This window comes from Pseudomonas marginalis, assembly GCF_008692035.1.
GTDB classification, from domain to species: domain Bacteria; phylum Pseudomonadota; class Gammaproteobacteria; order Pseudomonadales; family Pseudomonadaceae; genus Aquipseudomonas; species Aquipseudomonas marginalis.
The window spans coordinates 737,758-852,470 of sequence record NZ_VTFG01000002.1; the positions used below are offsets into that span (position 1 = coordinate 737,758).

108 protein-coding genes (2 of these 108 only partly in view) are annotated in these 114,713 nt (G+C 60.2%); 48 read left to right on the forward strand and 60 right to left on the reverse strand.

Translation table 11 applies throughout. The features are described 5' to 3' along the window. The 4 genes from FX984_RS23475 to FX984_RS23495 form a co-directional block, all read left to right on the forward strand. Positions 1-381 carry the 3' end of a molecular chaperone HscC gene (locus FX984_RS23475; RefSeq protein ID WP_027604396.1) on the forward strand. Its footprint begins 1,317 nt before the window's first position, so 381 of the gene's 1,698 nt are visible here — the last part of the coding sequence; its start codon lies off the left edge, out of view; it ends in the stop codon at positions 379-381. A 10-nt stretch (positions 382-391) separates the two neighbouring features. Next, positions 392-2,005: a J domain-containing protein gene (locus FX984_RS23480; protein ID WP_146475800.1), complete on the forward strand. Its 1,614-nt coding sequence runs from the start codon at positions 392-394 to the stop codon at positions 2,003-2,005. Between the two features lie 142 nt (positions 2,006-2,147). Then, positions 2,148-3,398: an OprD family porin gene (locus FX984_RS23490; RefSeq protein ID WP_146475801.1), complete on the forward strand. Its 1,251-nt coding sequence runs from the start codon at positions 2,148-2,150 to the stop codon at positions 3,396-3,398. 84 nt (positions 3,399-3,482) lie between these two features. Beyond that, positions 3,483-4,382: a polysaccharide deacetylase family protein gene (locus FX984_RS23495; RefSeq protein ID WP_027604399.1), complete on the forward strand. Its 900-nt coding sequence runs from the start codon at positions 3,483-3,485 to the stop codon at positions 4,380-4,382. Here the strand turns inward: FX984_RS23495 and pcaC are convergent, their stop codons facing one another. From pcaC to pcaR, 11 genes are all read right to left on the reverse strand, one after another. Continuing rightward, positions 4,383-4,775, reverse strand: coding sequence for a 4-carboxymuconolactone decarboxylase (gene pcaC, locus FX984_RS23500; protein ID WP_027604400.1), 393 nt, complete (start codon positions 4,773-4,775; stop codon positions 4,383-4,385). Between the two features lie 268 nt (positions 4,776-5,043). Continuing rightward, a complete protein-coding gene (gene pcaD / locus FX984_RS23505) occupies positions 5,044-5,835 on the reverse strand; it encodes a 3-oxoadipate enol-lactonase (RefSeq protein ID WP_146475802.1) in 792 nt (263 codons plus the stop codon). A 10-nt stretch (positions 5,836-5,845) separates the two neighbouring features. After that, complete coding sequence (locus tag FX984_RS23510; protein WP_108573968.1) at positions 5,846-7,210, reverse strand: 3-carboxy-cis,cis-muconate cycloisomerase; 1,365 nt, start codon at positions 7,208-7,210, stop codon at positions 5,846-5,848. 10 nt (positions 7,211-7,220) lie between these two features. Further along, on the reverse strand, positions 7,221-8,516 hold the full coding sequence (locus FX984_RS23515; RefSeq protein ID WP_098480245.1) for an MFS family transporter: 1,296 nt from the start codon (positions 8,514-8,516) through the stop codon (positions 7,221-7,223). A 155-nt stretch (positions 8,517-8,671) separates the two neighbouring features. Next, complete coding sequence (pcaG, locus tag FX984_RS23520) at positions 8,672-9,238, reverse strand: protocatechuate 3,4-dioxygenase subunit alpha (protein ID WP_098480246.1); 567 nt, start codon at positions 9,236-9,238, stop codon at positions 8,672-8,674. Position 9,239: 1 nt separating this feature from the next. Then, complete coding sequence (pcaH, locus tag FX984_RS23525) at positions 9,240-9,944, reverse strand: protocatechuate 3,4-dioxygenase subunit beta (RefSeq protein WP_027604405.1); 705 nt, start codon at positions 9,942-9,944, stop codon at positions 9,240-9,242. Positions 9,945-9,961: 17 nt separating this feature from the next. Then, a complete protein-coding gene (gene pcaF / locus FX984_RS23530; protein ID WP_174556995.1) occupies positions 9,962-11,164 on the reverse strand; it encodes a 3-oxoadipyl-CoA thiolase in 1,203 nt (400 codons plus the stop codon). After that, positions 11,161-11,940: a CoA-transferase subunit beta gene (locus FX984_RS23535; protein WP_027604407.1), complete on the reverse strand. Its 780-nt coding sequence runs from the start codon at positions 11,938-11,940 to the stop codon at positions 11,161-11,163. Before FX984_RS23535 ends, pcaF begins: the two co-directional genes overlap by 4 nt. Continuing rightward, entirely contained in the window at positions 11,940-12,797 is an 858-nt protein-coding gene (locus FX984_RS23540; protein ID WP_027604408.1) for a CoA transferase subunit A, read from the reverse strand. The genes FX984_RS23535 and FX984_RS23540 overlap by 1 nt, the downstream gene beginning before the upstream one ends. 146 nt (positions 12,798-12,943) lie before the next feature. Continuing rightward, positions 12,944-14,284 carry a 4-hydroxybenzoate transporter PcaK gene (gene pcaK, locus FX984_RS23545; protein ID WP_027604409.1) on the reverse strand — a complete coding sequence of 447 codons (1,341 nt, stop codon included), beginning with the start codon at positions 14,282-14,284 and terminating at the stop codon, positions 12,944-12,946. A gap of 145 nt (positions 14,285-14,429) precedes the next feature. Further along, positions 14,430-15,272, reverse strand: coding sequence for a pca regulon transcriptional regulator PcaR (gene pcaR, locus FX984_RS23550; RefSeq protein WP_025855315.1), 843 nt, complete (start codon positions 15,270-15,272; stop codon positions 14,430-14,432). Between the two features lie 552 nt (positions 15,273-15,824). Between pcaR and FX984_RS23555 the strand changes: the two genes are divergently transcribed. Both FX984_RS23555 and FX984_RS23560 read left to right on the forward strand, forming a co-directional pair. Next, positions 15,825-16,025 (forward strand): hypothetical protein, encoded by a 201-nt coding sequence (locus FX984_RS23555; RefSeq protein WP_003172389.1) that lies wholly within the window; start codon positions 15,825-15,827, stop codon positions 16,023-16,025. Positions 16,026-16,337: 312 nt separating this feature from the next. Beyond that, positions 16,338-17,813, forward strand: a complete 1,476-nt coding sequence (locus FX984_RS23560) for an inorganic phosphate transporter (RefSeq protein ID WP_027604410.1) — start codon at positions 16,338-16,340, stop codon at positions 17,811-17,813. Between the two features lie 136 nt (positions 17,814-17,949). Here the strand turns inward: FX984_RS23560 and ccoM are convergent, their stop codons facing one another. Both ccoM and FX984_RS23565 read right to left on the reverse strand, forming a co-directional pair. Continuing rightward, on the reverse strand, positions 17,950-18,066 hold the full coding sequence (gene ccoM, locus FX984_RS32975) for a cytochrome c oxidase subunit CcoM (RefSeq protein WP_017530457.1): 117 nt from the start codon (positions 18,064-18,066) through the stop codon (positions 17,950-17,952). Positions 18,067-18,209: 143 nt separating this feature from the next. Next, positions 18,210-18,404 carry a hypothetical protein gene (locus tag FX984_RS23565; protein ID WP_131697188.1) on the reverse strand — a complete coding sequence of 65 codons (195 nt, stop codon included), beginning with the start codon at positions 18,402-18,404 and terminating at the stop codon, positions 18,210-18,212. Between the two features lie 100 nt (positions 18,405-18,504). Here FX984_RS23565 and FX984_RS23570 point away from each other — a divergent pair, with 100 nt between their 5' ends. From FX984_RS23570 to FX984_RS23580, 3 genes are all read left to right on the forward strand, one after another. Continuing rightward, complete coding sequence (locus FX984_RS23570; protein ID WP_146475803.1) at positions 18,505-19,377, forward strand: LysR substrate-binding domain-containing protein; 873 nt, start codon at positions 18,505-18,507, stop codon at positions 19,375-19,377. A 91-nt stretch (positions 19,378-19,468) separates the two neighbouring features. Beyond that, on the forward strand, positions 19,469-19,939 hold the full coding sequence (locus tag FX984_RS23575; protein WP_027604412.1) for a RidA family protein: 471 nt from the start codon (positions 19,469-19,471) through the stop codon (positions 19,937-19,939). Further along, positions 19,936-21,117: an aminotransferase class V-fold PLP-dependent enzyme gene (locus FX984_RS23580; protein ID WP_027604413.1), complete on the forward strand. Its 1,182-nt coding sequence runs from the start codon at positions 19,936-19,938 to the stop codon at positions 21,115-21,117. The genes FX984_RS23575 and FX984_RS23580 overlap by 4 nt, the downstream gene beginning before the upstream one ends. On the opposite strand, the gene FX984_RS23585 is transcribed toward FX984_RS23580, so the two are convergent. After that, positions 21,114-21,455: a hypothetical protein gene (locus tag FX984_RS23585; protein ID WP_027604414.1), complete on the reverse strand. Its 342-nt coding sequence runs from the start codon at positions 21,453-21,455 to the stop codon at positions 21,114-21,116. The two genes, FX984_RS23580 and FX984_RS23585, sit on opposite strands and share 4 nt — an antisense overlap. A gap of 218 nt (positions 21,456-21,673) precedes the next feature. Between FX984_RS23585 and rapA the strand changes: the two genes are divergently transcribed. After that, entirely contained in the window at positions 21,674-24,520 is a 2,847-nt protein-coding gene (gene rapA / locus FX984_RS23590; protein ID WP_027604415.1) for an RNA polymerase-associated protein RapA, read from the forward strand. Between the two features lie 179 nt (positions 24,521-24,699). Here the strand turns inward: rapA and FX984_RS23595 are convergent, their stop codons facing one another. After that, complete coding sequence (locus FX984_RS23595; protein ID WP_027604416.1) at positions 24,700-26,046, reverse strand: spinster family MFS transporter; 1,347 nt, start codon at positions 26,044-26,046, stop codon at positions 24,700-24,702. 251 nt (positions 26,047-26,297) lie between these two features. Here FX984_RS23595 and FX984_RS23605 point away from each other — a divergent pair, with 251 nt between their 5' ends. From FX984_RS23605 to FX984_RS23615, 3 genes are all read left to right on the forward strand, one after another. Beyond that, positions 26,298-26,663 carry a YkgJ family cysteine cluster protein gene (locus FX984_RS23605; RefSeq protein ID WP_027604417.1) on the forward strand — a complete coding sequence of 122 codons (366 nt, stop codon included), beginning with the start codon at positions 26,298-26,300 and terminating at the stop codon, positions 26,661-26,663. Between the two features lie 138 nt (positions 26,664-26,801). After that, complete coding sequence (locus tag FX984_RS23610; RefSeq protein ID WP_092356488.1) at positions 26,802-29,066, forward strand: putative bifunctional diguanylate cyclase/phosphodiesterase; 2,265 nt, start codon at positions 26,802-26,804, stop codon at positions 29,064-29,066. A 202-nt stretch (positions 29,067-29,268) separates the two neighbouring features. Continuing rightward, positions 29,269-31,446 carry a hypothetical protein gene (locus FX984_RS23615; RefSeq protein WP_065926416.1) on the forward strand — a complete coding sequence of 726 codons (2,178 nt, stop codon included), beginning with the start codon at positions 29,269-29,271 and terminating at the stop codon, positions 31,444-31,446. Between the two features lie 246 nt (positions 31,447-31,692). On the opposite strand, the gene FX984_RS23620 is transcribed toward FX984_RS23615, so the two are convergent. After that, the gene (locus FX984_RS23620; RefSeq protein WP_065926417.1) at positions 31,693-31,995 is read right to left on the reverse strand and encodes a DUF2288 domain-containing protein; all 303 of its coding nucleotides are present in this window, start codon (positions 31,993-31,995) and stop codon (positions 31,693-31,695) included. 342 nt (positions 31,996-32,337) lie between these two features. Between FX984_RS23620 and FX984_RS23625 the strand changes: the two genes are divergently transcribed. The 9 genes from FX984_RS23625 (at position 32,338) to FX984_RS23665 (ending at position 39,963) form a co-directional block, all read left to right on the forward strand. Next, positions 32,338-33,465, forward strand: coding sequence for a branched-chain amino acid ABC transporter substrate-binding protein (locus tag FX984_RS23625; RefSeq protein ID WP_027604422.1), 1,128 nt, complete (start codon positions 32,338-32,340; stop codon positions 33,463-33,465). A 229-nt stretch (positions 33,466-33,694) separates the two neighbouring features. Then, positions 33,695-34,618: a high-affinity branched-chain amino acid ABC transporter permease LivH gene (gene livH / locus FX984_RS23630; RefSeq protein ID WP_003172375.1), complete on the forward strand. Its 924-nt coding sequence runs from the start codon at positions 33,695-33,697 to the stop codon at positions 34,616-34,618. Beyond that, the gene (locus tag FX984_RS23635) at positions 34,615-35,868 is read left to right on the forward strand and encodes a high-affinity branched-chain amino acid ABC transporter permease LivM (RefSeq protein WP_027604423.1); all 1,254 of its coding nucleotides are present in this window, start codon (positions 34,615-34,617) and stop codon (positions 35,866-35,868) included. Before livH ends, FX984_RS23635 begins: the two co-directional genes overlap by 4 nt. Further along, complete coding sequence (gene livG / locus FX984_RS23640) at positions 35,865-36,632, forward strand: high-affinity branched-chain amino acid ABC transporter ATP-binding protein LivG (protein ID WP_027604424.1); 768 nt, start codon at positions 35,865-35,867, stop codon at positions 36,630-36,632. Before FX984_RS23635 ends, livG begins: the two co-directional genes overlap by 4 nt. 1 nt (position 36,633) lies before the next feature. Beyond that, entirely contained in the window at positions 36,634-37,335 is a 702-nt protein-coding gene (locus tag FX984_RS23645) for an ABC transporter ATP-binding protein (protein ID WP_017844798.1), read from the forward strand. Positions 37,336-37,510: 175 nt separating this feature from the next. Beyond that, the gene (locus FX984_RS23650) at positions 37,511-37,807 is read left to right on the forward strand and encodes a BufA1 family periplasmic bufferin-type metallophore (RefSeq protein ID WP_092356485.1); all 297 of its coding nucleotides are present in this window, start codon (positions 37,511-37,513) and stop codon (positions 37,805-37,807) included. Positions 37,808-37,829: 22 nt separating this feature from the next. Beyond that, positions 37,830-38,708, forward strand: coding sequence for an MNIO family bufferin maturase (gene bufB, locus FX984_RS23655; protein WP_146475804.1), 879 nt, complete (start codon positions 37,830-37,832; stop codon positions 38,706-38,708). After that, complete coding sequence (locus tag FX984_RS23660; protein ID WP_146475805.1) at positions 38,705-39,481, forward strand: HvfC/BufC N-terminal domain-containing protein; 777 nt, start codon at positions 38,705-38,707, stop codon at positions 39,479-39,481. Before bufB ends, FX984_RS23660 begins: the two co-directional genes overlap by 4 nt. Further along, on the forward strand, positions 39,478-39,963 hold the full coding sequence (locus FX984_RS23665) for a DoxX family protein (RefSeq protein WP_027604428.1): 486 nt from the start codon (positions 39,478-39,480) through the stop codon (positions 39,961-39,963). Before FX984_RS23660 ends, FX984_RS23665 begins: the two co-directional genes overlap by 4 nt. On the opposite strand, the gene FX984_RS23670 is transcribed toward FX984_RS23665, so the two are convergent. Beyond that, positions 39,960-40,868, reverse strand: a complete 909-nt coding sequence (locus FX984_RS23670) for a LysR family transcriptional regulator (protein ID WP_027604429.1) — start codon at positions 40,866-40,868, stop codon at positions 39,960-39,962. The two genes, FX984_RS23665 and FX984_RS23670, sit on opposite strands and share 4 nt — an antisense overlap. Before the next feature lie 103 nt (positions 40,869-40,971). On the opposite strand from FX984_RS23670, the gene FX984_RS23675 reads away from it, so the two are divergent. From FX984_RS23675 to FX984_RS23685, 3 genes are all read left to right on the forward strand, one after another. Next, positions 40,972-41,571, forward strand: coding sequence for a short chain dehydrogenase (locus tag FX984_RS23675; RefSeq protein ID WP_027604430.1), 600 nt, complete (start codon positions 40,972-40,974; stop codon positions 41,569-41,571). A gap of 96 nt (positions 41,572-41,667) precedes the next feature. Beyond that, a complete protein-coding gene (locus tag FX984_RS23680; protein WP_092356477.1) occupies positions 41,668-42,339 on the forward strand; it encodes a COG3650 family protein in 672 nt (223 codons plus the stop codon). A 106-nt stretch (positions 42,340-42,445) separates the two neighbouring features. Beyond that, positions 42,446-44,059: an NAD(P)/FAD-dependent oxidoreductase gene (locus tag FX984_RS23685; RefSeq protein ID WP_027604432.1), complete on the forward strand. Its 1,614-nt coding sequence runs from the start codon at positions 42,446-42,448 to the stop codon at positions 44,057-44,059. Between the two features lie 61 nt (positions 44,060-44,120). On the opposite strand, the gene FX984_RS23690 is transcribed toward FX984_RS23685, so the two are convergent. After that, positions 44,121-45,215 (reverse strand): PLP-dependent cysteine synthase family protein, encoded by a 1,095-nt coding sequence (locus FX984_RS23690; protein WP_027604433.1) that lies wholly within the window; start codon positions 45,213-45,215, stop codon positions 44,121-44,123. A 216-nt stretch (positions 45,216-45,431) separates the two neighbouring features. On the opposite strand from FX984_RS23690, the gene nhaA reads away from it, so the two are divergent. Continuing rightward, positions 45,432-46,607 carry a Na+/H+ antiporter NhaA gene (nhaA, locus tag FX984_RS23695; RefSeq protein ID WP_146475806.1) on the forward strand — a complete coding sequence of 392 codons (1,176 nt, stop codon included), beginning with the start codon at positions 45,432-45,434 and terminating at the stop codon, positions 46,605-46,607. A gap of 77 nt (positions 46,608-46,684) precedes the next feature. Here the strand turns inward: nhaA and FX984_RS23700 are convergent, their stop codons facing one another. Beyond that, complete coding sequence (locus FX984_RS23700) at positions 46,685-47,149, reverse strand: outer membrane lipoprotein (RefSeq protein ID WP_003189251.1); 465 nt, start codon at positions 47,147-47,149, stop codon at positions 46,685-46,687. A 157-nt stretch (positions 47,150-47,306) separates the two neighbouring features. Between FX984_RS23700 and FX984_RS23705 the strand changes: the two genes are divergently transcribed. After that, complete coding sequence (locus tag FX984_RS23705) at positions 47,307-47,567, forward strand: hypothetical protein (protein WP_027604435.1); 261 nt, start codon at positions 47,307-47,309, stop codon at positions 47,565-47,567. A gap of 36 nt (positions 47,568-47,603) precedes the next feature. Here the strand turns inward: FX984_RS23705 and pdxH are convergent, their stop codons facing one another. The 5 genes from pdxH to dinG all read right to left on the reverse strand — a co-directional run bounded on the left by pdxH (position 47,604) and on the right by dinG (position 55,354). Then, on the reverse strand, positions 47,604-48,251 hold the full coding sequence (gene pdxH, locus FX984_RS23710; RefSeq protein WP_027604436.1) for a pyridoxamine 5'-phosphate oxidase: 648 nt from the start codon (positions 48,249-48,251) through the stop codon (positions 47,604-47,606). Positions 48,252-48,278: 27 nt separating this feature from the next. Next, the gene (locus FX984_RS23715; protein ID WP_027604437.1) at positions 48,279-49,442 is read right to left on the reverse strand and encodes an OmpA family protein; all 1,164 of its coding nucleotides are present in this window, start codon (positions 49,440-49,442) and stop codon (positions 48,279-48,281) included. Between the two features lie 143 nt (positions 49,443-49,585). Next, entirely contained in the window at positions 49,586-50,731 is a 1,146-nt protein-coding gene (locus FX984_RS23720; protein WP_092356472.1) for a serine hydrolase domain-containing protein, read from the reverse strand. Between the two features lie 82 nt (positions 50,732-50,813). After that, complete coding sequence (locus FX984_RS23725; RefSeq protein ID WP_027604439.1) at positions 50,814-53,111, reverse strand: beta-galactosidase; 2,298 nt, start codon at positions 53,109-53,111, stop codon at positions 50,814-50,816. A 98-nt stretch (positions 53,112-53,209) separates the two neighbouring features. After that, complete coding sequence (dinG, locus tag FX984_RS23730; protein ID WP_027604440.1) at positions 53,210-55,354, reverse strand: ATP-dependent DNA helicase DinG; 2,145 nt, start codon at positions 55,352-55,354, stop codon at positions 53,210-53,212. Between the two features lie 99 nt (positions 55,355-55,453). Between dinG and FX984_RS23735 the strand changes: the two genes are divergently transcribed. Then, positions 55,454-55,918 carry a CopD family protein gene (locus tag FX984_RS23735; RefSeq protein WP_027604441.1) on the forward strand — a complete coding sequence of 155 codons (465 nt, stop codon included), beginning with the start codon at positions 55,454-55,456 and terminating at the stop codon, positions 55,916-55,918. Between the two features lie 45 nt (positions 55,919-55,963). On the opposite strand, the gene FX984_RS23740 is transcribed toward FX984_RS23735, so the two are convergent. Both FX984_RS23740 and FX984_RS23745 read right to left on the reverse strand, forming a co-directional pair. Next, the gene (locus tag FX984_RS23740) at positions 55,964-56,722 is read right to left on the reverse strand and encodes a hypothetical protein (protein ID WP_027604442.1); all 759 of its coding nucleotides are present in this window, start codon (positions 56,720-56,722) and stop codon (positions 55,964-55,966) included. Between the two features lie 155 nt (positions 56,723-56,877). Continuing rightward, positions 56,878-57,573: a PA1041 family peptidoglycan-binding anchor lipoprotein gene (locus FX984_RS23745; RefSeq protein WP_027604443.1), complete on the reverse strand. Its 696-nt coding sequence runs from the start codon at positions 57,571-57,573 to the stop codon at positions 56,878-56,880. A gap of 192 nt (positions 57,574-57,765) precedes the next feature. Here FX984_RS23745 and FX984_RS23750 point away from each other — a divergent pair, with 192 nt between their 5' ends. From FX984_RS23750 to FX984_RS33265, 4 genes are all read left to right on the forward strand, one after another. Beyond that, positions 57,766-58,263, forward strand: a complete 498-nt coding sequence (locus tag FX984_RS23750) for a DUF6231 family protein (protein WP_027604444.1) — start codon at positions 57,766-57,768, stop codon at positions 58,261-58,263. Positions 58,264-58,266: 3 nt separating this feature from the next. Then, the gene (locus FX984_RS23755) at positions 58,267-58,755 is read left to right on the forward strand and encodes a YchJ family protein (protein ID WP_146475807.1); all 489 of its coding nucleotides are present in this window, start codon (positions 58,267-58,269) and stop codon (positions 58,753-58,755) included. A gap of 8 nt (positions 58,756-58,763) precedes the next feature. Then, positions 58,764-60,452 carry a recombinase family protein gene (locus tag FX984_RS23760; protein ID WP_146475808.1) on the forward strand — a complete coding sequence of 563 codons (1,689 nt, stop codon included), beginning with the start codon at positions 58,764-58,766 and terminating at the stop codon, positions 60,450-60,452. 769 nt (positions 60,453-61,221) lie between these two features. Then, positions 61,222-61,563: a Rap1a/Tai family immunity protein gene (locus tag FX984_RS33265; RefSeq protein WP_223841671.1), complete on the forward strand. Its 342-nt coding sequence runs from the start codon at positions 61,222-61,224 to the stop codon at positions 61,561-61,563. 283 nt (positions 61,564-61,846) lie between these two features. Here FX984_RS33265 and FX984_RS23765 read toward each other — a convergent pair whose 3' ends face one another. Both FX984_RS23765 and FX984_RS23770 read right to left on the reverse strand, forming a co-directional pair. Next, positions 61,847-62,401, reverse strand: coding sequence for a tyrosine-type recombinase/integrase (locus FX984_RS23765; protein ID WP_146475809.1), 555 nt, complete (start codon positions 62,399-62,401; stop codon positions 61,847-61,849). A 397-nt stretch (positions 62,402-62,798) separates the two neighbouring features. Next, the gene (locus FX984_RS23770; protein WP_186511819.1) at positions 62,799-63,005 is read right to left on the reverse strand and encodes a hypothetical protein; all 207 of its coding nucleotides are present in this window, start codon (positions 63,003-63,005) and stop codon (positions 62,799-62,801) included. A gap of 387 nt (positions 63,006-63,392) precedes the next feature. Between FX984_RS23770 and FX984_RS23775 the strand changes: the two genes are divergently transcribed. Further along, entirely contained in the window at positions 63,393-64,262 is an 870-nt protein-coding gene (locus FX984_RS23775) for an AbiJ-NTD4 domain-containing protein (RefSeq protein WP_222435066.1), read from the forward strand. Here FX984_RS23775 and FX984_RS23780 read toward each other — a convergent pair whose 3' ends face one another. The 6 genes from FX984_RS23780 to FX984_RS23800 all read right to left on the reverse strand — a co-directional run bounded on the left by FX984_RS23780 (position 64,263) and on the right by FX984_RS23800 (position 69,571). Next, the gene (locus tag FX984_RS23780) at positions 64,263-64,892 is read right to left on the reverse strand and encodes a DUF6945 domain-containing protein (RefSeq protein ID WP_146475811.1); all 630 of its coding nucleotides are present in this window, start codon (positions 64,890-64,892) and stop codon (positions 64,263-64,265) included. Positions 64,893-64,912: 20 nt separating this feature from the next. Next, positions 64,913-65,080: a hypothetical protein gene (locus FX984_RS32530; protein WP_186511821.1), complete on the reverse strand. Its 168-nt coding sequence runs from the start codon at positions 65,078-65,080 to the stop codon at positions 64,913-64,915. A 628-nt stretch (positions 65,081-65,708) separates the two neighbouring features. Further along, entirely contained in the window at positions 65,709-66,038 is a 330-nt protein-coding gene (locus FX984_RS23785; protein WP_146475812.1) for a hypothetical protein, read from the reverse strand. A 38-nt stretch (positions 66,039-66,076) separates the two neighbouring features. Beyond that, positions 66,077-68,308, reverse strand: coding sequence for a coiled-coil domain-containing protein (locus FX984_RS23790; protein WP_146475813.1), 2,232 nt, complete (start codon positions 68,306-68,308; stop codon positions 66,077-66,079). Then, on the reverse strand, positions 68,305-68,712 hold the full coding sequence (locus FX984_RS23795) for a hypothetical protein (protein WP_146475814.1): 408 nt from the start codon (positions 68,710-68,712) through the stop codon (positions 68,305-68,307). The genes FX984_RS23790 and FX984_RS23795 overlap by 4 nt, the downstream gene beginning before the upstream one ends. Before the next feature lie 313 nt (positions 68,713-69,025). After that, on the reverse strand, positions 69,026-69,571 hold the full coding sequence (locus FX984_RS23800; RefSeq protein ID WP_146475815.1) for a hypothetical protein: 546 nt from the start codon (positions 69,569-69,571) through the stop codon (positions 69,026-69,028). Between the two features lie 870 nt (positions 69,572-70,441). On the opposite strand from FX984_RS23800, the gene FX984_RS23805 reads away from it, so the two are divergent. From FX984_RS23805 to pdeM, 13 genes are all read left to right on the forward strand, one after another. After that, entirely contained in the window at positions 70,442-70,924 is a 483-nt protein-coding gene (locus FX984_RS23805; RefSeq protein ID WP_027604446.1) for an LEA/WHy family protein, read from the forward strand. Further along, positions 70,921-71,121 carry an SEC-C metal-binding domain-containing protein gene (locus FX984_RS23810; protein ID WP_003189235.1) on the forward strand — a complete coding sequence of 67 codons (201 nt, stop codon included), beginning with the start codon at positions 70,921-70,923 and terminating at the stop codon, positions 71,119-71,121. Before FX984_RS23805 ends, FX984_RS23810 begins: the two co-directional genes overlap by 4 nt. Positions 71,122-71,296: 175 nt before the next feature. Next, positions 71,297-71,941 carry a glutathione S-transferase N-terminal domain-containing protein gene (locus FX984_RS23815; RefSeq protein ID WP_027604447.1) on the forward strand — a complete coding sequence of 215 codons (645 nt, stop codon included), beginning with the start codon at positions 71,297-71,299 and terminating at the stop codon, positions 71,939-71,941. Between the two features lie 142 nt (positions 71,942-72,083). After that, the gene (locus FX984_RS23820; protein ID WP_146475817.1) at positions 72,084-74,525 is read left to right on the forward strand and encodes a penicillin acylase family protein; all 2,442 of its coding nucleotides are present in this window, start codon (positions 72,084-72,086) and stop codon (positions 74,523-74,525) included. Between the two features lie 201 nt (positions 74,526-74,726). Continuing rightward, positions 74,727-75,731 (forward strand): ligase-associated DNA damage response exonuclease, encoded by a 1,005-nt coding sequence (locus tag FX984_RS23825; RefSeq protein WP_146475818.1) that lies wholly within the window; start codon positions 74,727-74,729, stop codon positions 75,729-75,731. Continuing rightward, positions 75,728-77,362 carry an ATP-dependent DNA ligase gene (locus FX984_RS23830; protein WP_092356463.1) on the forward strand — a complete coding sequence of 545 codons (1,635 nt, stop codon included), beginning with the start codon at positions 75,728-75,730 and terminating at the stop codon, positions 77,360-77,362. The genes FX984_RS23825 and FX984_RS23830 overlap by 4 nt, the downstream gene beginning before the upstream one ends. A gap of 233 nt (positions 77,363-77,595) precedes the next feature. After that, the gene (locus FX984_RS23835) at positions 77,596-78,375 is read left to right on the forward strand and encodes a transporter substrate-binding domain-containing protein (RefSeq protein ID WP_027604451.1); all 780 of its coding nucleotides are present in this window, start codon (positions 77,596-77,598) and stop codon (positions 78,373-78,375) included. A gap of 57 nt (positions 78,376-78,432) precedes the next feature. After that, positions 78,433-79,161, forward strand: coding sequence for an ABC transporter permease (locus FX984_RS23840; RefSeq protein ID WP_027604452.1), 729 nt, complete (start codon positions 78,433-78,435; stop codon positions 79,159-79,161). After that, on the forward strand, positions 79,158-79,868 hold the full coding sequence (locus FX984_RS23845) for an ABC transporter permease (protein WP_027604453.1): 711 nt from the start codon (positions 79,158-79,160) through the stop codon (positions 79,866-79,868). Before FX984_RS23840 ends, FX984_RS23845 begins: the two co-directional genes overlap by 4 nt. A 9-nt stretch (positions 79,869-79,877) precedes the next feature. Next, positions 79,878-80,996, forward strand: a complete 1,119-nt coding sequence (locus FX984_RS23850) for a succinylglutamate desuccinylase/aspartoacylase family protein (RefSeq protein WP_146475819.1) — start codon at positions 79,878-79,880, stop codon at positions 80,994-80,996. Positions 80,997-81,009: 13 nt separating this feature from the next. Further along, on the forward strand, positions 81,010-81,774 hold the full coding sequence (locus FX984_RS23855) for an ABC transporter ATP-binding protein (RefSeq protein ID WP_016973168.1): 765 nt from the start codon (positions 81,010-81,012) through the stop codon (positions 81,772-81,774). Positions 81,775-81,831: 57 nt separating this feature from the next. After that, a complete protein-coding gene (locus FX984_RS23860) occupies positions 81,832-84,312 on the forward strand; it encodes a ligase-associated DNA damage response DEXH box helicase (protein ID WP_146475820.1) in 2,481 nt (826 codons plus the stop codon). Then, complete coding sequence (gene pdeM / locus FX984_RS23865; protein WP_098480263.1) at positions 84,312-84,962, forward strand: ligase-associated DNA damage response endonuclease PdeM; 651 nt, start codon at positions 84,312-84,314, stop codon at positions 84,960-84,962. Before FX984_RS23860 ends, pdeM begins: the two co-directional genes overlap by 1 nt. A 15-nt stretch (positions 84,963-84,977) precedes the next feature. Here the strand turns inward: pdeM and FX984_RS23870 are convergent, their stop codons facing one another. Together FX984_RS23870 and dcd are read right to left on the reverse strand one after the other, a co-directional pair. Beyond that, a complete protein-coding gene (locus FX984_RS23870) occupies positions 84,978-85,178 on the reverse strand; it encodes a hypothetical protein (protein ID WP_146475821.1) in 201 nt (66 codons plus the stop codon). A 107-nt stretch (positions 85,179-85,285) separates the two neighbouring features. Further along, the gene (gene dcd, locus FX984_RS23875; RefSeq protein WP_003172320.1) at positions 85,286-85,852 is read right to left on the reverse strand and encodes a dCTP deaminase; all 567 of its coding nucleotides are present in this window, start codon (positions 85,850-85,852) and stop codon (positions 85,286-85,288) included. A 389-nt stretch (positions 85,853-86,241) separates the two neighbouring features. Here dcd and FX984_RS23880 point away from each other — a divergent pair, with 389 nt between their 5' ends. Next, on the forward strand, positions 86,242-86,451 hold the full coding sequence (locus FX984_RS23880; RefSeq protein WP_002554837.1) for a cold-shock protein: 210 nt from the start codon (positions 86,242-86,244) through the stop codon (positions 86,449-86,451). A 209-nt stretch (positions 86,452-86,660) separates the two neighbouring features. Here the strand turns inward: FX984_RS23880 and rpoS are convergent, their stop codons facing one another. The 8 genes from rpoS to FX984_RS23920 all read right to left on the reverse strand — a co-directional run bounded on the left by rpoS (position 86,661) and on the right by FX984_RS23920 (position 93,778). Further along, a complete protein-coding gene (gene rpoS / locus FX984_RS23885) occupies positions 86,661-87,665 on the reverse strand; it encodes an RNA polymerase sigma factor RpoS (protein ID WP_025855149.1) in 1,005 nt (334 codons plus the stop codon). A gap of 105 nt (positions 87,666-87,770) precedes the next feature. Then, positions 87,771-88,607, reverse strand: a complete 837-nt coding sequence (locus FX984_RS23890; protein ID WP_027604458.1) for a peptidoglycan DD-metalloendopeptidase family protein — start codon at positions 88,605-88,607, stop codon at positions 87,771-87,773. A 207-nt stretch (positions 88,608-88,814) separates the two neighbouring features. Further along, positions 88,815-89,450 (reverse strand): protein-L-isoaspartate(D-aspartate) O-methyltransferase, encoded by a 636-nt coding sequence (locus tag FX984_RS23895; RefSeq protein ID WP_169899534.1) that lies wholly within the window; start codon positions 89,448-89,450, stop codon positions 88,815-88,817. A gap of 41 nt (positions 89,451-89,491) precedes the next feature. Further along, positions 89,492-90,241, reverse strand: a complete 750-nt coding sequence (gene surE, locus FX984_RS23900; RefSeq protein WP_027604459.1) for a 5'/3'-nucleotidase SurE — start codon at positions 90,239-90,241, stop codon at positions 89,492-89,494. Then, a complete protein-coding gene (truD, locus tag FX984_RS23905) occupies positions 90,229-91,287 on the reverse strand; it encodes a tRNA pseudouridine(13) synthase TruD (protein ID WP_146475822.1) in 1,059 nt (352 codons plus the stop codon). The genes surE and truD overlap by 13 nt, the downstream gene beginning before the upstream one ends. Continuing rightward, the gene (gene ispF / locus FX984_RS23910) at positions 91,284-91,757 is read right to left on the reverse strand and encodes a 2-C-methyl-D-erythritol 2,4-cyclodiphosphate synthase (protein ID WP_012722614.1); all 474 of its coding nucleotides are present in this window, start codon (positions 91,755-91,757) and stop codon (positions 91,284-91,286) included. Before ispF ends, truD begins: the two co-directional genes overlap by 4 nt. 54 nt (positions 91,758-91,811) lie before the next feature. Then, positions 91,812-92,657: an S-formylglutathione hydrolase gene (fghA, locus tag FX984_RS23915; protein WP_146475823.1), complete on the reverse strand. Its 846-nt coding sequence runs from the start codon at positions 92,655-92,657 to the stop codon at positions 91,812-91,814. Positions 92,658-92,665: 8 nt separating this feature from the next. Beyond that, positions 92,666-93,778 (reverse strand): S-(hydroxymethyl)glutathione dehydrogenase/class III alcohol dehydrogenase, encoded by a 1,113-nt coding sequence (locus FX984_RS23920; protein WP_017137160.1) that lies wholly within the window; start codon positions 93,776-93,778, stop codon positions 92,666-92,668. Between the two features lie 108 nt (positions 93,779-93,886). Between FX984_RS23920 and FX984_RS23925 the strand changes: the two genes are divergently transcribed. Further along, complete coding sequence (locus FX984_RS23925; RefSeq protein WP_027604462.1) at positions 93,887-94,783, forward strand: LysR substrate-binding domain-containing protein; 897 nt, start codon at positions 93,887-93,889, stop codon at positions 94,781-94,783. Here FX984_RS23925 and ispD read toward each other — a convergent pair whose 3' ends face one another. The 16 genes from ispD to rseP form a co-directional block, all read right to left on the reverse strand. Further along, on the reverse strand, positions 94,784-95,491 hold the full coding sequence (gene ispD / locus FX984_RS23930; protein WP_027604463.1) for a 2-C-methyl-D-erythritol 4-phosphate cytidylyltransferase: 708 nt from the start codon (positions 95,489-95,491) through the stop codon (positions 94,784-94,786). Beyond that, entirely contained in the window at positions 95,488-95,766 is a 279-nt protein-coding gene (gene ftsB / locus FX984_RS23935) for a cell division protein FtsB (RefSeq protein ID WP_003172294.1), read from the reverse strand. The genes ispD and ftsB overlap by 4 nt, the downstream gene beginning before the upstream one ends. A gap of 170 nt (positions 95,767-95,936) precedes the next feature. After that, entirely contained in the window at positions 95,937-97,226 is a 1,290-nt protein-coding gene (gene eno / locus FX984_RS23940; RefSeq protein WP_053137218.1) for a phosphopyruvate hydratase, read from the reverse strand. Between the two features lie 157 nt (positions 97,227-97,383). Beyond that, positions 97,384-98,229 (reverse strand): 3-deoxy-8-phosphooctulonate synthase, encoded by an 846-nt coding sequence (gene kdsA / locus FX984_RS23945; protein ID WP_027604465.1) that lies wholly within the window; start codon positions 98,227-98,229, stop codon positions 97,384-97,386. 5 nt (positions 98,230-98,234) lie between these two features. Next, positions 98,235-99,866 carry a CTP synthase gene (pyrG, locus tag FX984_RS23950; RefSeq protein ID WP_053137224.1) on the reverse strand — a complete coding sequence of 544 codons (1,632 nt, stop codon included), beginning with the start codon at positions 99,864-99,866 and terminating at the stop codon, positions 98,235-98,237. A gap of 274 nt (positions 99,867-100,140) precedes the next feature. After that, complete coding sequence (gene tilS, locus FX984_RS23955; RefSeq protein ID WP_146475824.1) at positions 100,141-101,451, reverse strand: tRNA lysidine(34) synthetase TilS; 1,311 nt, start codon at positions 101,449-101,451, stop codon at positions 100,141-100,143. 161 nt (positions 101,452-101,612) lie between these two features. Then, on the reverse strand, positions 101,613-102,560 hold the full coding sequence (locus FX984_RS23960) for an acetyl-CoA carboxylase carboxyltransferase subunit alpha (protein ID WP_016976871.1): 948 nt from the start codon (positions 102,558-102,560) through the stop codon (positions 101,613-101,615). 128 nt (positions 102,561-102,688) lie between these two features. Continuing rightward, positions 102,689-106,210, reverse strand: a complete 3,522-nt coding sequence (gene dnaE / locus FX984_RS23965) for a DNA polymerase III subunit alpha (RefSeq protein WP_108573953.1) — start codon at positions 106,208-106,210, stop codon at positions 102,689-102,691. Positions 106,211-106,287: 77 nt separating this feature from the next. Beyond that, complete coding sequence (gene rnhB / locus FX984_RS23970) at positions 106,288-106,920, reverse strand: ribonuclease HII (RefSeq protein WP_027604470.1); 633 nt, start codon at positions 106,918-106,920, stop codon at positions 106,288-106,290. Continuing rightward, positions 106,917-108,056: a lipid-A-disaccharide synthase gene (gene lpxB / locus FX984_RS23975; protein WP_027604471.1), complete on the reverse strand. Its 1,140-nt coding sequence runs from the start codon at positions 108,054-108,056 to the stop codon at positions 106,917-106,919. Before lpxB ends, rnhB begins: the two co-directional genes overlap by 4 nt. A 2-nt stretch (positions 108,057-108,058) precedes the next feature. Continuing rightward, entirely contained in the window at positions 108,059-108,835 is a 777-nt protein-coding gene (lpxA, locus tag FX984_RS23980) for an acyl-ACP--UDP-N-acetylglucosamine O-acyltransferase (protein ID WP_027604472.1), read from the reverse strand. Further along, positions 108,832-109,272: a 3-hydroxyacyl-ACP dehydratase FabZ gene (fabZ, locus tag FX984_RS23985; RefSeq protein WP_003172281.1), complete on the reverse strand. Its 441-nt coding sequence runs from the start codon at positions 109,270-109,272 to the stop codon at positions 108,832-108,834. Before fabZ ends, lpxA begins: the two co-directional genes overlap by 4 nt. 110 nt (positions 109,273-109,382) lie before the next feature. Continuing rightward, positions 109,383-110,438 carry a UDP-3-O-(3-hydroxymyristoyl)glucosamine N-acyltransferase gene (gene lpxD / locus FX984_RS23990; protein WP_027604473.1) on the reverse strand — a complete coding sequence of 352 codons (1,056 nt, stop codon included), beginning with the start codon at positions 110,436-110,438 and terminating at the stop codon, positions 109,383-109,385. 3 nt (positions 110,439-110,441) lie between these two features. After that, positions 110,442-110,945 (reverse strand): OmpH/Skp family outer membrane protein, encoded by a 504-nt coding sequence (locus FX984_RS23995; RefSeq protein ID WP_003219314.1) that lies wholly within the window; start codon positions 110,943-110,945, stop codon positions 110,442-110,444. A gap of 45 nt (positions 110,946-110,990) precedes the next feature. Continuing rightward, positions 110,991-113,378 carry an outer membrane protein assembly factor BamA gene (bamA, locus tag FX984_RS24000; protein ID WP_053137245.1) on the reverse strand — a complete coding sequence of 796 codons (2,388 nt, stop codon included), beginning with the start codon at positions 113,376-113,378 and terminating at the stop codon, positions 110,991-110,993. A gap of 74 nt (positions 113,379-113,452) precedes the next feature. After that, positions 113,453-114,713, reverse strand: partial view of a sigma E protease regulator RseP gene (gene rseP / locus FX984_RS24005; RefSeq protein WP_146475825.1) — the 3' portion only. 92 nt of this gene lie beyond the right edge of the window; 1,261 of the gene's 1,353 nt are visible here — the last part of the coding sequence; the start codon falls outside the window, past its right edge; its stop codon occupies positions 113,453-113,455.

Below are 114,713 nucleotides of genomic sequence, written 5' to 3' on the forward strand. Positions count from 1 at the left end.
GAAGTCTCCCTGGACGTGCGTTTCACCTACGACAACAACGGCCTGCTGGAAGCCCAGGTGAATATCCCGCTGACCGGCGAGCAGCATTCGCTGGTGATCGAGAACAACCCCGGCGTGCTCAACCCGCAGGAGATCCAGCAACGCCTGCAAGCCCTGGCGCAATTGAAGGTCCACCCCCGCGACCAGCAGGTCAACACCGTGCTCGTCGCCCGCCTCGAACGGCTCTACCAGGAAAACCTCGGCGAGCTGCGCGAACAGCTCGGGCATTGGGCGGCGCAGTTCCAGCAGGTACTCGACACCCAGGACGAACGCCGCATCCGCGAAGCGCGCAGCGAACTGAGCCGTCAACTTGAGCAACTCGACAACGGGTTCTGGCGCTGAGGGCACACCGATGGATTGCTGGACCGTACTGCAACTGCCGGAGGACGCCGACGAGCGCAGCATCAAGCGCAGCTATGCGCGCTTGCTCAAAGGCTGCCGCCCGGACGACGACGCCCAAGGCTTCCAGCGCCTGCGCGAGGCCTATGAACACGCGCTGAATGAAGCACGCTGGCGAGCGGATAACGAAGAGGCAGAACCCGTCCAGGCGCCCGTGGCCGAAGCGGTCTACACCAACCTGAATGACCTGGCCGAACTGCTGGACATCAGCCCCGTCAGCCCGGCGCCCTTCGACGCACCCACTCCGGACCCGGCCCAGACCCTGCTCGACGGCCTGACCGCGGGTAACCTCGATGAACGCTGGGCCCAGGCTCGGCAACAGGGCTGCACCGAGGCGTTCCAGGCCGGCCTGTTGCGCCATTGTTTCGAAGCACCGGGCGAACGCAGCGCCATCGCCGCTTGGGCCGCGCAACACCTGGAATGGCTGACCCCCTGGCAGCAGGTGGCGATGACGTCCTGGCAATACGAAGCACTGACCGGCGAGCTGCTGCAAGACTACCGCCGCACCCTGCAGGAACTGCTGGAGCAAAAGGCCGAGCGCGAGTTCATCACCCAGCTCACGCAGTACAACGACCAACCCTGGCTGCGGGTGTTCGACCTGCAACAGCAGTGGCAGCGCATCGTCCTGCACCTGCTGCATGACACCCAGTGGAGCGTGCCGCTGTTCGAGCGGGTGTGCCAGGCCTTCGGCTGGGACGACCAGAAAGGCGTCTACCCGGAACCGGCGTGGATGTGGCGCGAACTGGTGTCGCGTTGCGAACAGGAAAGCTTCTACGCCAACCTGCAGGACAAGGCCCAGGACACGCGGCGCACATCAGCCGATGCCCTGGCCGCACGCCTGCTGCTGACGCCGATGTCCGCCACGCAACACAAACGCCTGATCGATGGGTTTGGCGAGAACGAGTGGAACGCCTGCCAGCACCTGGCGCAAACACTGACCTGGCGCTATCCGCAACTGGTCGAGCGCCTGCCTCAAACAGACCTGTTCTTTTGGCGCAAATTCGTGCCCCGGCCGATCTACACCCAGGTGTTTATCCGGCTATGGGCCGTCTTCGCCCTGGGGCTTGGCCTGAGCATCGCCCACGATAAGCCAGACAGAATGGACGGGATGTCGCTGGTCATTTTCATGCTGATGGCGTTCGTGCCGGCGGCGGTTGGCTTCCGCGTCACCCAAGTGTGGGCCGGGATGAGTTCAACCTATCGGGTGCTGGATGTGTGGCTGAGCCAGTACCTGATCCCCAAGCGAATCAACCCCAACGACTACTGGCTGGTGATTCGCCACGGCGTACCGCAGGCGATCATGCTGGTGGCCTGCGGCTTGATGCTTGGTGTACTGGGTGCGCTGACCTATGCCGGCGCGCTGCTGATCAACCTGCTGCACAAAAAACGCATCGGTCATATGAGCCAGAAGTTCGCCGAAGGCTACCCCTGGCTGAACGGCCTGCACTGGGCCTTCTGGAGCCCTCTGCAAGGGGTGTTCCTGGTGGTGATGGTGGCGCTGATCATTGCCGCCCAGCATTGTTTGCCGGCGGTGCCCTGGACCCACTTCGACCTGCCCAAACGATAACGCGCCAATGCCGGGCCTCAGCGCCCGGCAACTTGCGTTCGATCATCGCCCACAACCCGCCCTGCCCCGATTGAACCGCCCCCGCACCGCCCCGCACCATGGCCGCCACCTGCATAAACCCAATAACAACAGGTCCACCACCATGAGCACTTTTCACCCGCGCCGGCTCCTGCTGGCCACCGCTATCGCCAGTCTTGCCCTGCCCGTCGTCGCCGAAGAACACGGTTTTCTGGAGGACGCCAGCGCCAACCTCAACCTGCGTAATTTCTTCTTCAACCGCAATTTCACCAACCCCACCAAAACCCAGGGTGGCGCACAGGAGTGGACGCAAAGTTTCATCCTCGACGCCAAGTCCGGCTTTACCCAAGGCACCGTCGGTTTCGGTGTGGATGTGCTGGGGCTGTACTCGTTGAAGCTCGATGGCGGGCGCGGTACCGGTGGCACCCAATTGCTGCCGCTGGACCACGATGGCCGCCCTGCGGATGAATTCGGGCGTCTCGGCGTGGCGTTCAAGGCGCGTATTTCCAAGACCGAAGTGAAGGTCGGCGAATGGATGCCGGTGCTGCCGATCCTGCGTGCCGACGATGGCCGCTCCCTGCCGCAAACCCTGCGCGGCGGGCAGATCACCTCGAAGGAAATCGACGGCCTGACCCTGTACGGCGGCCAGTTCCGCGCCAACAGCCCGCGCGACGACAGCAGCATGTCGGACATGTCGATGGTCGGCAAAACCGCGTTCACCTCGGACCGCTTCAACTTCCAGGGCGGCGAGTACGCCTTCAACGACAAGCGCACCCAGGTCGGCGTGTGGAACGCCCAGCTCAAGGACATCTACAGCCAGCAGTTCGTCAACCTGATCCACAGCCAGCCCCTGGGCGACTGGACCCTGGGCGCCAACCTCGGGTTCTTCTACGGCAAGGACGACGGCAGCGCCCGCGCCGGCGACCTGGACAACAAGACCTGGTCCGGCCTGTTCTCGGCCAAGTATGGCGGCAACACCTTCTACGTCGGCCTGCAAAAACTCACCGGCAACAGCGCGTGGATGCGCGTCAACGGCACCAGCGGCGGCACCCTGGCCAACGACAGCTACAACTCGAGTTACGACAACGCCGAGGAAAAATCCTGGCAGGTGCGCCACGACTACAACTTCGCCGCCCTCGGCGTACCGGGCCTGACCCTTATGAACCGCTATATCAGCGGCAGCAACGTGCACACCGGCACCATCACCGATGGCAAGGAATGGGGTCGCGAAAGCGAATTGGGTTATACCGTGCAAAGCGGCGTGGTGAAGAACCTCACGGTGCGCTGGCGCAATTCGAGCATGCGCCGCGACTACAGCAACAATGAGTTCGATGAAAACCGGCTGATCGTCAGTTACCCGATAAGTCTGCTGTAATCCGGCGCCGCACTTACTGTATGGTGCGCGCCTGCCGCTGCTGATCCGCCCAGCAGCGGCCTCTTATCCGAGCCTGCGCACACCATGAAATCCTTTGCCATCGCATCCGCCGTGCTTGCCCTGGCCTTGAGCCTCAGCGGCTGTATCGGCGCACCCATCGCCCTGACCGCGCAGACCGAGCAACGCCTGCAGGCCCAGGCGCCGATCCGTTTTTTGCTGACTTTCGATGACGGCCCCAGCGCCTCGGGCTACGACAACCCCAGCCGTTCAGTGCTCGCCGACCTGGCGCACAACCCGGTGCTGCCGGGGATCAAGGCGGTGTTCTTCCTGCAGACCGAATCGTCGCGTTCCGGCGGCAGCTCGCGGGGTCGCAAGACGATGGAGCGTGAATACGCCGGCGGGCATGTGCTGGCTTTTCACACTGCCACGACCTTTCATACCAACCACCGCTGGCTGAATGATGCCGAGCTGGAGCGCACCCTCAGCCAGGGCGCGAGCGATATCGCCTCGATCACCGGCGCGCCGCCCGTGCTGGTCCGCCCGCCGTTCTGGAACTACGACCGGCGCACCTTCGCCGCCTACCAGCGCCATGGCATGCAGGTCCTGCTGACCGACCTGAGCGCCAATGACGGCAAGATCTGGGGCTTCAATGGCAGCCCAAGGCGCCGCGCCAACCTGTATCGACAACTGTCGGTGGTGCGCGAGCGCATCGCGCTGGGGGAGTTACCGACGGTGGACGGCGTGATACCGGTGGTGGTGACCTTCCACGATATCAACCGCTATACCGCGCGGCATATGCAGGAATACCTGCAGATCCTGCTGGACAGCGCACGAGTCAATGGCATGAAGACGGCTGCCGAACCGTTCTACACCGATACGGCCGCCCTGCAACGCGCGGCGCTGGCGCGTACGGTCAAAGACGTGAATGAAGCCGTGCATCTTCCGGGCGTGTGGAATTGGGTGTGGGACGCCGACTCCCACTGATCACTCGCGCGACTCGACACCCAGCTCATCCCATACAGACTCTGCCAGGTGAAACGTGGCATTCGCCGCCGGAATCCCGCAATAGATCGCGCTCTGCATCAGCACTTCCTTGATCTCGGCACGGGTCACGCCGTTGCTGGCGGCGGCGCGCAGGTGCAGCTTGAGTTCTTCGCTGCGGTTCATGCCAATCAGCATGGCGATGGTGATCAGGCTGCGGGTGTGGCGAGGCAGCCCGGGGCGGGTCCAGATGTCACCCCAGGCGTGGCGGGTGATCATGTCCTGGAACTCGCTGTTGAACTCGGTCAGGGCATTGAGGCTGCGGTCGACATGGGCATCGCCCAGCACTTCGCGGCGCACTTGCAGGCCGTCGGCGTAACGTTGTTTCTCGTCCACAAAAAACTCCTGGTTCAATAAGATTTCAATTCGATGACCTGTGGCGAGCGGGCTCCTGTGGTGAGCGGGCTTCTTGTGGTGAGCGGGCTTGCCCCGCGCTGGGCTGCGAAGCGGCCCCAAATCAGGCGCCACGGTCTGTCTGAAATAATTCGGCGTCCGTATTGGGGCTGCTTCGCAGCCCAGCGCGGGGCAAGCCCGCTCACCACAGGAAGCCCGCCGCCACAGGAAGCCCACTTGCCACAACGAGCCAGTTGCCACAACAGCGGCCTCAGCGGGCCAGCAGGAATTTGATAACCCGGTCACTGAATGCAGCGCCAGCCTGTACGTTGGACAGGTGCGCCGCGTAGAACTCGGCGTACTCGGCGCCCTGCACATGGTGCTGGATAAAGTGACCACCGGCCGGTGGCGTGACGGCATCTTCAGTGCCGGCAATCACCAGGGTGCGTGCCTTGATCTTCGGCAACTGCTCACGGAAATCCGCATCACGCACGGCAGCGCAGTTGGCCGCGTAACCTGGGGGCGAAGTCGCGGCAAGCATGTCGGTGATCTGCTTGGCCTGGTGCGGGTTGGCTGCCGCAAAATCGGCGGTGAACCAACGCGCAATCGACGCATCGCGCAAGGCCACCATGGCCGCCGCGCCATCACGCTGGACCATCTCGATCCGTGGGTTCCAGATCTCCGGCGTGCCGATTTTGGCGGCGGTGTTGCACACCACCAGGCGCTGCAGGCGCTCACCGGCATTAATCCCCAGCCATTGGCCGATCAAGCCGCCCATGGACAGCCCGCAAAAGTGCGCACGCTGAATATCCAGCGCATCCAGCAGTGCGATCACGTCGTGGCCCAACTGCTCGATGCTGTACGGTCCCTCGGTCACCAGGGATTTGCCGTGGCCACGGGTGTCGAAACGCAACACCCGGAAATGCTCGGTAAACGCCGGGATCTGGATGTCCCACATATGCAGGTCGGTGCCCAGCGAGTTGGACAGCACCAGCACCGGTGCGTCCACGGGGCCATCGAGTTGGTAATGCAGTTCGCCCTCGGCGAGTTGTACGAAAGCCACAGCGTTCTCCTTAGGCGTTCAATGCAAAGTGTTCGGTGACAGCGCGAGTGACCCAGGTGGGCGCCTGGCCCAGGTAGTGGGCCGGGTCGAGCAGGCGGTCCAACTCGGTGGCGGACAGCTCGGCGGTGACCTGCGGTTCGTCCGCCAGCACCGCGCGCAAGTGGCGCCCTTCTGCGACGGCGCGTTTGCAGCATTGCTCCAGCAGGTGGTGCGCGGTTTCCCGGCCCAGGCGTTGAGCCAGCACGATGCTGACGGCTTCGGCCAGCACCAGGCCTTGGGTCAGGTCGAGGTTGTGGGCCATGCGTCCGGGGTCGACTTCCAACCCTTCGCTCACCAGCAGCGCTTGTTTCAAGGCCCCGGACACCAGGCGGCAAATCTCCGGCAAGGTTTCCCATTCGGCGTGCCACAGGCCCAGGCTGCGTTCATGTTCCTGGGGCATGGCGCTGAACATCGTCGCCACCAGGCCGGGCACGCGCGTGGCGGTGCTGATCAGCACGGCGGCGCCCACCGGGTTGCGTTTGTGCGGCATGGTCGACGAACCGCCCTTGCCGGGCGCCGACGGCTCGAACACTTCGGCCGCTTCGGTTTGCATCAGCAGGCTGATATCGCGGCCCAGTTTGCCGAGGCTGCCGGCGATCAGGCCCAGGACGGAGGCGAACTCCACCAGACGATCCCGTTGGGTGTGCCAGGGTTGTTCAGGCAAGCTCAGCTTCAACTCCGCCGCCAGCGCCTCGGCCACCGGCATGGCGTGTTCGCCGAGTGCCGCCAACGTCCCGGACGCGCCGCCGAATTGCAGCACCAGCAAACGCGGTTGCAGTTCTTTCAAACGCTGGCGACTGCGCGTCACCGCGCCCAGCCAACCGGCAATCTTCATCCCCAGGGTGACCGGCGTCGCGTGCTGTAACCAGGTACGCCCGGCCAACGGCGTCGTCGCATAACGCTGGGCCTGGGCGGCCAGCACGTCGCCCAGACGCGCCAGGTCCGTTTCGATCAACCCCAGGGCCCGGCGCAGTTGCAGCACCAGCCCGGTGTCCATCACGTCCTGGCTGGTCGCGCCCAGGTGCACATAACGTTCGGCCCCGGCATCCCCGCTGGCAATCAACTTGCCCAGGGCCTTCACCAGCGGAATCGCGGAATTCCCCGCCGTGGCAATCGCCACGCCGAGGGCATCCACGTCGTACAGCGACGCCAGGCACGCCTGGGCAATCGGCGCCACGGCGGCCTGGGGGATCAACCCGACCCGGGCCTGCGCCCGGGCGAGCGCGGCTTCGAAATCGAGCATGCCCTGCAGGCGTCCCTGGTCGCAGAACACCTCGGCCATGCTGTCAGCAGTGAAGTAAGCGTCGAACAGTTGATTGCTCGTGCGCAGTGTCATAACTCATCCCTTACAAATCGTGATGCAGGTACGCCGCCTGTTTCGGCAGGCGCAAGCTGAACAGGAAGGCCACCGCCATCATCGCGGTGACGTACCAATAGAAAGTGTTTTCCATGCCCATGGATTTGAGGCCCAGGGCCACGTATTCCGCCGAACCGCCGAAGATCGCGTTGGCCACCGCATAGGCCAGGCCCACGCCCAGGGCGCGCACTTGTGGCGGGAACATTTCCGCCTTCACCAGGCCGCTGATCGAGGTGTAGAAGCTGACAATCGCCAGGGCCAGGGTGATCAGCACAAACGCCAGGAACGGACTGCTGACGGTTTTCAAGCTGAGCAGGATCGGCACCGTGCACAGTGTGCCCAACGCGCCGAACCACAGCATCGAGTTACGCCGGCCGATCTTGTCGGCCAGCATGCCGAACAGCGGCTGCATGCACATGTACAGGAACAGCGCGCCGGTCATGATGTAACTGGCGGTCTTGGCGTGCATCCCGGCGGTGTTCACCAGGTACTTCTGCATGTAGGTGGTAAAGGTGTAGAAAATCAGCGAACCGCCTGCGGTGTAGCCGAGCACGGTGATGAATGCCGCCTTATGGTCACGGAACAGCGCGGCGATACTGCCGGCGTCCTTGTCCGCGCGGGTTTCCTTGCTGGTGGTTTCCTTGAGGGTGCGGCGCAGCAGCAGGGAGATCACCGCGGCAATCGCACCGATCACGAACGGAATCCGCCAGCCCCAGGCCCGCAGTTCTTCCTCAGTGAGGATCTGTTGCAGGATCACCACCACCAGCACCGCCAACAGTTGGCCACCGATCAGGGTCACGTACTGGAACGAGGCGAAAAACCCACGCTGGCCCTTGAGCGCGACTTCACTCATGTAGGTGGCGGTGGTGCCATATTCGCCCCCCACCGACAGGCCCTGGAACAGCCGCGCCACCAGCAGCAGGGCCGGGGCCCAGGCGCCGATGTCTTTGTAGGTGGGCAAAAAGGCGATGACCAGGGAACCGGCGCACATCATCAGCACCGAGATCATCATCGAATTCTTGCGCCCGTGCTTGTCGGCGACCCGGCCGAACAGCCAGCCGCCGATGGGGCGCATCAGGAAGCCGGCGGCGAACACGCCAGCGGTGTTGAGCAGTTGGACCGTGGGGTCATCCGACGGGAAAAACGCGGGGGCGAAGTAGATGGCGCAGAAGGCATAGACGTAGAAGTCGAACCATTCGACCAGGTTGCCGGAGGAGGCACCGACAATCGCAAAGATCCGTTTGCTGCGCTCTTCTCCGGTGTAGTGACTGGTGGTTGTTGTCATGGTTTTTCACTCAGTGGGAACGGTTATAGCCTAGACATACTTTGCAACAACCATGTTCCGCAAGCAGACTTTTGCGTAGGCAGTGCCTGAACCGGCCCCCTCCCACATCAAAATGTGGGAGGGGGCTTGCCCCCGATGGGGCCCTGACAAGCGACTCAATAATCGAAGAACACCGTCTCCTTATCTGTGCCCTGCAAAATCACATTCCACTGGTGCACACCCGCCGCGTCCGGCTTGGCAATCAACGTGCCGCGCCGCTCGGCAGGCACACAGGCCAGCAACGGGTCATCCCCATTCAACGCCTCGCCCTCGAAATAAATTCGCGTCAGCAGGTGCTTCACCAGCCCACGGGCAAACACCAGCACCACCAGGTGCGGCGCCTGGGTCGTGCCTTGCAGGCCCGGCACGCTGCCCGGCTTGATCGTGGTAAAGCGGAAGCGCCCTTCGGCATCCACCGGCACCCGGCCGAAGCCTTCGAAGTTCGGGTCGAGCGCCTTGTCCTGCTCGTCTTCAGGGTGGTCGTACTTGCCGGCGGCATTGGCCTGCCAGACTTCGAGCATGGCGTCGTTGACAACATCACCGTTGCCGTCCACCACTTGCCCGCTGATCGCCACGCGCTCGCCGAGGGTGGCGGCGACGGTCAAATCCTCGCGGTTCAGCCAGGTCAGGCCGATGTGGTAGTACGGCCCGACGGTGTGGGACGTGGTCGCGTAGAGTGTCATCTCATTTCTCCATCGGCGTGGCGTCGCGGCCGCGCAGGACGATGTCCCAGCGGTAGCCGAGGGCATAGGAAGGAATGGTCTTTTCCAGGTCGAAACGGGCGATCAGGCGTTCCTTGGCGCTGGTATCCGGCACACAGTTGTAGATCGGGTCGTATTCCAGCAGCGGGTCGCCGGGGAAATACATCTGCGTCACCAGGCGTGTCAGTACGCTCGGGCCGAACAGCGAAAAGTGGATATGCGCCGGGCGCCACGCGTTGTGGTGGTTGCCCCATGGGTAGGCCCCAGGCTTGATGGTCTGGAACTGGTACCAGCCATCGGCGTCGGTGACGGTGCGCCCGGTGCCGGTGAAGTTCGGGTCCAGCGGCGCATCGTGCAGGTCACGCTTGTGGTTGTAGCGACCGGCGGCGTTGGCCTGCCAGATCTCCACGAGGATGCCCGGCACCGGCAGGCCGTTTTCATCCAGCACGCGGCCATGAATGATGATGCGTTCGCCCAACGGTTCGCCGTCGTGTTGGGCGGTGAGGTCGTTGTCCTTCTCGCTGACTCGCTCGGCACCGATGGTCGGGCCGGTGATTTCCGACAAGGAATGGGGCAGGAACACCAACGGCTGGGACGGCGAACGCAGGTTCGTCGACTGGTAGGCCGGGTGCAGGTAATCAGGCTGAGTGCCCGCTTGCGGGCGCCGGTAACCGGGCTTGTCACTCATGGAGCTGTCCTCTCTTATTAGATGCGTTCGATCGCCAGGGCCAGGCCTTGGCCGACGCCCACGCACATGGTCGCCAGGCCTTTACGGCCGCCGGTTTTTTCCAACTGATGCAGGGCCGTCAATACCAGCCGTGCACCGCTCATGCCCAAGGGGTGGCCCAGTGCGATGGCGCCACCGTTCGGGTTGACCTGGGGTGCATCGTCGGCGATGCCCAGTTCACGCAGCACCGCCAGGCCTTGGCTGGCGAAGGCTTCGTTGAGTTCGATCACATCGAAGTCAGTCACGGCCAGGCCCAGGCGTTCCACCAGCTTGCGCACCGCCGGCACCGGGCCGATGCCCATCACCCGTGGCGCAACACCGGCGCTGGCCATGCCCAGCACGCGGGCGCGGGCAGTCAGGCCGTGTTTTTTCACCGCTTCGGCAGACGCCAGGATCAGTGCGGCCGCACCGTCGTTCACCCCCGAGGCATTGCCCGCAGTGACGGTCTTGTCCGGGCCGTTGACCGGTTTGAGTTTGGCCAGGGCTTCAAGGGTGGTGTCCCTGGGGTGCTCATCGTGCTCCACCACGGTTTCGCCTTTTTTCTGGGCGACCCGCACCGGTACGATTTCTTCAGCGAAGAACCCGGCCGCCTGGGCGGCGGCGGTGCGTTGCTGGCTGCGCAGGGCAAAGGCGTCCTGGTCGGCGCGGGAGACCTGGTAGTCGTCGGCGACGTTATCGGCGGTCTGCGGCATGGCGTCCACGCCGTACTGGGCCTTCATCAACGGGTTGATAAAACGCCAGCCGATGGTGGTGTCTTCCAGCTTCATGTTGCGCGAAAACGCCGCATCCGCCTTGCCCATCACGAACGGCGCACGGGACATCGACTCGACGCCACCGGCAATCGCCAGCTCCATTTCGCCGCTGGCGATGGCGCGAAACGCGGTGCCGATCGCATCCATGCCCGAGGCGCACAGACGGTTGAGGGTGACGCCGGGAATGCTTTCCGGCAGGCCGGCCAGCAGCAACGCCATGCGGGCGACGTTGCGGTTGTCTTCACCGGCCTGGTTGGCGCAGCCGAGGAACACCTCGTCGACGGCCGTCCAGTCTACCGAGGGGTTGCGCTCGATCAGTGCCTTGATCGGCACGGCCGCCAGGTCATCGGCGCGCACACTGGACAGGCCACCGCCAAAGCGGCCGATGGGGGTGCGAATCGCATCGCAGATAAAGACCTCGCGCATCAGGCTTCTCCCGGGGCTTGGCCATGGGCGGCGGCCGTGCGTGCTTCGAGGTCACGCAGGGCGGTCAGTTCCACCTCGGTCGGTTCGGCGGTGGTGCTGACCTGCTCGGCAAATCGAATCGCCCAACCGGTGGCCGCTACGACTTGCTCGCGGGTCACGCCCGGATGGAGGGCGGTGACCACGAATTCATGGGTGCCCTCTTCCGGCTCCATGATGCACAGGTCGGTAATGATTCCGACAGGACCGGCACCCGGCAGACCCAGGCGTTTACGCGAATCCCCACCTTCGCCGTGGCCGACCGAGGTGATGAAGTCCAGCTTGTCGACAAACGAACGGGACGACTGCTTGAGGATGATCAACACGCTCTTGGCCGAGCCGGCGATTTCCGGCGCGCCACCGGCGCCCGGCAGGCGCACCTTGGGTTGGTGATAATCACCGACCACGGTGGTGTTGATGTTGCCGAAGCGGTCGACTTGCGCGGCACCGAGGAAGCCCACGTCGATACGCCCGCCCTGCAGCCAGTAGCGAAAAATCTCGCCGGTCGGCACCACGGTGTCGGCGGTTTCCGCCAGCTCGCCATCACCGATCGACAGTGGCAATACGCTGGGCTTGGCGCCAATCGGCCCGGACTCGTAGATCAGCACCACATCCGGCGACGAAGTCAGGCGCGCCAGGTTGGCGGCCTTGGACGGCAGGCCGATGCCCACAAAGCACACGGAGCCGTTCTTGAGGCGGCGCGCGGCGGCGACGGTCATCATTTCATTGGTCGAGTAAGCCATTACTTGGCCTCCTGCTGCGTGGTCAGCTTGGCCTGGAATTCACTGAAATCGGCAGTGCCGTGGATGTATTCATCCATCCAGGCAGTAAAGGTCCCACGGTCGCGGGCGATGGGGTCCCACGCCTGGTAGAAGCGATTGTCACGCTCGTTGTAGCCGTGGGCGTAGGACGGATGGGCACCACCGGGTACGTGGCACACCGCAGTCAGGGCCCAGGTCGGCAGTACGCAACTGTTCATCGGCGCGTTCAGGTCATCGACGATTTCTTCCACGGTGACGATGCAGCGCTTGGCCGCCAGGGCCGCTTCCTTCTGCACCCCAAGAATGCCCCAGAGCAGCACGTTGCCCTTGCGATCAGCCTTTTGCGCGTGGATCACGGTGACGTCCGGACGCACCGACGGCACCGCTGCCAGCACTTCACCGGTGAACGGGCACGTCACGCTCTTGATCAGCGGGTTGACCTTGGGCAAGTCGGAACCCGCGTAGGCGCGCAGCACCGCGAACGGCAGGCCCGATGCGCCGGCGACGTAGGCATTGGCCAGGTCGGCGTGGCTGTGTTCTTCGATTTCCAACGGTTGCGGCCATTGCTTTTCGACCGCATCACGCAGGCGATGCAGGGAACCTACACCCGGGTTACCGCCCCAGGAAAAAATCAACTTGCGCGCGCACCCGGCACCAATCAACTGGTCGTAGATCAGGTCAGGCGTCATACGCACCAGCGTCAGGTCTTTCTTGCCCTGACGAATGATTTCATGACCCGCTGCCGTAGGGATCAGATGGGTGAAGCCTTCCAGTGCGACAGTGTCGCCGTCGTTCACGAATTGCTTCACCGCGTCACGCAGCGCAAGAATTTCAGCCATGGGGTTGGGCTCCCGGTGTGGATCGAAAAGGCGCTGAGGTGGCGCCGAAGTGCTTGAAGATTAAGCCGGGGAAATCGGCCAAACAATCCGATAATCGACTCAGCGTTCGATTATCGAACGGATTGTTGGCAGGCTATCGATTGATCTCAGGTCGCATCCGCATGGCTGACCATGCCTTTGATCACCACGGCTGCCGTGGCCAAAGCGGCCGGAATCACCAGGGCGGTGAGCACCTGCTCGAAGTTCCAGCCCAGGCCCAGCAAGGTGGCACCCATCCACGCGCCGAGGATCGCGCCGAAACGGCCGATGCCAAGCATCCACGACACGCCGGTGGCGCGGCCTTGGGTCGGGTAGAAGCGCGCGGCCAGGGATGGCATCGCCGATTGCGCACCGTTGACGCACATCCCGGCGACCAGCACCAAGGTGGCCAATAGGGTGATATTGCCCAGGCTTTGCCCCACCGCGTAGGCAAACACCCCGGCCAGCAGGTAGAAGGTGCCGATGACCTTGTGGGGGTTGAACCGGTCCATCGCCCATCCCACGCCGACGGCGCTCAATACGCCACCAAACTGGAACAGCGCGCCGATGAAGGCGGCCTGCTCCATGCTGGCGCCGCTGTCGCGCATCAGGGTCGGCAGCCAACTGGTCAGCAGGTACACGATCACCAGGCCCATGAAGTACGTGAGCCACAGCAGCAAGGTGCCGGCGCTGTAGGTGCCCGAGAAAATCACCGCGAACACGTTGCGCGCCTTGACTGTTTTTTGTTCGGGCACGCTGAAGGCGGTGGCCTGGGCAACAATAGAGGGTTCGATGGGCGACAGGGTCTTGCGCACCTTATCGACACCTCGATTACGCACCACCAGGAAACGCGCCGATTCCGGCAGCCACAGCATCAGCACCACCACCAGGATCAACGGCAGGATGCCGCCGATCATCAACAAGGCGTGCCAGCCGAACGCCGGGATCAGCTTGGCCGAGATAAACCCGCCACCGGCCATGCCCAGGTTGAAACCACAGAACATGCTGGTCACCAATAGCGACTTGTGGCGTTCAGGGGTGTATTCGGAGAGCAGGGTCGTCGCGTTCGGCATGCCGGCACCCAGGCCCAGCCCGGTGAGAAAACGCAGCACCAGCAATTGATCCACGTTGCTGCTGTAGGCCGAGGCCAGGCTGAAGGCGCCAAACACCAGCACCGCGCCCACCAGCACAACCTTGCGCCCGAAACGGTCAGCCAGCGGTCCGGAACCCAGGGCGCCGAACACCATGCCGATCAACGCAGCGCTCATCACCGGGCCAAGGCTGGCGCGGTCAATGCCCCAGTCCTGGGACAGCGCGGGCGCGATAAAGCCCATGGCGGCGGTGTCGAGGCCATCGAGGAAAACGATGAGGAAACACAGGATCACCACGCGCCACTGGTAACGGGACAGTGGCTGGGTGTTGATGAAGGACTGGACGTCCAGGGTCGTGCCGACAGAAGGTTGATTCATTATTCTTATTCCACACCGATGGCGGGCCAACGGCCTGGGGCCGTCATTATTATTGGTGCGCCCTCAAGAGCGCTGCCGCACAGTAATAAGCCGGGGGAAACATCGTCAATTGATCAAGCGGGGATCTGTGCGGTCACCGAACACCTTAGGCAAACAACTGCGCACTCAACTCACGGCTGGCACTGAGCATGCTCGGCAGGAAACGCTGCTCCAGTTCGCTGCGGCTGACCCGTCCAGCGTGAGTACTGACATTGAGCGCCGCCAGCACCTGGCCGGACGCGTCATACACCGGCACGGCGATGGAGCGCAGACCCTGTTCCAGTTCCTGGTCGACAATGCACCAGCCCTGCTGACGCACTTGTTGCAGGCATTCGAACAAGGCTTCAGGGGTGGTCAGGGTGCGGCTGGTCTTGGTTTGCAGGTCGGCATGGTCGAGGTAGTCCTGCAGCGAGGCATCATCCAATGCCGCGAGCAGGATACGGCCCATGGAGGTGCAATAGGCCGGCAACCGTCCGCCCACCGACAGGTCCACCGAAATCAGGCGCTGGGTGGTGGCCGAACGGGCAATGTAGAGGATGTCATCGCCTTCAAGGGTGGCCATGTTGCAGGCTTCGTGCAGTTGTTCGCTCATGCGATCCAGGTAAGGCTGGGCCGATACCGCCAAAGGCGTGGAGGACAGGTAGGCATGCCCCAGGGTCAGGACTTTGGGCAGCAATGAATAGGTGCGCCCATCGGTGGTGGCGTAGCCGAGCTTGATCAAGGTATGCAGGCAACGGCGTACGGCGGCGCGGGGGATCTCGGTGCGGTGGCTGATCTGGGCGATGGTCAGGTGGCGCTTGCGCTCCTGGAACGCCTGCACCACCGCCAGGCCGCGGGCCAGGGAGGTCATGAAGTCGGGGTCACCGGTAAACGCCTGGATACGCTTGGCCGGCGAGGCAACGATCGGCGGCGCCACTGACGCGAAAGAGTTGCGCAATTGATCGTTCATGCCAGGTTCCTTTCTCTTATTGTCAACCGCAGGGGATTGGGCTGCTATTACAAGCCGGGCCGGCCGTGATGCACAAGGCAGGCCCGGCAACATTGGGCGATTATCGGACAACCATGCGATTATCGCAATTTAGCGCTGAGGGCGATCTATCAACCACGTCCCCGGCGATGTTAAGCCGTTAATTTAATAGCTTGTTTCCTTGTTGAGTTTATGACGCCAGAATTTCAGCAAATACTGACGCGTCGACGTAACAAAACACTCACACAAAGTTGACGGTTTTTAACTTTATGCCGATAGTGTTATTCAAATGCGCCGCTATAATGCATCCTGTGCGGAGGAGAGCCCGGTTTCATATTGAGGCTGGAACTCGCCAAACCATGCACAGGCCGTGCATGGACGATCGCAACTACCTGCCTGGAATGACCGCCCAACAGTGGCCTCCCGTTTTCATTCAAACTTGAACACTTCGTGGGTTCAAGTTGGAACAACCCGAGGGCGACATTCAGGCCAAACACTGCAATGTACTTACACCCAACTCAATTAGGTAACAACGTGACGAAAGATGAACTGCGCGCGGAACTTGAGCGCCAGGAGCAACGTTACAAGGACGTTTACGGCGGGGAAGTCACCACCTACGCCGCCCAGCCTGAACCTGAACGCAAACCATGGCGCAAGCGAGCCAGCCTGCTCGACCAGGCATTTGCCCAGGAAATCCAAAAGATTGAACAGGAACTCAAGGCCGAAGAGCCATAAGCGCTTCGGATCGAGTCCAGGGCCCTGCCTGCAGCGATGCCATTTAGCCATCCTCCAGCCGACCTGAATCCCACCATCGCCTGTAAAATTTCATACAAATGTTTCAGGCATGACGATTTGGTGACAAAACCCTGTCCTTTCAGCCCTGCGCTTTATAAATCAAAGACTTGCCAAAGCCCCGAAAACCCTGGGATCGCCAGCTTTTGCCCCTGGCGATTCGATGAAGATTGATACCGATGAGCAGCTAGTGCATCGATTACCGAGGTTTTCTGGCATAATCGCGCCCCCTTACGACCGGGTCAGAAAACCTTCATGATCGATTTATTCAGCGGACTGGATGCTTGGGTTCTCGTGAGCCTGTTGCTCGCCCTGGCCTTTGTCCTCGCCTTCGAGTTCATCAATGGCTTTCATGACACCGCTAACGCGGTGGCCACAGTCATCTATACCAAAGCCATGCCGCCGCATCTGGCCGTGTTCTTCTCCGGGGTGTTCAACTTCCTCGGCGTGTTGCTCGGTGGTGTCGGTGTCGCCTACGCCATCGTGCACCTGCTGCCCGTGGAGTTGCTGATCAATGTGAACACCGGCCATGGCTTGGCGATGGTCTTCTCGTTGTTAGCCGCGGCGATTACCTGGAACCTGGGCACCTGGTACTTCGGTATCCCCGCCTCCAGCTCCCACACCCTGATCGGTTCGATCCTCGGTGTCGGCCTGGCCAATGCCCTGATCAACGACATCCCCCTGGCTGACGGTGTGAACTGGCAGAAGGCCGTCGATATCGGCGCGTCCCTGGTGTTCTCGCCGATGGCCGGCTTCCTGGTCGCAGCCCTGGTGCTGATCGGCCTGAAATGGTGGCGCCCGCTGTCGAAGATGCACAAGACCCCGGACCAGCGCCGCAAGCTCGACGACAAGAAGCACCCGCCGTTCTGGAACCGCCTGGTCCTGGTGATTTCGGCCATGGCCGTGAGTTTCGTGCACGGCTCCAACGATGGCCAGAAAGGCATCGGCCTGATCATGCTGGTGCTGATCGGTATCGTGCCGGCGCAGTTCGTACTCGACCTGGGCAGCACCACCTACCAGATCGAGCGTACTCGCGACGCCACGCTGCACCTTAACCAGTTCTACCAGCGCAACCACGAGACCCTGGGTGAGTTCCTGGCCCTGGGCAAAAGCGTGAAAGACGACCTGCCGGGCAAGTTCCGCTGCAACCCGCAGCAGACCGAACCCACCATCAATGCCTTGCTGGATACCTTGAAAGGCGTCTCCGATTACCATTCCCTGAGTGCCGATCACCGCATCGAAGTGCGCCGCTACCTGCTGTGCCTGGACGACACCGCGAAAAAAGTCGGCAAGTTGCCGGGCCTGGAAGCGCGTGAGAAGTCCGACCTCGACAAACTGCGCAAGGACCTCACCGCCACCACCGAGTACGCGCCGTTCTGGGTGATCCTCGCGGTCGCACTGGCCCTGGGCCTGGGCACCATGGTGGGCTGGAAGCGTGTGGTACTGACGATCGGCGAGAAGATCGGCAAGCAGGGCATGACCTATGCCCAGGGCATGTCGGCACAGATCACCACCGCCACCATGATTGGCTTCGCCAATATCTTCGCCCTGCCGGTCTCCACCACCCACGTCCTGTCTTCCGGCGTAGCGGGCACCATGGTCGCCAACAAGAGCGGCCTGCAAGGTGGCACGGTCAAGACCATCCTGATGGCTTGGGTGTTGACCCTGCCTGCGACCGTGGGCCTCTCGGCCGGCTTGTTCTGGCTGGCCTCCAAGGCACTGGGCAACTGATCGCCAGGCGCTGACAAAAAAGGTGCGGCCTCTGTGAGGACCGCACCTTTTTTTATGGACCAGAATTGAACACCCAAAAAAAAGGGCGACCGAAGTCGCCCAAAATGCCTTGCGTGCTCATGTAACCCGGAAAAACCTAAGGTTTTTTACGCTTGTTCGCGTCTTTCCAGATAAAAAATCCAAACCCTACAAAAAACAGCACCATGAGGCTTACAGTCAGCACTCCGGCGAATACCACATTATCGATAAACATGACCGGCCTCCTGCACTTGCCTTGTTGCGATAGGGCTAAGTTAATGGAGAAGGCGGATTGAAAAATTGACGGGGATCAATGTCGCCCGCGACGGGGCGTAAAGAAGGGCAGTAACTGACCTGCATCAATAGATGCAGGCCGTTTTAACGCTTTTTGGGTTTGTTCTTTGATTTTTTCTTGGCTTTGCCTAAAGGCATCGCCTGTTCGAACGCCTGGCGCACTTCATTCAGGCGCTTGTCATTCAGGTCATGCACGCGCTTGGCGCGCTCGGCGTTCAGGTCGATCAGCTTGTCGTCATCACTCATGGCTTGGCTTACGTCGTGGCGAGTAAGGCTCAATAATGCGGACTCCTGCGCCCGGCGGCAAATCAACCGGCGACAAAAGGCCGACCGACGCCCAAAATCGGCACTTTCCAACCACTCAAGGAGGCCCATCCAGGTGGCACTGCATAAGGATCTTCCGCCGCTGCTGGCCCTGCGCGCCTTTGAAGCCGTGGCCCGGCACTTGAGCTTTATCAAGGCCGCGCAGGAGTTGTCGGTAACCCAGAGTGCCCTGAGCCATCAGGTACAAAAACTCGAACAGCACCTGGGTAAATCGCTGTTTATCCGACGCACCCGCGCGATCGATCTGACTGCAGACGGCCAGCAGTACTACGCCGAAATCCGTCCCGCCCTGGACGCCATTGCCGTCGCGACCCGCGCCCAACGGGTGGTGCCCGGCGCCACGATGTTACGTGTCGGCCTGCTGGCGTCGTTCGCCACCCTGTGGTTGGCGCCGCGCCTGGCCGGTTTTCTCAATCGCTATCCGCATATCCAGGTGGAATTGCTGCCGGCGATTCAACTGGCGAACGTCGCGGCGGCCGAAGTCGACCTGGCCATTCGCTACGGCAAGGGCGACTGGCCCGACGTACAGGCCACACGACTGATGCCGGAGGTGATCTCTCCGGTGTGCAGCCCGGCATTCAAGGCCAGCCAAGTGCACAACGGTGCGCTGTTGATGGCCACTTCGCACCGGCCTTTTGAGTGGACGGACTGGTCTGGGCATTATCAAGTCGACCTCAAGCACCATCCGCGCGTCATGCTGCACGACTACAACATCGTGGTCGAAGCTGCGGTGGCCGGCCAGGGCATTGCCATGGGCCGTCATCGCTTGATCCAACGCAGGCTGGATGATGGCAGCCTGGTAGAAGCCTTCGATTGGCCGCCCTATCACAGTGAAATAGGCTACTGGTTGATTGCAGCGCAAGGCCCTGCCAGCGACGCCGCGCGGTGTTTCAGCGAGTGGTTGAAGGACATCTGCCGCGACACGTGAGTTATTTCGATACGTCGGATGAGATCTATCCGTTTGTCGACACTCCCCCCTGCCCCACATGCTGAAACCTCCTGACCCAAGAGGATTCACCATGAGCGACTCCCTCCGCCACCGCGTGCAAGCCCTCGGCCTGACGCTGCCATCACCCAGCCAACCGATTGCCAACTACATCAACCATGTGGTCAGCCAGAACCAGTTGTTTATCTCTGGGCAAATCCCGCTGATAGACGGCAAGCCTGCCTACGTGGGCCGCCTGGGCGAATCCCTCAGCGAGGAAGAAGGTATCCAGGCAGCGGAACTGGCTGCACTGGGCTTACTCGCGCAATTGAGCGATGCCCTGGGCGATGACCTGTCGCGCCTGGTGCGCATCCTGCGCCTGGGAGTGTTTATCGCCAGCAGCAGCGACTTCCAGCACCAGGGCGCCGTGGCCAATGGTGCGTCCAACCTGCTGGTGAATGCCCTCGGCGAAAAAGGCCGGCATGTGCGCACGGCAGTGGGCGTTTCAAGTCTGCCGGCCGGCGTGGCGGTGGAGGTTGACGGGATTTTCGAGTTGCAGCCGTGAGCCCGCTGCACGTGCAACATCTGCGCGAGGGCACTCCCGGCTGCCAATCGGGCATCGTGCACTTCAACTCTGCCGGTGCCTCCTTGCCGAGCCAGGCGACCCTTGACGCCATCATTGACCAACTACAACGCGAAGCCCGCGACGGCCCGATGGAAGCCGGCGAGCATGGCGCGTTGCTGGTAGAAAAAGCCCGCCGCGCGGCCGCGCAGTTGCTCAACGCGCCCACCCCATCGATTGCCTTTGCCAGCAGCGGCTCGACCGCCTGGAGCATGGCGTTCCAGGCCTTGGGCCCGTGGCAGCCGGGCGACCGCATTCTGGTAGGGCGCCACGAATGGGGCGGCAACCTGGCGAGCATGCAGTTGGCGGTGCAAGCCGGCGCGCGGGTGGACGTCATCCCCTGCGATGCCACCGGCGCGGTGTGCCCCGTGGCGTTGGAAGCAATGATCGATTCAAGCGTAAAACTCATCGACCTCACCTGGCTCCCCGCCAACGGCGGCCTGATCAACCCCGCCCAGGCCATCGGCGAAGTGGCCAGGCGTCATGCCATTGCCTACTTTATCGATGCCGGCCAAGCCGTCGGCCAGGTGCCGGTGGACGTGCAGGCGTTGCAGTGCGATGTGCTCAAGGCGGCCGGGCGCAAGCACCTGCGCGGGCCACGGGGGACGGCGCTGCTGTATGTGCGACCGGATTTCCTCCCACACTTGAACCCCGCCCAGCGCGACGTGTTTTCCGCCCCCTGGAGCGCCGACGGTTTCGACCTGCGCAACGACGCCCGACGCTTTGAAACCAGTGAGGCGTCCTTTGCCCTGTTGGCGGGCCTGGGCAATGCGCTGCAGGAGATGAATCAATTGGGGATCGAGCGTGTATGGGAACGCATCACGCACACCAGCAGGCGAATCCGCGAAGCATTGCGTGGGATTCCCGGCGTGTCGCTGCATGACCTGGGCACGCTTCAATCAGGCCTGATCGCCTTCAACCTCGCCGGCTGGGACGCCTTCGAACTCAAGCGACAATTGGGATTGAAACGGATCAATATCGGCGCCAACGGTGTGGCCTACACCCCGTTGGATATGCAGGCCCGTGGCCTGACCAGCATTGCGCGGATCTCCGTCAGCCCCTTCAACAACGAGCGTGACATCGAATTGCTGATCGCGGCTCTGGAGGAACTGCGCGGTTAAACCTCGACGTCCACCCACAAACCCTGGCGCGGCGCGTCTTCGATCAGCGGCACGACCGGTACGGTGTTGTCGGCATTGAGCAGGTCGCCCGGGATCGCCAAGTGCTGATCCGGGTCTTCATCGGCTTCGCGCCGGCGTTTCTGCTGTTCCTGCTGGCGGCGTTGCTCTTCACGCAACAACAGGGTCGACTGCTCGGCATCGCCCTTTTTCAGGTCGATGGTGCTTTCGTTGGAGCCCGCTTGCACAGGAACCACGGGCGGAATATCGGGTTTCTGACGGACCGGGTCGAGTTGCGACGTAACCGGTACGACGCTGACGGGCAGCATAGGTGGAAGCATGATAGTTGTTCTCCTGTCAGCAGGCTGTCGGCGGGCCGCGCGACGACTTGAGCGCAGGTTCGCCAACCTGTGACCCAGTCGACACTCACAAGTGCCCGCCACCCGTCGATTGCGTGCTCACCCGGCCAACCAAACGGCGTAGTTTTTGTCAGAGTCCTTGGGCGTGGGGCCTTGTTCCGTTAACATAGTCGGCTTTTTCACGGCGGGAGTCAGGCAGCATGGCGCAGCAGTATCAACCGGGGCAACGCTGGATTAGTGACAGCGAAGCAGAGCTGGGGTTAGGCACCGTTCTGGCACAGGACGGCCGCTTGTTGACCGTGCTCTATCCGGCCACTGGCGACACCCGCCAGTATGCGCTACGGAATGCGCCCCTCACCCGTGTGAGGTTCTCGCCGGGTGACTCCATCACCCATTTCGAAGGCTGGAAAATGACCGTGCAGGAAGTCGACGACGTCGACGGCCTGCTGGTCTACCACGGCCTCAATGGGCAGAACGAGCAGGTCACCCTGCCGGAAACCCAGCTCTCCAACTTTATCCAGTTCCGCCTGGCCAGCGACCGTCTGTTCGCCGGGCAGATCGACCCGCTGGCCTGGTTCTCGCTGCGCTATCACACCCTTGAACACACCAGCCGCCAATTGCAATCCTCGCTGTGGGGCCTGGGTGGCGTGCGTGCGCAACCTATTGCCCACCAATTGCATATCGCCCGTGAAGTCGCTGACCGTATCGCACCACGGGTCTTGCTGGCGGACGAAGTGGGCCTGGGCAAGACCATCGAAGCCGGCCTGGTGATCCATCGCCAACTGCTGTCGGGCCGCGCCAGCCGAGTCCTGATCCTGGTACCGGAAAACCTGCAGCACCAGTGGCTGGTGGAAATGCGCCGCCGCTTCAACCTGCAAGTGGCGCTGTTCGATGAAGAACGCTTTATCGAAAGCGATGCCGCCAACCCGTTCGAAGACACCCAACTGGCCCTGGTCGCGCTGGAGTGGCTGGTGGACGATGAGAAGGCCCAGGACGCACTGTTCGCCGCCGGCTGGGACCTGATGGTGGTCGACGAAGCCCACCACCTGGTCTGGCATGAAGACAAAGCCAGCCCGGAATACGCGCTGGTCGAGCAGCTTGCCGAAGTGATTCCCGGCGTGCTGCTGCTCACCGCCACTCCGGAACAGCTGGGCCAGGACAGCCACTTCGCGCGCCTGCGCCTGTTGGACCCGAACCGTTTCCACGACCTGCACGCCTTCCGTGCCGAAAGCGAGAACTATCGCCCGGTGGCCGAAGCCGTGCAGGAGCTGCTCGACAAGGGCCGCCTGTCGCCTGCCGCGCACAAGACCATCCAGGGTTTCCTCGGCAACGAAGGCGAAGCGCTGCTGACCGCCGTCAACGATGGCGACGCCGAAGCCAGTGCGCGCCTGGTGCGTGAACTGCTCGACCGCCACGGCACCGGCCGCGTGCTGTTCCGTAACACCCGTGCCGCCGTGCAGGGCTTCCCGGAGCGTAAGCTGCACGCCTACCCGCTGCCGAACCCGGACGAATACCTCGAGTTGCCCCTGGGCGAACACGCCGAGCTGTACCCGGAAGTCAGCTTCCAGTCGCAACCGGACATCGACGAAGAAAACCGCTGGTGGCGCTTCGACCCGCGCGTCGAATGGCTGATCGACCAGTTGAAAATGCTCAAGCGCACCAAGGTCCTGGTGATCTGCGCCCACGCCGAAACCGCGATGGACCTGGAAGACGCCCTGCGCGTGCGCTCCGGTATCCCGGCCACGGTATTCCACGAGGGCATGAACATCCTCGAGCGTGACCGCGCCGCCGCTTACTTCGCCGATGAGGAATTCGGCGCCCAGGTACTGATCTGCTCGGAAATCGGCAGTGAAGGTCGCAACTTCCAGTTCTCCCACCACCTGGTGCTGTTCGACCTGCCATCCCACCCCGACCTGCTGGAACAGCGGATCGGCCGTCTGGACCGGATCGGCCAGAAACATGTGATCGAACTGCACGTGCCCTACCTGGAAACCAGCCCGCAACAGCGCCTGTTCCAGTGGTACCACGAAGCCTTGAACGCGTTCCTCAACACCTGCCCGACCGGCAACGCCTTGCAGCATCAGTTCGGCCCGCGCCTGCTGCCGCTGCTGGAAAACGCCGACGACAGCGAGTGGCAAGCCCTGATCGACGAGGCCCGTGCCGAGCGCGAGCGCCTGGAGCAGGAACTGCACACCGGCCGCGACCGCCTGCTGGAGCTCAACTCCGGTGGCGCCGGTGAAGGTGATGCGCTGGTGGAGGACATCCTCGAGCAAGACGACCAGTTCGCCCTGCCGATCTACATGGAAACCCTGTTCGACGCCTTTGGCATCGACAGCGAAGACCATTCGGAAAACGCGCTGATCCTCAAGCCCAGCGAGAAGATGCTCGACGCCAGCTTCCCCCTGGGCGACGACGAAGGCGTGACCATCACCTACGACCGTAACCAGGCGCTGTCCCGTGAAGACATGCAGTTCATCACCTGGGAACACCCAATGGTGCAGGGCGGCATGGACCTGGTGCTGTCCGGCTCCATGGGCAACACCGCCGTGGCGCTGATCAAGAACAAGGCGCTCAAGCCGGGCACCGTGTTGCTGGAGCTGCTCTATGTCAGCGAAGTGGTCGCGCCCCGCGCGCTGCAACTGGGCCGTTACCTGCCTCCGGCGGCACTGCGCTGCCTGCTGGACACCAATGGCAACGACCTGTCCGGCCGCGTCTCGTTCGAAACCTTGAACGACCAGCTGGAAAGCGTGCCTCGGGCCAGCGCCAACAAGTTCGTGCAGGCCCAGCGCGATCAACTCACACCGCGGATCAATGCCGGTGAAGAGAAGATCACGCCGCGTCACGCCGAACGTGTGGCCGAAGCCAAGCGTCGCCTGGCGGCAGACACCGACGAAGAACTGGCGCGCCTGACCGCGTTGCAAGCGGTCAACCCGACCGTTCGCGACAGCGAGCTGGTCGCCCTGCGCAACCAACGTGAGCAAGGCCTGGCCATGCTCGACAAGGCGGCGCTGCGACTGGAGGCGATTCGGGTGTTGGTAGCGGGTTGATTACCGCCCTGCCCTGTTGAATAGAGGCCCGCGCACTGCGGGCCTTTTTTATTCACTTGAGAACAGTGTTGGCATTGCGGGCCTTATCGGGGCAAGCCCCCTCCCACATTGATCGGTGACCGACATGACAACGCGGTCTACTGTGGGAGGGGGCTCACCCCGATGGCGTCACCGCAGAATCAAGCCATCGCAGCCGCAGCCGGCACCTCAACCCCCTTCAACCCCTCCTTCATCCGCTTGGCATCACGCACAAAACTGCGTGACGCCTGGAACAGGAACAGCATGGTCAAGAACAACGCCACCGGAATCAGGTACATGGCGTCATGCAAGCCCACCGCCTTGTAAGCCTCGGTCATCTGTTCGGCCCCCGCCGCATACATCGCCGCATGGGCAAAGTGATCGGACAACCCGCCCACCACAATCGGCCCCATGCCTCCGCCCAGCAAGTACAAGCCGGCAAAGAACAGCGCCATCGCCGTGGCCCGCAGGCGCGGCTCGACCACGTCCTGGATCGCGGTGTACACACAGGTGTAGAAGTTATACGCAAACAACCAGCCCACACTGAACAGCACCACAAACACGCCGATCTCGATGCGCCCGGCATGCAGGGCCCAGGCGGTGGTGACGGTGGAGATGATCAGGCTGCACGCCGCAAACAGCAGTCGGCCATTGGCAACGCGTTGATGGATCTTGTCGGCAATCCAGCCCCCCAAGGTCAGGCCCACCAGGCCGGTCAACCCGACGATGACGCCGGTGGCGACCGCCGCGTCCTGCAGTGGCATGAGGAAATAGCGCTGCAGCATCGGCACCAGGAACGAGTTGCACGCATAGGTGGCGAAGTTGAAGCACAACCCGGCCAGCACCAGCCACAGGAAGGTCGGCACGGCCAGCACGCGGCGAATCGGGCGATCGACGCGCTCCTGGGAGACTTGTACGGCTTCGGCGGCGCCGCGCTTGGGTTCCTTGATATAGAACATGAACACCGCAAGGATCAGCCCCGGCACGGCGGCGATGAAGAACGGCGCGCGCCAGCTGTCGAAGGCCTTGACCATCCAGCCGATGGTGAAGAACGCCAGCAACAGGCCCAAAGGCAGGCCCAGCATGAAAATCCCCATGGCCCGGGCGCGACGGTGCGCCGGGAACAGGTCGCCAATCAGCGAGTTGGCAGCCGGCGCATAGCTGGCTTCACCGATACCGATGCCCATGCGCACCAGCAAAAACGTCCAGAAACTGCCAACCAGGCCGTTGACCGCTGTCAGCCCGCTCCACGCGAACAGGCCCCAGCCCATCAGTTTGCTGCGCGAGCCGGTATCGGCCAGACGCCCCAGCGGCAGGCCGGCAATGGCATAAACGATGGTGAAGGCGGTGCCGATGATGCCGAGCTGGAAGTCGCTCAGGTGCCATTCCATACGGATCGGTTCGATGATGATCGCCGGAATGGTGCGGTCGAAGAAGTTGAACAGGTTGGCGAGGAACAGCAGGAACAGAATGCGCCAGGCATTCGCCGCTTGGGTCGAGTTCTGCATGGGTCCGTCTCTTTTATTGTTATGAGAGCTGCGATGCCCGATGCATCCCGCCCGGTACCTGCAACATAGTCAGGCGAGCCGTGGTTGTCTGTAATGATTCGTAAAGCTGATAGGGCATGATTTCACCCGACAACACGGGACTTTGCCGACAAAAATATAAGTGCCTGCCCCCCTTCCCAACGGCCATGACCCGATTAGAATGGCGAGCCTTCCAGTAGTCCCCCACTCTACTTTTCTTATCGATGACGCCCATGTCCGAAGCCAGTCCGTGTCTGAGTTGCGGTGCCTGCTGTTCACACTTTCGTGTGTCTTTCTTCTGGGGTGAGTGCGCCTCCTCGGGGGGGACGGTGCCTGATGACCTGGTGGTGCAGATCAACCCGACCCGCGTGGCAATGATCGGCACCGACCAGAAGCCCGCGCGCTGCTGCAGCCTTGAAGGCGAAGTCGGCAAAGGTACGAGCTGCTCGATTTATGAGCAACGCTCAAGCCCCTGCCGGGAATTCGAAGCTTCATGGAGCCAGGGCGAGCAGAATGTCGATTGCGACGCGGCCCGTGCTGCGTTCGGCCTGCCGCCGTTACAAGCCCCGTTCGAGTTGGAGTTGCCCATCAGCGCTTAGCACTAATTGCTATGCACGGCATGCCAAAATCATTCAGAGCAAAGTGCCATTATCGCTGGAAAATCCCGCGAGGCTTCTATACTCGACCTCATAGGTCATCGCCGTAGGCTGTGACGTGACGCTATGACGGGACATGCTATGGAATGGCTAGGTCTGCACTTTTTTACCGACCTCCCAGCGAACGGGCACTTATTACTCAATTGCAGTCATAACCCTTTTCTGGTGCTGCTGGCCTATCTGGTCGCCTGTGCGGCGGGGTTCGGCACCCTGGACATGGCCGAACGGGTTGGCCATGTCGAAGACCCTACCGCTCGCCGCCATTGGCGTTGGCTGGGTGCCGGTTGCCTGGCAGGGGGTATCTGGTCCACTCATTTCATCAGCATGCTGGCCTTCCAGGCCCCCATCGCGATTCACTACGACCTGCTCATGACGTTCGCCTCGCTGGTCATCGCCCTGATCGCCTCGTTGTTCGCCATGCAAACCCTCGGTCACACCAGACTGCGGTTTAACCAATACCTGCTGGCATCGCTGTGGATGGGCATCGGCATCGCCCTGATGCATTACGTCGGCATGTCGGCCATGCGTTCCCAGGCCCAGGCGTATTTCGAGTCGGGCCTGCTGCTCGCCTCGGTCGGCATCGCCATTGGCGCCAGCCTGGCCGCTCTGTTGTTGTCGAGCTACCTGCGCACCGGTGCCGGCGTCTTCCATCAACTGCTCAAATACGCCGCCAGCCTGATGTTGGGCGCAGGCATTATCAGCATGCACTTTACCGGCATGGCCGCCATGCAACTGATCGTCCCCACCGGCGCCGATCTCTCGTTACCACTGAACAATAACCCTATCCAACTGGGCCTGTCGGTCGCCGTGATCACCCTGCTGGTGATCGGCAGCAGCATCAGCGCCGCGCTGGCGGACAAGAAGCTGCAGCACAAGGAGCGCGACCTGCGTCGGGTCAACGCGCTGCTCAGCGAACTGGACCAGGCCCGCGCCTCCCTGCAACAGGTGGCGCATTACGATGCGCTGACCGGCCTGCTTAATCGGCGCGGCTTCAATCAGATTTTTGCGGAAAAAATCGCCGAAAAAACGGCTTCAAACGGCATGATGGCGGTTATTTTCCTCGATATCGATCACTTCAAACGCATCAACGACAGCCTCGGCCATGACGCTGGGGATCAATTGCTCAGCGTGCTCGCCAGCCATATCAAAGGCTCCGTGCGCAGCCATGCGGACGTGGTCGCACGGTTTGGCGGCGATGAGTTCTGCATCCTGATCAGCGTTCACCACCGCGACGAAGCGCGACACCTGGCCCAGCGCATCATGCAGAAGATGAAGGACCCGGTCGAACTCGCCGGCCGCCGTATGGTGATGACCACCAGCATCGGCATCAGCCTGTTTCCGGAGGATGGCCTGACCTGCGAAGAGCTGCTCAAAAATGCCGACCTGGCGCTGTACCAGTCCAAGGACATGGGACGCAATGGCCTGAACTTCTTCAGCTCCAACCTGAAGACCCGTGCCTTCCTCGAACTGCAATTGGAAGAAGAGCTACGCAGCGCCCTGCGCGCCCAGAACCAGTTGGTACTGTTCTACCAACCGATCTTTGACATGAAGCTGGGCAAAGTGACACGCCTGGAGGCCCTGGTGCGCTGGCAGCATCCGCAACAGGGGCTACTGACCCCAGACCGGTTTATCGGAATTGCCGAAAGCAACGGGCTGATCGCCGAACTCGACCACTGGGTCTTGCGCCAGGCCTGTCATGACTTGAGCCTGCTCTCCGACCGAGGCTATACCGAACTGACCATGACAGTGAATTGCTCGGCCCTGAACCTGGCCCGCGATGAGCTGGCGGATGAGATCGAAGATGCGCTGCGCTTCAGCGGGATCGGCGCCAACCGCCTGGAGCTGGAAGTGACCGAAAATGCCTTGATGGGCAATATCAGCAGCACCCTGGCCCTGCTGCGGCAAATCCGCGCGCTGGGCGTGTCGCTGGCCATCGACGACTTTGGCACCGGCTACTCCTCACTCGCCTACCTCAAACGCCTGCCGCTCAACACCCTGAAGATCGACCGCTCGTTTATCCAGGACATTCCCAAGTCGACCGCCGACATCGAGATCGTCCAGGCGATTATCGGCATGGCTCACACCCTGCACCTGCAAGTGGTGACCGAAGGCGTGGAAACCCAGGCCCAATTCGATCTGCTGCTCAACCATGGCTGTGATTTCGTCCAGGGCTACCTGTTGAGCCCGGCGGTGCCCGCCAGTGAAATAATGGGTGCAATGCAGGGCATCGACAGACGCAACCCGCTCAACTCATCCAACGTGGCGGGAACCAAGGACACGCCCCTGAAAAAAGAGCTCTCCTTGAGCCGCTCCGTACCCCACTCCATCGTCAGACCCATTCGCTGAGGTCCAATCTTTGGCATTTCGCCATCATTTACCTAAAGATCGCCGACAAACGGCCGATCCATCAGAGTCCGGCCAGGTTTTTCCTGAGCACACAGGGTCAGCCTGAGCGTTCCGGACAAGGACGCACTGTAAAGTCGCGAACTCCCATTCCGTGATGGCCATTTGATACTTTTCAGCCATCCTCCCAGGCACATGGCGCACAATGACTTCTAAAAATAACCCAGCCACCGTGGTATCCGATGTGTTGCTCCCAGCTCCTGCGGACAAGCCCTCAGGTTCAAAGTCATTGAGCACCGCCCGCCCGCTGGCCACCCAGCAATACCTGTACTTCACCGAAACCAATACCGACCGCATCCTCGATAACCTCGACGGCCTGCGCGACATGGTGTTCCCGCGCCCGCCTCACCTGGAAGGCGACAGCGAGCAGCACAGCGAGCAGGAATTCCCCTCGGTCTGCCTGATCGGCCTGGGCCGCTGCGGTTCGAACATCGCGCTGGACGTGGCGGAGCTGGTGTACAACGCGCGCAAGTTCTACCTCAACGAATTCAGCACCGAAGACAAATCCTTGGATAAGGGCTACAGCCCGGCCCAGTGGATTCGCAACAACCTGCGCCTGGGCGGCGGCAAGGCCAGCAAGCCGGTGTTCCTGGTGGAACCGCTGGTGATGCTCGGCGACCTGGACAAGGACATCGCCGGGCGTATCCGTTTCTCGCGCAAGGGCGAAAAAAGCGGCTTCCTGCGCGACTACAGCAAGATGAAAATCATGGACCTCTCCGAAGTCCATGCCGGTGGCGCCGGTAACGCGCCGATCCTCGGCCAGTACCTGGCCAAGATCATCCTGAACAAAGACACCCAGCGCTTTTCCAGCCCCGACTGGAAGATGATCCACTCGTACCTGATCGACTCCTGCGGCATCAAGGCCAACCAGTCGCGCCTGTACTTCTCGATCTTCAGCGCCGGCGGCGGTACCGGTTCGGGCATGGCCTCGGAATTCGGCCTGGCGCAGCAGCATTCGTACATGAACAAGACGTTCGACACCAAGCCCGCCGACGAGCACGACAGCAAAAGCGGCCACGCCTTCGTGTTCGAACCGATCTTCACCAGCGGTATTTGCGTGCTGCCGAACATCTCCGACCACCGCAGCGAAATGTCCGAGGCGCTGCACATCAACGCCGGACGCTTGCTGTGCAAGTACCTGTCGGAAGAATGGGACTTCTCATACAACTTCGACAATGAAGACAGCAGCGAAGCCAGCGTAAAGGGGCGTATCCGGCCGTGGAACGCGATGATGCTGATCTCCAACGACATCATGCGCTACGCCGAAGAGAGCGATGACGGCAATATCCAGAACATTGACGTCAATGCCATGGAAAAACACGCCAACCAGTACATCTCCCAGCAGATCTTCAACATCCTCACCGCCCAGGCCGTGACCACCGACTACGACCAGAACTACTTCCGTCGCGCCGGCATCGACATCGGCGAAACCATCCGCCTGGACGCCAATGACCTGTTCATGAGCCTGGCCGGGCCGGTGGCGATTGCCTACGCCGAATCCGTAGTACCGGAAACCCCGGCGCCGTCCAATGACAAGTTCAAAGTCTTCGAGAAAGAGCCCCAGCGCCTGAACATCGACGACCTGTTCTTCCGCTCCATCGACCTGCCGCATTTCAACAAGGTCACCCAGGCCATCGAAGGCATCAGCCTGTTGCCGATCGAGTCCAAGCGCTACAAGGCGTCCCTGGAGCAATACAAGAACTCCGGCTACGATGCGGCGGCGCTGCATGACCTGCACTTTTTCAAGAACTGCTCGTCGGTGGTGTCGATCGTCTCGCTGCCCAAGGACTACAAGCTGTCCTACATGGACCTGAACCGGCTCAAGACGCACCTCAACAGCCTGTTCCCCAACACCACCCTCAAGCGCTATGCCCTGGTAATCGGCGCGTCCGCCAACCTGTCGCTGACCACCCTGATCGCCAAGAGCCCGTGCCTGTCGGATGACTTCCTGACGCTGATCGTGGCCTTTATCAAGCGTTGCTTTGCACGCAACCCGTACCGCTTCGACGACACCCTGGACAACTCGATCCTGGATTTCATCATCCACGAGGACTTCGACGAAGACCGCATCGACGAGTTGCTCAACGAGTTTGAAAACCCGGCGAAGATCCTCGATACCAACTGGTACGCGATCAAGCCGATGTATGAGAAGAAGTACCGCGAGTTGATCAACGACAAAGAGAAGTTCGTGTCGATCAATGACATTCGCCTGTCACGGGATTGCGTGAAGAAGGCGATCAAGTACCTGCGCGAGATTTATCGTCACAGGATCGGCAAGACCAAGGTTATCTCGTTGAACAACCATACCGGCAAGACCGGCTGACTTGAGGGGATGCCATCGCGGGCAGGCCCGCGATGGCGCTTTCAGTAACGACCAGATTCCACCTCATTGGCACACCCGGAAACAATTCCCCAGGCTTTCGGCGCGGCCTGAAACTGTTCCCGTGACGTGCACGTCACCCTTGGCTGTGACCTTTCTCCACGGCAAGATGCCATCACGCCGACAGCGGTTACTCCACTACACACTTCTTCGTGCGAAAAACACGCACCTTTTTAGTGCGAGCTTTTCTTACCCTGCCCTTTCCTGGATCAGAATCCACGGGGAAACCACCACCGCCCATAAGCTCGGATCGCGCTCCACCAGGTCCAATGCCCGCGGTGCAGACACTTCGCCAAGGCTGCCCGCAGCCAGCCAGGCAGCGACTTTGTCGCGATTGTCCTCGGCCATTCCCTCGGCGGCTTCGATCAAATCCAGGCTTGGGTCGACCCACAATAGGGCACCTTTGGCAAAGAACGGTTCAAGCTCTTTCCAGGAGATTTCGGCGGTTTCACCGAGCAGCTTGGCATAGAGGGTGCTAGGTTCTTGCGTCATGGGAGTTCACCTGAAGAAAAAATCGGCGCAATCATAACGTCACGCTTCAGGCAGAAAAACCCAGTTGCAAATGCGTTATCGATTGAAAGTGTCAGGAAAGCCAAGGAATGCGCGAGAGTCAGGCATTACCCCCGCCGCAATTCTGTCTTTTTCTTTCATTTAAGCGACACCCCCGGGGTTTGCCCCCGGCAGCCAGCTTTTCAAGCGATCAACCGGCGCTCTACACTGTACCGGTACAGTTGCCAGGGCACTGCCGGGGGGATATCCGAGATATCCGATCCGGTTCTGCAGCTCACAAGGCCGCTAGAACTATAAAAAATACAACAGTAAGAGTGGAGCACTATGAATAAGGCTACTAAGCAGATTTCCAAACTGTTTGCCGCTATGGTCCTGGCTGGGGTTGCCGGCCATTCGTTCGCAGCCGACACCATCAAGATCGGCATCGCCGGTCCAAAGACTGGTCCTGTAACGCAATACGGCGACATGCAATTCATGGGTGCCAAGCAGGCCATCGCCGACATCAACGCCAAGGGCGGCGTCGACGGCAAGATGCTCGAAGCCAAGGAATACGACGACGCCTGCGATCCTAAACAAGCCGTGGCCGTGGCCAACAAAGTGGTCAACGACGGCGTCAAGTTCGTGGTCGGTCACCTCTGCTCCAGCTCCACTCAGCCTGCGTCCGACATCTATGAAGACGAAGGCGTGATCATGATTACCCCGGCAGCCACCAGCCCGGAAATCACCGCCCGTGGCTACAAGCTGATCTTCCGCACCATCGGCCTGGACAGCGCCCAAGGCCCGGCGGCCGGCAACTACATCGCCGACCACGTGAAGCCGAAAATCGTTGCCGTCCTGCACGACAAGCAGCAATACGGTGAAGGTATCGCCACCGCCGTCAAACAGACCCTTGAGAAGAAAGGCACCAAGGTTGCCGTCTTCGAAGGCCTGAACGCCGGCGACAAAGACTTCTCCTCGATCATCCAGAAGCTCAAGCAAGCCAACGTCGATTTCGTCTACTACGGCGGCTACCACCCGGAGCTGGGCCTGATCCTGCGCCAAGCCAAGGAAAAAGGCCTGAACGCCAAGTTCATGGGTCCGGAAGGTGTCGGCAACGACTCCATCTCGCAAATCGCCCAGGGCGCCTCCGAAGGCCTGCTGGTGACCTTGCCTAAATCCTTCGATACCGACCCGGCCAACAAAGCCATCGTTGAAGAGTTCGCCAAGAACAAGCAGGACCCAACCGGTCCGTTCGTGTTCCCGGCCTACTCGGCCATTGAAGTCATCGCCGGCGGCATCAAGGCCGCCAAGAGCGAAGACACCGCAAAAGTGGCCGAAGCCATCCACGCGGGCACCTTCAAGACCCCTACCGGCGAGCTGAGCTTCGACGCCAAGGGCGACCTGAAGGACTTCAAGTTCGTGGTCTACGAATGGCACTTCGGCAAACCAAAAACCGAAGTTTCCCCTCAGTAAGCCAGGCGTTACTGGTCCAACAAGCCCACTGTGAGAGCAGTGGGCTTTGTTTTACGAGGTTTATGGGCCTGTCACCCGCGATCCGGGCGCTGGCTCACCTGAAAATCTTAAAACCGTCACCAGCGGTTCGCTGGCAAACGCTTTGTGCAAATGTGCTCACAGAACACAGCACGGGGCCGGAACATGACTCCACCAGTGAAATGCGTATCGGGTTTTTAGGAGCGCTGTAATGCCTGAGATCTATCATTTTTTCCAACAGCTGGTTAATGGGCTGACCATTGGCAGCACCTATGCCTTGATAGCCATTGGCTACACAATGGTTTACGGCATCATTGGAATGATCAACTTCGCCCATGGCGAGGTATACATGATTGGTTCCTACGTGGCCTTCATTGCCCTTGCCGGGCTGGCCATGATGGGTATCCACTCCCTGCCGCTGTTGATGACCGCCGCGTTCCTGGCGTCGATCGTCGTAACCAGTGCCTATGGCTACAGTATCGAGCGCGTTGCCTACCGTCCCTTGCGTGGCAGCAACCGTTTGATCCCGCTGATTTCCGCCATCGGCATGTCGATTTTCCTGCAGAACACCGTATTGCTGTCCCAGGACTCCAAGGATAAATCCATCCCCAACCTGATCCCGGGGAGCTTCTCCTTCGGTCCGGGCGGTGCGGAAGAAGTGTTGATTTCCTACATGCAGATCCTGGTCTTCGTCGTCACCCTGGTGGCCATGCTGGGCCTGACCCTGTTCATCTCCCGCTCCCGTCTGGGGCGCGCCTGCCGGGCCTGCGCCGAAGACATCAAGATGGCCAACCTGTTGGGCATCAATACCAACAACATCATCGCCCTGACCTTCGTGATCGGTGCCGCACTGGCAGCCGTCGCGGCCGTACTGCTGAGCATGCAGTACGGCGTGATCAACCCCAACGCCGGTTTCCTGGTAGGCCTCAAGGCGTTTACCGCAGCGGTATTGGGCGGCATCGGCAGTATCCCGGGCGCGATGCTAGGCGGCCTGGTGCTGGGGGTGGCCGAGGCGTTTGGTGCCGATATTTTCGGCGACCAATACAAGGACGTCGTCGCGTTCGGCCTGTTGGTCCTGGTGCTGTTGTTCCGTCCGACCGGCATCCTGGGCCGTCCGGAGGTTGAGAAAGTATGAGCAGATATCTTAAATCGGCGTTTTTCAGCGCCTTGCTGGTGTGGGCGGTGGCCTTCCCGGTACTCGGCCTCAAGCTGAGCATTGTCGGCATCAACCTGGAGGTGCATGGCACCGGCCCCGTGACGCTGACCATCATCGCCCTGTGTTCGGTGCTGATGTTCCTGCGCGTGCTGTTCACCCAGCAGGTCGGCGCACTGTTCAAGCGCAACCGTGGCCCGCTGGTCTCGCCCAAGGTCAGCCAATTCCTGACCCTGCCACGCACGCAGCGCTACATCATCATCGGCCTGATCGTGGCCGCGTTGATCTGGCCGTTCTTCGGCTCGCGCGGTGCGGTCGACATTGCCACCCTGATCCTGATCTACGTGTTGCTGGGCCTGGGCCTGAACATCGTAGTGGGCCTGGCCGGCCTGCTCGACCTGGGTTATGTGGGCTTCTACGCCGTGGGTGCCTACACCTACGCGCTGCTGTCGCACTACCTGGGCTGGAGCTTCTGGATCTGCCTGCCGCTGGCCGGCATGGCGGCGGCCACGTTCGGCTTCCTGCTGGGCTTCCCGGTATTGCGCCTGCGTGGTGACTACCTGGCCATCGTGACCCTGGGCTTCGGGGAAATCATCCGTCTGTTCCTGCGTAACCTGACCGACATCACCGGTGGCCCCAACGGCATCAGCAGCATCCCCAAGCCGACGTTCTTCGGGCTGTCGTTCGACCGCACCGCTGCCGAAGGCATGCAGACGTTCCACGAGTACTTCGGGATCGACTACAACCCGGTGAGCAAAGTGGTGTTCCTGTACCTGGTGGCGCTGTTGCTGGCGCTGGCGGCACTGTTCGTGATCAACCGCTTGCTGCGCATGCCGATCGGCCGTGCCTGGGAAGCGTTGCGCGAAGATGAAATCGCCTGCCGTGCCCTGGGCCTGAACCCGACCATCATCAAGCTCTCTGCCTTCACCCTGGGTGCCGCGTTCGCCGGTTTTGCCGGCAGCTTCTTCGCCGCTCGCCAAGGCCTGGTGACCCCGGAGTCGTTCACCTTCATCGAGTCGGCGATCATCCTCGCCATCGTGGTGTTGGGTGGCATGGGCTCGCAGCTGGGCGTGATCCTGGCGGCGATCGTGATGATCCTGCTGCCGGAAATGATGCGTGAGTTCAGCGAATACCGCATGTTGATGTTCGGCGCCATGATGGTGCTGATGATGATCTGGCGACCTCAAGGCCTGCTGCCCATGCAACGTCCACACATGGAGCTGCGCAAATGAGCCGCGAGATCCTGAAAGTCGAAAACTTGAGCATGCGCTTCGGCGGCTTGCTGGCGGTCAACGGCGTCGCCCTGACCGTGAAAGAGAAACAGGTGGTTGCGCTGATCGGCCCCAACGGCGCCGGCAAGACCACGGTGTTCAACTGCCTCACCGGTTTCTACAAGCCGAGTGGCGGCAGCATCCTGCTGGACGGCCAGCCGATCCAGGGCCTGGCCGGCCACGAGATTGCCCGCAAGGGCGTGGTGCGCACCTTCCAGAACGTACGGCTGTTCAAGGACATGACGGCGGTCGAGAACCTGCTGATCGCCCAGCACCGTCACCTGAACACCAACTTCTTTGCGGGCCTGTTCAAGACCCCGGCGTTCCGCAAGAGCGAGCGCGAGGCCATGGAATACGCTGCGTACTGGCTGGACAAGGTCAACCTCACCGAGTTCGCCAACCGCCCCGCCGGCACCCTGGCCTATGGTCAGCAACGTCGCCTGGAAATCGCTCGCTGCATGATGACCCGTCCGCGGATCCTGATGCTCGACGAACCGGCCGCCGGCCTGAACCCCAAGGAAACCGAAGACCTCAAGGCGCTGATCGGCGTGTTGCGTGAGGAAAACAACGCCACGGTGCTGTTGATCGAACACGACATGAAACTGGTCATGAGCATTTCCGACCATATCGTAGTGATCAACCAGGGCACGCCGCTGGCGGACGGGACGCCGGAGCAGATCCGCGACAATCCTGAAGTGATCAAAGCCTATCTGGGGGAAGCGTAAAATGCTGCAATTCGAAAACGTTTCCACTTTCTACGGCAAGATCCAGGCCCTGCACAGCGTCAACGTCGAAGTGCGCCAGGGTGAGATCGTCACGCTGATCGGTGCCAACGGCGCCGGCAAGTCGACCTTGCTGATGACCTTGTGCGGCTCGCCGCAGGCCCACAGCGGCAGCATCCGCTATATGGGTGAAGAGCTGGTGGGCCAGCAGTCGTCGCACATCATGCGCAAGAGCATTGCCGTGGTGCCGGAAGGCCGGCGGGTGTTCTCGCGCCTGACCGTGGAAGAAAACCTGGCCATGGGCGGGTTCTTCACCGACAAGGGCGACTACCAGGAGCAGATGGACAAGGTGCTGCACCTGTTCCCTCGCCTCAAGGAGCGCTTCAGCCAGCGCGGCGGCACCATGTCCGGCGGCGAGCAGCAAATGCTCGCCATCGGCCGGGCGCTGATGAGCAAGCCCAAGCTGTTGCTGTTGGACGAACCCTCCCTGGGCCTGGCACCGATCATCATCCAGCAGATCTTCGACATCATCGAACAACTGCGCAAGGACGGTGTAACGGTGTTCCTGGTGGAGCAGAACGCCAACCAGGCGCTGAAAATCGCTGACCGCGCCTACGTGCTGGAAAACGGCCGGGTGGTGATGCAGGGCACGGGCGAGCAGCTGCTGACCGATCCGAAGGTGCGTGAGGCGTACCTGGGCGGCTAAGAGACGGTGGCTGGATAAGCCGGGTCTCATGTGGGAGGGAGCAAGTTCCCTCCCACATTTTTTTGCATTGTTTGAAATTATTTCGTCTGGCCTTGTAACGAACATCCCCCTCCCGCCTCTAGTGGTGCAAGCAGGCATTCAAGCCCGCTCCTCAACCTACTGCTGGAGATCCACCATGACCACCAAACTGTCTGCCGCTTCCCTCGTCCTCGCCCTGAGTTCGGCCTTGAGCCTATCCGCCCTGACCACCAGCGCCCACGCTGCCGACGACATGCAGAAGTGCTTCGGCGTCGCTGAAGCCGGCAAGAACGATTGCGCCGCCGGTGCCGGCACGTCCTGCGCCGGCACCTCGAAGACCAAGGATCAGGCCAACGCCTGGAAATTGGTCCCGGCCGGCACCTGCACCCAAACCCCAAGCTCCACCTCGCCGACCGGCTTCGGCCAGGAAGCCGCCTTCACCGCCAAGTCCTGACCCCTGCCTGGCCTGAGTACGGATGATGACGCTTTCACTCCTGCCCACAGTCTCACCGATTCAGATGCCCGGGCTCCCCTATCGGACCGGGCTGGGGCTGAAGCACGAGCACTTCAAGGAAGTGCTCGATACTTCGCCCGACATCGGTTTTTTTGAAGTGCACGCCGAAAACTACATGGTGGCCGGCGGCCCGTTTCATCATTACCTGGGGTTGATTCGCGAACGTTACCCGCTGTCGTTGCACGGCGTGGGCCTGTCCATCGGTGGCGAAGGCCCGCTCAACCGTGAGCACCTGGGACGCTTGGCCGCACTGATCGAACGCTACCAACCCCACTCATTTTCCGAACACCTGGCCTGGTCCAGTCACGGCCCGGTGTTCCTCAACGACCTGCTGCCCCTGGCTTATGACGCCACCACCTTGAGTCGAGTTTGCGAGCACGTCGACCAGGTACAGAGCACCCTCAAGCGGCAGATGCTGCTGGAGAATCCATCGACCTACCTGCAGTTCCAGCGCTCGACCCTGGACGAGACCGACTTCATCAGCGAGATCATCCGCCGCACCGGCTGCGGCCTGCTGCTGGACGTGAACAACGTCTACGTGTCGTGCATAAACCACCAGCGCGACCCTCTGGCCTACATCCACGCCCTACCATTGCGCGCCGTGGGTGAGATTCATCTGGCCGGCTTCGCCGAAGACACCGACAGCCTGGGCGATCGCCTGCTGATCGATGACCATGGCGCGCCCATCGATAACGCGGTGTGGCTGCTGTACGAACACGTACTCGCGCTGACGGGCCCGGTCGCAACCCTGATCGAGCGCGACAACCAAGTGCCGGCCTTCAGCGTGCTATGCGCGGAAGCCCAGCACGCTGAACGGTACTTATCGCAGGTCCACCCATGAGCCTTCACGACGCCTTTTCCAGCGCCTTGCTGGCGCCCGGCCAACCTTGCCCCGACGGCCTGTTCAGCAGCAACGGGGCCGACCCGGCCAGTCGTTTTGCGGTGTATCGCAACAATGTTCACAACTCGTTGATCAATGCGCTGGCAACCGCATACCCCGTAACCGCGCAATTGGTCGGCGATGAATTTTTCCGCGCCATGGCCGGCATTTTCGTCCAGGCCTACCCGCCCGCCAGCCCGCTGATCAGCGAGTACGGCGGCACATTCGCCGACTTTATCCAAGGTTTTGAACCGGCCGCCAGCGTGCCCTACCTGGCCGATGTCGCCCGGTTGGAACGCTTGCGGGTTCGCGCTTATCACGCAGCGGATACAGCCGTGGTGGATCCGCAAGCCGTTCTGCAGCAACTGCAAGCCCACACGAAGCCGGGGGCGCTGCATCTGCAACTGCACCCGTCCGTTGGCACATTGAATTCCGCCTACGCAGTGGTTGCAGTATGGGCGGCACACCAGACCGAGGGCGCCCTGGCCACCCTGGATCCCTGGCATGCCCAGAGCGCGCTGGTGTTGCGCCAAGGGTTGAGCGTCAAGGTCTTCGCCATCGACGGCGGCTCGGTCGCCTTTATCAATAGCCTGAAATGCGGCTCGGCGCTGGAAATGGCCGTCGCCAATGCCCTCGAGGCCAGCGCCGAGTTCGACCTGCACCAATGCCTCACGCTGCTGATCAACCACGACGCCCTCAGTCATCTGCTCCCAGAACAACAGGTATCGCCATGAACACTTCCGATTCGTGCCTGATCAAACAGGCCATCGCGCTTTTCGAGAAAATTCCCTACAGCCTGCTGGCGTTTATTGCGCGCTTCTCCATAGCGGCGGTGTTCTGGAAGTCCGGGCAAACCAAGGTCGAAGGCCTTGCCATTGACCTGATCAACGGCACGTTCGAACTTGGTGCCCCCAGACTCGCCGCCTCGACATTGCCGCTGTTTCGCAGTGAATACCACGTGCCATTGCTGTCGCCGGAAGTGGCCGCGCACATGGCGGCGTTTGCCGAGCACTTTTTCCCGGTGCTGATCCTGGCGGGCCTGGCCACGCGCTTCTCAGCCCTGGCCTTGATCGGCATGACCCTGGTCATTCAGTTGTTCGTCTACCCGGACGCCTACCCCACCCACGGCACCTGGATGGCGCTGCTGTTGCTTTTAGTCGCCAAAGGCCCGGGCAGCCTGTCCATCGATCACCTGATTGCGCGCCGCTACCGTTAAAGCCGATCCAGCGCCTCACCGCTGCGCTTGAACCAGTCCACCAGGTAGTCGGCCAATACTTGGGTACGTCTCGGCAGGCCGCCTTGATAAGGATGGACCAGGTACATCGGCATACTCCGCGTCTGGTAATCACGCAGGAGCCAACGCAATCGGCCGTCAGCCAATTCCGTGGGCAGCACGTAGGACGGCAAGCGGGCGATTCCGGCCCCTACCAGGGCGGCCTTCTTCAGCAAGTTGTAATGGTTGGAGGCAAAGGTGCCGCTCACCCTCACCCGCAACAACTCGTGCTGCTGGTGATAAAGCCATTCCTCGCGACCGCTGTAGTGGCTGTTGAGTAAACAGCTGTGCGCCGCAAGATCCCCAGGGGTCAGGGGTTCGCCATGTTGCTCCAGGTAAGCGGGACTGGCGCAGGTCATCTCGTGCCAGGCCAGCAGCGGCCTGGCCACCAGACGCTCGTTTTCAATCACCCCCGAACGCACCCCCAGGTCAAAGCCGTCTCGCGCCAGGTCTCGGTAGCTGTTGTTGAGCTCCAGCTCGATCTGCACCTGGGGATACTGCTTGGAAAACTCCAGCAACAAACCATCGAAGAAGGTTTCCCCTAATGAAACCGGAACCGTCATACGCACAGGCCCGGCCAAATCGTCCTTGAGACGCGCCAATGCCTGTCGGGCGCGATCCACCTGCACCACCAGCGCTTGCGCCTGGGGCAACAGCGCCGCACCGGCGGCGGTCAGGCTGAGCCTGCGTGTGGTGCGGTGCAGCAAGACCACGCTGAACTGCGCTTCCAAATGGCTGATGCGCTTGGACAACTGGCCCTTGCTGCAGCCCAGTTGCTCGGCCGCCACGGTAAAACTGCCGGCTTCGATCAGTACGGCAAAGGCCGCCAGGTCATCCATCTCGCTCATGGACTGTTTCCATTTGAAAACCAAAGGTTGCCTATTAGCACGTTTATCCGCTTAAAAAGCCACTCTAGACTGAACCTTCACTTACTCCTGGAGGGACAGCCCCATGAAAATCCTATTGATTGGCGCCAGTGGCACCGTCGGCTCGGCAGTCAAGGCCGAACTGGCCCAGCGTCACGAGGTGACCAGCATTGGCCGCAGCAGCGGCGACTTCCAGGTGGATATCAGCGACAGCACCTCGATCCGCAACCTGTTCGAGCAGACCGGCAAATTCGATGCACTTGTCTGCACTGCAGGCAACGTGAATTTCGTGGCGCTGGGGGATATGGGCGAAAGCGACTTTGAACTGGGCCTGCGTGACAAGCTGATGGGCCAGGTCAACCTGCTGTTGATCGGCCGCGAGTATGCCAACGACGGCGCGTCGTTCACCTTCACCAGTGGCATTCTCAACCGTGACCCGATCCGTACTGGCGCTTCGGCTGCGCTGGTCAATGGCGCACTCGACGCGTTTATCAAAGCCGCGGCAATCGAATTGCCACGGGGGCTGCGCATCAACTCCGTGAGCCCGACCGTGCTGGTGGAGGCCATGGGCAGCTACGCACCGTACTTCCGTGGCTATAAACCGGTTCCGGGGGCCGATGTGGCATTGGCCTATGCAAAAAGCGTGGAGGGCTTACAGACCGGCCAGACATTTATTGTTGGCTGAATGTAACCATTGTAAGAATTGCCTGAAGCAGGGCTGCGGGGTTGTGATGCAACGCCAGCCTGCGTAACGTGGCGGCACTTGTCTGGAGACCCGATCATGCGTGCCGCCCGTAACCTCGCCCTGTTTGCCTTGCTTCCTGTGTTAGCCGCTTGCCAGATGTTCGAAAACGAGCCGACCAAGCCGTCTACCGCCGGGTTGACCCGCATGCAGGGCGAACTCACGGCGGTAGGTAGCAAGCTGCTGTTCCAGCCGTGCGACGATAAACGCAACTATGTCGTCAACGACACCAGTGGCACCAGCATCCTGCAGGAAGCGGCGTCCCTGGCCGGCCAGCAAGGGGCATTGTTTGCCGATTTGCGTGGCAAGTTCTCGGGCGTCGCCAGCGGCACCCAGGGCAGCGTCGACCTGCAACAACTCTACCGCGTAGAGCGCTCGACCTCTGCCTGCACCGACCCGGACTTCAAGCGCATGACCCTGCGGGCCAACGGCCACAAGCCAGCCTGGGCCATGAACGTCACCGCCAAGGGCATGGTGCTCGAGCGTGAAGGCCAGCCACCACTGGCGGTGCCTTATGTCGAAGAGCAGATCGGCGACGGCCGCTTCAACCTGATGACCGAAGCCAACAACCAGCACATCGAACTGTGGGTCGCGCCCCAGCGCTGCATCGACAGCGTCAGCGGCAGCCTGCAACACATGACGGCGGAATTGCGCGTCAACGGCCAGGTACAGCGCGGTTGCGCGGCGTTTGGTGGTTCCCGGGACGACTGATTCAGCGCTGCGCTGTTTTAACCTGACGGAAAACCGCCATTGGGGCTTATAATCGCCGGTTTGCAAAACAGCCGGCCTCTTTGTCCGCCGCCTACCGGATCCCGTCATGTTACGAATCACCGAACTCAAGCTGCCCATCGACCATCCCGAACAAGACCTGCGGCCTGCCATCGTGCAGCGCCTGGGCATCGCCAGTGATGACCTGCTCGATTTCACCCTGTTCAAACGCAGCTACGACGCGCGCAAAAAGTCGTCGGAGCTGTGCTTCATCTACACCATCGACCTCAATGTGAAGGGTGAGGCCGCCCTGCTGCTCAAGTTTGCCGATGACCGCAACGTCAACCCGGCGCCGGACGTCAGCTACACGGTCGTGGGCCAGGCCCCGGCAGGCTTGGTCGAACGGCCTGTGGTCGTCGGTTTTGGCCCGTGCGGTATCTTCGCCGGGCTGTTGCTGGCGCAGATGGGTTTCAGGCCGATCATCCTCGAACGCGGCAAGGAAGTACGCCAGCGCACCAAGGACACCTGGGGCCTGTGGCGCAAAAGCGTGCTCAACCCCGAGTCCAACGTGCAGTTCGGTGAAGGCGGCGCCGGGACCTTCTCCGACGGCAAGCTCTACAGTCAGATCAAGGACCCGAAATTCCACGGCCGCAAAGTCCTGCACGAGTTCGTCAAGGCCGGCGCGCCGGAAGAAATCCTCTACGTCAGCAAGCCCCACATCGGTACCTTCCGCCTGACCGGCGTGGTAGAAAACATGCGCGAGCAGATCATCGCCCTGGGCGGTGAAGTGCGTTTCGAGCAACGGGTGACCGACGTGCTGATCGAAGACGGCCAGTTGAATGGCGTGGTCATCGACGGTGGTGAGCAGATCCTCTCCAAACATGTGATCCTGGCCCTCGGCCACAGCGCCCGCGACACCTTCCGCATGCTCCATGGCCGTGGCGTCTACATGGAAGCCAAACCGTTCTCGGTGGGGTTCCGGATCGAACACCCGCAATCGCTGATCGACGCCGCGCGCCTGGGCAAATATGCCGGGCACCCGAAGCTGGGCGCCGCCGACTACAAGCTGGTGCACCACGCCAAGAACGGCCGTTCGGTCTACAGCTTCTGCATGTGCCCGGGTGGCACCGTGGTGGCAGCGACCTCCGAGCCGAACCGCGTGGTGACCAACGGCATGAGCCAGTACTCGCGTAACGAGCGCAATGCCAACTCCGGCATCGTCGTCGGCATCACGCCGGAAGTGGATTACCCAGGCGGCCCGCTGGCGGGTATCGAGTTGCAGGAGCGCCTGGAGTCCCACGCCTACATCCTCGGCGGCAGCAACTACGAGGCTCCGGCACAGTTGGTCGGCGACTTTATCGCCGGTAAGCCATCCACGGCCATCGGCAGTGTGGAACCGTCCTACAAGCCAGGGGTGGCCCTGGGCGACCTGGCCCTGGCCTTGCCGGACTTCGCCATCGAAGCGATCCGCGAAGCACTGCCGGCGTTCGAGAAGCAGATCAAGGGCTACTCGCTGCACGATGCCGTGCTGACGGGGATCGAGACGCGCACCTCGTCACCGCTGCGGATTACCCGTGACGAATCGATGCAGAGCCTGAACGTGAAAGGCCTGTTCCCGGCCGGTGAAGGCGCTGGGTATGCGGGCGGGATTCTGTCGGCCGGTGTCGACGGGATTCGGATTGCCGAGGCGTTGGCACGGGATATGTTGGGTATCGAGGCCTGAGAACAGCGCAAATTAAATGTGGGAGGCGGCTTGCCCCCTCCCTCATTTGGTTTGCATCGGGTCAGATATTCGCGCGCAGGATGCTGGCGGGCAATGGTTCACCCTGCTCCACACTGGCGGCCACGGCCGCGATCAACCCCTCGAGCGCATAGCCCTGCCCCGCCAACCACGCCTGGTCGTAATAGGTGGTGGCATACCGCTCGCCCCCATCACACAAGATCGCCACGATCGAACCTGACTCCCCTGCCGCTTTCATCTGCTGCGCCGCCATTAATGCGCCAATCAGGTTAGTCCCGCTGGAACCGCCGACTCGCCGCCCCAGGCGCTCAGCCAGGTAATGCATGGCCGCCAGCGACAGTGCATCCGGCACCTTGACCATCGCATCAATCACCTTGGGCAAAAACGACGCCTCGACCCGTGGCCGGCCAATGCCTTCGATTCGCGAACCACAGTCCAGGCGCAGGCTGGCGTCACCGCTCTGGTAGAAATCGAAAAACACCGAGCGCTCGGCGTCGGCACACAACACGCGGGTGCAGTGCTGGCGATAACGCACATAACGACCCAGGGTGGCGGTGGTGCCGCCGGTACCGGGGCTGGAAATCAACCAGCTCGGTTCCGGGTGCCGCTCAAAGCGCATCTGTTGGAAGATCGACTCGGCGATGTTGTTGTTCGCCCGCCAGTCGGTGGCACGCTCGGCATAAGTGAACTGATCCATGAAATGACCGCCGCTTTCCTGGGCCAGGCGTTCGGACTCGGCGTAGATCTGCGTGGGATCCTGTACCAGATGGCTTTTGCCGCCGTAGAAGGCAATCTGCGCGATCTTTTCCTGGGATGTCGTGGCGGGCATCACCGCAATGAACGGCACCCCGAGCAGCCGGGCAAAATACGCTTCGGAAATCGCCGTCGAGCCGCTGGATGCTTCAATGACCGGCGCGCCTGGCTTGAGCCAGCCATTGCACAGCGCGTACAGGAACAGCGAACGGGCCAGCCGATGCTTCAGGCTGCCGGTGGGGTGGCTGGATTCATCCTTGAAGTACAACTCGATGCCCGGCAGGCCCGGCAGCGGTAACGGAATCAGATGCGTGTCAGCACTGCGTTGGAAGTCCGCTTCGATGATGCGAATGGCTTCGCGGGCCCAGGGACGGTGGTCGCTCATAAGGAAGAACTCTAAGGATTTCAGTACCGATCTTAGGATGTTTCCTACACTGCACACAGATACAGTGACGACTCAATTGGACACACAATTGCTAGGCTTTGGCGCTACGCCACCCTACCCCATCCCTTATAACAAATAAGAATATAACTTTTGTTTTAACAACTAACGGTACGGGTTAGGGTACCCACCTATTGAACCTGGATTGGAGAGCATCCCTTGCCTCTGCGTAGCACTTTTACCCGTTTCTTCCAGCTGGAAGCCGCCAGCGGCCTGTTGTTGATCGCCGCTGCCGCCTTGGCGCTGATCATCAACAACTCTCCGTTGTCGCACCTGTATGGCGCGTTTCTCGACGTGCCGGTGGTGGCCCAGATTGGCGCACTGCAAATCGCCAAGCCCGCGCTGCTGTGGATCAACGATGGCCTGATGGCCCTGTTCTTCCTGCTGATCGGCCTGGAGGTCAAGCGCGAGCTGCTTGACGGCCACCTGTCCAAGCCTTCGCAAGTGGTGCTGCCCGGCGCAGCCGCCATCGGCGGCATGGTGGTGCCGGCGCTGATCTACTGGGCAATCAACAAGGACTACCCCGCCGCCCTCTCCGGCTGGGCAATCCCGATGGCCACCGACATCGCCTTCGCGTTGGGCGTCCTGGCATTGCTGGGCAAACGGGTGCCGGTATCGTTGAAGCTGTTCCTGATGACCCTGGCCATCATCGACGACCTGGGCGCGATCATTGTTATTGCCGTGTTCTATTCCGCCGACCTGTCCGGTGCAGCCCTGGCCGCCGCGGGCGCCTGCCTGGTCGCCTTGATTGCAATGAACCGCCTGGGCGTGATCAAGCTCGGTCCCTACCTGATCATCGGCCTGATCCTGTGGGTGTGCGTACTCAAGAGCGGCGTGCACGCCACCCTGGCCGGCGTGACCCTGGCGTTCTGCATCCCGATGCGCACCAGGAATGCCGAGCCCTCGCCGCTGCTGACGCTGGAACACGCCCTGCATCCGTGGGTGGCCTACGGCATCCTGCCGCTGTTCGCCTTCGCCAACGCCGGGGTGTCACTCACCGGGGTCAGCCTGGAAAGCTTCACCCACCACGTGCCCATGGGCATTGCCGCCGGCCTGCTGATCGGCAAGACCGTCGGCGTGTTCGGCCTCACCTGGCTGGCCATCAAGACCGGCCTTGCCGCGCTGCCCAGCGGCGCCAACTGGGGCCAGGTCTTCGGCGTGGCGATCCTGTGTGGCATCGGCTTCACCATGAGCCTGTTCGTCGGCTCCCTGGCGTTTGTGCCGGGTGCCAGTGAGTTTGCCGGGGAGGATCGAATGGGGATCCTGACCGGGTCGATACTCGCAGCGTGTATTGGGTATGGGGTGACGGCGATAGCGAGTCGCAAAAAAGCCTGAGCCGACTGAAACGCAGCCCATAAAAAACCCCAACCGGTCACCCGGTTGGGGTTTTTCTTTTGCCTGCGGCTTACCGGTCAGCGAGTAACGCGGCTGGTGCCATCAACGGTCATGATGCGGACGCGATCACCGATGCGGAAGATTTCATTTTCCTGCACGGCTTGCACGTAGGCACGCATGCTGCCGTCGTCTTCGCGAACGGTGATTTCCACGCCCTGGGTGCGGGTCAGGCCTTCTTCGGTAGCCGAGCCCAGCAGGCCGCCGGCAACGGCGCCTATCACGGCAGTCACGATACTGCCACGGCCACCGCCGATGGCGCTGCCGCCAACACCACCGATGACCGCGCCGGCAGCGCCGCCGATTGGGGTCTTGGTGCCTTCGATTTTTACCGGACGCAGGGATTCAATGGTGCCCATGCGAACGGTCTGTACACGACGCGCTTCGTCACGGGAGTACGAGTCGCCGGTCAGACTCGAGGCGCAGCCACCCAGCAGCAACGACAGCGTGGTAAAGCAGGCAACCAGTAAAACGGACTTACGCATAGCATCAACTCCAAAGGACAGGTATTCATTAGACGCTGCAGCTTGACGCCTGTCACGACAAGCCCGGCAGGAAATTGCTTTCATTCAGCCTCAGTACAGACTGCCCGTAGCCAAAATACCGACCAACGGTAGCACTCTCATCGTAACCAGGAACTTCATGGACTATTTCATCATTGTAGTCACTACCGTCGCCGGCCTGTACTTCCACGGCTGGCTGTACCTGCGGATCAGACGCTGGATAGACCGCGACCTGGCACTGTCCCTCGCAGGCGACGACCTGCACAAGCGTGCCTTTATGCTGCAACAACTGGAGCAGGCACGGATCTCGAAGATCAAGCGAAGCGAGTTGCCGCAGTGGCTGAAGAACGCCGCACAGCACTACACAGCCGAAGCCTCTTCAACAGAGACTTCGGTGTGATCGATATCATTCCAGTGGGGTGACGAAAGGTGCCGCTCAGGGCGCCAGGCGCTCGCGGGTCCATTCGGTCCCTTGCAGGCGGTAGTTCAGGCGGTCATGCAGGCGGCTGGCGCGGCCTTGCCAGAACTCGATGCGCTCCGGCAGCAGGCGATAGCCACCCCAATGCTCGGGGCAGTCGGGCTGGGTATCGCTGAAACGCTGTTCGGTGGCCTTGAGCAGGTCCTGCAGTTCTTCACGGTCACGAATGACCTGGCTCTGCGGGGAGGCCCAGGCGCCTAAACGACTGCCCAGGGGGCGGACCTGATAATAAGCGTCGGACTCCTCAGGCGTGACCTTGACCACCCGCCCTTCAATACGCACCTGGCGCTCCAGGGTCGGCCAGAAGAACGTCATGGCCGCAAACGGCCGCGCCGCGAGCTGTTCGCCCTTGGCGCTCTGATAGTTGGTGAAGAAGGTAAAGCCCTGCGCATCCAGGCCCTTGAGCAGCAGGATGCGGCAGTGCGGGCGACCGTCCTGGTCGACCGTAGCCAGGGTCATGGCATTGGCTTCCACCGGTGGCTGCTCGGTTTTCACCGCATCGGCAAACCACTGGTGGAACAACGCAAACGGCTCGTTCGGGGCCTGGGCCTCGCTCAAACCGTCCCGTGTGTAGTCACGGCGCATATCGGCCAGTGCCTGGGTCATGCGGCTTTATCCTTGTGGTTCAGCGGATCAGTTTTTCGCCTGGTCATTCGCAGCCGGTGCAGCAGCCTTGGCTTTGGCCGGGGCCGGTTTCTTCGCAGCGGGCTTGGCCGGGGCTTTTTTAGCCGCGGGCTTGGCAGCCGCCTTTTTAGCTGCGGGTGCCTTTTTAGCCGGGGTCTTGGCGGCCGGGGCCGGGGCTGGAACGTTCTGCACCGCAACCATTTCGGCTACAGGCGGGGTCTTGCCCGATTGATACTTGCTCAACAGCGCCAGCATGGTCGTGCGCTGGGTGAACATGATTTCCATGCGGCGGTTCAGCGCGCGGCCCTGGGTGCTGTCGTTGGCGGCACGTGGCATCAGGTCACCCATGCCACGCAGCATCAGGCGGTCCTGTTTCAGGCCGCTGAGGCTGAAGATCGAGGCGATGGACTGCGCACGCTCCTTGGTCAACGCCTGGCTGGCTGGCGCGGTACCGGTGGCATCCACGTGGCCCAGCACCAGCACAGCGGTTTTTGGATCGGCTTCAACCGCCTTGGCGACGCGAGTGAACGGCCCCAGGGTAACCGGCAGCAGCATCGCCGGGCGTTTCGGGTTGTAGGAGCCGTCTACCGGAGCAATCACCACGAGTACGTTATCGCGACGTTCCAGCTGCAGGTTGCTGTCCTTGATGGCGGCGCGCAGGCGCGGCTCATAGTCGTCCAACCAGGCCTGGGTGATTTTCGGGTCAGGCATCGGCACATTGGTCACGTCGACCTTGGCCAATGGCTTGGGTTTGCTTTCGAACGGCCACCACCAGTGGGTTTCGCTGTCGGTCTTGGCGACGGCAGGCGCGGCGTCTGGAGCCGGGGTCGCGGCCTTGAGGTCGGCTTTCAGGTCAGCCTTGGCATCAGCGGCCTTCTCGTCGGCGCTCTTGGAGGAGAACGGCCACCAGCTGGAACCGGTGTCAGCCTTGGCGGCCGGCGCTGGCGCGGAGGCGACAGGCGCAGCAGCAGCGGCTACAGGTGCGGCAGGCTTGGCGCCGGCAGCGGGCTTGGCATCCGGCTTGGCGTCGGTTTGGGTCACTGCGTCCTTGGTCGTGGCCTTATCCGATCCAAATGACCACCAATGCCCACCCTCGGCATCATTTTGTGGAGTTTGTGCGCAACCGGTAATAGTGAGGCAAAGCGCCAGTGCCAAGGACTTGTTCGATAACATGAGATATCCACAAAATGAGAAAAGAAACGGGGGTCTCGATGACCCGTTAAACAGACGCTTACAGAACATTAAAGTTACATCATTTCGTTCAGCGCCTTCTTATAGTTGCCTTTGTAACAAAAAAATGTGAAACAGCAAGGGGTTTACAGACAACCGGCCAATATTCCGACCAACTTCTGTGCCCGCGGGTCCATAAGTACATAAGGCCCCAATGTATTAGTCACGAAACCAAACGCTACATCATGCTCAGGATCGGCAAAACCCACCGAGCCGCCGGCGCCTGGATGCCCGAACGCACGGGCGCCAAGGCCAAATGTAGCATTGGGCAACTGTGGTTGATCCAACATGCAGCCCAGCCCGAAGCGGGTTTGTGTCAATAATGTTTTATCCGGCCCGATACTGTGTTCACGGGTCAATTCTTCGAGCATGTCGGCTTCCAGCAAACTACCGTCCAACAAACCACTATAAAAACCCGCCAGACTACGCGCATTACCGTGACCATTTGCCGCCGGCTGCTGCATGCGTCGCCATTCAGGTTTATTAGTACTGGTGAGAATAGACGGTGGGTTGGCAAATGCCCGCGTCGTCATCGCGGTGGGCTCGCGCATCATTACTTGCAGTAAACGCTGCGCGGCTTCATCGCCCATATTGCCTTTGCTGCGCGCTATATGTGCAACACGATAAAACTCTTCGTCGGCCAGGCCCACGTGGAAGTCCAGCCCCAGCGGCCGTGCCACCCGCGCCACAATGGACTCACCCGGCCCACGCCCATCGGCGCGGCGCAGCAATTCGCCGACCAGCCAACCGTAGGTGATCGCCTCGTAGCCATGGCCCTGGCCCGGCGTCCACCAGGGGGCTTCGGCTGCCAGGGTGTCGACCATCAATTGCCAGTCGTACAAGGCTTCGGTGGGCAGCATCTCGCGGATGGCCGGCAACCCGGCCTGATGGCAGAGCAACTGGCGCAGCGTAATGTTTTCCTTGCCGGCAGCAGCGAACTCAGGCCAGTACCTGGCCACTGGCGCGTCCAATTGCAACTTGCCCTCGGCCACCAGTTGCAGGGCCGTGACAGCGGTGAAGGTCTTGGTGCAGGAAAACAGGTTAACGATGGTGTCGCTGTGCCAGGCCTCGGTACCGTCCTTGTCGGCGGTACCGGCCCACAGGTCAACGACGGTTTCGCCGCCGACCTGGATGCAGAGCCCGGCGCCACGCTCCTGCGGGTCATCGAACAACGCGGCGAACCCTTCACGCACCGCTTCGAACTGGAGCTCGTAATGACCCTGAACCTGCACCTAAGCCCCCTAGGAAAACACCGTAAAAAGTGGCCGACATTGTTCCAGCCATTGTGGGATTTGTGAACCCGTCAACAATGAATCAATGACCATTTCCCGAATGCCCACCGGCGTGTCCGGCGCCCTGCCCCGGGCCTTTGCCCTCACGTCCAGGTTTGCTGCCTTCGCTTTCATGAACCGTGCTGGCGGCCTTGGCCTTTTCCGCTTCCTTGCCCAGTTGATCCACCGCCGCCAGGTTGCTTTTACGCACACTGTCGACAAACCCCTGGAACGGTACGTCAGTGATACCCACCAGGCCGAAGTGGCCGTTTTCACCGTCCAGCAACCGGCCGGTCACCGGCTGGTCCAGGTACTGGAACCAATGCACACCGACAATGGACGGCTCGGCCATGGCTTGCTTGAGGAAGTTGGCATATGCCACGCCACGCTCTTCTTCCCTGGCCAACTGGGTCACGCCGCCCCAGAACGGGCCACGGTCCGCAGAGCCGAAGTTGAATTCAGTGATCAACACCGGCTTGTCCAGTGCACGAAGCGCGGCAAAGTCATAGCCGTCCTGGGGTTTGAGCGTGTACATGTTGAAACTCAGCACATCGCAATACTGCGCGCACGACGCCACGGCCTCCGGCGTACTCACCGCATAACGCCCGCCCAGCAGCAGTTGGTTGGGGGCGTGCCATTTCAGCGAGTCGGAGATGGTCTTGAAGTAGGCATCGGCGAAGGTCTTCTGGAAGTATTTGAAGTCAGCTTCGATTTCCGGGTGTTCAGGGTTGGGCATCGGCGGTTCGAAGCCCGGATCTTCCATCAGCTCCCACCCCGCCAACTCGATGCCCCAGGCTTTCGACAGGCCTTGCTCGTTGCGATACTTGTCACGCAATTGCTTGAGAAACGCGCGCTTGGCCGGTACGTCGGTGGTCATGCGCAAGGTGCCGTAGGCCAGGGCGTAGCGGGATTTCGGATCATCGCCGGGGCCGGCCCAGGCCAGTTCGTTGTCGGCAAAGAAGCCGATCAGCCAGGGGTCGTCGCGGTGGTCGCGGGCGGCAATGGCCACCGCGCGCTCGGTCGCCATGGCGAAACGCGGATCGAACGGATCGGGCATGCCGCCCCACCAGTCGGTGCCGGTGCTGATACTGGCGTAGTCGCCGACGATCGACAGCGGCAAGGTGTACGGCACTCGATCGGCAGTGGCCAACGCGCCGTCGCTCCAGTTGCCGACGGTGTTGAAACCCCAGGCTTGCAGGCGATCGAGGGTATGGGTCACCCAGCGTTTCTGGTCGAACCCTTCGCCGCCATAAGTGCGCTGCAGGTTGGCGCCGTAGAAATCGTACCAACGCCCGGCAGCGAAGCCACGACCTTCGCCCGCACCATTGCCGGTGCGGTTATCGCCGCTGCCGTAGTACTTGTCGAAGGGTTCGCCGGCCTTTGGCAGCGCCGCGAACATCCACTCACGACCGGCCACGTAGGTCTGGCTGTTGTCCGGGGCCACGGTATTGACACCCAGGGAATAGAACGGATGGCCTTCCGGAGTCACCAGGTACCAGCGACCGTCGCGCTTTTCGGTGCGGAAAAAGCCACTGGCCTTGAACGCCGGCCCTTTGTTCCAGCCGCCGAACGTGTCCAATGCGGATTTATCACGCGCGGCCAGCCAGCCCTGCAGTTGGGTTTGTTCCTTTGCCGCAGCCGCCTTGAGCTGTTCGTCGCTGCTGACCTTTTCCGGCCAGCGCGCACGGGTGGACTGACCATAGGTATCCACCAGTTCGCTGTAGGCCGCCTTCAGCACCGGCTCACTGTCCTGCACACCAAAGCGCTCCAGCAGGATGCTTTGCGCGGCGTTGGGCTTGATCATCGACAGGGTCACCGAGACCACCTGGCTACGGTCGATCTCGCCAGCACTGCTGGCCAGCAACACGCGCTGGCCATCCACGGTGATCGGCATCGGCGGGCCGGCCTTCATGCCCTGGCTCAACGGCGAGCTGGCTTGCAGCGGGACCAGCAAGGTCTGGGCGGGGCCGGCCGGCAGGTCGATGCGGCTGACCAGGGTCTTGCCATCGCTGCTCTGCACCTTGACGTAGAGGGTCAGCGCCCAGTCCATGGCACTCTGGATACGCAGGCTCATGGCGCCGGACTGCGACCAGTCCCAGGCACCGGCCTGTGGGCTGAGCACCAGGCTCGGCTCGGCGGCCGGGTTGAAGGTGATGCGACGCAACACCTCGCCTTCGGGGGTTTGTTCGGCGTTGTATTGCGGCAGGCTGGCGTCCTGGGTCGCCACCTTGACCACATCGGCAGGCCGGACGAAGTTGAACAATGTCTGTTGCCCCGCGGGCGCGGCCATCAAGGGCGCAGTGAACAGCAGGGCAAAAAGGGCGGGCAGCGTGCGAATCATACGAACAAGGTTCTCCCAAACGGCCGGTAAATAGCCTGATGACATAAATCGATAGCAGTGAGATAGACCACGAAGTGGGCGAATTCGCCCACGATGGCTTAAGAAATTTCGCGCCGGAACGGCGGCAACGCATTCAGGATCGCCTTGCCGTAGCGCTGGGTCACCAGGCGGCGGTCGAGCAAGGTGATGGTGCCCCGGTCTTCCTCGGTACGCAGCAAGCGACCGCAGGCCTGCACCAGCTTCAAGGAAGCATCCGGCACCGAGATCTCCATGAACGGGTTACCGCCCCGCGCTTCGATCCATTCGGCCAATGCGGCCTCGACCGGATCATCCGGCACCGAGAACGGGATCTTGGCGATCACCACGTGTTCGCAGTAGGCACCGGGCAAGTCCACGCCTTCGGCAAAACTCGCCAGGCCGAACAGCACGCTGGAATCCCCGCCATCGACCCGCGCCTTGTGCTTGTTCAGGGTTTCCTGCTTGGACAGGTTGCCCTGGATAAACACCTGCTTGCGCCAGTCGCGGTCGAGGCCGTCGAACACGTCCTGCATCTGCTTGCGCGACGAGAACAACACCAGGGTGCCGCGCGAACCTTCCACCAGGGAGGGCAGGTCGCGAATGATCGCCGCGGTGTGCGCCGGTGCATCCCGTGGGTCGGCCTTGAGATCGGGCACCCGCAGTACACCGGCGTCGGCATGATGGAACGGGCTTGGCACCACCGCCGTGACGGCCTTTTTCGGCAGCCCCGCGCGCATGCGGAAGCGGTCGAAGGTGCCCAGGGCAGTCAGCGTGGCCGAGGTCACCAGGCAGCCGTACGCCACGTTCCACAGGTTGCGGCGCAGCATCTCGGCGGCGAGGATCGGGCTGGCGTTGACCTCGATATCAAACAACGCACCGCTTTCCGACAGGGTCAGCCAGCGGGCCATGGGCGGGTTGTCTTCGGGGTCTTCGACGGTAAAGGCCGTCCACAGCTCCCAGTTGCCCTGGGAACGGGACAACAGGCTGCCGAACAGCGGATACCATTCCTCGGCCTGGTTGCTGGCGATGCCGATGTTGACCTCACCGTCCATGCCTTCCTTGAGCAAGTCAGTCAGGCGGGTGAACAGGTCGGTAAGACGGGAAAAGCCTTTCTTCAGTTCGATGCCCATTTCGCGCATATGCTCGGGGATCATCCCACCGACAAAGCGGTGGCGCGGGCGCTCACGGCCTTCCACATCTTCACCGGGCTTGAAGTCGGCCACCTGCTCGCAGGCGCTGAACATGAACTGTTGCTGGGTCTTGATCTCCCGCGCCAGCTCCGGCACCTGCTCGATCAACTTGCCCAGATCGCCGGGCAGCGGGTGCTGGGCGAGCAATTTGGTCAGGTTCTTCGCGGTGGTTTCCAGCCAGTCGGCGGTGGAACGCAGGCGCGTGTAGTGGGCGAAGTGGCCGATAGCCTTGTCGGGCAGGTGATGGCCTTCGTCGAACACGTAAAGGGTGTCACGCGGGTCCGGCAACACGGCACCGCCGCCCAGGGCCAGGTCGGCCAGGACCATATCGTGGTTGGTAACGATCACGTCGACCTTGCCCATGCCTTCGCGGGCCTTGTAGAAGGCGCACTGGCCGAAGTTGGGGCAATGGCGGTTGGTGCACTGGCTGTGGTCGGTGGTCAGGCGTGCCCAGTCGGCATCTTCGAGGGCGGTGGGCCAGCTGTCGCGGTCGCCGTCCCATTTATTGCCGGCCAGTTTTTCGATCATGCTGGTAAACAGCTTCTGGCTGACCTCATCCACCTCGATCTTGAAGCCTTCTTCCTCGAACAGCGACGCCGTGGCGGTTTGCGCGTGGCCTTCCTGCAGCAGCACGTCGAGCTTGGACAGGCACATGTAGCGGCCACGGCCCTTGGCCAGGGCGAAGGTGAAGTTCAGGCCGCTGTTGCGCATCAGGTCGGGCAGGTCTTTGTAGACGATCTGCTCCTGCAGGGCGACGGTGGCAGTGGCGATCACCAGGCGCTTGCCGGCGGCCTTGGCGGTCGGGATCGCAGCCAGGCTGTAGGCCACGGTCTTGCCGGTACCGGTACCGGCTTCGACGGCCACGACGGCGGGCTCACCTTCGCGGCGGCCTTCGTCATCGGTGTCGATATCCCCGAGGACCTTGGCCACTTCGGCGATCATCAGGCGTTGGCCGTAGCGCGGTTTCAAGCTCTTGGCTTCGAGAAAACGCGTGTAGGCGCCCTGGATCGTGGTTTTGAGTTCAGTGCTGATCATGGATAGTCGGGCGCAAAAAACGCTGGATAAATTTTCAGTGGTTCGGATCGGCCGCTATCATACCCCGCTAATTAATCCCGCGCAGAACGGAGTACCACAATGACCGCGTTTAGCCTCGTTTACACCCTGCATGTATTGGCCGCCCTGATCTGGGTCGGCGGCATGTTTTTCGCCTGGATGATCCTGCGCCCAGCCGCTGTGGCGGCCCTTGAGGGCCCTGCCCGACTCAAGCTGTGGGCCAATGTGTTTCAACGTTTTTTCGTGTGGGTATGGGTGGCAGTGCTGGTTTTGCCGATCAGCGGCGTCGGCCTGCTGCACCTGCGCTTCAGCGGGTTTGAAAGCGCACCGCGCTATGTGCAGGTGATGATGGGTTTGTATCTGGTGATGACGGCGTTGTTTATCCGTATCCAGGCGCTGAAGTTTCCGCAACTGAAGGCGGCGGTGGCGGCTGAGGATTGGCCGGCGGGTGCGGCTGCACTGGGGCAGATTCGCAAGCTGGTGGGGATCAACCTGATCGTGGGGTTGGTGGTGGTGGCGATTGCATCGGCTCGGCCGATGTTCTGAGTACAGTCACAAGCTGCAAGCTCGAAGCTTGCAGCTCTTTAGAACTTAGAGCCGCTGAATAGTCACGGTACCCGCAGGCCCAGATGGCCCCGGCTGCCCTTCCAACCCTGGGCGGCCCTTCTCGCCACCATCGGCGCGGTACACCAGGCAGCCTTTGGACTCCCCGCCTTTGCCCGGCTTGCCGGCCGTGCCGGCCAAACCTCCAGCACCGCCATCCACCCAGACCTTGATGTGTTCAGCCGGGAAGTCCTTCGGCAATTCCACGCGAACCTGTGCACCCGCCCCACCCGGCAGGCCATCGCCGCCGTTATCGCCATTGAAACCGCGCCCCGCCGAGCCCCAGGTGCACCCAGGATCCACGCCATTGGCGCCATCCAGCCCGGCATACCCTTGGGCACCGGCGCCGCCACGGGCATCCACCGAGAGTTCTTCAGCCGTCAGCGAGTTGATGCGCAAGGTCAGGTCACGCCCGGCCTTGGCCGGTTTTTCATGGGTGCCGGGAGCACCGCGCGAGGTGATCTGGCTGCCCTGCTCAAGTTGTGCATGCCGCACCTGCAATTGCAGCGCCGTATTGCCAGGAACAATTGCGATGCGTGCGTCGCGGCCCAGGTGCAGTTCATCCACCGTGACCTGGCTGATGGTGGCCGGAATCAGCAACGTGCCGTAGTCCGCCACGTCCAGGCGCTCCAGTTGCAACACGCTGGTGCTGGAGGGAAGGCGCATCAATGAGTTGGTTTCGACACTGACGCTTTGGGCCAGGGCAACGGGGCTGACCAACAGGGCCAACAGAAAAACCTTACGCATCATGGGGCTCCTGAATGTTTTCAAATTTTTCTTTGGACGCACAGTAACGACTTCTACAGGCGATTTGCCAGTGAAGGTTCAAAAAACTTGAGAGGGAGCGGTTCAAGCGAGGGTGGCCGGCAATGCCCCTGTGGATCCCACAGGGGCAAGGGCTGTCAGCGGTTGATCTGGATTTCCGTGCGGCGGTTCAGGGCGCGGCCTTCAGCGGTCTTGTTGTCGGCGACCGGATGGCTTTCGCCCGCCCCGGTGACAGATACAAAGGCACTGCGGGGCACCCCGGCGCCGATCAGGTAATCGGTGACCGAATGGGCACGTTTTTCCGAGAGTTTCTGGTTGTAGGCGTCTTTACCGACGCTGTCGGTGTGACCACTGACCCGTAGCTGGGCGCTCGGGGCTTCCTGTTTCAGGCGCGTGGCAATGGTGTCAAGTTTGGTTTTATCCGCCGCCGTCAACTTGGCCGAGTCGAACTGGAAGTGCACATCGCGGATCACGATGGTTTCTTCCTTGACCACGACCACCTCCTCGACCACCGCCGCCGGCGGTGCCGGTGGGCAACCATTGGCGTCAACCTGCACGCCTTTCGGGGTGCCCGGGCACTTGTCGCGGCTGTCCGGCACGCCATCGCCATCTTCGTCGCCATCGCCGTGCACCCAGCAATAGGCGCCGGCCATGCCGCCGACCAGCAACGCGCCATAGCCTGCGTAGGCCGAGCTTTCAGTCGCACCGATCGCTGCACCGGTCACACCGCCGACAGCGGCACAGGTAGGCCAATCGGTTTTTTGCAAGCCTGCGCAACCTGTCAATACTCCGGTTAGCAGAACCAAGGGTAGAGCTGTCCGCATGATGCTCATCTGACTTTCTCCTGAGGGGATCGGCGGGGGCCGATGGGTGGAGTAAAGACCGCTCTTTTCAACTGCGCCACTACGCCAAGCCCCCCGTATTCATTGGGGATCGTCGCCCACGTAGGACTTTTCGCAGCCACCCGCTCTAGGCCCGCACGCTCAGCCGCGCTAGTCTCTAGGGTCCTGATGTGAGGATCTCTGATGACCGCTGGTATTTCTGCCCGTACTCCCCAGCAAGCGCTGGCCGCCTTGCTCGATCTGCACCAGCCCAAACGCCTGTTGCTGTTGGGTGCCAGCCAGTTCCCGGCGCTGGACGCCTTTAAGGACGCACACCCTGACACCCAGGTGTTCTGCGCCGCGCCAGGGCCATTGCCGCAAGCACTGGCGGCCCAACGGTTTGACCTGGCGCTGGTGGTCGATTGCCTCGAGCACCTGCCAAAACCCCAAGGCCTGACCTTGCTCGGCGGCATCCGCAACCTCAACGCCAGCCGCATTGCGGTGCTGGTGGACCTGGGCGCCTGCGGCTGGAAGGAAACCGACTTCTTCTCCCTGGCGCTGCAGGCCGGCGAGCGTTTCCAGCGCGATGAGCAGGTGCTGACGCTGTTTACCTACGATCTGCTTGACTATAAACAGGTGCCGGACTGGCTCAACGCCCGTTTCTGGGCCAACCCGGAAAACTTCGGAAAGTATTGGTGGTAATTAATGAGTACATCCATTTGCCCCTGCGGCAGTGGCAACCTGCTGGATGCCTGCTGCGGCCATTATCACGCCGGGCACCCGGCACCCTGCGCCAGCGCCCTGATGCGTTCACGCTACAGCGCCTATGTGCTGGGCCTGGTGGACTATCTGGTCGCCACCACTTTGCCCGCGCAACAGGCTGGCCTGGACCGTGAGGCCATCGCCGCCTGGAGCGCCCAGAGCACCTGGCTAGGCCTGGAGGTTGAAAGCTCCGAAGTGTTCGGCGGCCAGCCGGAACACGCCTTCGTGACCTTCACCGCACGCTGGCATGACAGCACCGGCGAACATAGCCACCGCGAGCAGTCTTCTTTCGTACAGAATGAAGGGCGCTGGTACTTCATCGACCCCACGGTGGAAGTGAAAACCGGACGCAACGATGCGTGCCTGTGCGGCAGTGGGCAAAAATTCAAGAAGTGCTGCCACAATTACCTACATACCAATCCGGTTCTGTAGGAAGCACCATGCCCAAGGTTTTCAGCTACGTCAGGTTCAGCAGTGCTAAGCAGTCAACAGGCGATAGCAAGGCCCGCCAACTCAAATCAGCCAAGGCGTTCGCCGACGAACATGGGTACGAGCTGGCAGACCCGAAGGACTATCTGTTCTTCGATGCGGGCCGGTCTGCATATAAAGGAAGACACCTAGACGACACTGGCGAGCTGGCGCGATTCCTTGCATTCGTAGAGGACGGGACCGTACCAACGGGCAGCATCTTGGTAATCGAGTCGCTAGACCGCCTCTCCCGTGAGCGTGTACGTGATGCCCTACCCCGCTTCCTCGATCTGCTGGCAAAAGGGATCAATGTCTACACCAGCACGGACAGGCGCCTCTACACCAGCGACTACAACGAGATAGACCTGATCGTTTCGATCATCACTATGAGCCGTGCCCACGAAGAAAGCGCCACCAAGGGCAGCCGCGTCTCATCCGCATGGCAGAACAAACACAAGGAAGCACGCGAGACAGGCAAACCGCTGGGTAAGCTCAGACCGTTATGGCTTGACCTGACGCCAGACGGGTATGTGTTGAATCCAGATCATGCCCAGGTAGTGCAGCGGATCTTTGACTTATCTGCCAAGGGCTATGGCTCTCGTGTAATCGCTGCCACTCTCAACCAAGACGGCATACCCACATTCTCAGCGGACCGGAAAAACTCCAGTGGCCTTTGGGGGTTCAGCACGATCCGGCACATCCTCGAAAGCCGCACGACTCTAGGCGAGTATCAACCGCACACCTTTATAGACGGAGTACGTACTCCAGACGGCGAACCGATCAAGAGCTATTTTCCGCCCGTGGTTACTGAGGAGCAGTTCTACCTAGCTGCTGCTGCCAGAGCATCCCGAAGGTTGCACAAGGTCACAAAGGTGACCAAGAACTTCAACGTACTGGCAGGGATTTTCTTCTGCCAGAAATGCGGTGGGGCCATGCACCTACAAGGCTTCAAGAACCGGAAGTATTTCAAGTGCGCCAACAAGCAAAAAGGCATGTGTGATTCCGGCGTGGTTGGGGCTGAACGCTCGGAGCTGGTGTTCCAAGAAGTTTTAGCCAAGATCGATAGCCTGTCCCTAGTGCGCTCAAGCTCAGGAAGCCTAACCCAGAAGATACAGGTGATGGACGGACGGGTTGAGGAGCTGAGGGCCAAGCAAGCCAACGCAGAATCCTCACACCAAGAATTTCCCAGCAGGATCACCGCGAAGCTGTTGCAGCAAATCGAAATAGGCCTGGAAGCGCTCAACGCTGAACGTGAAGCTCTCGCCCAAAACCTTGCTACTGATCAGGTGGTGAGTAAGTCGGACTTCTTTGAAAGGCTCGACCTGACAAGCTACGAAGGGCGTGCAGCAGCAAACAATCTAGTCAAGCGGCTAGGTGTGCGTATCGGCGTTACGAAGCTGGAACGGACGAACGAATGCTACGCGGTCAGTATTGAAGGCAATGTCTCCTTCCTGATCTACCACCGGGAAGCTGCACTCACGATCAGGTCCGTAGATAGCAACATTCTCGACAAGCAAGTGATGCATGGCGAGATAACTCAAGACCAGAGAGTGCGGCTTGAGCAAATCAGAGAAATGGGTGATGTCCAGGGGCCAACGTCTTTAGTGCGAGCGCTTTTCAACTGGGAACATGTTGTAGCCAGCAAAGTAGACAATGGCTGATTGCCAGCCAACCAAACGTCAAAAAGCCACCACCCATCCGACAACCGAGCATATTTTGACAAACGGTTGACACTATGAGAGCTGCGCCCTACACGGGTGTTCCACGTTTTATACACATTTTTTCCACAATGTTACCCACAGGTAGTGCGTTGCTAAGCCCCCCAAAACGCATTATCTTGTAGCCACGGCAAAAAAAAACCCTACATGTAGGGATTTTGATAGCTGGAAGACCAAGAATAGGTCTTGTAGAAGGGAAAGCTTGCGAGTGGTCACGCGAAGTTTGGCGACAGAACGTGATCCACCCGCACCACCCCCGATACGAACGTTTCGAAAAACGCATGAATCTGGGCAGGCGGTTATTAAGCCAACAGCGTGACTCTCACGTCAACAACACTTTGAGTGTACGTTGCCACGCCCAGAGGATTGCACCACAGCAATCTCTCTAGAGGCTCGACCTACTATGACTAGACGTCATCGTAACCGCTCGTCGATTCAACGCTCCAAAAGTGTTTTCGTTCACGACTACCCACGCTGGAGGTTTGGGCGATGGGAACACGTGCGTCAGCATTTCCGCAGTCTGCCGTTCCAATACGCACTTGACCTGTAGGAGATAGAACAAGCCACCGGCGTGAGAGTCGGTGGCTTCCTACGGTAACAACTCTATCGGCACCCTTTCGTGATGGCATGTGGCTATTCCAATGAGTAGTATCGCCAGACCACTCATCGACTGGGAGCAGCCATGAAAGCCGGAACCGCATCAGCGATTGTAATGGTAGCAACCTTAGGGTGTGGGCACGCGTTAGCATCTGACGGAAATGACTTAGTTAAAGGTTGTTCAGATGTAGTCAGAAGCATGGACGGACTGAAAGCCAGGAACCTCTACGCGGCAGGGAGTTGCCTGGGACTAGTCTCTGGCGTCATGGATACTCTAACAATCGTAGACGACTCATTACCCCCCAAAGAAAAGATTTGCTACCCAAGTCAAGGCATCCCATACGGCCAAGCCGTTAGAGTCGTCCTTAAATACCTAAATGACCATCCTTCGGACCTACATCAAAATGCATCAGTTCTAACCGCCGATGCACTGAGGAGTGCATACTCCTGCAAATAGGCTGACAGACTCCCAGCACACCCACCCCGCGCCGCCAGCGACATCGCAACTCGATGGGGGGGGGCAAGGTGTCAGCCAGGAAAAATAAGCTGGGGGATGGATACCTGTCTGAGCTGCTTAGCAGCGTGCACCGTCAGACACTGGAAACTGTCGTGATCTATAAATAAGACGTACTTGGGTGCCACTGAGCTTGCTTCTGGCGGGCGCAGAGCGTGGTGCTGTGGGTGTCATCAGCCACAAAAAAACCCGCTCAAGGCGGGCATTGGGTGTAGTTAGTAGACCGTCAGAACACAAACTCGTGGTACGTCGCATCAACCTCGGCTTGAGTGATGCCAATGTAGGCCATGGTGACGGCAGGACTGCTGTGGTTCAGCACCCGGCAAATCTTCTCGATGGACACACCACCGCTGTACATCAGCCAACCACGAGTCTTCCGCATTGAATGCGTGCCGAGCTGGATACCAAGCTCATCACCTACAGCCTTGAAGGCACCTGCCACGGCTACACGACTCACAGCCTTACCTTTGGCCCGATTGGAGTCCACTTGAAACAGGAAGGTGTGGTCGGGGTGTGCCTGCCTGCGTTCTGCGACAATCCGCTTAGCTGAACTGTTCAGGTCGATCTGTCGAGTCTTACCGGTCTTGGACTCCTTGATCACGAGCTTATCGCCAGCAACATCCTCAAAGGCGAGGCTGAGTAAATCGCTGATCCTGAGGGCAGTGTTAACGCCGAACCGCCAGATGTCCGCATACAAAGAGTTACCCCTGGCGTTCTTGGTCAGCTTGCGAGCGATCACCTCCGCCTCACCCTCCGTCTTTACCGCCTCTACGATGTTCATTCTAATTAACACTCCATGCAATATCGGCTATATGTGTTAATTAGATCATGACTCATTGGACAAAAGCAACGGATTTAAAGGCTTGGCTAATTTACACAATACTATTCTGTCAATTAGCAGGAGGAACGGGAGGCATTGCCCTCCCGCACCAGGGCTACTTTTTCTTCTTGCCGCCACCTGGGGGCTTCTGGGGCGGAGGAATCACCTCTACTGTTGTTGTCTTCGGACGGCGCTTCGCCTCCTCGATAGGAATGAACTGCCCACTCCCCGAATCTCTACCGCGTTTGTTGACCATGAGTCCCCTCCTTAATGGCACGTCGCCACACAGCGATCATATCGAGGCTAGTTCAAGGAAGCGGGTTAGCAAAGCCGAGATGAAACGAGTTTTAAGGCTGGCCTACCTACGTAGCACCCTGATCATGCTGGCGATGCCTTCATTGCTCGTGTCGAGCGTCTCCAGGGCGCCAACGATGTTGGCGTGAGTCTCTATCCCGCCCTGACCCCGTACCCAGTTGCTCAACTCTTCGATGGCAGCGCCCAGAGCGTTCTGATTCAGCACAAGCAACTCCAAGGCATCGGCGGTCACTTCGTTCAGGTCATCCATGAGAGGCATCCTCGGTTGTGGTGCAAGGATCGTAGACCACCTCGGCGCTGGGTGGGGCTGGGTGTAGCCGCTCTGCTGAATTTCGCCATTTGGACGCGTTTAGTGCGTTCTGAAAGCTGGAAATCGGTTTGACCCTGAGTTATCACAGGGTTCAGCTTGTCCGTTTCCGACATACCCAACGGAAACACTGGGCTGTAGAGGGCATCAATCACAACTATCAATAAGAATCAACCAATAGCTAACGACTATATATGTAACCCTGAGGAGGTTTTCAGGGGGTTATTTGAGGTTTCAGGGGAGGTATCCGGTGGGGGTATGCCGCTACATCGCCACCATGGATAATGGCGCGAGAAAGGATGCAATCAACGGAGCATTCTTGAATAGGGCATGAGCGAGGTGGTAATGGATTTCTCACAGCGAATGGGATTGATACCAGAGTCCAAGTTAATTCAAGTAGATGATATGGATATGGATTTACGTATATCGTTATGGAATGCCCTAATCGAAACGTATTGGAGCCAATATACCTCAGCAAGCCGAATGTACGACTATGTAAATGGATCAAACTTTCATAGCTACTCAAGAAAGCTATACTCTCTTCATTATAAAAAATCCATCGACACTATTGATACCCATTGGAATAAATTCCTTGCCAAGGTTCGTGAAAGTTTTTTCAGTTGCACTTGGGACAGGGTTTACGCATTTATTGAATTTACACCACAACATGCCCCCGAGTACAAGCCGGGACAAACAGTAAGGGCTGATTTTTTTATAAAAACCTGTAACCAGATATTGGAGAGGGAAAACTCAGCCTATCGCTTCGTAGCAGGCAAGATCACACCAATCACATCGCAAGATGAAATAGAAGAAGTCGAACGCGCAATTGCAATATCCGATCAATATACGGGTGTCAGAACCCATATACAAACAGCACTCGGGTTTCTGACGGACAAGCTGAACCCTGACTATAGAAACTCAATCAAGGAAAGCATTAGCGCTGTTGAGTCCCTTGCCAAGCACTTGGTGGGCAACCCCTCTGCAACCCTTGACGGCGCTTTAAAAGTACTCGAGAAGAGCCACAAACTGCACCCTGCTTTGAAGAAAGCATTTTCTTCTTTATATGGATATACCAACGACTCTGATGGTATACGTCATGCACTGATGGAAAACTCCGAACTAACTCAAGCAGATGCTAGGTTCATGCTCATCTGCTGTTCAGCGTTCACCAACTTCGCCATCGATAGCACGAAGAGCTGATTAGTCCCAAGGCAAAGGATCGCCAACATACTCGACTGTAGCCCCTTGCCTGATTGCAGGGGCAGCAACATCTGGCACCTCATCCAATGTATCCCCGAACAGCTGCAATCGCTTATGCACGACTACAGGAGCTTGTGACGGTGTATCTATGTATGCCTCAAGAGGTATATCTTCAAACACAGGAACCATATCGCCTGCAAGCTCCTGAGAGGCGATTGCAGGAACGCTATAGCTATCCACTACAGCAGGGAAAGCAACCTCGCCAATCACCCTAGAAGAGCTTGTAGATACCTTGCTGGTACATACTTGAAGTGGAGCCAAGATCTTATAGTTGTTAGAGCGAATGAACCCTCTTCCTTTCTGCCGTTGCACTTCGATATACCCATGCTGAATTAGTTTGGCAATAAATCGTTTAACTGTACTCGGATCACATCCAGTTGCTGCTGCAATGTCCTCTTGGTTATCAAACCAATCCTTGCCGATGGATCTAAAGAAGATGTATCTCTTCTCCATCCATGCCCACATAATCTTCTGATCACCAGTGAGCTTAAATTGTTCGCCAGTGGTTCTGCTGGTCCAGTGTGTTGCCTTCATGATTTCGTGTGTAAGCTTGCAAAATGTCTCGGTCATCGTATTCCTCGTATGTATTCTTAAAGGTTCTTGATATGTTCTAGGAACTTGGATTCTTCCATAGCCCCAGTTCGGAAGAGGACTATCATTTCGATCATGTGAGCAACGCGAGCTGCTGCACTTGGACCACCATTGCCGTTGCCAGCCTTGAGCCAGTCACGACTGTGTTGCCGGAATTGAATGTTCATTTCATTTTCTCCTTGCACGGTAAAACTTCACAGAGGGCAGGATGCCCCATGTGGATTCTATCTAACTTAACTAGGGTGCTAGCACCGCTGATTGAAGATCCTTGCACGATCAATTCATATGATTGAGCAATCAGAAAGCTCTTCTGCTTTACCTTGCAAGAATCCCGAAGGGTGCTGGGACTGCATCAGTCTTATTATTTTCTTTCTTGTTATGATCTATCTTACTAAGGGGGCAGCACGCCCTATGTCACAGGGGGCAAATTGCCCTATGTACAGGGGGCACCGTGCCCTATGTGAGCCACTAACAAGAATCCCAGGCAGCACGAAACCGCCGCCTGACGTTGCACTGGGGCAAGTCGAGAACGCTCGGTATTGGTTTGCTGGAAAGTTGGCGACTATACGCCAGATTACCCTGTTTTGTCAAGTTGTATCGCGCTATACAAGTTGCTGTATGGAGCTGGGCTAGAAACTCCCCCTAGGGCGATTGCAGCGTCTTTCTCAAGTGAGACAACCCAAACTGAGGCGCCACGACTATCGACGCCTGTATGACGCCATACGGGCTTGTGGAGCCTCCTTGAAAGTTCGTACGCGGCATGCATTGCCGCATTTGCATCATGGTAAACTTGGTTCATTGTTTTAACTCCTTGTTGAGTAGCTGTGCTTGTCTTAGCTGGATTGCAACTTCAAGGGCGGCAAGTTTCCGAGCCTGGGCTACTTGATCGACTTGCCACGTAATAAAGTTCTCTCGGACACCCATAATCTGGCGCTGAATGTTTGCATCAAGCTTGGCAGCGAGTTGTGTCTCTCGCTCCTGGGCTGCATGCGTAGCTCTTTCGGCAAACGCTGCATACGCTGTTTCATTTTGGCGAATGCTGTAACACGTAGTTCCGAAAGTTATAAGTGATGCGAGCATAAGAACGCCCAACATCCATTTGATGAGTCTGTATTCTGACAACATGGTTAACCTTTAGGGAGAGAGCCTATCTTGCGATAGGCTTATTTAGTTTCTTTCGGCAGGTATTCGCCAAAGATCTTGTCAGTGACTACTTTCGCAATTTCGTTTGCATCAGCGTCTGTTTTGACATTCACAGTGACGTTATTTGTCACGGAAGTTGGTGTAGTGTTGGTGGCATTGGTAGTGTTGTTTACAACTGTTCCACCCCCACCCCTTACGGGTGGCTCATCAGAAACCCATTCACCACGTGACCCAGGTGCAGCACGACTTGCAGTAGCAGCAGCCCCAGCGGCGAGTCTGGCGACAGCATTACTTGGGTCAGATTGACTAAGTAACTGTTCAAGATGCTTATTGAAGTCAGGCAGTCCCTTAGTGTTCAATCTCGATAGATCTAGCGCGGGAGGCGTTATAGACCATGGTGCATGCTCCTGATCAAAACCGACATCCTTCCAAGTATCACGACTCTCAGGAGTGCTTGCCCTGTAGTCCTTCACGCTGAACAACTTGTTGTACAACTCACCAATCCACCCACCTTGGTGTTGTGTTCCTGCGTCAATCTTGCTGTAGTCGCCAACACCTACCATATTTGTATCGACTGCGACATCACTTGTAGACATTCGATCTTGGAGCTTCTGCTGCTCTGACTTGTCAGATCCATCTGCATTTTTACCGGCAAACATTCGTAGCATATGCGTCTCAACCTTCACCAATCCCAAGTCGAAGTTTCGCAGAGCCACCTGTAGGTAGTTGGTAGACTCAATCAGTTCTCGCTCAGCGGTGAGTCTTTCGCCAAGAGCGGCAATCAACGTAGGGTCAGCGTTTGTTTTTTCAGATTGTAGGTACTTATCGTTTTCAACCCTTACAGCTTGGGCATCCAGCGAATGCTTATGACGCTCAAGTAGTTCCGGTGATTGAGCAACAATATCTCGCATACCTTGCTGAACCATCGCGCCATTAACCTTCCCATCATGTTGAGCTTCCAACACGAAGCCAGCCAACTTGTTAACGTCGCCCTTGTAACCAAGAGCTTTACCAATCGCCTGATATAAGATCGTGGTTAGACGCGTACCAAGTGCATCTGTTAAAGGGCGAAGATCCTGACCTAAGAAACGGTCCTTGGAATACCCTTGATTGAGTTGAAGCGCGGCAGAATACTGCTGTGCCTTATCCAAGTTACCGATACGAAATACAGCGGCTTGATCTTTCTGTAGTTGGATAGCTTCTTCCAGAGTTTTGCCCTGAGCACGAAAACCTTGAACCATGTTCGAATAGGCCACAGCCGATTCGCGATCAATTTTCATCCCAAATTCTTGGGAGTTTTGAATATATGCCTCTTTGATTCGGGCGCGCTCTTTATCGTTATTGCCTGCCGCCATCAGAGTGTTATCAAACTGCTGATTATCGGCTGTTGCTTCTTGGCGTTGTTTGACACGCTCGCCCAGGTATCCAGCTGCCTCTGAGAGCGCGTACAAGGCCGCTCCAGCAGTCCCAAGCCCAACAGTAAACCCACCTAAGCCCATGCCTTGCGGCTCGGCTTGCTTGGCCTGCCAGGAGGCATGGCGCTCTGCTGCAAAGTCGAACCTCTTAGCCTTCATGTCCTGACTTACTTGGGCGCGAGATTCACGGGCAGCAGCGGCAAGTTTGGATTGCTGATGACGCTCGGCAAGTCGAATTCCACGCTCTCTGGCGGCAAGTAATCCGGCCTCGGCGCGCTGTAACTTAGATTGATGTAGCGCAGCCTGTTGCTGTAGTTGAACTGTTCTCTCTTGGCGTCGTTGAAGAATGTCAGCTAGGCGCGCCTCTCTGACGCGAGACTGTTCCGCCGATGCTTGCAACTTCGCTCTACCAAGATCAACTTTTAAACTTTCCTGCTCGGCCTTGTGTTGTTTGGCTGACAGCACGGCGGCAGTTACTTGCTGTCTCAAGGCAGCGCTTTGCAGGAATGAATCTTCTCTCTTGCCATTGGCTACTAGTTTTTGTTCAGCAAGTTGAGCCCTAAACTGTGAATACCGTAGGCGGGACAACTTCTGCTCAGTTGCAAGTTGTTTGAATAAGCTTCTTTCAGCTGCGACATCTGCTGTCGTCTTAGCTTGACGCTTTGCAGCTATATCAAACTTCTTATCCAGGCGCTTGTTTAGGTCGTCCGCCGTTTTCATCATGTTAACCATGAGAGCTTGCGTACGCTTGAGCATTGCCTCAAATGCAAGGAGCGGCCCTAACTTTACATCAAATTGGAGTACACCCGTTAGACGGGAAATGACCTCTTCGTTCATTGGCCACCTCCGAACGAGTGTCGAACCAATGTTGGCGAGTAGTCCTCAAGCAATTTATCCAGGGTGGAACTAAACACAGAAGAGCCGACACCCTCGTAAAGCACCTCACCCATGGTGAATAGTCTCAAGCGATTATTGCTCAGCAAGAACAGGGGTACATGAGCGATTACAGGACGACTGCCAGCGATTGCGATAACGTGCGATCCATCCGAACAGTTAAACCAAGCCAGTTTGTAAGCTTGTTCGCCATAGACGCGCCTTACTGTAGTTTTGAAATTACCAAGGACGTGTTGGATGTCGATGGTGCTATCTGATTTGATTCTAAAGATAATGCGGCGTGGAGCGGGTTCTGCAAGTTTGGTGATGCGTGCCACCAGTTGTTCCGGTATTACCAGTTTTTTCATTGGTCGTCCTTTGGCGGTAAGTAGACCCAACTCCCTTGAGGCAATCCATACATTGCAATGGGCAACGTAAATGAACGGGACATAAGGTTGGGATGAGCATGATTGAATTCATTAAGAGCCTTGAAGATTACGGAATCAGAGAACTCTGCCGACGACATAATCAATACCACTCCTGTAGATGCGTGTATGGTCTCTGGAGCGCTTCGAGGGGTTGGGCCTTGCGCTGATGAGGATTCGTTCTTGGTTACCGCTACAGGCTCCTGTAGAAGCTCCGGGCGGTACTTGGTCAATAGCAACTTGGTTAGCCCATCCATTAAGAGCGCTTCCCTTTAGTTGGCGCTGGAACTGGGGCGGCTTCTGTTGGCTTGAAGGTTTCACGAATCTGCTTTTCAACTGCCGCTCTACGCTCTGCTTCTGCTTTAGCCAAATCTCGCTCTTCGCGGGCACGGTCCACTTTCAGCTGAGCGTCCACCTGTGCCTGTATAAACAGTTCGTTGTGCTGCTCAACTTCTGCGTAATACTGGACTGTCACATCCTGGGCGATCTGCTCAAGCGCTGCTTTGATATCTGATTCTGGCTTGAAGAAGTAGATGTCGAAACGGCTATGGTCAATCTGTACCACTGATAGCGGGTGAATCTGGTAGCCCTTATGTACCTGCTCAAGATAAGTTGGCAGGATGTCTAAGGGATGAGGGCAGAAGAATACCACTGTACCGCCGTCAACTTGTTTGGGTACTGCTCGCCCAGTTACCGGATCAGTTCCAGCATTCATATCAAGACCGCTCTTGCGGTCTCTGTAGCCCGCCTGGGCACTCTCGATGCGAGCTTGAAGCTCTACTGAATCTGGCTGTTTAAGCATGTTGTATTTCTCCTGTTTGGGCTGGGGGTTTATGGATGATCTTTCTCATGTCGTCTGTGAGGCAGTTTTCTACAAGGGAAGTTAACTCTTCCAAAGTCTTATCTTCGACATCACGAAACTCTACAGACAACAATCCAATGACGACTGTCTTGTTCTTGTTGCGACGGTGATACTCAGTGTTGCACTTTGGGGAACAGTACAAAGAGCGAGCCGTTCTACTCTGGTACTCTTTCTTGCATGCAGGGTTTTTGCACGTGCGTGTAACGTGGGCCATGTTTGGCTTTCCTCTTTAATTTGTGGTGGAAACGTGCGGGACTGATTTGCGGGTACAAAAAAAGGCAGTAGCTGTGGGCGCCTGCCTTAGTTTGGTGTCGATGCTTGTTGCCCATTCGAAGAGCCAAGGGCTGTGGCCGACACAAAGTCCGCACTCTGTGTCTACGTAGTTGGGCCACTCACTACGTGGGAGCTGGACGGTGGATCGCCGGGCCGGGTAAGCGAACTCTTACGAGCTTGCTAGGAGAAATGGCGGGCCTTGCAGGGAAGAAATAAAAACTCCCTATCTACACACCATTCTAACACGGCAAAACAGGATTTGTCAAGCATATCCAAACAAATAAAGCAACTATTTTCTATTTAGTGCGACGAACGGCAAGCATCCGTCAGCATCAATCAATGATCGGCCAGCACAATGAACATTGTGGCGGTGCTCCCGGACGGCGCTTATGGCACGTCACCGCCTGCCTGACTGTATCGGCTCTGGAGTGGCTCAGGTACGCTCAGCAAAGCAACAATTACAGCTGAGTAGTGAATTGTTGTACAACTTCAAGAAGTGTTGTTCCAGCTATCTCTAACCACCACAGGACTCACGCCATGCTTCGGATCTACAGCTTGATGCTGGCGTTAACCTTCGGCCTGACCGGTTGCGCCTCCTGGTTCGAAGACGATTCGCCCCCGCCCCACGTTTCCCTGGTGAAAGTCGAAGTGGTGCGGGCCAAGCTGCTGGAGCAGAAATTCAAGCTGTACTTTCGCGTGGATAACCGCGACGACTCTGACCTGACCGTGCGTGGGCTGATCTACAAGGTCACCCTGGATGACTTTGTGCTCACCGAAGGCGAGTCCAATGAATGGCTGACGGTACCGCCCAAGGGCCATGCATTTTTCAAGGTGTCGGTGCGCACCAACCTCTGGCCGCAGATCCGCGACGTGGTGCAGATGCTGAAAAAACCCGACCAGCCTGTGCCGTATCGTCTGGAGGGTGAACTGAAAACCGGATTATTCATCGGTTATGACGTGCAGGTGAACCACAATGGCGAGATAATCCCCGGCGATTTTATTCCGGAGCGACATCGATGACTCAGCAACCCCATGTCCATGGTCCTGACTGCAACCATGATCATGATCACCATGATCACGACCACGGCCATGTCCACGGCCCGAACTGCGGCCACGCTCACCAGGAGCCGGTGCGCAATGCGTTGAAGGACGTTGGCCGCAACGATCCTTGCCCGTGCGGCAGTGAGAAGAAATTCAAGAAGTGCCACGGCGCGTAAATCGCGCTGAGGGCCCACGTGTGTGTGAGGGAGTTCGCTCCCTTCCACAGCTGCATCGCATTCCAAATCGAAAGCGTCTAAGGGTAGACGCAAATGTTTGATTGAATTTCCACCCTCCCACCTTTACCTATACCTACAGGCATTCGCTCAAGCATCACCACTTTTGGAGAGCTTCATGATCGACCTGTATTACTGGACCACCCCCAACGGTCACAAAGTATCGCTGTTCCTGGAAGAAGCCGGTCTGCCCTACAACGTGCACCCGATCAACATCGGCCAGGGCGACCAGTTCAAGCCGGACTTCCTGAAGATTGCCCCCAACAACCGCATCCCGGCCATCGTCGATCAGAACCCGAGCGACGGCGGCGCGCCGATCTCGCTGTTTGAATCCGGCGCGATCCTGCTGTACCTCGCGGAAAAAACCGGCCAATTCATTCCAAAAGACCTGCGCGGTCGCCAGGAAGCCCTGCAATGGTTGTTCTGGCAAATGGGCGGACTCGGGCCGATGGCGGGTCAGAACCATCATTTCAGCCAGTTCGCACCGGAGAAAATCCCCTACGCGATCAAGCGCTACGTAGATGAAACCGCCCGTCTGTACGGTGTGCTGGACCGACGTCTGGCGGACCGTGCGTTCGTGGCGGGTGAGGACTACAGCATTGCCGATATGGCGATCTATCCGTGGATCGTTTCCCACAAATGGCAGAGCCAGCGCCTGGAAGATTTCCCACACGTTCATCGCTGGTTCAATAGCATCAAGGAACGGCCAGCGACGGTTCGGGCGTATGAATTAGTCCAAAAGGTCAATCCGCCTGAATCCTGACCTGAAGTCGTGCGCGGTCAACAGGTGGGAGGGGCGGTGCGACTCAAGATCTAACGCTTTACCCAAACTCCTGCTTGCGTCGTTTCACCGCGCTCACTAACGTAGCGCCTTTACTGACGCTACCCCCCGCAGGAGCTTTGCCATGGCCTCGCCAGCCCTCTCACATTTTCTTCCCCGGTTCGGCGTTGCCGCGGCAGTGGCCAGTGCATTAAGCCTGGCCGGTTGCCAGCTCCAGAGCACCCAGGACACCCTGCCGCCAGTGGCCGGCGTGCAGCCGATCAAGGGCCTCGCACAGAATGTTTCGATACGCCGCAACGCCCAGGGCATGCCGCTGATCGAAAGCAACACTTTCCACGACGCGCTGTTCAGCCTCGGTTATGTACACGCCAGTGACCGTATCACCCAGATGGTCACCCTGCGCCTGCTGGCCCAGGGCCGCCTGGCGGAAATGTCCGGGCCTGAGGTGCTGGATGTGGACCGCTTCATGCGCGCGGTCAACCTGAAAAAAAGCGCCGGCGAGCTGTACAACGCCTCGTCGCCGCGTCTCAAGCGCTTCTTCGAAGTGTATGCCCGTGGCGTCAATGCCTACCTGTTCCGCTACCGCGACAAGCTGCCGCCGGACCTGGCCCAGACCGGCTACAAGCCTGAGTACTGGAAGCCGGAAGATTCGGCGCTGCTGTTCTGCCTGCTGAATTTCAGCGAGTCGGCCAACCTGCAGGAAGAGCTGGCGTCGTTGCTGCTGGCGCAAAAGGTCGGCGTGGACAAACTCGCCTGGCTGACACCGAGCGCGCCGGATGAGCCGATCCCCCTGGCCGAAGCCGAAAAACTCAAGGGCGTGAACCTCAGCCAGATCACCGGCCTGGCCGGGCTGGACACGGTCAGCCAGCAATTGAGCAGCCTCAACTCGCTGGCGGTTACCACGTCGAGCAACTGGGCCATCGGCCCGCAACGCAGTCGCAGCGGCAAGAGCCTGCTGGCAGGCGACCTCGCCGCCCAGCCGCAGGCGCCGTCACCGTGGAACTACGTGCAGATTCGCGCACCGAAATACCAGGCCGTCGGCGCCTCGATTGCCGGCCTGCCGACCCTGTTGTCCGGTTTCAACGGCAACGTGGCGTGGAGCATGAGCACGGTCAAGGGCGATACCCAGGACCTGTTCCTGGAGAAGGTCAAACGCCAGGGCAGCGCGTTGTACTACGAGAACAACGGAAAATGGCTGCCGGCAGCGGTGCGTAATGAAACTTTCTTCGTCAAGGGTCAACGCTCGATTCGCGAAGTGGTGTACGAAACCCGCCACGGTGCCCTGCTCAACAGCAGCCAGGCCCTGACCAGCGGTTTTGGCCTGGCCCTGCAAACCGCCGACTTCAAGGATGACAAGAGCCTCGACGCATTCTTCGACCTGTCCCGCGCGCAAAACGCCGGCAAGGCCTCGGACGCAACCCGCAACATTCGCGCCATTGCCTTGAACATGGTCTTCGCCGACGCCGGCAGCATTGGCTGGCAGGTCACCGGCCGCTTTCCCAACCGCCGCGAAGGCGAAGGCCTGCTGCCCTCGCCCGGTTGGGATACGCGCTTTGACTGGGACGGTTACGCCGACGCGATGCTGCACCCCTATGACCAGGACCCGGCCCAAGGCTGGATCGGCACCGCCAACCAACGCACCGCGCCGCGCGGCTACGGCATGCAGCTGTCCAACTCCTGGGATGCGCCGGAGCGCAGCGAGCGCCTGGCGCAACTGGCCAATGCGGGCAAGCACGACAACCGCAGCATGATCGCCATGCAATACGACCAGACCACCACCTTTGCCGCCAAACTCAAGACCATGTTCCAGGCGCCGGGCATGGCCCAGCCCTTGAAGCAGGCGATTGATGCGTTGCCGGCGGCCGACCAGGCCAAGGCACGGGAAGCACTGAAGCGCCTGATGGCGTTCGACGGCCGCCTGGTATCGACGTCCGCCGACGCGGCGCTCTACGAACTGTTCCTGCAGGAAAGCACCCGGCAGATCTTCCTCGACGAACTGGGGCCGGAAAACAGTGCCAGCTGGAAAGCCTTTGTCAGCAACGCCAACCTGTCCTATGCCGCCCAGGCCGACCACCTGCTGGGCCGCGAAGACAGCCCGTTCTGGGACGACGTGCGCACCGCGCAAAAAGAAGACAAACCCGCCATCCTCGCCCGCAGCCTGGCCGCCGCGATCACCGCCGGCGAGAGCCAACTGGGTGCTGACCACAAGGCCTGGCAGTGGGGCAAGCTGCACAGCACCACCTGGAAAAACACCAGTGGCCAAGTGATTCGCGGCCCGCTGGCGTCCGGTGGCGACCACAACACCTTGAACCCGGCGCCGTACAGCTGGGGCCAGGACTTCAATACCACCCAGGTGCCGGCGTTGCGCATGATCGTCGACTTCGGCCAGGTGGAGCCGATGATGGGCCAGGGTGGCATCGGCCAATCCGGCAACCCGGCCAGCCCGAACTACGCCAATGGCATCGACCCGTCGCTGAAGGCGCAATACCTGAGCTTCCCGATGCAGCCGCAGAACTTCGAGAAAGTATATGGGAAGGCCAGGTTGACCCTGACCCCAGGCAAGTGACCTGACTTCAACCTGGTGAAACCGGATCCAAATGTGGGAGGGGGCTTGCCCCCGATAGCGGTGTATCAGTCACCGATGTTTTGACTGAACCACTGCTATCGGGGGCAAGCCCCCTCCCACATTTGGACTGCATGCATTCCGATAGAACTTCTGCGCTCGCCCCCGCCTCATACCTGATAAGCCCATCGCCCCGGTCACCCCATGGACCTTGTCATCGCCCGGCCCGAAGGCCTCTACTGCCCCGCCGGAGATTTCTACATCGATCCCTGGCGCCCGGTGGAACGCTCCGTCATCACCCACGCCCACGGTGACCACGCCCGCACGGGCAATCAGCACTACCTGGCCGCCGCCCCTGGCGAAGGCATCCTGCGCTCCCGCCTGGGCCAGGACATCAACCTGCAAACCCTGGCCTATGGCGAAAAACTCGTCCACCACGGCGTGACCCTGAGTTTTCACCCCGCCGGACATGTACTCGGCTCGGCCCAGGTGCGCCTCGAGTACCAGGGCGAAGTCTGGGTGGCGTCCGGCGACTACAAAGTGGAGCCGGACGGCACCTGCGCGCCTTTCGAACCGGTGCGTTGCCATACCTTTATCACCGAATCCACCTTCGGCCTGCCGATCTACCGCTGGCAGCCCCAGGCGCAGATCTTCGCCGGGATCAACGACTGGTGGCAGGCCAATATCGCCGCCGGCAAAGCCAGTGTGTTGTTCTGTTATTCCTTCGGCAAAGCCCAACGCATCCTGCATGGCATCGACGCCAGCATCGGCCCGATCCTCAGCCATGGCGCGGTCGAGCCGCTGAACCGGGTGTACCGCGAGGCCGGCATTTATATTCCCGAAACCCTCTACGCCGGCGATTTCAAAAAGACCGACCCATTGCTGCGCCAGGCCCTGATCATCGCGCCGCCTTCCGCCGGTGGCAGCAGTTGGATCAAGCGCTTCGGCGACTACAGCGATGCCTTCGCCAGCGGCTGGATGCGCCTGCGCGGTACCCGGCGGCGGCGCGGGGTGGACCGAGGGTTCGTGCTGTCGGACCACGCCGACTGGCCCGGGCTGCTGTGGGCGATCGAACAAACCGGGGCCGAACGGGTGATGGTCACCCACGGCTCCGTCGGGGTATTGGTACGCCACCTGCGGGAAAACGGCCTGGATGCCCAGGGCTTCACCACCGAATACGGCGATGACGAAGAGGAGGCCACGGCATGAAAGCCTTCGCCGAGCTGTACGCCAACCTCGACGCCACCACCTCCAGCAATGCCAAGCTCGCGGCCCTGCAAGCCTACTTCCTGCAAGCGCCGCCTGAAGACGCTGCGTGGGCGGTGTATTTCCTGTCCGGCGGACGACCGCGGCAATTGGTACCGACGCGTCTGCTGCGGGACATGGCCACCGAAGCATCCGGCATCGAGCCGTGGCTGTTCGAAGAAAGCTACCAATCGGTAGGCGACCTGGCCGAGACGATTTCCCTGCTCCTGCCGGAATCCACCTACACCTCCGAGGACGGCCTCGCCGTATGGCTGGAAGAAAAACTCCTGCCGCTGCGTGGCCTGTCGCCCCTGGACCTGGCCGAACGGTTACCGGCGTTATGGGCGCAACTGGACCAGCCGAGCCTGATGGTGTGCATCAAGTTGATCACCGGCAGCTTTCGCGTCGGCGTGTCCAAATTGCTGGTCACCCGTGCGCTCGCGGCCATGGCCGACCTCGACAGCAAGCGCGTCGCGCAGCGATTGGTGGGCTACACCGATTTATCCAACCGACCGACAGCCGAAGGCTACCTCAAGCTGATCGCCGCCGAATCATCCGACGAGCATGCACAAAGGGGCGGACAGCCCTATCCGTTTTTTCTTGCCCACGGGCTGGCGCAACCGGTGGAGCAATTCGACGCCTTGCTCGGTTCCCCCGCCGACTGGCAGGTGGAATGGAAGTGGGACGGCATTCGCGCGCAGCTGGTCAAGCGCGAAGGCCGGCTGTGGATCTGGTCGCGGGGTGAAGAGCTGGTGACCGAGCGCTTCCCCGAACTGCACAGCCTGGTCAGTGGCCTGCCCGATGGCACGGTGATCGATGGCGAGATCGTGGTGTGGAAGGACTCGGTACAACCCTTCGCCCTTTTGCAGCAGCGCATTGGCCGCAAGACCCTGAGCAAAAAAGTGCTCGACGATGCCCCGGTTGCGCTCCTCGCCTATGACCTGCTGGAACATCAGGGCGACGACTGGCGCAACCACCCCCAGGCCGAACGTCGCGCCCAACTGGAACAGGTGATTGCCCAGTGCAACCAACCCGTGTTGCAGCCCTCGCCCCTGCTGACGGGCGCCACATGGCAGGACCTGGCACTGCAACGCGAAGCCTCCCGCAGCCTCGGCGTGGAGGGCATGATGCTCAAGGCTCGCGACGGCCTGTATGGCGTGGGCCGCACCAAGGACATGGGCCTGTGGTGGAAGTGGAAAGTCGACCCCTTCAGTGTCGATGCGGTGTTGATCTACGCCCAACGCGGCCATGGCCGGCGCGCCAGCCTCTACAGCGACTACACCTTCGCCGTATGGGATGGCCCGCCCGGCAGTGAACGCACGCTGGTGCCCTTCGCCAAGGCCTACTCAGGACTGACCGACGAAGAAATGCGCAAGGTCGACGCCATCGTGCGCAAGACCACCGTGGAGAAGTTCGGCCCGGTCAGCAGCGTGACGCCCAGCATGGTGTTCGAGCTGGGGTTTGAAGGCATTGCCCTGTCCAAGCGGCACAAGAGCGGGATTGCGGTGCGCTTTCCGCGGATGTTGCGTTGGCGCCAGGACAAGGCAGTGGATGAGGCGGATAACCTTGCTACCCTGCAGGACTTACTGGCCTGACCCGGAACACCGCCCCTCCCACAATCGGATCTCCAAATGTTCCGAAATAGTGCGCTCGATTTTCAATGCCCATTTTCGGGCATCTCCTACACTCATGACTCCCTTGTCCCACCTTTTAAAACGCTCATTCGGAACTATGGTGCAGAAATTGCTACTCGTGATCCGTCTGACACCGTTCAGTAACAGTCCTAAACGCGCCACAAGCGCTTATCTTGGTTTCCAGGGATTAAATAATGAAAAAAGCATTGCTGACCCTTTCTGCACTGGCTCTGTGCATGGCCGCCGGTACCGCGCTGGCCAAGGAATACAAGGAACTGCGTTTTGGTGTCGATCCGTCCTACGCACCGTTCGAATCCAAGGCGGCCGATGGCAGCCTGGTAGGCTTCGATATCGACCTGGGCAATGCGATCTGCGCCGAACTGAAAGTGAAGTGCAAGTGGGTCGAGAGTGACTTTGACGGCATGATTCCAGGCCTCAAAGCCAACAAGTTCGACGGAGTGATTTCGTCCATGACCGTGACCCCGGTGCGCGAGAAGGCCATCGATTTCTCCAGCGAGCTGTTCTCCGGCCCGACCTCGCTGGTGTTCAAGAAAGGCGCGGGGTACTCGACCCCAGAGTCCCTCAAGGGCAAATCCGTGGGCTACGAGCAAGGCACCATCCAGGAAGCCTACGCCAAGGCGGTACTGGATAAAGCCGGTGTGACCACCAAGGCCTACGCCAACCAGGACCAGGTTTACGCCGACCTGACTTCCGGTCGTCTCGACGCTTCCGTGCAGGACATGCTGCAGGCCGAACTGGGCTTCCTGAAGTCTCCGGCCGGTGCCGGCTATGAAGTCAGCGCCGCCATCGATGACCCATTGCTGCCATCGAAAACCGCCATCGGTATCAAAAAAGGTAACACTGAACTGAAGGCCCTTTTGGATAAAGGTATCAAAGCGTTACACGATGATGGCACCTACGCCACCATCCAGAAGAAACACTTTGGCGATCTGAACCTGTACAGCGGCAAATAATGCCTGGGGCGCCCCTTCTCTCAAGGGGCGCTTTTTTATCGCCATAGGTCCTGATTTATGTTCGAAGAACTGTTGCAAACCCTCGGGCTGAGCGCACTCAGCCTGAAGGGTTTCGGCCCGTTGTTGCTGCAAGGCACCTGGATGACCATCAAGTTGTCGGTGCTGTCCCTGATCGTCAGCGTATTGCTGGGCCTGCTCGGCGCCAGCGCCAAACTTTCCAGCTTGCCCTTCCTGCGTATCCCCGCCCAGCTCTACACCACCCTGATTCGCGGTGTACCCGACCTGGTGCTGATGCTGTTGATTTTCTACAGCCTGCAAACCTGGCTCACCGGCCTGACCGACTTCATGGAATGGGAATACATCGAGATCGACCCATTCAGCGCCGGGGTGATCACCCTGGGCTTTATCTACGGTGCTTATTTCACCGAGACGTTTCGCGGCGCGATCCTCGCCGTGCCCCGTGGCCAGCTGGAAGCCGCCACGGCCTATGGCCTCAAGCGCGGGCAACGCTTTCGCTACGTGACCTTCCCGCAGATGATGCGCTTTGCCCTGCCGGGTATCGGCAACAACTGGATGGTAATGCTCAAGGCCACGGCCCTGGTGTCGATCATCGGTCTGGCGGACCTGGTCAAGGCCGCCCAGGATGCCGGCAAAAGCACCTACCAACTGTTCTACTTCCTGGTGCTCGCCGCGCTGATCTACCTGTTGATCACCAGCGCGTCCAACTTCGTCCTGCGTCGTCTTGAACGTCGCTACTCCGCAGGCTCACGGGAGGCGGTGCGATGATCGAACTCTTGCAGGAATACTGGCGCCCCTTCCTCTATAGCGACGGCCAGCACATCACCGGCCTGGCCATGACCCTGTGGTTGCTCAGCGCCGCCCTGGTGATCGGCTTTGTGGTGTCGATCCCGCTGTCCATCGCCCGTGTATCGCGCAACCCGCTGGTACGCTGGCCGGTGCAGTTCTACACCTACCTGTTCCGTGGCACGCCGCTCTATATCCAGTTGCTGATCTGCTACACCGGCATCTACAGCATCGCCGCCGTACGCGAACAACCGCTGCTGGATGCGTTCTTTCGCGATGCGATGAACTGCACGATCCTGGCCTTCGCCCTCAACACCTGCGCCTACACCACGGAGATTTTCGCCGGGGCCATCCGCAGCATGGCCCACGGCGAAGTCGAGGCGGCCAAGGCCTACGGTTTAAGCGGCTGGAAGCTGTACGCCTACGTGATCATGCCTTCGGCGTTGCGCCGCTCGTTGCCCTACTACAGCAACGAAGTGATCTTGATGCTGCACTCGACCACGGTAGCGTTTACCGCGACGATCCCGGACATCCTCAAGGTGGCACGGGACGCCAACTCGGCCACGTTCATGACGTTCCAATCATTCGGTATCGCCGCGCTGATCTACCTGACCGTGACCTTTGCCCTGGTCGGTCTGTTCCGTCTGGCGGAGCGCCGCTGGCTGGCGTTTCTCGGGCCCAGCCATTAAGGAGCCTTCATGCATCATCAGGTACACGATCTGGTCGCGCCGGTGCCAGGCACGGCGCGGCAGATTCACAGTTTCCACTTCGGCCCCGAACACGCCGAGGGCAAGGTCTATATCCAGTCATCGCTGCATGCCGATGAACTGCCGGGCATGCTGGTGGCCTGGCACTTGAAGGTGCGCCTGGCCGAGCTGGCGGCAGCCGGGCGGTTACTGAGCGAGATCGTGCTGGTGCCCATCGCCAATCCGGCAGGCCTGGAACAGGTGTTGATGGACACCCCGCTGGGCCGCTACGAGTTGGAAAGCGGGCAGAACTTCAATCGCCTGTTTGTCGACCTCAGCGAAGAAGTGGGCGACCAGGTCGAAGCGTTGCTCGGGGATGATCCCCGGCACAACGTCGAGCTGATCCGTGCCGCGTTGAGCACCGCCCTCGCCGGGCAAACCGCCGCGACCCAATTGCACGCCCAGCGGCTGGTGCTGCAACGCCTGGCCTGCGATGCCGACATGGTGCTGGACCTGCATTGCGACTTCGAAGCCGTGGCGCACCTCTACACCACGCCCGAAGCCTGGCCGCAGGTGGAACCGCTGGCACGCTATATCGGCTCGGAGGCCAATCTGCTTGCCACCGATTCCGGCGGGCAATCCTTCGATGAGTGTTTCACCCTGGTGTGGTGGCAGCTGCAACAACGCTTTGGCGCGCGCTTCCCGATTCCCATGGGCAGTTTTTCGGTGACCGTCGAACTGCGTGGCCAGGGCGACGTCAACCATGGGTTGGCCGCCCTCGACTGCCAGGCAATCATCGACTACCTGATTCACTTCGGCGCGATTGCCGGCGACGCCGCACCGCTGCCCGAACTGCCCTACCCCGCCACGCCGCTGGCGGGCGTCGAACCCGTGGCAACGCCGGTGGGCGGCCTGCTGGTGTTCAGCGCCCTGCCCGGTGAATACCTGGAAGCCGGGCAACTGATCGCCGAAATCATCGACCCCATTACCGACCGCGTAACGCCCGTGCACTGCCAGAAGGCCGGCCTGCTTTACGCCCGTTCGCTGCGCCGCATGGCCACTGCCGGGATGGTCATCGGCCATGTCGCAGGCACCGAGGCCTACCGCAGCGGCTATCTACTTTCGCCTTGAGGATGCACGCCCCATGTACAAATTGACCGTTGAAGGCCTGCATAAAAGCTATGGCGACAATGAGGTGCTCAAAGGCGTCTCGCTCAAGGCCAGGACCGGTGATGTGATCAGCCTGATCGGCGCCAGCGGCTCGGGCAAAAGCACCTTTTTGCGTTGCATCAACTTCCTGGAAACCCCCAACGACGGCGCCATGACCCTCGACGGCCAGCCGATCCGCATGGTCAGCGACCGCCACGGCATGCGCGTGGCCGACGATGCCGAACTGCAGCGCCTGCGCACGCGACTGGCGATGGTGTTCCAGCATTTCAACCTGTGGAGCCATATGAGCGTGCTGGAAAACATCACCATGGCCCCGCGCCGGGTGCTGGGTTGCAGCAAAAAGGACGCCGAAGACCGCGCCCGTCGCTACCTGGACAAAGTGGGTTTACCGGCACGCGTGGCGGACCAATATCCGGCGTTCCTGTCCGGTGGCCAGCAGCAACGGGTGGCCATCGCCCGTGCCCTGGCCATGGAGCCGGAAGTGATGCTGTTCGACGAACCCACCTCGGCCCTCGACCCGGAGTTGGTGGGTGAAGTGTTGAAGGTCATCCAGGGCCTGGCCGAGGAAGGCCGCACCATGATCATGGTGACCCACGAAATGAGCTTTGCACGCAAGGTATCCAGCCAGGTGCTGTTCCTGCACAAGGGCCTGGTGGAAGAGCAAGGCGCGCCGGAGGATGTGCTGGGCAATCCGAAGAGCGAACGCCTGCAACAGTTCCTGAGCGGCAATTTGAAGTAAACCTTTGCGACGCCTGGAGGGTCTGTGGAATAGGCCCTCCAGAGCGTTCGCCGCCCCATGGCAAAACCCCTCGACTTCGCCAAAACGTGGTTTGCCGCCAAAGGCTGGAAGCCGTTCGCTTTCCAGAAAGACGTATGGACGGCGGTCAAGGACGGCCGCTCGGGCTTGCTGCACGCCAGCACCGGCGCCGGCAAAACCTACGCCCTGTGGTTTGCCGCCCTCAATCGTTTCGCAATCACCCGCCCGCCCGCCACCGGTAAACGCAAACCGCCGGCTGAGCCACTGACCGTGCTGTGGATCACGCCCATGCGTGCGTTGGCCGCTGACACCGCACGCGCCCTCGAAGCGCCGCTCGAGGCCTTGCAGATTCCCTGGAGCGTCGGCCTGCGCACCGGCGATACCAGCAGCAGCGAGCGTGCCCGGCAAACCCGACGCCAGCCCACCGCCCTGGTCACCACCCCGGAAAGCCTGACCCTGATGCTCGCCCGCGCCGACAGCGAAACGAGCCTGGCGCACCTGCGCATGGTGGTGGTGGATGAATGGCATGAACTGATCGGCAACAAGCGCGGCGTGCAGTTGCAACTGGCGTTGGCGCGGCTGCGGCGTTGGCATCCCGAACTGATGGTGTGGGGCATTTCGGCCACCCTCGGTAACCAGTCCCACGCCCTGGAAGTGCTGGTCCCACAAGGGGACGGGATTAATGTGCAGGGACAAACGGCCAAGCAGTTGCACGTCGACACCTTGCTGCCGCCCATCGCCGAGCGGTTTCCCTGGGCCGGGCATATCGGCTTGAAGATGCTGCCGCAGGTGGTCGCCGAGGTCGACGCCAGCAGCAGTTGCCTGGTGTTTACCAACACGCGGGCGCAGTCGGAAATCTGGTATCAGGCGCTGCTCGATGCACGCCCGGATTGGGCCGGGGTGATTGCCCTGCACCATGGTTCGCTGGCCCGCGAGACCCGCGACTGGGTGGAGCGGGCGTTGAAAGACGGTCAGCTCAAGGCGGTGGTGTGCACCTCCAGCCTGGACCTGGGGGTGGATTTTTTGCCGGTGGAGCGCGTGCTGCAAATCGGCTCGGCCAAAGGCGTGGCGCGCCTGATGCAACGCGCCGGGCGCTCCGGCCATGCACCCGGACGGCCGTCGCGGGTGACCCTGGTGCCGACCCACAGCCTGGAACTGGTGGAAGCCGCTGCGGCCCAGGACGCCATTGCAGCGCGGCGCATCGAAGCCCGCGAATCGCCCAACAAGCCGTTGGATGTGCTCGTACAACATTTGGTGAGCATGGCCCTGGGCGGTGGCTTTACGCCGCAGGCGCTGCTGGCGGAGGTGCGTGGCGCCTGGGCCTATCGTGACCTCAGCGAGGCCGATTGGGCCTGGGCCCTGGGTTTTGTACGGCATGGCGGCTTATCGCTGACCGCTTACCCGGATTACCGCCGCGTGGCCCCGGACGAGCACGGCATCTGGCGCGTCCCCGATGCCCGGCTTGCGCGCCGCCATCGCATGAGCGTGGGCACCATTGTCAGCGACGCCAGTATCCAGCTGAAATTCTGGAGCAAGGGCGGCGGTGGCAAGAACCTGGGCAGTGTCGAGGAAGGTTTTATCGCACGCCTCAAGCCGGGTGATGGCTTCTTGTTTGCCGGACGCCTGCTGGAATTGGTGCGGGTGGAAAACATGACCGCCTATGTGCGCCGCAGCAGCGCCAAAAAAGCTGCCGTACCCCGCTGGAATGGCGGGCGCATGCCCCTTTCCAATGAGCTGGCCCAAGCCGTGGTGGAGCGCTTCGATGCGGCCGCGCACGGGGTCTACGAGGGGCCGGAAATGCGGGCTGTGCAAACCCTGCTGCAGACACAATTGCGCTGGTCCGGCTTGCCGACGCGCGAGCACTTGTTGGCCGAAGCCTTGAAATCGCGGGAGGGCTGGCACCTGTTCCTCTACCCGTTTGCCGGCCGCCAGGTGCACCTGGGACTGGCGAGTCTGCTGGCGTGGCGGGTCAGCCAGCAGCAGCCTGTGACCTTCTCGATTGCCGTCAACGATTATGGCTTGGAGTTGCTCAGCGCCACCGAGTTGGATTGGCCACGCTTGCTGAATGGGGCGCTGCTGAGCCCGAAGCAGTTGCTGGCAGACGTAGCAGCCAGCCTGAACGCCGGGGAACTCGCCCTGCGCCGCTTTCGCGAGATTGCGCGTATCGCCGGGCTGGTGTTTGCCGGTTACCCCGGCGCGCCGAAAAGCACGCGCCAGGTGCAGGCATCCAGCGGGTTGTTCTTTGAAGTGTTCAAGCAATATGACCCGCAAAACCTGTTGCTGGCCCAGGCGGGGGAAGAAGTCCTGCGCGACGAATTGGATATTCGTCGGCTGGAAGAGACCTTGCTTCGCCTCTCGGCGCTGACACTGGACGTGCATAGGATCGAACGTCCTACGCCCCTGGCCTTCCCACTGCTGGTAGAACGGATGCGCGAAAGCATGAGTTCGGAAAAACTCTCGGAGCGCATTGCGCGGATGGTCAAGGACTTGGAAAAAGTCGCCGATAACGGCAAACGCTGATGGTGTGCTCAGTGACGCTGGAGGGCGAAGAGCTGTGGCTGTTGGCGGATAAGGCGCTCTACTGGCCCGCGCGCCAGTGCCTGCTGATCGCCGATGCACACTTTGGCAAGGCATCGGCCTATCGCAGCCTGGGCCAGCCGGTACCGCAAGGCACCACCACCGAGAATCTGCAGCGCCTGGATCGGCTGTTGGCGGCCGTACCGTGCGCCCAGGTAATCTTTCTCGGCGATTTCCTCCACGGGCCCGGCTCCCACGCCAGCGGCACCCTCAGCGCCTTGAGAGCCTGGCGAGCACGTCATTGCGACCTGTCGATGACCTTGATTCGCGGTAATCACGATAAACGCGCGGGCGACCCACCGGCTGACTTGAACATCGAAGTGGTCCCGGAGCCCCTGTTGATGGGCCCTTTCGCCCTGCAACACGAACCGCACGCCCATGCCAGCCACCATGTGCTGGCGGGGCATGTGCACCCGGTGTATCGCTTACGCGGCAAGGGCCGGCAGAGCCTGCGCCTGCCGTGTTTCCAGTTCGGCACACGCGTCAGCCTGCTGCCGGCGTTTGGGGCGTTTACCGGGGGGCATACGGTGGAGCAGGACAATGACCGCCGAATCTTTGTCATCGGCGATCACCAGGTGTGGCAGGTGCGCTGACCGGCCTTGCGGGTATCAGGCGACCGGTGCGGGAGGCGGCTCGTCCGGAAGGGTCGGCTCACCGGGCTCGGTGGGCTGCTGTGGCCAATCCTCATCGGGTTGGCCGGGGATGCCGCCTGAATAGGCGGGATCAGCCATCAGGGACCAGGCCAGAACGCCAATCTGGTTGGGTTCAAGCCGGGCAAGTTCTGCGCTGATTCGCGGGTCAATCTTCATAAGGCACTCCTCAAGCGTGGCTCGGTGCGTTTTGCACGCACCGAGGCAGTACACCCAATAGAGTCACTTTCTCCGGACTAATTCCCTTTACGCGTAGGACCTTTCGATCAAGCGCGTGGCAAGGTGACGCCGCGCTGGCCTTGGTACTTGCCGGCGCGGTCTTTGTAGGACACTTCACAGGCCTCGTCAGACTGCAGGAACAGCATCTGCGCCACGCCTTCGTTAGCGTAGATTTTCGCCGGCAGGGTGGTGGTGTTGGAGAACTCCAGGGTCACGTGGCCTTCCCACTCAGGCTCAAGTGGCGTCACGTTGACGATAATGCCGCAGCGCGCGTAGGTGCTTTTACCCAGGCAGATGGTCAGCACGTCGCGGGGAATCCGGAAGAATTCCACGGTGCGTGCCAGGGCAAAGGAATTCGGCGGGATAATGCACACGTCGCTTTTCACATCGACGAAGCTCTTTTCGTCGAAGTTCTTCGGATCCACGATCGCCGAGTTGATGTTGGTGAACACCTTGAACTCGTCGGCGCAGCGCACATCGTAGCCGTAGCTGGAAACGCCGTACGAGATCACGCGGTCATCGCCTTCACCACGAATCTGGCGCTCGACGAACGGTTCGATCATGCCGTGCTCTTGCGCCATGCGGCGAATCCACTTGTCCGATTTGATGCTCATGGCGGGTGTCCTGAATAGCGAGGTGGAAAAATTCTGTGGGGCATCTTACCGGGGCCGGCGTTGGGGTTCAAAGGGCGTCGGGCTTTTCTTGATGAACGCACCGGCTGTCATAAGGCGCAGCCAGCGGGGCCGGGACCCGCATTGCCGCAACCGGTGTGTGTAAATACCACCGCCAGTCACGAAAATAGAGAAACCTTCGGAAATACCATTGGCACGTTCCGGAAAAAGGGTTAAGGTGGCGCCACTGTGCTGCTTGTGTCACTGAGAATCTCTACACGATATGTTGAATTTCGATCCAACCATCTCCAAGAATTTTTCCTGCTCTTTGCACTCAGTCTCGGCCAGGGCTTTTCCTGAGTCGCAGTTAACTTTGTCCAAGGAGATACACCATGTCTAATCGCCAAACTGGTACCGTTAAGTGGTTCAACGATGAAAAAGGCTTCGGCTTCATCACTCCACAATCCGGTGACGACCTGTTCGTTCACTTCAAAGCTATCCAATCCGACGGCTTCAAAAGCCTGAAAGAAGGCCAACAGGTTTCTTTCATCGCTACCCGCGGTCAGAAAGGCATGCAAGCTGAAGAAGTTCAAGTTATCTAACTTGTACTGACTCAGTCAAAAAGACCCCGCCCTTAAAAGCGGGGTTTTTTTATGCCTGGGATTTGGGCATACATGAATAAAATGTCGTGCGCAAAAAATGTGGGAGGGGGCTTGCCCCCGATGGCGGTGTAGCAGTCGATACTTGCATTGACTGACAGACCACTATCGGGGCAAGCCCCCTCCCACATTCAAGCACTCAAGCGGCGTCGTTATTGAAACAACGACTCGCTCGACAAGCCATTCTTCTCCAGGATCTCGCGCAAGCGCTTGAGCCCTTCCACCTGGATCTGCCGCACCCGCTCACGGGTCAGGCCAATCTCCAGGCCTACGTCCTCCAGCGTACTGCTCTCATGGCCACGCAGGCCGAAGCGGCGAATCACCACCTCACGCTGCTTGTCCGTGAGCTCCGACAGCCACTGGTCAATGCTTTGGGAAAGATCATCATCCTGCAACAGCTCGCAGGGATCCGTAGGACGATCATCCGTCAGGGTGTCCAGCAGGGTTTTATCCGAGTCCGGACCCAGCGAGACGTCGACCGAAGACACACGCTCGTTAAGACCCAGCATGCGCTTGACCTCCCCTACCGGTTTTTCCAGCAGGTTGGCGATTTCTTCGGGCGAGGGTTCATGATCGAGTTTTTGAGTGAGCTCACGTGCCGCCCGCAGGTACACGTTGAGCTCCTTGACCACATGGATTGGCAACCGGATCGTGCGGGTCTGATTCATGATCGCCCGTTCGATGGTCTGGCGAATCCACCAGGTGGCATAGGTCGAGAAGCGGAAGCCCCGCTCAGGATCGAACTTCTCCACCGCCCGGATCAAGCCCAGGTTGCCCTCCTCGATCAGGTCCAACAAGGACAGCCCACGATTGACGTAGCGCCGGGCGATTTTCACCACCAGGCGCAGGTTGCTTTCAATCATGCGCTTGCGCCCAGCCGGATCACCCTTTTGCGACAAGCGCGCAAAATGGACTTCTTCTTCGGGAGTCAGCAGAGGGGAAAAGCCGATTTCATTGAGGTACAGCTGGGTCGCATCGAGCGCCCGGGTGTAATCAATGTATTTGTGTTGCTTTAACGCGGTGGAGTTCTTGGATTTGGTGCGAACTGAAGGTACAGCAGGTCCCTCATTCGACATCGATTCCGTAGCGATGCCGGTCTCCATAAGGAGAACCTCATCGTCGATGTCAAACTCCGGCGCTTCTTTACTGAGAGCCATTGTTATAGTCCTTTGGTGAGTTCGACCTCAAGCTCAAGCGACGCCTTTATCCTTGGCAACGCTGGAGCCTGTTCCTTCTACGTGAGGAACAGGCTGTGCAACATATCAACGACGGGGTAGGAATTGCAGTGGATCTACAGGCTTCCCTTGACGGCGAATCTCAAAGTGCAGTTTCACCCGGTCTGTACCAGTTGATCCCATTTCGGCAATTGTCTGTCCGACTTTGACCTGCTGCCCCTCCCGAACCAACAGCCTACGGTTGTGGCCGTAAGCACTGACGTAGGTATCGCTGTGTTTGATGATGACCAGCTCGCCGTAGCCCCGCAAACCACTCCCGGCGTACACCACCGTCCCATCAGACGCAGCTAAAACAGGCTGTCCCAAATCCCCGGCAATATCAATGCCTTTATTCAAACTGCCGTTTGAAGAGAATTTTCCAATTAACACTCCATTTGAGGGCCATCCCCAACCGGTCGGCGCAGGCCCTGCGGGGGGCAACGGCGCGGGTGCCGGCTTGTTCGCGACACTCGGCGCAGCGGTACCCGCAGGCCGGGTAATGATGGTGGTTTTGCTCGAAGACGACGGCGAAGATCCGGTGTTTGTCACAACTGCCGTAGGGGTAGAACCGGTGCGACCGTCAAAGCGAATCGTCTGACCCGGATGTATCGTGTAGGGCACAGGAATATTGTTACGGGCTGCGAGGGCCTTGTAGTCCCAGCCATAACGGAAGGCAATCGAGAACAAGGTGTCGCCCTTGCGCACGACATACTGCCCGGTGGTCACCGTCGGCTTTTGTGGTGCAGCGTTATTGCGGTCAACCACCCGTGCACCGCTGCTTGGCGAGCTGGAACACCCTACCAGAAGGGAACCAAAGACAAGGCCAAGCACCAGTCGCTGAAAACTTGTTTTACTCATACGCTGCGCAAGACCTGTGAGACTCACCCGCCGCTCCCTTTGTGGTGGCTGAACATGAATGCCTGTATCAGGCTTGAAATATGACGCAAGTATAACTGGGCATTGAAGTTTTACCGTCACGCGACTGAAACGAATCATTCAGCGCGTTGAATCGCCCCGCCCATCATGTTGACTTGATAGACCCCGCCGTAAGACACATCCTCACCAACAGAATTCACTGCCCGCGAAAAATGATCAGGCCAGCGGGCCATTGAGCAACGGCACAAAACGCACGGCGCCGAGTACATGCCGGGAAAAACCATCGTCTTCACGGACAATAAGCATCAATTGTTGCACTTCACCGGAACCCACCGGAATGACCAGCCGCCCTCCCGGGGCCAGTTGATCGAGCAGCGCCTGCGGCACATCCGTGGCCACGGCAGTGACGATAATCCCGTTGTAGGGCGCCAGCGCCGGCCAGCCTTCCCAACCATCGCCCCAGCGGAATACCACGTTGCGCAGGTTCAGCTCCACCAGGCGTTCCTTGGCGCGATCCTGCAGCACCTTGATGCGCTCCACCGAGAACACCCGCTCCACCAGTTGCGACAGCACCGCCGTCTGGTAGCCGGAACCGGTGCCGATCTCCAGCACTTTGTCCAGCGGCCCCGCCGCCAGCAGCAGCTCGCTCATGCGCGCAACCATATAAGGCTGGGAGATGGTCTGGTTATGGCCGATGGGCAATGCCGTGTCTTCGTAGGCACGATGGGCCAAGGCTTCATCGACAAAGAGGTGCCGAGGCGTACGCCGGATCACTTCCAACACCTGGGCGTTGGAAAGCCCCTCTTCGTACAGGCGCTGGATCAAACGCTCACGGGTGCGCTGGGAGGTCATCCCGATGCCCCGGCGCAGCAGGTCGTCTTGTTCACGAGCCATCAGCGCAGCCCCTCCAGCCAGCCATCGAGACTACTGAAGGCATCACTGAAGGTGCGATCAAGTTGCAACGGGGTAATCGACACATAGCCTTGCATCACCGCGTGAAAGTCCGTGCCTGGGCCACCGTCTTCGGCATCGCCCGCTGCCGCGATCCAGTAGCCTTCCTTGCCACGCGGGTCGACGACCTTCAACGGCGCTGCCGCGCGGGCGCGATGGCCCAGGCGCGTAAGCTGGATACCGCGAATGTGGTCGAGGGGCAAATTGGGAATGTTGACGTTGAGCACCGTGCGCGGCGGCAGGTCCAGGGCGCCATGGGCCTCCACCAGCTTGCGCGCGAAATAGGCCGCGGTGGGCAAGTTGTCCAGTTGCCGCGATGCCAACGAAAACGCAAACGAGGTACGGCCGAGGAAGCGTCCTTCAAGCGCCGCCGCCACCGTGCCGGAATACAGCACGTCGTCGCCCAGGTTGGCGCCGAGGTTGATGCCCGACACCACCAGGTCCGGCTCCTGGTCCAACAAACTGTTGATCGCCAGGTGCACGCAGTCGGTGGGGGTGCCGTTCACACTGATAAAGCCATTGGCCAGAACCTGCGGGTGCAGCGGACGGTCGAGCGTCAGCGAACTGCTGGCGCCGCTCTTGTCCTGGTCGGGGGCAACCACCACGCACTCGGCGTAATCCTGCAGCGCAGCATAGAGCGCGGCAAGGCCGGGTGCGGTGGCACCGTCATCGTTTGATATCAGAATACGCATGGGCTGTCCGTCTGCCCCACCGGCACCAGATCAACAAGCTCGCGCACCAAGACAGTGGCGAAGCATCCGGCCGGCAGGACGAATTCCAATTGCAGAATGTCAGGCCCGGGATAATGCCACGTCAACCCGCCAATGGGCAGTCGCAGAATGCGACGTTCCTGGCTCATGCCGGCACTCACCAGCCAATCACGCAGGTCGGCTTCACCGGCGGCGACCGCCTGCTCCAACTCAAACGTGGCGCCTGTCGCCGGAGAATCACCCTCGCCCCACTGCGGGCCGGTAGGGTGCAGGTCCAGGATCGCCAGGCGCGGGTCGCTGCACTCAGCCTCCCCCGCCGGAAAAAAGCTGCGGCTGTCGGTAAATGCCAGCAGATCACCCACTTGCGCGCGCTGCCAGGAACCGTCGGCGACGCGCGCCGCCAGCACTTTGTTGAAGAGAAAACTGCGCGCGGTGGACAACAACCGCGAACGCACATTGCGCTGCTCCGGGAGGGCCTTGCGCGCCGCCCATTCCCGCGCGTCGACGACATTGCCACCGTTGTGGCCAAAACGCTGGGTGCCGAAATAGTTGGGGATGCCGTACTGGGCAATCAATTGCAACCGAGCGTCAATGGCGGCGGTATCACCGGCCAATTGGGTCAGGCGCAAGGTAAAGCCGTTGGCCGAGTGCGCGCCGCGCTGCAGCTTGCGCTTGTGGCGGGCGGTTTTCAGGATCCTGAGGGTGTCGTTTTCCGCAGCGCTCATGTCCGGATCGGCCTTGCCCGGCAGTTGAACGCTGAACCACTGGCGGGTCAACGCCTGGCGGTCCTTGAGCCCGGCATAGCTGACAGTGCGCAACGGCACGCCAGCCGCCTTGGCGATACGCCGCGCGGCTTCCTCAGTATTGAGCCCGCGCTTCTCAACCCACAACCACAGGTGCTCGCCTTCGCCGCTGAGCGGAATATCGAGCACTTCGTCGACCTGGAAATCTTCAGCCGTGGCCTTCAGGACCGCGCTGCCCAGGGCCTCGCCATAGGCACGCGGGCCTAGCAGTTGCAGGTCGTTCATGCGCGCAGCAACAAGGCGACGGAGTGCACCGCGATGCCCTCTTCACGACCGGTGAACCCGAGCTTTTCGGTGGTGGTGGCTTTCACGTTGACTTGATCCAATTCAATTTGCAGGTCTGCGGCAATCAGTGCGCGCATGGATTCGATATGCGGGGCCATTTTCGGCGCCTGGGCCACAATGGTGTTATCGACATTGCCGACCTTCCAGCCCTTGGCATGGATCAGGCCGACCACATGGCGCAGCAGGACACGGCTGTCCGCACCCTTGAAGGTAGGATCGGTATCCGGAAAGTGTTTGCCGATATCGCCCAGCGCCGCCGCGCCGAGCAAGGCATCGCTCAAGGCATGCAGGACAACGTCGCCGTCGGAATGAGCCAGCAACCCATGGTGGTGTGCAATGCGCACGCCGCCCAGGGTGATGAAATCGCCTTCAGCGAAACGGTGCACATCGTAGCCGTGGCCAATACGCATAAAAAAACGCCCCGATTTAATTCAGGGCGTGATTCTACCTACTTTTGCCTCATATTAACCGAGCAAAGCACGACCATGATGTCGCAAATGATCTTCGATGAAGCTGGCGATAAAGAAGTAGCTGTGGTCGTAGCCAGGCTGCAGGCGCAGTTCCAGCGGATGGCTGGCCGCCTTGGCCGCTTGCTGCAAGGCTTCGGGCTTGAGCTGCACGGCAAGGAAATCGTCGCGGTCGCCCTGGTCCACCAGCAACGGCAGCTTTTCCGAGGCTTCGCCGATCAGCACACAGGCATCCCATTCACGCCATTTGGCGCGCTCTTCACCCAGGTAACGGGAGAAAGCTTTCTGGCCCCACGGGCAATCCATCGGATTGTTAATCGGCGAAAACGCCGACACCGACAGGTAACACCCAGGGTTGCGCAGGGCACACACCAACGCACCGTGGCCGCCCATGGAGTGGCCGCTGATACCGCGTTTGTACGAAGCCGGGAAATGCGCTTCAACCAATGCCGGCAATTCCTGCACCACGTAGTCATGCATCCGATAGTGCTTGGCCCACGGTTCCTGCGTGGCATTCAGGTAAAACCCTGCGCCCAGGCCGAAATCCCAGGCGTTATCCGGGTCGCCCGGTACACCGGGCCCACGTGGGCTGGTGTCCGGCGCCACGATGATCAACCCCAGTTCCGCCGCCATGCGCTGGGCACCGGCTTTCTGCATGAAGTTCTCATCGGTGCAGGTCAGGCCGGACAGCCAGTACAGCACCGGCAGCTTGCCGCCCTGCTCCGCTTGCGGCGGCAGGTAGACGGCGAAAGTCATGTCGCAGCCGAGCACATCGGAGTGATGTTTGTAGCGTTTATGCCAGCCGCCGAAGCTCTTCTGGCACGACAGGTTTTCCAGACTCATGGCCGACCTCAGAAGTGGATGACGGTACGAATGCTCTTGCCTTCATGCATCAGGTCAAACGCTTTGTTGATGTCTTCCAGGCCCATGGTGTGGGTGATGAAAGTGTCCAGCGGAATCTCGCCGGTCTGGGCCATTTCCACGTAGCTTGGCAACTCGGTACGGCCGCGTACGCCACCGAACGCCGAGCCACGCCAGACGCGACCGGTCACCAACTGGAACGGGCGGGTGGAGATTTCCTGGCCGGCACCGGCAACGCCGATGATCACCGACTCGCCCCACCCCTTGTGGCAGCACTCGAGCGCGGCACGCATCAGTTGCACGTTGCCGATGCACTCGAAGGAAAAGTCCACGCCGCCGTCAGTCAAATCGACAATCACGTCCTGGATCGGGCGGTCATAATCTTTCGGATTGATGCAGTCGGTAGCGCCCAGTTGCTTGGCGATCTCGAACTTGGCCGGGTTGATGTCAATCGCGATGATACGGCCGGCCTTGGCCTTGACCGCACCGATCACGGCCGACAGGCCGATACCGCCAAGACCGAAGATCGCCACGGTGTCACCCGGCTTGACCTTGGCGGTGTTGATTACCGCACCGATGCCGGTGGTGACGCCACACCCGAGCAGGCAGACCTTCTCCAGCGGCGCTTCTTTGGGAATTTTGGCAACGGAAATTTCCGGCAGCACGGTGTACTCGGAGAACGTCGAGGTGCCCATGTAGTGGAAAATCGGCTGACCCTTGTAGGAAAAACGCGTGGTGCCATCCGGCATCAGGCCTTTGCCTTGGGTGGAACGAATGGCCTGGCACAGGTTGGTCTTACCCGAGAGGCAGAACTTGCACTTGCCGCATTCCGGGGTGTACAGCGGGATCACATGGTCGCCCACCGCCACCGAAGTCACGCCTTCGCCGATGGCTTCGACCACCGCACCGCCTTCATGGCCAAGGATGGAGGGGAAGATGCCTTCCGGGTCAGCGCCGGACAGGGTGTAGGCATCGGTATGGCAAACCCCGGAGGCGACCACACGCAACAGCACTTCGCCCGCCTTGGGCATGGCCACATCGACTTCCACGATCTCGAGGGGTTTCTTGGCTTCAAAGGCAACGGCAGCGCGGGACTTGATCATCCAGGTTTCTCCAGGGCGTTAAAAATGATGGAGAGAGTGTAAAACATGGCTCCATGATTAATAATCCAGGCAAAAGCAAAACTTTATTGCTGTACAGGGATAATCGCTATGCTGGAGAACCGCTGGGAAGGCATCGATGAATTCGTTGCCGTCGCCGAATGCAGCCAATTTACGGCGGCTGCCGAGCGGCTGGGTGTGTCTTCGTCCCACATCAGCCGCCAGGTGGCACGCCTGGAAGAGCGCCTGCAAACGCGGTTGCTGTATCGCAGTACCCGTAAGGTGACCCTGACCGAAGCAGGTCAGACATTCCTGCAACATTGCCAGCGCCTGCAGGACGGCCGCGAAGAAGCCCTGCGCGCCGTGGGCGACCTCACCAGCGAACCGAAAGGCATGTTGCGCATGACCTGCGCGGTGGCCTATGGCGAGCGTTTCATCGTGCCGCTGGTGACGCGGTTCATGGGCCTGTACCCGCAATTGCGGGTGGATATCGAATTGAGCAACCGCCAACTGGATCTGGTGCACGAAGGCCTCGACCTGGCGATTCGCCTGGGGCGCTTGCAGGATTCGCGCATGGTCGCCAGTCGCCTCGCACCTCGGCGGATGTACCTGTGCGCGTCGCCGTCCTACCTGGCGCGGTACGGACGGCCCCATAGCTTGTCGGAATTGAGTCGACATAACTGCCTGATCGGCAGCTCGGATATTTGGCAACTGGCCCAGGACGGGCGCGAATTTTCCCAACGGGTACAGGGAAACTGGCGCTGCAACAGTGGGCAAGCGGTGCTGGATGCGGCGCTGCAAGGGGTGGGGTTATGCCAACTGCCGGACTATTACGTGCTGGAGCATCTGCACAGCGGCGCGCTGGTGTCGTTGCTGGAGGCGCATCAGCCGCCGAATACGGCGGTGTGGGCGCTGTATCCGCAACAACGGCACTTGTCGCCGAAGGTCAGGAAGTTGGTGGATTTCTTGAAAGAGGGCTTGGCCGAGCGGCCGGAGTACAGCGGTTGATTAACGACGATTCGCCCAACGCAGTCGCAGCCACTCCAGGTCTTCCGGCCGGGTCACCTTGATATTGTCCGAGCGCCCTTCGATCAAGCGCGGCGCCTGCCCGGACCACTCCATCGCCGAGGCTTCATCGGTGATCACCGCATCGGCCACCAGGCTGTCAGCCAATGCGCGGTGCAAGGCCCCGAGGCGGAACATCTGCGGCGTATAGGCTTGCCAGATCAAGCTGCGGTCGACGGTTTCCACCACCCGCCCCTGCTTGTCGACACGCTTGAGGGTATCGCGAGCCGGCACCGCCAGCAGGCCGCCCACCGGATCGTCCGCCAATTCGACCAGCAGCTTGTCGAGGTCATCACGGCTCAAATTAGGCCGCGCCGCGTCATGCACCAACACCCAATCGTCATCGCCGGCGCCCAGGGCATTGAGTTGCAGCAGTGCATTGAGCACCGACCCCGAGCGCTCCGAACCACCGTCCGCACGTTGGATACGCGGGTCAGCGGCACACGCCAGGTCGGGCCAATACGGATCTTCAGCAGCAAGACTGACCACCAACCCCTTGAGGCTGGGATGGTCGAGAAAACAGCCAAGGCTGTGTTCGAGAATAGTGCGCCCGCCCAATTGCAAGTATTGCTTGGGACGGTCCGCGGCCATACGGGCACCGACGCCCGCGGCAGGTATCACGGCCCAGAAGGCCGGCAAACGGTAACTCATTGGGCCAACTGGTAGAGGGTCTCGCCCTCCTTGACCATGCCCAACTCATGACGGGCCCGTTCTTCAACGGTCTCGGTACCCTTTTTCAGCTCAAGCACTTCGGCATCGAGGACGCGGTTGCGCTCCAGCAGGCGTTCGTTCTCGGCGTGCTGGTCGGCAATTTGCTGGGTCAGGTCTTTTACCTGCGCAAAGCTGCCATTACCTACCCATAGGCGGTACTGCAGGCCAGCCAGCAACAAGAGCAAGACGAGGAACAACCAATTGGGACTGCGCATCGAATATCGGGTATCCAGTGGAAAAACACGCCATGCAAAACTTTTACAGCAACTGATAGCACGAAGCCTGGAAGAACCAGGCTTGTGCTTGATCGCCATCAGATTAGCGTCGAAACTCGCACCTTCGTGATCTTTCCGACGCAATCCACCGACTTTTTACCACTTACCGATCAGCCGCGAAACTCGCCGCGACCGTTGTACTTGGCTTTGCCGGCCAGTTGCTCTTCGATACGCAGCAATTGGTTGTACTTGGACACACGGTCGGAACGGCACAGGGAGCCGGTCTTGATCTGGCCCGCCGAAGTGCCCACGGCCAGGTCGGCGATGGTCGAGTCTTCGGTTTCGCCGGAGCGGTGCGAGATCACGGCGGTGTAGCCCGCAGCCTTGGCCATCTGGATGGCTTCCAGGGTTTCGGTCAGGGTGCCGATCTGGTTGAACTTGATCAGGATCGAGTTGGCGATCTTTTTGTCGATGCCTTCTTTCAGGATCTTGGTGTTGGTCACGAACAGGTCGTCACCCACCAGCTGGACTTTCTCGCCGATCTTGTCGGTGAGGATCTTCCAGCCATCCCAGTCGGACTCGTCCAGGCCGTCTTCGATCGAGATGATCGGATAGCGCTGGGTCAGGCCCTTCAGGTACTCGGCAAAACCTTCGGAGTTGAACACCTGGCCTTCGCCGGACAGGTTGTATTTGCCATCTTCGTAGAACTCGCTGGCGGCGCAGTCCAGGGCCAGGGTCACGTCGGTGCCCAGTGTGTAGCCGGCGTTGGCCACGGCTTCGGAGATCACTTTCAGTGCATCTTCGTTGGACGCCAGGTTCGGTGCGAAACCACCTTCGTCACCTACGGCAGTGCTCAGGCCACGAGCTTTCAGCACGGCTTTGAGGTGATGGAAAATCTCGGTGCCCATGCGCAGGCCTTCGGAGAAGGTCTTGGCGCCGACCGGCTGCACCATGAATTCCTGGATGTCGACGTTGTTATCGGCATGCTCGCCACCGTTGATGATGTTCATCATCGGAACCGGCATCGAGTAGACACCCGGGGTACCGTTCAGGTTGGCGATGTGGGCGTACAGCGGCAGGTCCTGGTCCTGGGCGGCCGCCTTGGCAGCAGCCAGGGACACGGCGAGGATGGCGTTGGCGCCGAGGCTGCCTTTGTTTTCAGTGCCGTCGAGCTTGATCATCGCGTGGTCCAGGGCTTTCTGGTCCAGCGGGTCCTTGCCCAGCAGCAGGTCACGGATCGGGCCGTTGATGTTGGCTACAGCCTTGAGGACACCCTTGCCCAGGTAACGGCTCTTGTCGCCATCACGCAGTTCCAGCGCTTCGCGCGAACCTGTGGAAGCACCGGACGGCGCGCAGGCGCTGCCGATGATGCCGTTATCGAGAAGCACGTCGGCTTCGACGGTGGGGTTGCCACGGGAGTCGAGAACTTCACGACCTTTGATGTCGACGATTTTTGCCATTGTTGTAAACACTCCAAAGTTGACGAAAACGACGCAGCTGAAGGAAATCTTTTGACCGACCGCAAGGGTGGAACAACGGGGCAGGCTTGCAGGCGACAAGGCTCAGGCCCGTAGGCCTGAGCGTAAAGCGTGGGAAAGTCTACCGGAGAATCAACGCTTACGCGGTCTCTACCGTCGGAAAACTCTTGACCAGTTCGTCCAACTGCTTGAGCTGGGCCAGGAATGGCTCCAGCTTGTCCAGGCGCAGGGCGCATGGGCCGTCGCATTTGGCGTTGTCCGGGTCCGGGTGGGCTTCGAGGAACAGGCCCGCCAGGGACTGGCTGATGCCGGCCTTGGCCAGGTCCAGTACCTGGGCACGGCGCCCACCGGCGGAATCGGCGCGACCACCGGGCATTTGCAGCGCGTGGGTCACGTCGAAGAACACCGGGTATTCGAACTGCTTCATGATGCCGAAACCGAGCATGTCCACCACGAGGTTGTTGTAGCCGAAGCTCGAACCGCGCTCGCAGAGGATCAACTGGTCGTTACCCGCTTCCACGCATTTGTTCAGGATGTGTTTCATCTCCTGGGGCGCGAGGAACTGGGCTTTCTTGATATTGATCACCGCGCCGGTCCTGGCCATCGCGACCACGAGGTCGGTCTGGCGCGACAGGAAGGCCGGCAGCTGGATGATGTCGCACACCTCGGCGACCACGGCAGCCTGTTCAGGCTCGTGGACGTCGGTGATGATCGGCACGCCGAAGGCTTGCTTGATGTCCTGGAAGATCCGCATGCCTTCTTCAAGGCCCGGGCCGCGATAGGAGGTCACGGACGAACGGTTGGCCTTGTCGAAGCTGGCCTTGAACACGTAGGGGATACCCAGTTTCTCGGTAACCTTGACGTACTCTTCACAGACCTGCATCGCCATGTCACGGCTTTCCAGCACGTTCATGCCGCCGAACAGCACCATGGGCTTGTCGTTGGCAATCTCGATGTCGCCTACGCGAATGATCTTCTGGGCCATCAGGTTTACGCCTTCTTCTGGTGTTGCGTCAGTGCAGCCTTGACGAAACCGCTGAACAACGGGTGACCGTCGCGTGGAGTCGAGGTGAACTCGGGGTGGAACTGGCAAGCGACGAACCATGGATGATCCGGGGCCTCGACCACTTCCACCAGCGCGCCATCACCGGAGCGACCGGAGATTTTCAGGCCAGCCTCTTTGATCTGCGGCAGCAGGTTGTTGTTCACTTCGTAGCGGTGACGGTGACGCTCGACGATCACGTCCTTGCCGTAGCAATCGTGAACCAGGGAACCCGGCTCCAGCAGGCAGTCTTGCGCGCCAAGGCGCATGGTGCCGCCCAGGTCGGAGCTTTCGGTACGGGTTTCGACGGCACCGGTGGCGTCTTCCCACTCGGTGATCAGGCCCACGACCGGGTGGCCGCTCTTGCTGTCGAACTCGGTGGAGTTGGCGTCTTTCCAGCCCATCACGTTACGGGCGAACTCGATAACAGCCACTTGCATGCCCAGGCAGATGCCCAGGTACGGCACCTTGTTCTCGCGAGCGTACTGCACGGCAGTGATCTTGCCTTCCACGCCACGCAGGCCGAAACCGCCTGGAACGAGGATCGCATCGACACCTTCGAGCAGCGCGGTGCCCTGGTTCTCGATGTCTTCGGAATCGATGTAGCGCAGGTTGACCTTGGTACGGTTGCTGATGCCCGCGTGGCTCATCGCTTCGATCAGCGACTTGTACGCATCCAGCAGTTCCATGTACTTGCCGACCATGGCGATGGTGACTTCGTGCTCAGGGTTGAGCTTGGCGTCAACCACGGCTTCCCACTCGGACAGGTCCGCGCCGTTGCACTGCAGGCCGAAACGCTCGACCACAAAATCATCCAGGCCTTGCGAATGCAGGATGCCCGGGATCTTGTAGATGGTGTCGGCGTCTTCCAGGGCAATCACCGCACGTTCTTCAACGTTGGTGAACTGCGCGATCTTGCGACGCGAGGAAATGTCGATCGGGTGGTCGGAGCGGCATACCAGTACGTCCGGCTGCAGGCCGATGGAACGCAATTCCTTGACCGAGTGCTGGGTAGGCTTGGTTTTGGTTTCGCCGGCGGTGGCGATGTACGGCACCAACGTGAGGTGCATCAGCATCGCGCGCTTGGCGCCGACTTCGAAACGCAGCTGGCGGATGGCTTCGAGGAACGGCTGGGATTCGATGTCACCCACGGTGCCACCGATCTCGACCATCGCCACGTCGGCATCGCCTGCACCCTTGATGATGCGGCGCTTGATCTCGTCGGTGATGTGCGGGATCACCTGGATGGTTGCACCCAGGTAGTCACCACGGCGCTCTTTGCGCAGCACGTGCTCGTAGACACGGCCGGTGGTGAAGTTGTTGTTCTGGGTCATGGTCGTGCGGATGAACCGCTCGTAGTGGCCCAGATCCAGGTCGGTCTCGGCGCCGTCGTGTGTGACGAACACTTCACCGTGCTGGAACGGGCTCATGGTGCCCGGGTCGACGTTGATGTACGGGTCCAGCTTGAGCATGGTGACTTTAAGCCCCCGCGCCTCCAGGATGGCCGCCAATGAAGCGGAGGCAATGCCTTTCCCCAATGAAGAAACAACACCGCCCGTGACGAATATGTAGCGCGTCATGAAAAACCCTAGAAGTCTGCGTTAAAGCGGTCCGAGCCGCCGGGGAAAGCGAAGAGAGGCCGAAGCCCCCGATCACCTGCATTAATCACAGTGCACCTTTCAAAAAAACCGCCGCGTTGTGACAGACCAGCAGTGAAACTGCCGGTACGTTGATCGCTACACATTTTTTGGAATCGCCCAGCAAAGACTGCTTGGTAATCGGCAACTGCTGCGATTCAGGCGAATCCACAGAAGTTGTATCAAGAAGGGAGCGTAGTCTACCGGAAAGGCGCTATCAGCTCAAACCTTGATCGCAGGTCTCTGGCATCCAATGTAATTGCCAAGCTTCACTCGGTGCGGCCCAGAGTCCTGTGAGGAGGGGCACGCCGAGCAATTGCTCGCCCCGATACAGCAGCGGCAATCTGCCACGGATGAAGCCCGGCACCCCCTGTTCATTAAGCAGGCGCTTCAAGTCACGCCGGCCTCGGCCAGGTAATTCAAGCATTTCGCCGCCCTGGCGATAACGCACCTCCAGCGGGCCTTCGGGCACCTTGCCGCTCATTTCCAGCAGGCCATTTCCGGGTAACTCTAGTGGCTTTTGCGGATCAGGCCAGCTCACCGATGCGTGGGAAAACTCCGACCAGCCGCGAGGCAACCACCAGATGCGTGCGCCGCAACGGTGCAACTCCCCATCAGCCAGACGCCATAAGGGCTGCGCGTCGCCCTTGGCGTCGCGCAGGGCATACCAGCCGGCCCAATGGTCGCTGTCGGGTAAACGGGTCAGCGGCGCCAGCCAATGGCGCAGGACATTGCGCTGGCGGGCATCGGAAAGTTCGCGCAGTGGACCAAGGTCCAATGATGGCAACACCAGCCAAGGAAACCGCGAAGGTTGATCGGCGGCTTGCAGGTCCATGCAGGCCAGTTCACCCAGCAGCGCCTGGGCTTCACCGAGGTGGTCGGCAGTCCGGGCCAGACTGGAGACAGCTTGGGGCCAACGCGCCGTCAGCGTCGGGATCACGCGGTGACGCAGGTAATTACGGGAGAAACGTGGATCGGTGTTGGAAGGATCTTCAATCCACGTGAGTTGATACTCATCGGCGTAGGCTTCCAACTCGGCGCGCGAGACCTCCAGCAACGGCCGCACCAGGAAACCACCTGCCAACGGGCGATGCGCAGGCATTGCGGCGAGCCCTCGCACCCCGGCACCGCGCAGCAGGCGGAATAGCAGGGTTTCGGCTTGATCATCGCGATGCTGGCCGGTGAGTAACACTTCCCCTGCCCCGATCACCTCGGTAAACGCCCGGTAACGTGCATCACGCGCTGCACGCTCAAGACTGGCGCCGGGCTGCACGTGCACGCGCATGACCCGCAAGGGGACGCCCAGGCTGTCGCACACCGACTGGCAATGGCTCGGCCAGGTGTCGGCGGCGGCTTGCAGGCCATGATGGACATGGACAGCGCTTAGAGGCGGAAGGGCTTCGGCGTTGGCCAGGAGATGCAGCAGGACAGTGGAATCAAGACCACCGGAGAAGGCGATATGCCAAGCCGGGGCGTTGCGCCAGGGGGCCAGGGCGTGCAGGAGTTTGGCGGATAAAGTCGGTTTCATCACAGGTTACCGCCGCAAATCTGGAATACCCAAGCCAAGCATACACAAAGCAAATGTGGGAGGGTGCTTGCCCCCGATAGCGGAGCATCAGCCAGTGAATACAGTGACTGACACTCAGCAATCGGGGGCAAGCCCCCTCCCACATTAGTACCGCTGCGGCCTTAGAGGCCGTAGCTCATCAGGCGCTCGTAACGACGGGCCAGCAGCGCTTCGTTATCCAGCTTCTTGAGCATCGCCAGTTGCGAACCCAACTCGGCACGGATAGTCGCGGCGGCGGCGGCCGGGTCGCGGTGGGCGCCGCCCAATGGCTCGGCGATCACTTTGTCGACGATACCCAGGCCCTTGAGGCGATCGGCAGTGATCCCCATGGCTTCGGCAGCGTCCGGCGCCTTTTCTGCGGTTTTCCACAGGATCGAGGCGCAACCTTCCGGCGAGATCACCGCGTAGGTCGAATATTGCAGCATGTTCAGCTGATCGCAGACGCCAATGGCCAGTGCACCGCCGGAGCCACCTTCACCAATCACGGTGGCGATGATCGGGGTTTTCAGGCGGGCCATCACTCGCAGGTTCCAGGCAATCGCTTCGCTCTGGTTGCGCTCTTCGGCGTCGATACCCGGGTATGCACCCGGCGTGTCGATGAAGGTCAGGATCGGCATCTTGAAGCGCTCGGCCATTTCCATCAGGCGGCAGGCCTTGCGGTAGCCTTCCGGACGCGGCATGCCGAAGTTGCGACGCACTTTCTCGCGCACTTCACGGCCTTTCTGGTGACCGATGACCATGACCGGCTGGTCGTCCAGGCGAGCGATACCGCCCACGATGGCCGCGTCGTCGGAGAAATGGCGGTCGCCGTGCAGCTCGTCGAACTCGGTGAAGATGTGCTGAATGTAGTCCAGGGTATACGGACGGCGCGGGTGGCGGGCCAGACGCGCGATCTGCCAGCTGGTCAGCTTGCCGAAGATGTCTTCGGTGAGCGTGCTGCTCTTGTCTTGCAGGCGAGCGATCTCATCGCCGATATTCAGCGAATTGTCATTGCCGACCAGGCGCAGTTCTTCGATCTTGGCTTGCAGGTCAGCGATCGGCTGTTCGAAATCAAGAAAATTCGGGTTCATAAGCGTCCGTCTTGGGTCGACGGCCAAGGGTTGCCTGGCCAGCCGGTTGTCTATTCGCGCCCTACCTTAAGGGAGAGGCGCGTTTAGGTCGAGATTAAATGTTCAGCCGAGGTCAGGCGTCCTGACCGTCAACGGTATTGGAGGAAGACGTTGTCACGACCGAACTGGTCACGCAAAGCTTGAATCAAGCCGTCAGCGGGATCAATTCGCCAGGTCTCGCCAAACTGCAACATGGCCTTGGCGTCGTTGCCGGTGTACTCCATGGTCACCGGGCAGGCACCACGATGGCGCTTGAGCAGGTCACCCAACCAGCGTAGCTGATCGCCCTTGAGGGCTTCGGTCTTCACCTTCAGGCGCAGGCTTTCGGCCAGGTTGGTGCGCGCGTCCTCCATGCTCATCACCCGCTTGATCCGCAGGCGCAAGCCGCCGGAGAAGTCATCGTTGCTGACCTCCCCTTCCACCACCACCATGGCGTCGGTCTGCAGCAGCGACTGCGCGGAATGAAAGGCGTCGGCAAACAGCGACGCCTCGATCCGGCCCGAGCGGTCGTCGAGGGTGATAAAGCCCATCTTGTCGCCCTTTTTGTTTTTCATCACCCGCAGGGCGATGATCATGCCGGCGACGGTCTGGGTATCCCGCGCCGGTTTCAGGTCGATGATGCGTTGACGGGCGAAACGACGGATCTCGCCTTCATATTCGTCAATCGGGTGACCGGTGAGGTACAGGCCCAAGGTGTCTTTCTCACCCTTGAGGCGCTCCTTGAGGGTCAGCTCCTTGGCCTTGCGGTGGTTGGCATACACGTCCGCATCTTCTTCGACGAACAACCCGCCAAACAGGTCGGCGTGGCCGCTGTCGTGGGTGCGGGCGGTCTGTTCGGCGGCCTTGATCGCTTCTTCCATGGCGGTGAGCAGCACTGCACGGTTGCGATCGATATTCGCCTGGTACGCCTTCGGCTCATCGTGGAAATACGGCCCGAGACGGTCGAGCGCGCCGCTGCGGATCAGGCCATCGAGGGTACGTTTGTTGATGCGCTTGAGGTCAACCCGTGCGCAGAAGTCGAACAGATCCTTGAACGGCCCGTCCTGGCGCGCTTCGGTGATGGCTTCCACCGGGCCTTCGCCCACGCCCTTGATCGCGCCCAGGCCATAGATGATGCGACCTTCGTCGTTCACCGTGAACTTGAACTCCGAGGCGTTCACGTCCGGCGCGTCGAGGCGCAGCTTCATGGTGCGCACTTCCTCGATCAAGGTCACGACCTTGTCGGTGTTGTGCATATCCGCCGAGAGTACCGCAGCCATGAACGGCGCCGGGTAGTGGGCTTTCAGCCAGGCGGTCTGGTACGACACCAGGCCGTAGGCGGCGGAGTGGGATTTGTTGAAGCCGTAACCGGCGAATTTTTCCACCAGGTCGAAAATGTTACCGGCCAGGTCGGCATCGATATTGTTGGTGGCGCACCCTTCAATGAAACCGCCGCGTTGCTTGGCCATTTCCTCGGGCTTTTTCTTACCCATCGCACGCCGCAGCATGTCCGCGCCACCGAGGGTGTAGCCGGCCATCACCTGGGCGATCTGCATCACCTGTTCCTGGTACAGGATGATGCCGTAGGTCGGCGCCAATACCGGCTTGAGGCCTTCGTACTGGTAGTCGGAGTGCGGGTACGCCAGCTCGGCACGACCGTGCTTACGGTTGATGAAGTCATCCACCATGCCCGATTGCAGCGGGCCCGGACGGAACAGGGCCACCAGTGCGATCAAGTCTTCCAGGCAGTCGGGCTTGAGCTTTTTGATCAGCTCTTTCATGCCGCGGGACTCAAGCTGGAACACCGCCGTGGTTTCGGCTTTTTGCAGCAAGGTGTAGGTCGGCTTGTCGTCCAGCGGGATGAAGGCGATATCCAGCGGTTCTTCGTTGACCTTGGCGCGGTCGCGGTTGATGGTCTTGAGTGCCCAGTCGATGATCGTCAGGGTGCGCAGGCCGAGGAAGTCGAACTTCACCAGGCCGGCCGCCTCCACGTCATCCTTGTCGAACTGGGTAACCAGGCCGCCGCCCTCTTCATCGCAATAGATAGGCGAAAAGTCAGTCAGCTTGGTCGGCGCAATGACCACACCACCGGCGTGCTTACCGACGTTACGCACCACGCCCTCGAGCTTGCGCGCCATCTCCCAGATTTCGGCGGCCTCTTCATCGACCTTGATGAAGTCGCGCAGGATCTCTTCCTGCTCGTAGGCTTTTTCCAGGGTCATGCCGACTTCGAACGGGATCATCTTCGACAGGCGGTCCGCCAGGCCGTAGGACTTACCCTGCACCCGCGCTACGTCACGGATAACCGCCTTGGCCGCCATGGAACCGAAGGTGATGATCTGGCTCACGGCGTTGCGGCCGTATTTCTCGGCCACGTATTCGATCACACGATCGCGACCGTCCATGCAGAAGTCGACGTCGAAGTCGGGCATGGACACCCGTTCCGGGTTCAGGAACCGTTCGAACAGCAGGTCATATTCCAGCGGATCAAGGTCGGTGATCTTCTGTACATAGGCGACCAGCGAGCCGGCACCCGACCCCCGGCCCGGGCCTACCGGCACGCCGTTGCTCTTGGCCCACTGGATAAAGTCCATCACGATCAGGAAGTAACCGGGGAACCCCATCTGGATGATGATATCCAGCTCGAAATTCAGCCGATCGACATAGACCTGGCGCTTGGCCTCGTAATCTTCGGTGGTGTCCCTGGGCAGCAGGACGGAGAGCCGCTCCTCCAGACCATCAAACGACACCTTGCGGAAATACTCGTCGATGGTCATGCCATCGGGAATCGGGAAGTTGGGCAAAAAGTGCTTGCCCAGCTTCACTTCGATATTGCAGCGCTTGGCGATCTCGACGGAGTTTTCCAGGGCCTCGGGCAGGTCGCTGAACAGCTCGGCCATCTCCTCCGCGCTCTTGAGGTACTGCTCTTCGCTGTAGTTCTTGGAACGACGCGGGTCATCCAGGGCCCGGCCTTCACCGATGCACACGCGGGTTTCGTGGGCCTCGAAATCTTCCTTCTTGATAAAGCGCACATCGTTGGTCGCCACCAAGGGCGCGCCCAGCTTGTCGGCCAGGGCTACGGCGGCGTGCAGATGCTCTTCATCGTTGGGACGGTTGGTGCGCTGGACTTCCAGGTAGAAACGGTCGGGGAAGACCTGCATCCACTCCCTTGCCAGCACTTCGGCTTCATGGGGATTGCCGCCCAGCAGTGCGATACCGATCTCGCCCTCCTTGGCGGCCGACAGCATGATCAGGCCTTCGCTGGCCTCGGCGACCCATTCGCGCTCGATGATGATCGAACCGTTGCGCTGGCCGTCGATAAAGCCACGGGAAATCAATTCGGTGAGGTTGCGATAACCCACGCCATTCATCGCCAGCAGGCTGATGCGGCTCAGGGGGTTATCCGGGTCTTTGTTGGACAGCCACAGGTCGGCGCCGCAGATCGGCTTGATGCCGGCGCCCATGGCGTTCTTGTAGAACTTGACCAGGGAGCACATGTTGTTCTGATCGGTAACCGCGACCGCAGGCATGTTCATGCCCACCAGGGTCTTGACCAGCGGTTTGATCCGTACAAGGCCGTCGACCAGGGAGTATTCAGTGTGCAGGCGCAGGTGAACGAATGAAGCCGGCATAGTGATCCTGTCCAGAAACTTAGAAACAACAAGGCCCGGGATTGTACCGGGCCTTGGCAAAAACATCAGCCTTGCGACTAAACCTCGCTGAGGTTCTCGCGCAGCTCATACGCCTGGCGCACCGGGGCAAACGAGCGCCGATGGATCGGCGTTGGGCCGAGACGGGCCAGGGCTTCCAGATGAACGGGCGTCGGATAGCCTTTATGGCCCCCGATGCCGTAGCCGGGGTAAATCAATTCGAAGGCAGCCATTTCACGGTCTCGGCTGACCTTGGCCAGGATCGACGCGGCGGCAATGGCTGGAACCTTGCTATCACCCTTGACCACCGCCTCAGCCGGCATCGCCAGCTTCGGGCAACGGTTGCCGTCGATCATCGCCAGCTTTGGAGTGATATGCAGGCCTTCAACGGCACGCTGCATGGCCAGCATCGTGGCGTGCAGGATGTTCAATTCGTCGATTTCTTCGACTTCGGCCCGGGCGATATGCCAGCTCAGGGCCTTTTCACAGATTTCGTCGTAGAGTTTTTCACGACGCGCTTCGGTGAGTTTTTTCGAGTCGTTGAGGCCCAGGATCGGACGGTTCGGATCCAGGATCACGGCCGCCGTCACCACCGCGCCACACAGCGGGCCGCGCCCCACTTCGTCAACACCGGCCACCAGTTCGTGGGTTTGGGCAACGAGGCTGAAATCCAGGCCTATTTGCGTGCTCATAAAGCTTCCTGTTTTTGGCCGATCAAGGTCAATACGGCGTCGGCCGCCTGGTTCGAGGCATCACGGCGCAGGGTGCGGTGGATGTCGTCAAAACCGCGGGTCTGTTCTTCGCCGCCGTCGATCAAGGGCAATAGGGTTTGCGCGAGGGCTTCGGGGGTTGCATCGTCCTGCAATAATTCCGGCACCAACAAGCGCTGGGCCAGCAAGTTGGGCAAGGAGATGTAAGGACTTTTGACCATGCGCTTGAGAATCCAGAAGGTCAGCGGTGCCAGGCGATAGGCCACGACCATCGGGCGCTTGTAGAGCAGGGCCTCCAAGGTCGCGGTGCCCGAAGCGATCAGCACCGCATCACAGGCCGCCAGGGCCAGGTGCGACTGGCCGTCGAGCAGGGTCAATGGCAGATTGCGACCGACCAGCAGTGTCTCGATTTGTGCACGCCGTTGCGGGCTGGCGCAGGGCAACACGAACCGTATCCCGGGCTTCAAGGCTTGCAGGCGCTCGGCAGCATCGAAAAACACGCTGGCAAGACGGCCCACTTCGCCGCCTCGACTGCCCGGCATCAGCGCAACGAGCGGGCCTTCGGGCAACCCCAGCTCGGCACGCGCGGCTGCACGATCAGCCTGCAAAGGAATGCTGTCAGCCAGGGTATGCCCGACAAACCTTACCGGCACGCCCTTCTCCTCGTAGAACCTGGCCTCGAACGGCAACAGGGTCAACATCAGGTCGCAGCCTTCGCGGATCTTCAACACACGTTTCTGCCGCCACGCCCACACAGAGGGGCTGACGTAGTGCACGGTCTTGATCCCGGCCTGACGCAACTTGAGTTCGATATTGAGGGTGAAGTCCGGCGCATCGATGCCGATAAACACGTCGGGCTTTTCTTCGATCAGCGTCTGGATCAGCAGCTTGCGACGAGCCAGGAGCTCACGCAGGCGACCCAGCACCTCGACCAGCCCCATGACCGACAGACGCTCCATGGGGAAGTATGACGTCAGGCCTTCGGCCTGCATCAGCGGGCCGCCGACACCGATAAATTCCACCGCAGGGTGCCGGGCCTTGAGTGCCCGCATCAGACCTGCGCCCAAAATGTCGCCGGAAGCTTCTCCGGCCACCAGCGCGATACGCAGAGTAGCCATGATCAGCGGGTGATGCCGCGGGTCGACGCCTGGATCGAGTCACGGAACACCGCGACTTCCGGAAACAACGCTGCCGGCTCGGCCAGTTGGATCAACGCCTGGTCCACCGTCAGCCCCTGACGGTAGACCACCTTGTAGGCGCGGCGCAGGGCGTGGATCGCCTCTTCGCTGAAGCCACGACGGCGCATGCCTTCGAAGTTCATGCTGCGGGCTTCGGCCGGGTTGCCGAACACCGTGACGAACGCCGGAACGTCCTTGCCGATGGCAGTGCCCATGCCGGAAAAGCTGTGGGCGCCGATATGGCAATACTGATGCACCAGGGTAAAACCGGACAGGATCGCCCAATCGTCAACGTGTACATGGCCAGCCAACGCGGTGTTGTTGACCAGGATGCAGTGGTTGCCGATCACGCTGTCATGACCGATATGGGCATAGGCCATGACCAGGTTGTGATCACCCAGCGTGGTCTCGGCACGATCCTGCACGGTGCCACGGTGAATGGTCACGCCTTCACGGATGATGTTGTGATCACCGATTACCAGGCGGGTTTCTTCACCCTTGTACTTCATGTCCGGGGTGTCTTCGCCTACCGAGGAAAACTGGTAGATGCGGTTATGTTTGCCAATGCGGGTCGGACCCTTGAGGATCACGTGCGGCCCGATGACAGTCCCCTCGCCGATTTCCACACCTGCGCCGATGATCGACCAGGGGCCGACCTCAACGTCGGCGGCCAGTACGGCCGACGGATCGATGATTGCGCGAGGGTCAATCAAACTCATAGTTTGCGTTCCGCACAGATGATCTCGGCAGAGCACACCGGCTTGCCATCTACCGAGGCCTGGCATTCGAACTTCCAGATCTGGCGCTTGCAGCTGATGAACTTGGCTTCCAGGATCAACTGGTCACCCGGGGTAACCGGGTTGCGAAAGCGCAACTTGTCGGAGCCCACGAAATAGTAAAGCGTGCCGTCGGCAGGCTTGAGGTCGAGCATTTTGAAACCAAGGATACCGGCAGCCTGGGCCATTGCTTCGATGATCAATACGCCCGGCATGATGGGATGCGCGGGAAAGTGACCGTTGAAGAACGGTTCGTTGATGCTGACATTCTTGTAGGCACGAATGCGCTTTTCCTCAACATTCAGGTCCACTACACGGTCCACCAGCAGGAACGGGTAACGGTGAGGCAGGTATTCGCGAATCTCGTTGATGTCCATCATTTCGGGGGGAAGCCTGTAATAAAGATTGGGGGCGGGCGACTAAACGCACGCCCCGCTAGCAAATCAAGGAGGCAGTCTAGCGGCTGTGCACACTTGATATGGAAATGGTATCAGCCTTCTGATGAAGCATTACCGCCAGGGGTCACGTCCCCAACACGCTTTTCCAGCTGTTTGAGACGTCGAGCCATGTCGTCGAGCTGCCTCAAACGTGCTGCGCTCTTGCGCCATTCAGCTGCGGGCTGCATGGCGGTACCAGATGAGTAGGCCCCCGGTTCGGTAATCGAGTGGGTGACCATGGTCATGCCGGTGATGAAAACGTTGTCGCAAATATCGATATGCCCCACCAGCCCTACGCCACCGGCGAGCATGCAATGCTTGCCGATCCGGGTGCTGCCGGAAATGCCTACACAGGCGGCCATGGCGGTGTGATCGCCAATCTGCACGTTGTGGGCGATCTGGATCTGGTTGTCGAGCTTCACGCCGTTACCGATCACGGTATCGGCCAGGGCCCCGCGATCGACCGCCGTGTTGACACCGATTTCCACGTCGTCGCCGATCAATACGCCGCCGACCTGGGCGATCTTGTGCCAGGCGCCTTTCGAGTTGGCAAAGCCAAAGCCTTCACCGCCGATCACCGCACCCGACTGAATGACCACACGTTCACCGATACGCACGTCGTGGTACAGGGTCACGCGAGGTGCCAGCCAACCATCGGCGCCGATTACACAGCGAGCGCCGATAAAGCAATGTGCACCGACCGTTACACCGGCCGCGATGCGTGCGCCGCTCTCGATCACCGCAAACGCACCGATGCTGGCCGCAGGGTCAACCTGGGCATCATCGGCGATAACCGCAGACGGATGAACACCACCTGCTGCCTTGGGCTTCGGGTCGAACAGATGCGACGCCTTTGCGTACGACAGGTAGGGGTCAGCCACTACCAGGGCATCCCCGGCGTAACTCTCGGCGTCAGCGGCCTTCAGCAACACGGCTGCGGCCTGGCAGTCGACCAGGTATTTACGGTATTGGGGGTTTGCGAGGAAGCTCAACTGAGCTGGGCCAGCCTCCTGCAAGGTGGCTAGCCCAGTAATTTCCTTCTCCGGGGAACCACGCAAGGTGGCTCCCAGGAACTCGGCCAACTCGCCGAGCTTGATAGTCGCGGTCATGGCTTACTTCAGCTGGTTCATGCGCTCGATCACCTGACGGGTGATGTCGTATTGAGGCTTGACGTCAATCACGGCGCCACGCTCGAACACCAGGTCAAAGGCACCTTTCTTGATGACTTCTTCCACGGCGCTGTCGAGTTTAGGCTTCAGCTGTTTCAGCATTTCACGGTCGGCAACAGCCTTGGCTTCGTTCAGCTCCTTGGATTGGAACTGGTAGTCACGGGCCTTTTGCTTGAACTCAAGCTCCAGACGCTCGCGCTCGCCTTGCTGCATCTTGTCGCCACCCGCTACCAGACGGTCCTGGATACCCTTGGCGCTGCTTTCCAACGTCTTGAGCTTGGTCAGTTGCGGACCGAATTTTTTCTCGGCATCCACGGCGTATTTCTTGGCCGCATCGGATTCCAGCAGGGCCATCTGATAGTTCAGGACGGCGATTTTCATTTCGGCGAAGGCCGGGGTGGCTACCAGCACGGTGGCCAGCAGAACCAATTGAGTCAACTTACGCACGATGTACTCCTACAGAATCCGTTGTCGTTATCTTGGGTCAGACGCTTAGAACGTCTGGCCGAGGGAGAATTGGAAAATCTGGGTTTCAGCGTTATCCGGTTTCTTGATCGGCATGGCCAGAGCAAAGCTCAACGGGCCAAGCGCAGTCACCCAGGTCACACCGACACCCACCGAGCTCGCCAGGTTGCTGAGGCTCACGTCGTTGCACTCAGTCCGTGACTTCACGCCGCTTGGGTTGGTGATCTGTTCGCACTTGGAGTCGAACACGTTACCCACATCCCAGAAGACCGAAGTACGCAGGGACCGCTGATCCTTGACGAACGGCAGCGGGAACAGGATTTCCGCACCACCCTGGATCAACACGTTACCACCGAATGGCAGCGGGTCGTTGTCGGAGTCCGCGACGGTGCCCTGGTTACCGGTCACACCAACGCCACGGCTCGGTGTACCACGTGGACCCAAGGTGCTGTCCTTGAAGCCCCGCACGGAGTTGAAGCCACCCGCGTAGTAGTTCTCGTAGAACGGCAGCCCATTGGTGGAACCATAACCGTCGCCATAGCCCAGCTCGGTGTGCAGGCGCATGGTGTAGTTATCGCTCAGCGGCTGGAACAACTGGCCACGGTAGTCGAGCTTGAAGAACGACAGGTCGCTGCCCGGCGTCGTTGCTTCCAGCGTCAGGCTCTGGGAATGACCACGGGTGGCAAGCACGCCTTTGTTCAGGGTCGACTCGGACCAGCCGGCGGACGCCTTGAAGTTCAGGAACTTGTCGCCTTCCTTGCGAGTGAAGTCGAAGATCTCGTCCACGGTGTACACACCGGTCTTGATCTCATCCTGTTGCGCAGTCAGGCCGAAGGTCAGGCGCGAGGTCTCGCTGATCGGATAACCGATGTTGGCGCCTACGCCCAGGCTGTCGATTGCATAGCTGGCTACGTCGACGTCGAGGTCTTTGTAGTCGGTGGTGCGATAGAAGGCGTTGTAGCCCAGGCTGACACCGTCCGCGGTCCAGTAGGGGTCGACATAACCGAAGTTATAACGGCTCTGGTATTCGCTTCGGGTCAGGCCGATGGACACCTTGTTACCGGTACCCAGGAAGTTGTTCTGGGTGATGGAACCACCGAGGATCAGGCCGGCACTCTGTGCGAAACCGACACTGGCGGTGATCGAACCCGACGCTTGCTCTTCCACGGCGTAGTTCACGTCAACCTGGTCATCCACACCCGGTACGGCTGGCGTTTCGACGTTCACTTCCTTGAAGAAGCCCAGGCGCTCAAGACGGGTCTTGGACTGGTCGATCAGGTAAGTCGACGCCCAGCCACCTTCCATCTGGCGCATTTCGCGGCGCAGCACTTCGTCCGCGGACTTGGTGTTGCCACGGAAGTTGATGCGGTTCACGTAGGCACGCTTGCCTGGGTCGACGACAAAGGTGATGTCCACGGTGTGGTCTTCATCGTGGGGGGTAGGCACGCCGTTGACGTTGGCGAAGGTATAGCCTTCGTTACCCAGGCGACGGGTGATCAGTTCGGACGTGGTGGTCATCAGCTTGCGCGAGAACACCTGGTCTTTCTGCACCAGCAACAGGGCCTTGACCTGGTCTTCAGGCACTTTCAAGTCGCCGCTGAGCTTAACGTCACGAACCTTGTACTTCTCGCCTTCGTTGACGTTGACAGTGATGTAGACGTGCTTCTTGTCCGGGGTGATGGACACCTGGGTCGAAGCGATATCCATGTTGATATAGCCACGGTCCAGGTAGTAGGAACGCAGGCGCTCCAGGTCACCGGAGAGTTTTTCGCGGGCGTACTTGTCATCGTTCTTGAAGAACGACAACCAGTTGGTGGTCTTGAGCTCGAACAGGTCGATCAGGTCTTCATCAGCGAACTTGGTGTTGCCCACCACGTTGATGTGCTGAATGGCCGCCACGGTACCTTCGTTGATGTTGACCTTGAGGCCGACACGGTTACGAGGCTGCGGCACGACTTCCGTTTCCACGGTCGCGGAGTAGCGACCCTGGGCAACGTACTGGCGCTGCAGTTCGTTACGCACACCTTCAAGGGTGGCGCGCTGGAAGATCTCGCCCTCGGCCAGGCCGGATTGCTTCAGGCCTTTCATCAGGTCTTCAGTGGAGATCGCCTTGTTGCCTTCGATCTCGATACTGGCGACGGAAGGTCGCTCGACGACGGTGATGACCAGGACGTTACCTTCGCGACCCAGTTGGATGTCTTGAAAGAACCCGGTTTTGAACAGCGCACGAGTGGATTCCACCAGGCGACGATCATCAGCCTGTTCCCCGACGTTCAACGGCAAGGCACCAAAGACGCTACCCGCGGAAACCCGCTGGAGGCCGTTGACGCGAATATCGGAGATGGTGAAGGACTCGGCGTGAACTTCGGCGATCATCAATACGGTGAGAACCGCAGTTAGCAGCAGACGTTTCATGAAGTCCTTTCTTATTCCAACTGGCAATAAACAAACTGCCGCAAAATGCGGCAGATTCGCAATTCAGCGAAGCGTTACAGTCGACCCAGATCGTTGACCAAGGCTAATAACATCACCCCGACCACCAAGCTGATACCGATCTGTATCCCCCAACCCTGCACCCGATCCGACAAGGGGCGACCACGCACCCACTCGACCAGATAAAACAACAGATGCCCCCCATCCAATACTGGAATGGGCAGCAAATTCAGAACACCCAGGCTGATACTCAGATAAGCCAGGAAATTCAGGAAATCCGCGACACCCGACTGGGCAGAAGCGCCCGCCACTTTAGCAATGGTTATCGGTCCACTCAAGTTTTTTACCGAGAGCTCGCCGAACAACATTTTCTTGAGGGATTCGAGGGTCAGCACACTCATGGTCCAGGTGCGTTTTGCACCCTCGCCAATGGCCGCCAGCGGCCCGAAACTGACCTCACGCACCATCGAGGGCGGCCACTCCGGACTCTTGACGCCTGCACCCAGGTAACCCCCGGCCGCCTTGGCTTCCCCACGTACCGCCAGGGTCACGGGGACGTCGATTTGAGCACCGTCACGCTCAATTTTCAGCACAATCCTTGTATCAGGGCGTACGCGCACCAGGTCGACCACCTGCTGCCACTCACCCAACACCTGGCCATCGAGGGCCAGCAAGCGATCGCCGGTTTTCAGGCCAGCGGCCTGGGCCGGACCCTTCGGATCCAGCTCGTCAAGTACCGGCGGCAGCGCAGGACGCCATGGACGGATGCCCAGGGACTTGATCGGATCAGGCTCGTCAGCGCCCTTGAGCCAATGGTCCAAGGCCAACGTGCGCGGGGTCTCGGCACTGGAATCCTGCTCACGCACCACGACGTTGACGGTGCCGCTTTCACCCAAACGACGGACCAGCTGCAAATTGACCGCGCCCCAACCCGTCGTCGGCTCACCATCAATGGAAACAATTTCCTGCCCCGCCACCAGACCTGCCTTGGCGGCGATACTGTCCGCCTCGACCGCGCCGATGACTGGACGCACCTGCTCGCTGCCGAGCATGGCCAGGACCCAGAAAAACAGCATCGCCAGGAGGAAGTTGGCGATCGGACCGGCCGCAACAATGGCGATACGCTGACGAACGGTCTTGCGATTGAAGGATTGGTCCAACTGATCGGCCGGCACTTCACCTTCACGCTCATCGAGCATCTTGACGTAGCCACCCAACGGGATGGCCGCGATCACGAACTCGGTGCCATGCCGGTCGTGCCAGCGAACCAGTGGCATGCCGAAACCGACGGAAAAGCGCAGTACCTTGACGCCGCAA

Excerpts from the sequence above, each read along its gene's own strand:
- pdxH (WP_027604436.1), bottom strand. The coding sequence starts at position 48,251 with ATGACCCAGGCACTGGCCGATATGCGCCGTGACTACACACGGGACGGT.
- FX984_RS23735 (WP_027604441.1), top strand. The coding sequence starts at position 55,454 with ATGACCGCGTTTAGCCTCGTTTACACCCTGCATGTATTGGCCGCCCTG.
- FX984_RS23620 (WP_065926417.1), bottom strand. The coding sequence starts at position 31,995 with ATGACGCAAGAACCTAGCACCCTCTATGCCAAGCTGCTCGGTGAAACC.
- FX984_RS23895 (WP_169899534.1), bottom strand. The coding sequence starts at position 89,450 with ATGACCTCCCAGCGCACCCGTGAGCGTTTGATCCAGCGCCTGTACGAA.
- FX984_RS23805 (WP_027604446.1), top strand. The coding sequence starts at position 70,442 with ATGCTTCGGATCTACAGCTTGATGCTGGCGTTAACCTTCGGCCTGACC.
- pdeM (WP_098480263.1), top strand. The coding sequence starts at position 84,312 with ATGGTGTGCTCAGTGACGCTGGAGGGCGAAGAGCTGTGGCTGTTGGCG.
- FX984_RS23745 (WP_027604443.1), bottom strand. The coding sequence starts at position 57,573 with ATGAGCATCATGCGGACAGCTCTACCCTTGGTTCTGCTAACCGGAGTA.
- lpxA (WP_027604472.1), bottom strand. The coding sequence starts at position 108,835 with ATGAGTTTGATTGACCCTCGCGCAATCATCGATCCGTCGGCCGTACTG.
- lpxB (WP_027604471.1), bottom strand. The coding sequence starts at position 108,056 with ATGGCTACTCTGCGTATCGCGCTGGTGGCCGGAGAAGCTTCCGGCGAC.
- FX984_RS23635 (WP_027604423.1), top strand. The coding sequence starts at position 34,615 with ATGAGCAGATATCTTAAATCGGCGTTTTTCAGCGCCTTGCTGGTGTGG.
- eno (WP_053137218.1), bottom strand. The coding sequence starts at position 97,226 with ATGGCAAAAATCGTCGACATCAAAGGTCGTGAAGTTCTCGACTCCCGT.
- FX984_RS23650 (WP_092356485.1), top strand. The coding sequence starts at position 37,511 with ATGACCACCAAACTGTCTGCCGCTTCCCTCGTCCTCGCCCTGAGTTCG.
- FX984_RS23515 (WP_098480245.1), bottom strand. The coding sequence starts at position 8,516 with ATGACAACAACCACCAGTCACTACACCGGAGAAGAGCGCAGCAAACGG.
- FX984_RS23870 (WP_146475821.1), bottom strand. The coding sequence starts at position 85,178 with ATGAAGATTGACCCGCGAATCAGCGCAGAACTTGCCCGGCTTGAACCC.
- FX984_RS23535 (WP_027604407.1), bottom strand. The coding sequence starts at position 11,940 with ATGGCTTACTCGACCAATGAAATGATGACCGTCGCCGCCGCGCGCCGC.
- FX984_RS23820 (WP_146475817.1), top strand. The coding sequence starts at position 72,084 with ATGGCCTCGCCAGCCCTCTCACATTTTCTTCCCCGGTTCGGCGTTGCC.
- FX984_RS23800 (WP_146475815.1), bottom strand. The coding sequence starts at position 69,571 with ATGCTTAAACAGCCAGATTCAGTAGAGCTTCAAGCTCGCATCGAGAGT.
- fghA (WP_146475823.1), bottom strand. The coding sequence starts at position 92,657 with ATGAGTCTGGAAAACCTGTCGTGCCAGAAGAGCTTCGGCGGCTGGCAT.
- FX984_RS23490 (WP_146475801.1), top strand. The coding sequence starts at position 2,148 with ATGAGCACTTTTCACCCGCGCCGGCTCCTGCTGGCCACCGCTATCGCC.
- FX984_RS23540 (WP_027604408.1), bottom strand. The coding sequence starts at position 12,797 with ATGGCTGAAATTCTTGCGCTGCGTGACGCGGTGAAGCAATTCGTGAAC.
- FX984_RS23795 (WP_146475814.1), bottom strand. The coding sequence starts at position 68,712 with ATGAAAAAACTGGTAATACCGGAACAACTGGTGGCACGCATCACCAAA.
- FX984_RS23750 (WP_027604444.1), top strand. The coding sequence starts at position 57,766 with ATGACCGCTGGTATTTCTGCCCGTACTCCCCAGCAAGCGCTGGCCGCC.
- FX984_RS23810 (WP_003189235.1), top strand. The coding sequence starts at position 70,921 with ATGACTCAGCAACCCCATGTCCATGGTCCTGACTGCAACCATGATCAT.
- FX984_RS23825 (WP_146475818.1), top strand. The coding sequence starts at position 74,727 with ATGGACCTTGTCATCGCCCGGCCCGAAGGCCTCTACTGCCCCGCCGGA.
- FX984_RS23705 (WP_027604435.1), top strand. The coding sequence starts at position 47,307 with ATGGACTATTTCATCATTGTAGTCACTACCGTCGCCGGCCTGTACTTC.
- FX984_RS23605 (WP_027604417.1), top strand. The coding sequence starts at position 26,298 with ATGTCCGAAGCCAGTCCGTGTCTGAGTTGCGGTGCCTGCTGTTCACAC.
- pyrG (WP_053137224.1), bottom strand. The coding sequence starts at position 99,866 with ATGACGCGCTACATATTCGTCACGGGCGGTGTTGTTTCTTCATTGGGG.
- FX984_RS23880 (WP_002554837.1), top strand. The coding sequence starts at position 86,242 with ATGTCTAATCGCCAAACTGGTACCGTTAAGTGGTTCAACGATGAAAAA.
- FX984_RS23960 (WP_016976871.1), bottom strand. The coding sequence starts at position 102,560 with ATGAACCCGAATTTTCTTGATTTCGAACAGCCGATCGCTGACCTGCAA.
- FX984_RS23835 (WP_027604451.1), top strand. The coding sequence starts at position 77,596 with ATGAAAAAAGCATTGCTGACCCTTTCTGCACTGGCTCTGTGCATGGCC.
- FX984_RS23755 (WP_146475807.1), top strand. The coding sequence starts at position 58,267 with ATGAGTACATCCATTTGCCCCTGCGGCAGTGGCAACCTGCTGGATGCC.
- FX984_RS23670 (WP_027604429.1), bottom strand. The coding sequence starts at position 40,868 with ATGAGCGAGATGGATGACCTGGCGGCCTTTGCCGTACTGATCGAAGCC.
- truD (WP_146475822.1), bottom strand. The coding sequence starts at position 91,287 with ATGAACGACCTGCAACTGCTAGGCCCGCGTGCCTATGGCGAGGCCCTG.
- pcaK (WP_027604409.1), bottom strand. The coding sequence starts at position 14,284 with ATGAATCAACCTTCTGTCGGCACGACCCTGGACGTCCAGTCCTTCATC.
- pcaR (WP_025855315.1), bottom strand. The coding sequence starts at position 15,272 with ATGAACGATCAATTGCGCAACTCTTTCGCGTCAGTGGCGCCGCCGATC.
- FX984_RS23675 (WP_027604430.1), top strand. The coding sequence starts at position 40,972 with ATGAAAATCCTATTGATTGGCGCCAGTGGCACCGTCGGCTCGGCAGTC.
- FX984_RS23840 (WP_027604452.1), top strand. The coding sequence starts at position 78,433 with ATGTTCGAAGAACTGTTGCAAACCCTCGGGCTGAGCGCACTCAGCCTG.
- dnaE (WP_108573953.1), bottom strand. The coding sequence starts at position 106,210 with ATGCCGGCTTCATTCGTTCACCTGCGCCTGCACACTGAATACTCCCTG.
- dcd (WP_003172320.1), bottom strand. The coding sequence starts at position 85,852 with ATGAGCATCAAATCGGACAAGTGGATTCGCCGCATGGCGCAAGAGCAC.
- bufB (WP_146475804.1), top strand. The coding sequence starts at position 37,830 with ATGATGACGCTTTCACTCCTGCCCACAGTCTCACCGATTCAGATGCCC.
- kdsA (WP_027604465.1), bottom strand. The coding sequence starts at position 98,229 with ATGGCCCAGAAGATCATTCGCGTAGGCGACATCGAGATTGCCAACGAC.
- FX984_RS23665 (WP_027604428.1), top strand. The coding sequence starts at position 39,478 with ATGAACACTTCCGATTCGTGCCTGATCAAACAGGCCATCGCGCTTTTC.
- ftsB (WP_003172294.1), bottom strand. The coding sequence starts at position 95,766 with ATGCGCAGTCCCAATTGGTTGTTCCTCGTCTTGCTCTTGTTGCTGGCT.
- ispF (WP_012722614.1), bottom strand. The coding sequence starts at position 91,757 with ATGCGTATTGGCCACGGCTACGATGTGCACCGTTTCGCTGAAGGCGAT.
- FX984_RS23860 (WP_146475820.1), top strand. The coding sequence starts at position 81,832 with ATGGCAAAACCCCTCGACTTCGCCAAAACGTGGTTTGCCGCCAAAGGC.
- pcaH (WP_027604405.1), bottom strand. The coding sequence starts at position 9,944 with ATGAGTGACAAGCCCGGTTACCGGCGCCCGCAAGCGGGCACTCAGCCT.
- surE (WP_027604459.1), bottom strand. The coding sequence starts at position 90,241 with ATGCGTATTCTGATATCAAACGATGACGGTGCCACCGCACCCGGCCTT.
- FX984_RS23780 (WP_146475811.1), bottom strand. The coding sequence starts at position 64,892 with ATGACCGAGACATTTTGCAAGCTTACACACGAAATCATGAAGGCAACA.
- FX984_RS23845 (WP_027604453.1), top strand. The coding sequence starts at position 79,158 with ATGATCGAACTCTTGCAGGAATACTGGCGCCCCTTCCTCTATAGCGAC.
- FX984_RS23660 (WP_146475805.1), top strand. The coding sequence starts at position 38,705 with ATGAGCCTTCACGACGCCTTTTCCAGCGCCTTGCTGGCGCCCGGCCAA.
- FX984_RS23700 (WP_003189251.1), bottom strand. The coding sequence starts at position 47,149 with ATGCGTAAGTCCGTTTTACTGGTTGCCTGCTTTACCACGCTGTCGTTG.
- FX984_RS23920 (WP_017137160.1), bottom strand. The coding sequence starts at position 93,778 with ATGATCAAGTCCCGCGCTGCCGTTGCCTTTGAAGCCAAGAAACCCCTC.
- FX984_RS23615 (WP_065926416.1), top strand. The coding sequence starts at position 29,269 with ATGACTTCTAAAAATAACCCAGCCACCGTGGTATCCGATGTGTTGCTC.
- ccoM (WP_017530457.1), bottom strand. The coding sequence starts at position 18,066 with ATGTTTATCGATAATGTGGTATTCGCCGGAGTGCTGACTGTAAGCCTC.
- FX984_RS23785 (WP_146475812.1), bottom strand. The coding sequence starts at position 66,038 with ATGTTGTCAGAATACAGACTCATCAAATGGATGTTGGGCGTTCTTATG.
- pcaG (WP_098480246.1), bottom strand. The coding sequence starts at position 9,238 with ATGACACTCTACGCGACCACGTCCCACACCGTCGGGCCGTACTACCAC.
- fabZ (WP_003172281.1), bottom strand. The coding sequence starts at position 109,272 with ATGATGGACATCAACGAGATTCGCGAATACCTGCCTCACCGTTACCCG.
- livH (WP_003172375.1), top strand. The coding sequence starts at position 33,695 with ATGCCTGAGATCTATCATTTTTTCCAACAGCTGGTTAATGGGCTGACC.
- FX984_RS23480 (WP_146475800.1), top strand. The coding sequence starts at position 392 with ATGGATTGCTGGACCGTACTGCAACTGCCGGAGGACGCCGACGAGCGC.
- FX984_RS23495 (WP_027604399.1), top strand. The coding sequence starts at position 3,483 with ATGAAATCCTTTGCCATCGCATCCGCCGTGCTTGCCCTGGCCTTGAGC.
- FX984_RS23850 (WP_146475819.1), top strand. The coding sequence starts at position 79,878 with ATGCATCATCAGGTACACGATCTGGTCGCGCCGGTGCCAGGCACGGCG.
- FX984_RS23740 (WP_027604442.1), bottom strand. The coding sequence starts at position 56,722 with ATGCGTAAGGTTTTTCTGTTGGCCCTGTTGGTCAGCCCCGTTGCCCTG.
- FX984_RS23925 (WP_027604462.1), top strand. The coding sequence starts at position 93,887 with ATGCTGGAGAACCGCTGGGAAGGCATCGATGAATTCGTTGCCGTCGCC.
- FX984_RS23645 (WP_017844798.1), top strand. The coding sequence starts at position 36,634 with ATGCTGCAATTCGAAAACGTTTCCACTTTCTACGGCAAGATCCAGGCC.
- FX984_RS23690 (WP_027604433.1), bottom strand. The coding sequence starts at position 45,215 with ATGAGCGACCACCGTCCCTGGGCCCGCGAAGCCATTCGCATCATCGAA.
- bamA (WP_053137245.1), bottom strand. The coding sequence starts at position 113,378 with ATGAAACGTCTGCTGCTAACTGCGGTTCTCACCGTATTGATGATCGCC.
- rapA (WP_027604415.1), top strand. The coding sequence starts at position 21,674 with ATGGCGCAGCAGTATCAACCGGGGCAACGCTGGATTAGTGACAGCGAA.
- FX984_RS23790 (WP_146475813.1), bottom strand. The coding sequence starts at position 68,308 with ATGAACGAAGAGGTCATTTCCCGTCTAACGGGTGTACTCCAATTTGAT.
- FX984_RS23685 (WP_027604432.1), top strand. The coding sequence starts at position 42,446 with ATGTTACGAATCACCGAACTCAAGCTGCCCATCGACCATCCCGAACAA.
- FX984_RS23560 (WP_027604410.1), top strand. The coding sequence starts at position 16,338 with ATGATCGATTTATTCAGCGGACTGGATGCTTGGGTTCTCGTGAGCCTG.
- FX984_RS23855 (WP_016973168.1), top strand. The coding sequence starts at position 81,010 with ATGTACAAATTGACCGTTGAAGGCCTGCATAAAAGCTATGGCGACAAT.
- rnhB (WP_027604470.1), bottom strand. The coding sequence starts at position 106,920 with ATGAGCACGCAAATAGGCCTGGATTTCAGCCTCGTTGCCCAAACCCAC.
- FX984_RS23585 (WP_027604414.1), bottom strand. The coding sequence starts at position 21,455 with ATGCTTCCACCTATGCTGCCCGTCAGCGTCGTACCGGTTACGTCGCAA.
- FX984_RS23725 (WP_027604439.1), bottom strand. The coding sequence starts at position 53,111 with ATGATTCGCACGCTGCCCGCCCTTTTTGCCCTGCTGTTCACTGCGCCC.
- FX984_RS23815 (WP_027604447.1), top strand. The coding sequence starts at position 71,297 with ATGATCGACCTGTATTACTGGACCACCCCCAACGGTCACAAAGTATCG.
- rpoS (WP_025855149.1), bottom strand. The coding sequence starts at position 87,665 with ATGGCTCTCAGTAAAGAAGCGCCGGAGTTTGACATCGACGATGAGGTT.
- FX984_RS33265 (WP_223841671.1), top strand. The coding sequence starts at position 61,222 with ATGGTAGCAACCTTAGGGTGTGGGCACGCGTTAGCATCTGACGGAAAT.
- FX984_RS23775 (WP_222435066.1), top strand. The coding sequence starts at position 63,393 with ATGAGCGAGGTGGTAATGGATTTCTCACAGCGAATGGGATTGATACCA.
- ispD (WP_027604463.1), bottom strand. The coding sequence starts at position 95,491 with ATGAGTTACCGTTTGCCGGCCTTCTGGGCCGTGATACCTGCCGCGGGC.
- FX984_RS23830 (WP_092356463.1), top strand. The coding sequence starts at position 75,728 with ATGAAAGCCTTCGCCGAGCTGTACGCCAACCTCGACGCCACCACCTCC.
- FX984_RS23765 (WP_146475809.1), bottom strand. The coding sequence starts at position 62,401 with ATGAACATCGTAGAGGCGGTAAAGACGGAGGGTGAGGCGGAGGTGATC.
- FX984_RS23770 (WP_186511819.1), bottom strand. The coding sequence starts at position 63,005 with ATGGATGACCTGAACGAAGTGACCGCCGATGCCTTGGAGTTGCTTGTG.
- livG (WP_027604424.1), top strand. The coding sequence starts at position 35,865 with ATGAGCCGCGAGATCCTGAAAGTCGAAAACTTGAGCATGCGCTTCGGC.
- tilS (WP_146475824.1), bottom strand. The coding sequence starts at position 101,451 with ATGAAACCGACTTTATCCGCCAAACTCCTGCACGCCCTGGCCCCCTGG.
- FX984_RS23575 (WP_027604412.1), top strand. The coding sequence starts at position 19,469 with ATGAGCGACTCCCTCCGCCACCGCGTGCAAGCCCTCGGCCTGACGCTG.
- FX984_RS23610 (WP_092356488.1), top strand. The coding sequence starts at position 26,802 with ATGGAATGGCTAGGTCTGCACTTTTTTACCGACCTCCCAGCGAACGGG.
- FX984_RS23510 (WP_108573968.1), bottom strand. The coding sequence starts at position 7,210 with ATGACACTGCGCACGAGCAATCAACTGTTCGACGCTTACTTCACTGCT.
- FX984_RS23625 (WP_027604422.1), top strand. The coding sequence starts at position 32,338 with ATGAATAAGGCTACTAAGCAGATTTCCAAACTGTTTGCCGCTATGGTC.
- FX984_RS23760 (WP_146475808.1), top strand. The coding sequence starts at position 58,764 with ATGCCCAAGGTTTTCAGCTACGTCAGGTTCAGCAGTGCTAAGCAGTCA.
- FX984_RS23715 (WP_027604437.1), bottom strand. The coding sequence starts at position 49,442 with ATGTTATCGAACAAGTCCTTGGCACTGGCGCTTTGCCTCACTATTACC.
- FX984_RS23595 (WP_027604416.1), bottom strand. The coding sequence starts at position 26,046 with ATGCAGAACTCGACCCAAGCGGCGAATGCCTGGCGCATTCTGTTCCTG.
- dinG (WP_027604440.1), bottom strand. The coding sequence starts at position 55,354 with ATGATCAGCACTGAACTCAAAACCACGATCCAGGGCGCCTACACGCGT.
- FX984_RS32530 (WP_186511821.1), bottom strand. The coding sequence starts at position 65,080 with ATGAACATTCAATTCCGGCAACACAGTCGTGACTGGCTCAAGGCTGGC.
- FX984_RS23680 (WP_092356477.1), top strand. The coding sequence starts at position 41,668 with ATGCGTGCCGCCCGTAACCTCGCCCTGTTTGCCTTGCTTCCTGTGTTA.
- lpxD (WP_027604473.1), bottom strand. The coding sequence starts at position 110,438 with ATGACCGCGACTATCAAGCTCGGCGAGTTGGCCGAGTTCCTGGGAGCC.